Origin of the sequence: Demequina sp. NBRC 110055 (assembly GCF_002090135.1) — a bacterium.
In the GTDB taxonomy this organism is placed as follows: Bacteria; Actinomycetota; Actinomycetes; order Actinomycetales; family Demequinaceae; genus Demequina.
In genome coordinates, this window is sequence record NZ_BBRL01000008.1 from 56376 (window position 1) to 168705 (window position 112330).

The 112330-nt window shown below is 69.5% G+C and carries 112 protein-coding genes and 2 tRNA genes (1 of these 114 running past the window's edge); 34 read left to right on the top strand and 80 right to left on the bottom strand.

Features of this window, described 5'->3' with window-relative positions:
- The 15 genes from B7K24_RS09445 to B7K24_RS09520 form a co-directional block, all read right to left on the bottom strand.
- Positions 1–606, bottom strand: a complete 606-nt coding sequence (locus tag B7K24_RS09445; RefSeq protein ID WP_084130094.1) for a histidine phosphatase family protein — start codon at positions 604–606, stop codon at positions 1–3.
- Positions 603–1226, bottom strand: a complete 624-nt coding sequence (locus B7K24_RS09450) for a histidine phosphatase family protein (protein ID WP_084130095.1) — start codon at positions 1224–1226, stop codon at positions 603–605. Before B7K24_RS09450 ends, B7K24_RS09445 begins: the two co-directional genes overlap by 4 nt.
- A 7-nt stretch (positions 1227–1233) precedes the next feature.
- The gene (gene rsfS, locus B7K24_RS09455; protein ID WP_084130096.1) at positions 1234–1590 is read right to left on the bottom strand and encodes a ribosome silencing factor; all 357 of its coding nucleotides are present in this window, start codon (positions 1588–1590) and stop codon (positions 1234–1236) included.
- Positions 1590–3260: a hypothetical protein gene (locus B7K24_RS13310; protein ID WP_144268233.1), complete on the bottom strand. Its 1671-nt coding sequence runs from the start codon at positions 3258–3260 to the stop codon at positions 1590–1592. The genes rsfS and B7K24_RS13310 overlap by 1 nt, the downstream gene beginning before the upstream one ends.
- Positions 3253–3849, bottom strand: a complete 597-nt coding sequence (gene nadD, locus B7K24_RS09475; protein WP_084130099.1) for a nicotinate-nucleotide adenylyltransferase — start codon at positions 3847–3849, stop codon at positions 3253–3255. The genes B7K24_RS13310 and nadD overlap by 8 nt, the downstream gene beginning before the upstream one ends.
- A gap of 23 nt (positions 3850–3872) precedes the next feature.
- On the bottom strand, positions 3873–4022 hold the full coding sequence (locus B7K24_RS13575) for a hypothetical protein (RefSeq protein ID WP_200808322.1): 150 nt from the start codon (positions 4020–4022) through the stop codon (positions 3873–3875).
- A gap of 55 nt (positions 4023–4077) precedes the next feature.
- Positions 4078–5364: a glutamate-5-semialdehyde dehydrogenase gene (locus B7K24_RS09480; RefSeq protein WP_084130100.1), complete on the bottom strand. Its 1287-nt coding sequence runs from the start codon at positions 5362–5364 to the stop codon at positions 4078–4080.
- 74 nt (positions 5365–5438) lie between these two features.
- The gene (locus B7K24_RS09485; RefSeq protein ID WP_234986657.1) at positions 5439–6722 is read right to left on the bottom strand and encodes a sugar ABC transporter permease; all 1284 of its coding nucleotides are present in this window, start codon (positions 6720–6722) and stop codon (positions 5439–5441) included.
- Positions 6719–7471 (bottom strand): ATP-binding cassette domain-containing protein, encoded by a 753-nt coding sequence (locus B7K24_RS09490; RefSeq protein ID WP_084130101.1) that lies wholly within the window; start codon positions 7469–7471, stop codon positions 6719–6721. Before B7K24_RS09490 ends, B7K24_RS09485 begins: the two co-directional genes overlap by 4 nt.
- A 114-nt stretch (positions 7472–7585) precedes the next feature.
- Entirely contained in the window at positions 7586–8710 is a 1125-nt protein-coding gene (locus B7K24_RS09495) for a sugar ABC transporter substrate-binding protein (RefSeq protein WP_084130102.1), read from the bottom strand.
- A 218-nt stretch (positions 8711–8928) separates the two neighbouring features.
- On the bottom strand, positions 8929–10044 hold the full coding sequence (gene proB / locus B7K24_RS09500) for a glutamate 5-kinase (protein ID WP_084130103.1): 1116 nt from the start codon (positions 10042–10044) through the stop codon (positions 8929–8931).
- Between the two features lie 105 nt (positions 10045–10149).
- A complete protein-coding gene (obgE, locus tag B7K24_RS09505) occupies positions 10150–11676 on the bottom strand; it encodes a GTPase ObgE (protein ID WP_084130104.1) in 1527 nt (508 codons plus the stop codon).
- A 118-nt stretch (positions 11677–11794) separates the two neighbouring features.
- Complete coding sequence (gene rpmA / locus B7K24_RS09510; protein WP_084130105.1) at positions 11795–12049, bottom strand: 50S ribosomal protein L27; 255 nt, start codon at positions 12047–12049, stop codon at positions 11795–11797.
- Positions 12050–12063: 14 nt separating this feature from the next.
- On the bottom strand, positions 12064–12372 hold the full coding sequence (rplU, locus tag B7K24_RS09515) for a 50S ribosomal protein L21 (protein WP_084130106.1): 309 nt from the start codon (positions 12370–12372) through the stop codon (positions 12064–12066).
- Positions 12373–12507: 135 nt separating this feature from the next.
- The gene (locus B7K24_RS09520) at positions 12508–15141 is read right to left on the bottom strand and encodes an Rne/Rng family ribonuclease (RefSeq protein ID WP_307182341.1); all 2634 of its coding nucleotides are present in this window, start codon (positions 15139–15141) and stop codon (positions 12508–12510) included.
- Positions 15142–15617: 476 nt separating this feature from the next.
- Between B7K24_RS09520 and B7K24_RS09525 the strand changes: the two genes are divergently transcribed.
- The 5 genes from B7K24_RS09525 (at position 15618) to B7K24_RS09545 (ending at position 23122) form a co-directional block, all read left to right on the top strand.
- Positions 15618–17090 carry a cytochrome ubiquinol oxidase subunit I gene (locus B7K24_RS09525; protein ID WP_084130108.1) on the top strand — a complete coding sequence of 491 codons (1473 nt, stop codon included), beginning with the start codon at positions 15618–15620 and terminating at the stop codon, positions 17088–17090.
- 13 nt (positions 17091–17103) lie between these two features.
- Positions 17104–18144 carry a cytochrome d ubiquinol oxidase subunit II gene (gene cydB / locus B7K24_RS09530; RefSeq protein WP_084130109.1) on the top strand — a complete coding sequence of 347 codons (1041 nt, stop codon included), beginning with the start codon at positions 17104–17106 and terminating at the stop codon, positions 18142–18144.
- Between the two features lie 61 nt (positions 18145–18205).
- Entirely contained in the window at positions 18206–19786 is a 1581-nt protein-coding gene (locus tag B7K24_RS09535; protein ID WP_084130110.1) for an ABC transporter ATP-binding protein/permease, read from the top strand.
- On the top strand, positions 19783–21510 hold the full coding sequence (cydC, locus tag B7K24_RS09540; protein WP_084130111.1) for a thiol reductant ABC exporter subunit CydC: 1728 nt from the start codon (positions 19783–19785) through the stop codon (positions 21508–21510). Before B7K24_RS09535 ends, cydC begins: the two co-directional genes overlap by 4 nt.
- Complete coding sequence (locus tag B7K24_RS09545; protein WP_084130112.1) at positions 21503–23122, top strand: GAF domain-containing protein; 1620 nt, start codon at positions 21503–21505, stop codon at positions 23120–23122. The genes cydC and B7K24_RS09545 overlap by 8 nt, the downstream gene beginning before the upstream one ends.
- A gap of 6 nt (positions 23123–23128) precedes the next feature.
- Here the strand turns inward: B7K24_RS09545 and B7K24_RS09550 are convergent, their stop codons facing one another.
- The 13 genes from B7K24_RS09550 to B7K24_RS09610 form a co-directional block, all read right to left on the bottom strand.
- Positions 23129–23746, bottom strand: a complete 618-nt coding sequence (locus B7K24_RS09550) for a response regulator transcription factor (protein ID WP_234986658.1) — start codon at positions 23744–23746, stop codon at positions 23129–23131.
- A gap of 34 nt (positions 23747–23780) precedes the next feature.
- Positions 23781–24725, bottom strand: coding sequence for a bifunctional DNA-formamidopyrimidine glycosylase/DNA-(apurinic or apyrimidinic site) lyase (mutM, locus tag B7K24_RS09555; RefSeq protein WP_084130114.1), 945 nt, complete (start codon positions 24723–24725; stop codon positions 23781–23783).
- Between the two features lie 14 nt (positions 24726–24739).
- On the bottom strand, positions 24740–25453 hold the full coding sequence (gene rnc, locus B7K24_RS09560; protein WP_084130115.1) for a ribonuclease III: 714 nt from the start codon (positions 25451–25453) through the stop codon (positions 24740–24742).
- Between the two features lie 36 nt (positions 25454–25489).
- The gene (gene rpmF / locus B7K24_RS09565) at positions 25490–25684 is read right to left on the bottom strand and encodes a 50S ribosomal protein L32 (protein WP_084077790.1); all 195 of its coding nucleotides are present in this window, start codon (positions 25682–25684) and stop codon (positions 25490–25492) included.
- 2 nt (positions 25685–25686) lie between these two features.
- Positions 25687–26238: a DUF177 domain-containing protein gene (locus tag B7K24_RS09570; RefSeq protein ID WP_084130116.1), complete on the bottom strand. Its 552-nt coding sequence runs from the start codon at positions 26236–26238 to the stop codon at positions 25687–25689.
- Between the two features lie 110 nt (positions 26239–26348).
- Positions 26349–26828: a pantetheine-phosphate adenylyltransferase gene (gene coaD / locus B7K24_RS09575; RefSeq protein WP_084130117.1), complete on the bottom strand. Its 480-nt coding sequence runs from the start codon at positions 26826–26828 to the stop codon at positions 26349–26351.
- Between the two features lie 9 nt (positions 26829–26837).
- Positions 26838–27389: a 16S rRNA (guanine(966)-N(2))-methyltransferase RsmD gene (gene rsmD, locus B7K24_RS09580; protein WP_084130118.1), complete on the bottom strand. Its 552-nt coding sequence runs from the start codon at positions 27387–27389 to the stop codon at positions 26838–26840.
- A 21-nt stretch (positions 27390–27410) separates the two neighbouring features.
- Positions 27411–28280, bottom strand: coding sequence for a hypothetical protein (locus tag B7K24_RS09585; protein ID WP_084130119.1), 870 nt, complete (start codon positions 28278–28280; stop codon positions 27411–27413).
- Positions 28277–28867 carry a hypothetical protein gene (locus B7K24_RS09590; RefSeq protein WP_084130120.1) on the bottom strand — a complete coding sequence of 197 codons (591 nt, stop codon included), beginning with the start codon at positions 28865–28867 and terminating at the stop codon, positions 28277–28279. Before B7K24_RS09590 ends, B7K24_RS09585 begins: the two co-directional genes overlap by 4 nt.
- Positions 28864–29418 carry a signal peptidase I gene (locus B7K24_RS09595; protein ID WP_084130121.1) on the bottom strand — a complete coding sequence of 185 codons (555 nt, stop codon included), beginning with the start codon at positions 29416–29418 and terminating at the stop codon, positions 28864–28866. Before B7K24_RS09595 ends, B7K24_RS09590 begins: the two co-directional genes overlap by 4 nt.
- Before the next feature lie 22 nt (positions 29419–29440).
- Entirely contained in the window at positions 29441–29989 is a 549-nt protein-coding gene (locus B7K24_RS09600; RefSeq protein WP_084130122.1) for a hypothetical protein, read from the bottom strand.
- Positions 29990–30119: 130 nt separating this feature from the next.
- Positions 30120–32339: an ATP-dependent DNA helicase RecG gene (locus B7K24_RS09605; RefSeq protein WP_084130123.1), complete on the bottom strand. Its 2220-nt coding sequence runs from the start codon at positions 32337–32339 to the stop codon at positions 30120–30122.
- A complete protein-coding gene (locus tag B7K24_RS09610) occupies positions 32336–33838 on the bottom strand; it encodes a DAK2 domain-containing protein (protein WP_084130124.1) in 1503 nt (500 codons plus the stop codon). The genes B7K24_RS09605 and B7K24_RS09610 overlap by 4 nt, the downstream gene beginning before the upstream one ends.
- A 200-nt stretch (positions 33839–34038) precedes the next feature.
- On the opposite strand from B7K24_RS09610, the gene rpmB reads away from it, so the two are divergent.
- On the top strand, positions 34039–34230 hold the full coding sequence (gene rpmB, locus B7K24_RS09615; protein WP_061962473.1) for a 50S ribosomal protein L28: 192 nt from the start codon (positions 34039–34041) through the stop codon (positions 34228–34230).
- Positions 34231–34332: 102 nt separating this feature from the next.
- Here the strand turns inward: rpmB and B7K24_RS09620 are convergent, their stop codons facing one another.
- Positions 34333–35268 (bottom strand): thiamine-phosphate kinase, encoded by a 936-nt coding sequence (locus B7K24_RS09620; RefSeq protein ID WP_084130125.1) that lies wholly within the window; start codon positions 35266–35268, stop codon positions 34333–34335.
- 57 nt (positions 35269–35325) lie between these two features.
- Between B7K24_RS09620 and B7K24_RS09625 the strand changes: the two genes are divergently transcribed.
- On the top strand, positions 35326–35793 hold the full coding sequence (locus B7K24_RS09625) for a DUF3515 family protein (protein WP_144268235.1): 468 nt from the start codon (positions 35326–35328) through the stop codon (positions 35791–35793).
- A 4-nt stretch (positions 35794–35797) separates the two neighbouring features.
- On the opposite strand, the gene B7K24_RS09630 is transcribed toward B7K24_RS09625, so the two are convergent.
- The gene (locus B7K24_RS09630; protein ID WP_234986659.1) at positions 35798–40819 is read right to left on the bottom strand and encodes a PQQ-dependent sugar dehydrogenase; all 5022 of its coding nucleotides are present in this window, start codon (positions 40817–40819) and stop codon (positions 35798–35800) included.
- 607 nt (positions 40820–41426) lie between these two features.
- On the opposite strand from B7K24_RS09630, the gene B7K24_RS09635 reads away from it, so the two are divergent.
- Positions 41427–42365, top strand: a complete 939-nt coding sequence (locus B7K24_RS09635; protein ID WP_084130127.1) for a sugar phosphate isomerase/epimerase — start codon at positions 41427–41429, stop codon at positions 42363–42365.
- 100 nt (positions 42366–42465) lie between these two features.
- Here B7K24_RS09635 and B7K24_RS09640 read toward each other — a convergent pair whose 3' ends face one another.
- From B7K24_RS09640 to murA, 4 genes are read right to left on the bottom strand one after another with little or no spacing between them, the layout of a single operon-like run.
- Positions 42466–43557, bottom strand: coding sequence for a D-alanine--D-alanine ligase family protein (locus B7K24_RS09640; RefSeq protein WP_084130128.1), 1092 nt, complete (start codon positions 43555–43557; stop codon positions 42466–42468).
- On the bottom strand, positions 43557–44558 hold the full coding sequence (locus tag B7K24_RS09645) for an NAD(P)H-dependent glycerol-3-phosphate dehydrogenase (RefSeq protein WP_084130129.1): 1002 nt from the start codon (positions 44556–44558) through the stop codon (positions 43557–43559). The genes B7K24_RS09640 and B7K24_RS09645 overlap by 1 nt, the downstream gene beginning before the upstream one ends.
- Positions 44555–45268: a 1-acyl-sn-glycerol-3-phosphate acyltransferase gene (locus B7K24_RS09650; RefSeq protein ID WP_084130130.1), complete on the bottom strand. Its 714-nt coding sequence runs from the start codon at positions 45266–45268 to the stop codon at positions 44555–44557. Before B7K24_RS09650 ends, B7K24_RS09645 begins: the two co-directional genes overlap by 4 nt.
- A 2-nt stretch (positions 45269–45270) precedes the next feature.
- Positions 45271–46581 carry a UDP-N-acetylglucosamine 1-carboxyvinyltransferase gene (gene murA, locus B7K24_RS09655; protein WP_144268236.1) on the bottom strand — a complete coding sequence of 437 codons (1311 nt, stop codon included), beginning with the start codon at positions 46579–46581 and terminating at the stop codon, positions 45271–45273.
- Positions 46582–46655: 74 nt separating this feature from the next.
- On the opposite strand from murA, the gene B7K24_RS09660 reads away from it, so the two are divergent.
- A complete protein-coding gene (locus tag B7K24_RS09660; RefSeq protein WP_084130132.1) occupies positions 46656–47555 on the top strand; it encodes a PfkB family carbohydrate kinase in 900 nt (299 codons plus the stop codon).
- Here the strand turns inward: B7K24_RS09660 and B7K24_RS09665 are convergent.
- The 5 genes from B7K24_RS09665 to leuC form a co-directional block, all read right to left on the bottom strand.
- Positions 47552–48133 (bottom strand): hypothetical protein, encoded by a 582-nt coding sequence (locus B7K24_RS09665; RefSeq protein WP_084130133.1) that lies wholly within the window; start codon positions 48131–48133, stop codon positions 47552–47554. The two genes, B7K24_RS09660 and B7K24_RS09665, sit on opposite strands and share 4 nt — an antisense overlap.
- Positions 48130–48993, bottom strand: coding sequence for a CPBP family intramembrane metalloprotease (locus B7K24_RS09670; protein ID WP_234986660.1), 864 nt, complete (start codon positions 48991–48993; stop codon positions 48130–48132). The genes B7K24_RS09665 and B7K24_RS09670 overlap by 4 nt, the downstream gene beginning before the upstream one ends.
- Before the next feature lie 142 nt (positions 48994–49135).
- On the bottom strand, positions 49136–50422 hold the full coding sequence (locus tag B7K24_RS09675; protein ID WP_159449210.1) for an MATE family efflux transporter: 1287 nt from the start codon (positions 50420–50422) through the stop codon (positions 49136–49138).
- 83 nt (positions 50423–50505) lie between these two features.
- Positions 50506–51144 (bottom strand): 3-isopropylmalate dehydratase small subunit, encoded by a 639-nt coding sequence (leuD, locus tag B7K24_RS09680; protein ID WP_084130135.1) that lies wholly within the window; start codon positions 51142–51144, stop codon positions 50506–50508.
- A 13-nt stretch (positions 51145–51157) separates the two neighbouring features.
- Positions 51158–52591, bottom strand: coding sequence for a 3-isopropylmalate dehydratase large subunit (leuC, locus tag B7K24_RS09685; RefSeq protein WP_084130136.1), 1434 nt, complete (start codon positions 52589–52591; stop codon positions 51158–51160).
- A gap of 53 nt (positions 52592–52644) precedes the next feature.
- Here leuC and B7K24_RS09690 point away from each other — a divergent pair, with 53 nt between their 5' ends.
- Positions 52645–53364, top strand: a complete 720-nt coding sequence (locus B7K24_RS09690; RefSeq protein WP_084130137.1) for an IclR family transcriptional regulator — start codon at positions 52645–52647, stop codon at positions 53362–53364.
- 90 nt (positions 53365–53454) lie between these two features.
- A complete protein-coding gene (locus tag B7K24_RS09695) occupies positions 53455–53991 on the top strand; it encodes a hypothetical protein (protein WP_084130138.1) in 537 nt (178 codons plus the stop codon).
- Positions 53992–54008: 17 nt separating this feature from the next.
- Here B7K24_RS09695 and B7K24_RS09700 read toward each other — a convergent pair whose 3' ends face one another.
- Genes B7K24_RS09700 through B7K24_RS09715 form a run of 4 tightly spaced genes read right to left on the bottom strand, consistent with a single transcriptional unit; the run spans position 54009 to position 55748 of the window.
- On the bottom strand, positions 54009–54398 hold the full coding sequence (locus B7K24_RS09700; RefSeq protein ID WP_144268237.1) for a hypothetical protein: 390 nt from the start codon (positions 54396–54398) through the stop codon (positions 54009–54011).
- Positions 54395–54775 carry a hypothetical protein gene (locus B7K24_RS09705; RefSeq protein ID WP_084130140.1) on the bottom strand — a complete coding sequence of 127 codons (381 nt, stop codon included), beginning with the start codon at positions 54773–54775 and terminating at the stop codon, positions 54395–54397. Before B7K24_RS09705 ends, B7K24_RS09700 begins: the two co-directional genes overlap by 4 nt.
- Positions 54772–55323, bottom strand: a complete 552-nt coding sequence (locus B7K24_RS09710) for an ATP/GTP-binding protein (protein WP_084130141.1) — start codon at positions 55321–55323, stop codon at positions 54772–54774. The genes B7K24_RS09705 and B7K24_RS09710 overlap by 4 nt, the downstream gene beginning before the upstream one ends.
- Before the next feature lie 59 nt (positions 55324–55382).
- Positions 55383–55748, bottom strand: a complete 366-nt coding sequence (locus tag B7K24_RS09715) for a hypothetical protein (RefSeq protein ID WP_084130142.1) — start codon at positions 55746–55748, stop codon at positions 55383–55385.
- A gap of 214 nt (positions 55749–55962) precedes the next feature.
- On the opposite strand from B7K24_RS09715, the gene B7K24_RS09720 reads away from it, so the two are divergent.
- Positions 55963–56451: a thiol-disulfide oxidoreductase DCC family protein gene (locus tag B7K24_RS09720; RefSeq protein ID WP_159449211.1), complete on the top strand. Its 489-nt coding sequence runs from the start codon at positions 55963–55965 to the stop codon at positions 56449–56451.
- An 87-nt stretch (positions 56452–56538) separates the two neighbouring features.
- Here B7K24_RS09720 and B7K24_RS09725 read toward each other — a convergent pair whose 3' ends face one another.
- The 3 genes from B7K24_RS09725 to B7K24_RS09735 form a co-directional block, all read right to left on the bottom strand.
- On the bottom strand, positions 56539–57558 hold the full coding sequence (locus B7K24_RS09725) for a hypothetical protein (protein ID WP_084130144.1): 1020 nt from the start codon (positions 57556–57558) through the stop codon (positions 56539–56541).
- A gap of 31 nt (positions 57559–57589) precedes the next feature.
- The gene (locus tag B7K24_RS09730) at positions 57590–58066 is read right to left on the bottom strand and encodes an RNA polymerase sigma factor (RefSeq protein ID WP_084130145.1); all 477 of its coding nucleotides are present in this window, start codon (positions 58064–58066) and stop codon (positions 57590–57592) included.
- A gap of 146 nt (positions 58067–58212) precedes the next feature.
- A tRNA-Glu gene (locus B7K24_RS09735) sits at positions 58213–58285 on the bottom strand.
- Between the two features lie 229 nt (positions 58286–58514).
- Here B7K24_RS09735 and B7K24_RS09740 point away from each other — a divergent pair.
- Positions 58515–60665 (top strand): ATP-dependent Clp protease ATP-binding subunit, encoded by a 2151-nt coding sequence (locus B7K24_RS09740; RefSeq protein ID WP_084130146.1) that lies wholly within the window; start codon positions 58515–58517, stop codon positions 60663–60665.
- A 154-nt stretch (positions 60666–60819) separates the two neighbouring features.
- Here the strand turns inward: B7K24_RS09740 and B7K24_RS09745 are convergent, their stop codons facing one another.
- Positions 60820–61758, bottom strand: coding sequence for an SDR family oxidoreductase (locus B7K24_RS09745; protein ID WP_084130147.1), 939 nt, complete (start codon positions 61756–61758; stop codon positions 60820–60822).
- Between the two features lie 203 nt (positions 61759–61961).
- Between B7K24_RS09745 and B7K24_RS09750 the strand changes: the two genes are divergently transcribed.
- Positions 61962–62804 (top strand): helix-turn-helix domain-containing protein, encoded by an 843-nt coding sequence (locus B7K24_RS09750; RefSeq protein ID WP_084130148.1) that lies wholly within the window; start codon positions 61962–61964, stop codon positions 62802–62804.
- A 65-nt stretch (positions 62805–62869) separates the two neighbouring features.
- Here B7K24_RS09750 and B7K24_RS09755 read toward each other — a convergent pair.
- The 12 genes from B7K24_RS09755 to B7K24_RS09805 all read right to left on the bottom strand — a co-directional run bounded on the left by B7K24_RS09755 (position 62870) and on the right by B7K24_RS09805 (position 73660).
- Positions 62870–62944: transfer RNA gene (locus B7K24_RS09755), tRNA-Gln, on the bottom strand.
- Positions 62945–63038: 94 nt separating this feature from the next.
- Entirely contained in the window at positions 63039–64076 is a 1038-nt protein-coding gene (locus B7K24_RS09760) for a hypothetical protein (protein ID WP_084130149.1), read from the bottom strand.
- Positions 64077–64137: 61 nt separating this feature from the next.
- Entirely contained in the window at positions 64138–64905 is a 768-nt protein-coding gene (locus B7K24_RS09765; protein WP_234986661.1) for an HAD family hydrolase, read from the bottom strand.
- 10 nt (positions 64906–64915) lie between these two features.
- A complete protein-coding gene (gene gltX / locus B7K24_RS09770; protein WP_084130150.1) occupies positions 64916–66412 on the bottom strand; it encodes a glutamate--tRNA ligase in 1497 nt (498 codons plus the stop codon).
- Positions 66413–66492: 80 nt separating this feature from the next.
- Positions 66493–67281 carry a fumarylacetoacetate hydrolase family protein gene (locus tag B7K24_RS09775; RefSeq protein WP_084130151.1) on the bottom strand — a complete coding sequence of 263 codons (789 nt, stop codon included), beginning with the start codon at positions 67279–67281 and terminating at the stop codon, positions 66493–66495.
- A gap of 100 nt (positions 67282–67381) precedes the next feature.
- Positions 67382–67537 (bottom strand): hypothetical protein, encoded by a 156-nt coding sequence (locus tag B7K24_RS13665; RefSeq protein ID WP_234986662.1) that lies wholly within the window; start codon positions 67535–67537, stop codon positions 67382–67384.
- A gap of 3 nt (positions 67538–67540) precedes the next feature.
- On the bottom strand, positions 67541–68068 hold the full coding sequence (locus B7K24_RS09780; protein ID WP_234986663.1) for an alpha/beta fold hydrolase: 528 nt from the start codon (positions 68066–68068) through the stop codon (positions 67541–67543).
- 97 nt (positions 68069–68165) lie between these two features.
- Complete coding sequence (locus B7K24_RS09785) at positions 68166–69071, bottom strand: MBL fold metallo-hydrolase (protein ID WP_084130231.1); 906 nt, start codon at positions 69069–69071, stop codon at positions 68166–68168.
- A gap of 13 nt (positions 69072–69084) precedes the next feature.
- Complete coding sequence (locus B7K24_RS09790; protein WP_084130152.1) at positions 69085–69927, bottom strand: alpha/beta hydrolase; 843 nt, start codon at positions 69925–69927, stop codon at positions 69085–69087.
- 13 nt (positions 69928–69940) lie between these two features.
- A complete protein-coding gene (locus B7K24_RS09795) occupies positions 69941–70765 on the bottom strand; it encodes an alpha/beta fold hydrolase (RefSeq protein WP_084130153.1) in 825 nt (274 codons plus the stop codon).
- Positions 70766–70914: 149 nt separating this feature from the next.
- The gene (locus B7K24_RS13770; protein WP_084130154.1) at positions 70915–71121 is read right to left on the bottom strand and encodes a helix-turn-helix transcriptional regulator; all 207 of its coding nucleotides are present in this window, start codon (positions 71119–71121) and stop codon (positions 70915–70917) included.
- Positions 71108–73660 carry an AAA family ATPase gene (locus B7K24_RS09805; protein ID WP_084130155.1) on the bottom strand — a complete coding sequence of 851 codons (2553 nt, stop codon included), beginning with the start codon at positions 73658–73660 and terminating at the stop codon, positions 71108–71110. Before B7K24_RS09805 ends, B7K24_RS13770 begins: the two co-directional genes overlap by 14 nt.
- Positions 73661–73758: 98 nt before the next feature.
- On the opposite strand from B7K24_RS09805, the gene B7K24_RS09810 reads away from it, so the two are divergent.
- The 7 genes from B7K24_RS09810 to B7K24_RS09840 all read left to right on the top strand — a co-directional run bounded on the left by B7K24_RS09810 (position 73759) and on the right by B7K24_RS09840 (position 80227).
- A complete protein-coding gene (locus B7K24_RS09810; protein ID WP_159449212.1) occupies positions 73759–74244 on the top strand; it encodes a ClbS/DfsB family four-helix bundle protein in 486 nt (161 codons plus the stop codon).
- Positions 74241–75329, top strand: a complete 1089-nt coding sequence (locus B7K24_RS09815) for a heparan-alpha-glucosaminide N-acetyltransferase domain-containing protein (RefSeq protein WP_084130157.1) — start codon at positions 74241–74243, stop codon at positions 75327–75329. The genes B7K24_RS09810 and B7K24_RS09815 overlap by 4 nt, the downstream gene beginning before the upstream one ends.
- A 4-nt stretch (positions 75330–75333) precedes the next feature.
- Positions 75334–76209, top strand: a complete 876-nt coding sequence (locus B7K24_RS09820; protein WP_084130158.1) for a 3-methyladenine DNA glycosylase — start codon at positions 75334–75336, stop codon at positions 76207–76209.
- Between the two features lie 196 nt (positions 76210–76405).
- Complete coding sequence (locus B7K24_RS09825) at positions 76406–77449, top strand: siderophore ABC transporter substrate-binding protein (protein WP_084130159.1); 1044 nt, start codon at positions 76406–76408, stop codon at positions 77447–77449.
- Between the two features lie 18 nt (positions 77450–77467).
- Positions 77468–78481: an ABC transporter permease gene (locus B7K24_RS09830; RefSeq protein WP_144268238.1), complete on the top strand. Its 1014-nt coding sequence runs from the start codon at positions 77468–77470 to the stop codon at positions 78479–78481.
- Positions 78471–79472 carry an iron chelate uptake ABC transporter family permease subunit gene (locus B7K24_RS09835; protein ID WP_084130160.1) on the top strand — a complete coding sequence of 334 codons (1002 nt, stop codon included), beginning with the start codon at positions 78471–78473 and terminating at the stop codon, positions 79470–79472. Before B7K24_RS09830 ends, B7K24_RS09835 begins: the two co-directional genes overlap by 11 nt.
- A complete protein-coding gene (locus B7K24_RS09840; protein ID WP_084130161.1) occupies positions 79469–80227 on the top strand; it encodes an ABC transporter ATP-binding protein in 759 nt (252 codons plus the stop codon). The genes B7K24_RS09835 and B7K24_RS09840 overlap by 4 nt, the downstream gene beginning before the upstream one ends.
- A gap of 4 nt (positions 80228–80231) precedes the next feature.
- On the opposite strand, the gene B7K24_RS09845 is transcribed toward B7K24_RS09840, so the two are convergent.
- Positions 80232–80798: a TetR/AcrR family transcriptional regulator gene (locus tag B7K24_RS09845; RefSeq protein WP_159449213.1), complete on the bottom strand. Its 567-nt coding sequence runs from the start codon at positions 80796–80798 to the stop codon at positions 80232–80234.
- A 216-nt stretch (positions 80799–81014) separates the two neighbouring features.
- Here B7K24_RS09845 and B7K24_RS09850 point away from each other — a divergent pair, with 216 nt between their 5' ends.
- Positions 81015–82571, top strand: a complete 1557-nt coding sequence (locus B7K24_RS09850; RefSeq protein WP_084130163.1) for an MFS transporter — start codon at positions 81015–81017, stop codon at positions 82569–82571.
- Between the two features lie 109 nt (positions 82572–82680).
- Here the strand turns inward: B7K24_RS09850 and B7K24_RS09855 are convergent, their stop codons facing one another.
- The 6 genes from B7K24_RS09855 to rnhA all read right to left on the bottom strand — a co-directional run bounded on the left by B7K24_RS09855 (position 82681) and on the right by rnhA (position 87335).
- Positions 82681–84081: an aldehyde dehydrogenase family protein gene (locus B7K24_RS09855; RefSeq protein WP_084130164.1), complete on the bottom strand. Its 1401-nt coding sequence runs from the start codon at positions 84079–84081 to the stop codon at positions 82681–82683.
- A gap of 56 nt (positions 84082–84137) precedes the next feature.
- Positions 84138–84740 carry a CueP family metal-binding protein gene (locus B7K24_RS09860; protein ID WP_084130165.1) on the bottom strand — a complete coding sequence of 201 codons (603 nt, stop codon included), beginning with the start codon at positions 84738–84740 and terminating at the stop codon, positions 84138–84140.
- Between the two features lie 58 nt (positions 84741–84798).
- Complete coding sequence (locus B7K24_RS09865) at positions 84799–85200, bottom strand: hypothetical protein (protein WP_084130166.1); 402 nt, start codon at positions 85198–85200, stop codon at positions 84799–84801.
- A gap of 70 nt (positions 85201–85270) precedes the next feature.
- Positions 85271–86170 carry a DMT family transporter gene (locus B7K24_RS09870; protein ID WP_084130167.1) on the bottom strand — a complete coding sequence of 300 codons (900 nt, stop codon included), beginning with the start codon at positions 86168–86170 and terminating at the stop codon, positions 85271–85273.
- Between the two features lie 30 nt (positions 86171–86200).
- Positions 86201–86845, bottom strand: coding sequence for a YigZ family protein (locus tag B7K24_RS09875; RefSeq protein ID WP_144268239.1), 645 nt, complete (start codon positions 86843–86845; stop codon positions 86201–86203).
- Positions 86846–86849: 4 nt separating this feature from the next.
- Positions 86850–87335: a ribonuclease HI gene (rnhA, locus tag B7K24_RS09880; protein WP_371327885.1), complete on the bottom strand. Its 486-nt coding sequence runs from the start codon at positions 87333–87335 to the stop codon at positions 86850–86852.
- On the opposite strand from rnhA, the gene ybaK reads away from it, so the two are divergent.
- From ybaK to B7K24_RS09900, 4 genes are all read left to right on the top strand, one after another.
- Positions 87334–87825 (top strand): Cys-tRNA(Pro) deacylase, encoded by a 492-nt coding sequence (ybaK, locus tag B7K24_RS09885; RefSeq protein ID WP_084130233.1) that lies wholly within the window; start codon positions 87334–87336, stop codon positions 87823–87825. The genes rnhA and ybaK overlap by 2 nt on opposite strands.
- The gene (locus B7K24_RS09890) at positions 87822–88553 is read left to right on the top strand and encodes a YggS family pyridoxal phosphate-dependent enzyme (RefSeq protein WP_084130169.1); all 732 of its coding nucleotides are present in this window, start codon (positions 87822–87824) and stop codon (positions 88551–88553) included. Before ybaK ends, B7K24_RS09890 begins: the two co-directional genes overlap by 4 nt.
- A complete protein-coding gene (locus B7K24_RS09895; RefSeq protein WP_144268240.1) occupies positions 88550–91240 on the top strand; it encodes an RNA helicase in 2691 nt (896 codons plus the stop codon). Before B7K24_RS09890 ends, B7K24_RS09895 begins: the two co-directional genes overlap by 4 nt.
- Positions 91241–91366: 126 nt before the next feature.
- Positions 91367–92080, top strand: coding sequence for a VIT family protein (locus B7K24_RS09900; protein ID WP_084130170.1), 714 nt, complete (start codon positions 91367–91369; stop codon positions 92078–92080).
- A 19-nt stretch (positions 92081–92099) separates the two neighbouring features.
- Here B7K24_RS09900 and B7K24_RS09905 read toward each other — a convergent pair whose 3' ends face one another.
- The 3 genes from B7K24_RS09905 to B7K24_RS09915 all read right to left on the bottom strand — a co-directional run bounded on the left by B7K24_RS09905 (position 92100) and on the right by B7K24_RS09915 (position 96475).
- Complete coding sequence (locus B7K24_RS09905; RefSeq protein WP_084130234.1) at positions 92100–93149, bottom strand: biotin/lipoate A/B protein ligase family protein; 1050 nt, start codon at positions 93147–93149, stop codon at positions 92100–92102.
- A 106-nt stretch (positions 93150–93255) separates the two neighbouring features.
- Positions 93256–94851, bottom strand: coding sequence for a citramalate synthase (cimA, locus tag B7K24_RS09910; RefSeq protein ID WP_084130171.1), 1596 nt, complete (start codon positions 94849–94851; stop codon positions 93256–93258).
- 238 nt (positions 94852–95089) lie between these two features.
- Complete coding sequence (locus tag B7K24_RS09915; protein WP_159449214.1) at positions 95090–96475, bottom strand: HNH endonuclease signature motif containing protein; 1386 nt, start codon at positions 96473–96475, stop codon at positions 95090–95092.
- Positions 96476–96680: 205 nt separating this feature from the next.
- On the opposite strand from B7K24_RS09915, the gene B7K24_RS09920 reads away from it, so the two are divergent.
- Together B7K24_RS09920 and B7K24_RS09925 are read left to right on the top strand one after the other, a co-directional pair.
- The gene (locus B7K24_RS09920; protein WP_159449215.1) at positions 96681–97253 is read left to right on the top strand and encodes a sigma-70 family RNA polymerase sigma factor; all 573 of its coding nucleotides are present in this window, start codon (positions 96681–96683) and stop codon (positions 97251–97253) included.
- Positions 97250–98107, top strand: coding sequence for a hypothetical protein (locus tag B7K24_RS09925; protein ID WP_084130174.1), 858 nt, complete (start codon positions 97250–97252; stop codon positions 98105–98107). The genes B7K24_RS09920 and B7K24_RS09925 overlap by 4 nt, the downstream gene beginning before the upstream one ends.
- Before the next feature lie 18 nt (positions 98108–98125).
- On the opposite strand, the gene B7K24_RS09930 is transcribed toward B7K24_RS09925, so the two are convergent.
- From B7K24_RS09930 to B7K24_RS09940, 3 genes are read right to left on the bottom strand one after another with little or no spacing between them, the layout of a single operon-like run.
- A complete protein-coding gene (locus tag B7K24_RS09930) occupies positions 98126–98497 on the bottom strand; it encodes a type II toxin-antitoxin system death-on-curing family toxin (protein WP_084130175.1) in 372 nt (123 codons plus the stop codon).
- Complete coding sequence (locus tag B7K24_RS09935; protein ID WP_084130176.1) at positions 98494–98718, bottom strand: type II toxin-antitoxin system VapB family antitoxin; 225 nt, start codon at positions 98716–98718, stop codon at positions 98494–98496. The genes B7K24_RS09930 and B7K24_RS09935 overlap by 4 nt, the downstream gene beginning before the upstream one ends.
- A gap of 59 nt (positions 98719–98777) precedes the next feature.
- The gene (locus B7K24_RS09940) at positions 98778–99317 is read right to left on the bottom strand and encodes a M48 family metallopeptidase (protein WP_084130177.1); all 540 of its coding nucleotides are present in this window, start codon (positions 99315–99317) and stop codon (positions 98778–98780) included.
- Positions 99318–99450: 133 nt separating this feature from the next.
- Here B7K24_RS09940 and B7K24_RS09945 point away from each other — a divergent pair, with 133 nt between their 5' ends.
- Together B7K24_RS09945 and B7K24_RS09950 are read left to right on the top strand one after the other, a co-directional pair.
- Positions 99451–100011 (top strand): RNA polymerase sigma factor, encoded by a 561-nt coding sequence (locus tag B7K24_RS09945; RefSeq protein ID WP_234986664.1) that lies wholly within the window; start codon positions 99451–99453, stop codon positions 100009–100011.
- Positions 100008–101006: an endolytic transglycosylase MltG gene (locus B7K24_RS09950; protein WP_084130178.1), complete on the top strand. Its 999-nt coding sequence runs from the start codon at positions 100008–100010 to the stop codon at positions 101004–101006. The genes B7K24_RS09945 and B7K24_RS09950 overlap by 4 nt, the downstream gene beginning before the upstream one ends.
- A gap of 216 nt (positions 101007–101222) precedes the next feature.
- Here B7K24_RS09950 and B7K24_RS09955 read toward each other — a convergent pair whose 3' ends face one another.
- Complete coding sequence (locus tag B7K24_RS09955; RefSeq protein WP_084130179.1) at positions 101223–102329, bottom strand: branched-chain amino acid aminotransferase; 1107 nt, start codon at positions 102327–102329, stop codon at positions 101223–101225.
- A 94-nt stretch (positions 102330–102423) separates the two neighbouring features.
- On the opposite strand from B7K24_RS09955, the gene B7K24_RS09960 reads away from it, so the two are divergent.
- The gene (locus B7K24_RS09960) at positions 102424–102807 is read left to right on the top strand and encodes a RidA family protein (protein WP_084130180.1); all 384 of its coding nucleotides are present in this window, start codon (positions 102424–102426) and stop codon (positions 102805–102807) included.
- Between the two features lie 8 nt (positions 102808–102815).
- On the opposite strand, the gene B7K24_RS09965 is transcribed toward B7K24_RS09960, so the two are convergent.
- Positions 102816–104027, bottom strand: coding sequence for a sugar MFS transporter (locus B7K24_RS09965; RefSeq protein WP_084130181.1), 1212 nt, complete (start codon positions 104025–104027; stop codon positions 102816–102818).
- Positions 104028–104135: 108 nt separating this feature from the next.
- Between B7K24_RS09965 and B7K24_RS09970 the strand changes: the two genes are divergently transcribed.
- Both B7K24_RS09970 and B7K24_RS09975 read left to right on the top strand, forming a co-directional pair.
- Complete coding sequence (locus B7K24_RS09970; RefSeq protein WP_084130182.1) at positions 104136–104720, top strand: sugar O-acetyltransferase; 585 nt, start codon at positions 104136–104138, stop codon at positions 104718–104720.
- 4 nt (positions 104721–104724) lie between these two features.
- Positions 104725–105312, top strand: coding sequence for a TetR/AcrR family transcriptional regulator (locus B7K24_RS09975; RefSeq protein ID WP_084130183.1), 588 nt, complete (start codon positions 104725–104727; stop codon positions 105310–105312).
- On the opposite strand, the gene B7K24_RS09980 is transcribed toward B7K24_RS09975, so the two are convergent.
- The 3 genes from B7K24_RS09980 to B7K24_RS09990 all read right to left on the bottom strand — a co-directional run bounded on the left by B7K24_RS09980 (position 105309) and on the right by B7K24_RS09990 (position 107768).
- Positions 105309–105878 (bottom strand): hypothetical protein, encoded by a 570-nt coding sequence (locus B7K24_RS09980; RefSeq protein WP_084130184.1) that lies wholly within the window; start codon positions 105876–105878, stop codon positions 105309–105311. The genes B7K24_RS09975 and B7K24_RS09980 overlap by 4 nt on opposite strands.
- A gap of 70 nt (positions 105879–105948) precedes the next feature.
- Positions 105949–106809 carry an ABC transporter permease gene (locus tag B7K24_RS09985; protein WP_084130185.1) on the bottom strand — a complete coding sequence of 287 codons (861 nt, stop codon included), beginning with the start codon at positions 106807–106809 and terminating at the stop codon, positions 105949–105951.
- Positions 106806–107768 carry an ATP-binding cassette domain-containing protein gene (locus tag B7K24_RS09990; RefSeq protein WP_084130186.1) on the bottom strand — a complete coding sequence of 321 codons (963 nt, stop codon included), beginning with the start codon at positions 107766–107768 and terminating at the stop codon, positions 106806–106808. Before B7K24_RS09990 ends, B7K24_RS09985 begins: the two co-directional genes overlap by 4 nt.
- Positions 107769–107885: 117 nt before the next feature.
- On the opposite strand from B7K24_RS09990, the gene B7K24_RS09995 reads away from it, so the two are divergent.
- On the top strand, positions 107886–108566 hold the full coding sequence (locus tag B7K24_RS09995) for a TetR/AcrR family transcriptional regulator (RefSeq protein WP_084130236.1): 681 nt from the start codon (positions 107886–107888) through the stop codon (positions 108564–108566).
- Here B7K24_RS09995 and B7K24_RS10000 read toward each other — a convergent pair.
- The 3 genes in view from B7K24_RS10000 to kdpC are tightly spaced (at most 2 nt apart) and all read right to left on the bottom strand, a layout consistent with a single transcriptional unit that may run on beyond the window.
- Positions 108529–109227, bottom strand: coding sequence for a response regulator (locus B7K24_RS10000; RefSeq protein WP_084130187.1), 699 nt, complete (start codon positions 109225–109227; stop codon positions 108529–108531). The two genes, B7K24_RS09995 and B7K24_RS10000, sit on opposite strands and share 38 nt — an antisense overlap.
- Positions 109224–111767 (bottom strand): ATP-binding protein, encoded by a 2544-nt coding sequence (locus B7K24_RS10005; RefSeq protein ID WP_084130188.1) that lies wholly within the window; start codon positions 111765–111767, stop codon positions 109224–109226. Before B7K24_RS10005 ends, B7K24_RS10000 begins: the two co-directional genes overlap by 4 nt.
- A gap of 2 nt (positions 111768–111769) precedes the next feature.
- Positions 111770–112330, bottom strand: the 3' portion of a protein-coding gene (kdpC, locus tag B7K24_RS10010; RefSeq protein ID WP_084130189.1) for a potassium-transporting ATPase subunit KdpC. It continues 87 nt past the right edge of the window; 561 of the gene's 648 nt are visible here — the last part of the coding sequence; its start codon lies off the right edge, out of view — the gene reads right to left on this strand; its stop codon occupies positions 111770–111772.

Consider the following 112330-nt stretch of genomic DNA (forward strand, 5'->3'; position numbering starts at 1 on the left):
CTAGGGGGCGCCCAGCCCGTAGTGCTCGAGATGCCAAGCGCCGGACTCCACCTGCGTCACGACGGACCACGAGGCGTGAGGCACGTGGCCGAGGATTCTCGACGTGGGCTCCTGTCCGATGAGGTCGAGCAGGCCCAGCATGATCGCCGATCCGTGGCTCACCACCACGACCGGGTCGTCCTCGCCCGCGAGCGAGCGTAGGCCCGCACCCACGCGTGCGGCCACGTCGGCGGCCTTGCCCCAGCCCTCGATCTCCGGGTCTTCGCCGCGACGCCGGGCCGCGAGCTGGTCGGGCCACTCGTGCGCGATCTCATCCCACGTGAGGCCTTCCCAGATGCCGTAGGAACGCTGAGCAAAGGCGGGATCGGTCTCGATGGACACGTCGGAATCCACGAGGGCGGCGAGCGCCTCAGCCGATTCCCGGGCGCGTGCGAGGGGCGACGACACGATCCGCGCGGGGTACCCGTGTGTGTCGATGAGGATGCGCCCCGCCGCGGCGGCCTGGGCTCGTCCCGCGTCGCCCAGCGGGATGTCGAGCCCGCCCTGCAGACGGCCCTCGGCGTTATACGCGGTGCGGCTGTGACGCCACAAGATCAGCGTGGTCATGCGGCGGCCACCGTCGCCGCGGTCACGTGGTGACGCTCGAGGGTCCAGTCCCCGCGCGAGCGGCGCGTCAGCTGAGCCCAGGCCGCATTGCCGAGGTTCCCGATGGTGCGGTGTTCGAGCGGCAGGTCGAGCAACCCGTGGATGCCGACCCGCAGGCAGCTGCCGTGGGCGAAGGCGACCAGGGTCGAGCCCGCCGCCTCGGCCTGGTCGGCCCAGTCCTCGAGCCCGGCGACCATACGGGCCTGGACGATGTCGTGGTTCTCGAAGCCCTCGACGGGTGCGTCGCCATGGGTCTTCCACATCACCACCTCCTCGGGCCAGCCCGCCTCACGCTCCTCGGGAGTGATGCCCTCCCACGCGCCGTACGCGCGCTCACGCAAGCGGTCGTCGGTGTGGACGTCGACGCCCAGCCGGTCGCCGAGCGCATGCGCAGTGTGAAGCGCGCGCTCGAGCGGCGAGGCGACGATGAGAGGCGCCTCACCGACGCGGATGGCGAGCGCGGCCGCGGCCGTTTCGGCCTGCTCGCGCCCGAGGTCGGTCAGTGGGACGTCGGACGAGCCCTGGAGCAGGCCCTCGACGTTCCACTGGGTCTGGCCGTGGCGCACGAGGAAGACCTGCACGACAGGCTTACGCGTCCAGGGAGACGACCGGGCAGTCCTTGTAGAGACGCTCGAGGTCGTAGTAGACGCGCTCCTCTTCGTGCATCACGTGCACGTAGATCTCGGCGAAGTTGAGGACGATCCATCGGCCCTCGCGCTTACCTTCGCGGGCGATCGCCTTCGAGCCGCGCTCGAGCATCTCGTCCTCGATGGCGTCCGCGACGGCCGAGACCAAACGCTCGTTGCTCGCCGAGGCCAGCACAAAGATGTCGGTCAAGGGCGTCTGCTGCGTGACGTCGAGGGCGAGGATGTTCTCGGCCTTCTTGTCGGCTGCTGCGGCCGCGGCGGCGCGCGCCAACTCGATTGCTCTGTCTGTTGCTGTCATCATCCCAACTCTGCCACGTTCCACACGACCACACCGAGGACGAAGGCCACGGCACCGAGGACGGCCACCTGTGCCCATCCAAAGTGCCTGACTCCGCCCGCGGGTCCCAGGTCGGGACGCTCGCGGCGTTCTACTTCGATTTGACCGGTCGGCACCGGCTCGACCGGCGCAAACTCGCCCGTCTGGGTCGAGGTCAACGGCCTGACACCCGACAAGTCGGGCCGCGGCAGCGGCTCGCTCTCGAGCTCGTCGACATCCACGTCGACGTCCACCTGCTCGGTGACCTGCGGGATCGCGGTGCTGGACAGCGGGTGCGTGTCCCACACGGACGGCACAGCGGCCGGGAGCACCGACGACACCGGCGCGAAGGCAGGCGAGGCTTCGCTGGGGGCCGATGCCGAGTATGCCGAGTTCGCCGGCGTGACCGGGAACGCCCCCGTGCCAACGATCGCGTCGAAGGAGGGCTGCTCGGCCGGCTCCGGGTCTGCGGGAGCTTGTTTGGCCTCGACGGCGGCAGCGGCGTCCGCTTCAGGGGCCGATGCCGTGGTGGGCGACGCGGTCACACTCGCCCAGGTGGGAGTGAGGGGTGCGTTCTCGTGTCCAATGTGGTCCACCGCTTCTGCGTCGTCCGGCGCGTGCCGGTCGTCTGCGGCTGCGGCGGCGCTTGCCGCTGCGACGCCGCCCGCGGCCGTCGCCACCCATGGCGCCGGGCTGACGGGCTCGGGCTCGGGCTCGGGCTCGGGCTCGGGCTCGGGCTCGGGAGCAGCGTCGTCGATGTGTTCGTCGGCGTCGCCCTGGTCGGGCGCGCCGGCGCTCTCAACCTCGGCGGCGGCCTGCTCGGCCTGCTGCTCCATGAGGCGGCGCTGCAGCGACCCCGGCGGGAAAAGCGCCTCAAACATCTCGGGCGACATGCCCGGAGGCATCCCCAGCGGCGCCGCGGGAGACTCGTCGACCTCAGCCTGGGGCTCGTCGGCCGCCTCAGCCTCGGGCTCGGGCTCGGGCTCGGGCTCGGGCTCGGGAGAGTCGACCTCTGCCTGCTCCGTGACGTCCGTGACGGCCTCGGGGATAAGGGATGCGCGCACGGGCACGTCGGCGGAGTCGGCATCGGCGTCCGAAGTATCGGCACCTTCGTCGGGGGTCTCCTCCGCAAGCGGTGTGCCCCAGGGCTCCTCGGGAGCGGACGCCTCGTCGTGCACGGCTTCGTTCGCCTGCGCGGCGTCGTCCGGGTCCTCGACCTCGGTGAAGGGGGCTTCCTCGTCTTCGTCCTCGACGGCATCGGCTGCGGGAGCGTCGGTCGCCGCTTCGGGGTCCTCCGGCTCCTGCGCCACAGGCTCATCGATGACAGGCTGCGCGGCGGTCTCGGCCTCGCGCTGGGCCGCCTCCGCACGCTCGCGCTCGACGCGCTCCTGCTCGGCAATGCGTTCGGGGGTCATGGCAGGGATCTGCCCGGTGGCGAGCATCTCCTCTTCCGCCGTCCACGTCTCGACGGGGCTATTGAGGCGCTCGAGGCGGCGGCGCTCGCGACGGCTGAGCAGGGCGCCCTCAGTCAACGGCATGCCAGCCGTGTCCAGGCCCGCTTCCAGCGGCGTCGTGTCCTCGGTGCGTGCGGCGTCGCGCATTTCCTGCGCGCGTCGCTCACGGCGTGAGAGCGGTCGGCTCTCGTCAGTCATCCATTCCTCCCGCGTACAGGTCATGCTTCGCGATGTAGTCGGCGACCGCCCGTGGCACCAGGTAGCGGATCGGCGCACCCGTCCTCACCCGGCGGCGGACATCGGTCGAGGATACCGCCATCGCCGGGACTTCTACCAGCGTGTGTGGCATATCCAGGTCGGGCAGCGAATGACCCGGGCGGGTCACACCAATGAAACGCGCGAGAGACGTCAAACGCTCCGCGTCTTTCCACTCGTGCAGGCGCGCCAGGGCGTCTGACCCGGTGATGAAAAACAACTCGGCGTCGGGGGCCTGCGCGTGCAGATCAGTCAGGGTGTCCAGCGTGTAGGTCACTCCCCCGCGGGCGATGTCCACGTCGGAGACGTCCAAGCGATCGTCTCCCTCGACTGCAAGTCGGCACATCGCGAGGCGGTGCTCCGGCGCGGCGGCGAGCCGGTCCAACTTGAAGGGTTGGCTGTGAACAGGAACCAGCAACACCTGATCGAGGTCGAGCGCGGCCGCAACCTCGGAGGCGGCAGCGAGGTGGCCGTGGTGAATGGGGTCGAACGTGCCACCCAGGACGCCGATGCGGCGCTGAGAATGAGGCACGGAAACGACGACCGCGGCGACTGTTAGTGGCGCGTGGAGATGCTACGGAAGGCGTACGTGATGCCCAGCAAACCCATCAGCGCGCCGAACGCGATCAGGCCGAAGACCGGCGCCGGAAAAGGCAACTCGTTGACGACGTGCTCGGCGGCCTCGGCAAGGATGACGGTGCTCACTGGTGGGACTCCCTCTCGTAACGTTGCGTGCGATTATTCCACGGTCGCGGCGCGCTTAGGGGCGCACGTGGCCGTCGCCGTAGGCGATCCACTTGGTGGTCGTCAGCTCGGCCAGACCCATCGGCCCGCGTGCGTGCAGCTTTTGCGTAGAAATACCGATCTCCGCCCCCAGGCCAAACTGTGCGCCATCGGTGAAACGGGTCGACGCGTTCACCATGACCGCGGCCGTGTCGAGGCGCGACGAGAACTGCTCGGCGGCGCCGATGTCGTCGGTCACGATGGCCTCGGTATGGCCCGTGGAGTACCGCTGAATGTGCGCGATGGCCTCGTCCAGGTCGTCGACCACCTTCACCGCGATATCGAGGCTCAGGTATTCGGTGGCCCAGTCCTCGTCCGTGGCGGCGACCGTCGGGACTCCTTCTGGGGCGAGGGCCGATGCCGCGGCGTCAGCGTGGAGCACCACGTTCGCCTCGTGCAGGGCGGCCAGCACGGCCGGTAGCACGGCGGCTGCGGCGTCGCGGTGAACCAGGAGGGTCTCGGCCGCATTGCACACTCCGACGCGCTGCGCCTTGGAGTTGAGCACGATCTCGACGGAGCGCTCACGCGGCGCGGTGGCGTCAAGGTAGACGTGGCAGTTGCCCTCACCGGTCTCGATGGCAGGCACGGTGGAGTCACGCACCACGGCCTGGATGAGGTCGCGCCCGCCGCGCGGTACTAGGACGTCGACCAGCCCGCGCGCGTTCATCAGCACCCGTGCACCCTCACGGCCGAACGCGTCGATGGACTGCACGGCGTCGCGCGGCAGGCCCGCGGCCTCAAGCGCATCTTGCAGCACCGCGACGATGACCTCGTTGGAGCTGGCTGCGGCGGAGCCTCCGCGCAGGACGGCCGCGTTGCCCGACTTCAGCGCGAGCCCGGCCGCGTCGACGGTCACGTTGGGACGCGCCTCGTAGATCATCCCGACCACGCCCATGGGCACGGCCTTCTGGATCAGCCGCATGCCGTTGGGCAGGGTGGAGCCCCGCTTGACCTCTCCCACCGGGTCGGGCAGCGCCGCGAGGTAGCGCAGCGCGTCCGCGATGGCGCCGATGCGCTCCTCGGTCAGCGCCAAGCGGTCCAGCAGACCCGGCGACATATCGTGGGCGCGCCCGCGAGTGAGGTCCTGCCCGTTGGCCTCGATGATGCGCGGCGCCTGCGCCACGAGCGCATCGGCCATCGCCTCGAGGGTGGCGTCCTTCACCGTGCGGGTCGCGGTCGCGAGCGCACGCGAGGCCACCTTGGCACGCTGGCATGCCTCGAGGACGGAACGCTCGACGTCGGCAGAAATCGCGGTGTCGGTCATGGACCCGAGTCTAGTCAGCGTCCAGCTCGTGTCGGGGAGGGACGCCCACCGGGCACCCCTCCCCGACGCGGCCGCTACGTGACAACGACACCACCCGAGCGACGTCGCGCCAGAGCGTCGACGGTGGCGGCGAGAATCAGCACCCCGCCCGAGACCGCCAAGACGGTGCCCGCGGGAAGCCCCAGCAGGCCCATGCCGTTTTGGATGGTCGCGATCACCAGAGCACCGATGATGGCGTGCACCAGGCGTCCGCGCCCGCCGAAGAGGCTCACGCCTCCGACGACGGCCGCTGCCACACCGGACAGGACGATCTCGCGCCCCATGCCGGCATCGGCCGAACCGACGCGGGAGACGTAGAACAGTCCCGCCAGCACCGCCACGGTGGAACACAACACGAAGGCCGTCCATCGCACGGCCGTCACGTTGATGCCGGCCCTGCGCGCCGCTTCGCGGTTGCCTCCGATCGCGTAGAGGTAACGGCCGTAGCGCGTGCGGTCCAACAAGAACGTCGCGATCATCGCGAATCCCAGGACGACGGGCACGACGATGGGCACGCCTCGGATCGGGATGGCCCCGCTGCCGCGGTCCTGGCTGAGGAACCACACGGCGGCCACGCCCACGACGGCGATGCCCGCGAGCTTGGCGAGCATGATTGATATGGGCGGGTTGGGAGCGCCCGCGGCACGACGTCGCGCTCGGTCCCACAGGGCGACGCCTGCGAGCAGCGCGAGGACTCCGACCAGCATGAGCCACCCGGCCCACACCGGCAGGTTGGAGGTGTTGAGGGCCTTCACCGGTGCGGGGATAAGTCGGTACGCGCCGGCGTCGCCGATGATGACGAGCAGCACTCCTTGAAGGCCCAGGAACATGCCGAGTGTCACAACGAAGGACGGGATGCCGACCCGTGCGACGAAGAATCCGATGAATCCACCGATCGCGAGGCCGATGCCAAGCGCGATCGCGAGTGCAAGGGGCCATGAGAGTCCGTCGGGTTGGGTCAACCTCACAAAGGAGGCCATCGAGACGCCGAAGGTAACACCCGCGGACAGGTCGATCTCTCCCAGCAACAACACGAACACGAGGGCCATGCCTAGCATCACGAGCGGCGCAGCCTGGGTGAGCAGGTTCGCCATGTTGCGTTGCGACAGGAACAGGTCGTGGGCGAACCCGAACACGATGAACAGCACCACCAGACCGCCGATGGCGGGCAGGGCTCCCATCTCGCCGCCACGGACACGGCGCACGTACGCACGGAAGTGGTCACGGACGCCGTCCTCCATGCCCTTGCCCAGCAGGCTGTCCTCGGGCCGGGCCTGGGCGGCCTCGCGCGCCACCGGATTGTCGACGTTCGCGCTCACGCCACCGCCTCCATCGTCTTGGTGCCCGTGATGTAGCCCACCACGTCTTCGCGGGTGGTCTTGGCGACCTCGACCCGCGCGGTCATGGTCCCGAGGTAGAGGACGGAGACGTCGTCGGCGACCTCGAACACGTCCTGCAGGTTGTGGGAAATCATGATGACCGCCACCCCGTGATCCGCGAGCCGGCGCACCAGCGCGAGCACCTGGGCGGTCTGGGCGACGCCCAGCGCCGCCGTGGGCTCATCGAGGATGACGACCGAGGCCTGCTTCACGACGGCACGCGCGATCGCCACGGTCTGACGCTGTCCACCCGACAGCGACGACACCTTCTGGCGCAGCGACTTCACGGTCTTGACGGAGAGCGACTGGAGGGCGGCCGCGGCCTCGACCTCCATCTGGCCCTCCTCGAAGGTGCCGAGCCGGCGCTCCTCGCGTCCCAGGAACATGTTCTGGACGATGTCGAGGTTGTCGCACAGCGCAAGGTCTTGGTACACGACCTCGATGCCATGTTTGGCGGCGTCACGCGGGTGACCGAGGTGCACGCGCTCGCCCTCGAAGAGCACCTCGCCGCCGTCGTAGGGCTGCACGCCGGCGAGGCCCTTGATGAGGGTGGACTTGCCGGCGCCGTTGTCGCCGACGAGAGCGGTCACGCGGCCGGCGTGTGCCGCGAAGTCCACCCCCTTGAGTACGTCGACGGGCCCGAAGGACTTCGTGACCGCCCGTAACTCGATGATCGGTTGGTTCCCCATGCACACTCCTTTGTGAGTCAAGGTGGGCGGCCGATGCCGTGGTCACCCACGGCATCGGCCCTCGTCATGCCGCGAGTGTCGGGCGGGGATCCCCGCCCGACACTCGCGCGCGCATCAGGAGGCCGGCGCGAGTCCCACCTCGTCACAGGCCGCCAGGACATCGCCCGAGCAGATCTCGTCGTACGCGGCATTGCCGTCGTCGATGACCTGCTGAACGTCATCGCGACCCACCGAGATGGGGTCGACCGCGATGAACGGCGTGCCGTCGTCGAGCGTCATCGACGCCTCGGGCGACTCGCCGTTGAGCAGGGCGATCGCGAGATCGGACGCCGCGGCGGCTTCCACCTGGAACGGCTTGTAGACCGTGCCGTACTGCTTGCCCAGGAGCACGTTCTGAAGGCCCGCCACCGAGGCGTCCTGACCCGAGACCGGCACCATCAGGCCGTTCTTGTCCAGGATGGAGATGACGCCGGCAGCGTTGGTGTCGTTCGCGGCCCAGACCGCGTCGACTTCACCGCCGAGGTCGGTCAGCGCCTGCTCGAACGCGGTGGCCGAGTACTCGCCGTCCCACTTGCCCGGCGGCTCCGCGGCGGGAGTGATCCCCGCCTCCGTCATCACGGTGTTGGCGCCCTCGTAGAACATCGCCGCGTTGCCGTCGGCGGGGTCGCCGCCGATGTACACCACGGTCGCCTCGGCCGGGTCGACCCCGGCGTCGTTCAGGCCGTCGACGACCATCTGGCCCTCGAGCTCGCCCACCTTCACATTGTCGAAGGAGACGTAGTAGTCCGCACCCGCAATGGGACGGTCATATGCGATGACGGGGATGCCCTGAGCCTGGGCGTTCTCCATCACGGACACGGCGGCCCCCTGGTGGTCCACGAGAAGCATCACGCCGCATCCTTGGGTGAGCATCTGCTCGGCGATGGTGGCGTACTTCGCGGTGTCACCCTGAGCATTCTGAATGTCGGCCTCGAAGCCGGCACCCGTGATGGCCTCTTCGAGGGCAGGACGGTCGCCGTTCTCCCAGCGGGGCGACGAGACGGCGTCAGGCAGGATGACGCACGCGCGGGCGTCCACCGATGCTTGCTCCCCTGAGCCGCCGGTGTCGGTGCTCTCGGTTGCGGTCGCCTCCGGTTCGTCGGACATCGCCTCCTCGCCGGGATCCGACGAGCATCCCGCAAGGACTAGGGCTGTCGCGCTCGCGGCCGTAGCAAGCGCGAGCCAGGAGTTTTTCTTCATCACGCACCTCTCTGTGCATCTGAGGAAGAGGGTTCCCCCTCACCACTCATCGTTGAGTGACCTCTGTCACAGTAACCACGGCGCGCCCGGCCCGGTAGGGCAACTTACTGACCAGAAGGCCATTTTTGGTTGCAGTTTTGTAACGGGCGACCACAAATCGAATCGATGTACGAGGGAAAGCGCCTACGCCGCTGCCAAGTCCGGCGACGCCGCGAGCCCTACATCACCACGAGATCGTCGATATGAATGAGTTCCCGGGCGTAGTGATCGCCGAGCCTCTCGCCCAGCACGTCGGTGGTAAGGCCCTTCATGGCGTGCGCCTCGTCGGCACTGAACCCCGCGAAGCCGCGAGCCACGACGGTGCCGTCAGGGCCAATGAGGTCCACGGGCTCGCCCGCCTCGAACGCACCCGTGACCTCGGTGACGCCCGCGGCCAGCAGGGACGCCCGTCGGCCACGGAGCGCACGGGCCGCGCCCGCGTCCACGATGATCGTGCCGCGGGTCCGCGCGGCGTGGGCGAGCCACTGCAGGCGAGTGGTGTCGCGCTTGCCCGTGGGGTGAAAAAGAGTGCCGACACGGCGGCCCGCCACGGCATCGGCCGCCTGGGGCGCCGCCGCCAACACGACCGCGATACCCGAGGTGGTCGCGATGGACGCGGCTTCCAGCTTGGTGATCATGCCGCCGGTGCCCAACGCGCTGCCGCGCTTCGACACGTCCACACCGCCGATCTCATCGGGCGACTGCACCTCGTCGATACGCTCGGCGCCCGGCGTTCCCGGTGCGGCGGTGTACAGGCCGTCCACGTCGGTGAGCAGAACCAGGGCATCTGCGTGGACCACAGTGGCGACGAGTGCGGCGAGACGGTCGTTGTCGCCAAAGCGGATCTCGTCGGTAGCGACGGCGTCATTCTCGTTCACGATGGGCACGACGCCAAGGTCGAGCAGCCGGTTGAAGGCGCGCTGGGCGTTGTTGTAGTGCGAACGCCGGCCCATATCGACTGCCGTCAGTAGCACCTGGCCGACCGTCATGCCGTGGTCCTCGAAGGCGGCGCTATAGGCGGCGACGAGCGCGCCCTGCCCCACCGAGGCCGTCGCCTGCGCCGTGGCGAGGTCCTTGGGGCGCATGGGAAGTCCCATGGGTGCGAGACCCGCGGCGATGGCACCCGACGTGACCAGCACCACCTGGCGCCCCTCGGCCCGCACGCCCGCGATGACGTCCGCGAGGCGCCTCACCGCGGCACCGGAGAGGCGACCGTCCGCGCCGGTCAGCGACGACGAACCGATCTTCACCACGATCCGCCGCGCCCTGGCGATGGACTCACGCACCTCGGTCACGTCACTCCCTTACGTCGCGCGGCGCGTGTCGCCGCGCCTCTATCCTGGCGCATCGCACGTGGCGGATGAAACGCGCAACGCCCGCCACGACGACGCCGTCCGAGGTCAGTCGTCCGCGCCGGGATCCGTCCAGATACCCGCGTCGCGCTCGCCGCGCAACTCGTCGCGCGCAGCGCTCTTGGCGTCCATGCGTTCCTTGTGGTCGGCACGCTTCTGGGCACGCGTGGCGCGGCCGTCGCCGCGTTCGTGCTGCTCGATGCGCAGGTCGGACCCTCGCGAGCCCAGCAGTTCGGCACCGGTCGCCATCGTGGGCTCCCAGTCGAACACGACTCCGCCCTCGCGCGGGCCGATGAGAACCTCGGAGCCGGGAACGGCACCCGCGCGGAACAGTGCCTCCTCGACGCCAGCCTTCGCGAGGCGGTCGGCGAGGAAGCCGATGGCCTCGTCGTTGGTGAAGTTGGTCTGCTTGACCCAGCGCTCCACCTTGGCTCCGCGCACCTCGAAGTAGTCCTCGGCGCCGTCGCGGACGTGGCGCACGGTAAAGCCGCCGTCGTCGACTGCCTTGGGGCGGATGACGATTGGCGCGGCCTCGAGCTCAGGCTCCTGGGCGCGGTGCTCCGTCACCATGGCGGACAGCGCGAACGACAGCTCTCGCAGTCCCTCGTGGCTGACGGCGCTGACCTCGAACACCGGCATGCCGGTCTCCTCGAGTTCCTCACGCACCATCGCCGCGAGCTCGCGCCCGTCGGGCACATCGATCTTGTTGAGGACGATGATCTGGGGGCGCTCAGCCAGCGGGATGCCGCTGATCGCTTCGTCACCCGCGTAAGCACGCAGCTCGCCGGCGATGACCTTGAGATCCTTCACCGGATCACGGTCGGTCTCGAGCGTGGCGGTGTCGAGCACGTGGGCGATGACAGCGCAGCGCTCGATATGGCGCAGGAAGTGGTGTCCCAGGCCCTTGCCCTCGGAGGCGCCCTCGATGAGACCAGGGACGTCCGCCATGGTGAAGCGGTTGTCGCCGGCCTGGACCACGCCGAGGTTCGGCACGAGCGTCGTGAACGGGTAGTCGGCGATCTTGGGGCGCACGGCGCTCATCGCGGCGATCAGCGAGGACTTGCCGGCGCTGGGATAGCCGACGAGCGCGACGTCGGCGATCGACTTGAGCTCGAGCAGCACCGTCGCTTCCTCGCCCGGCTCGCCCAGCAGAGCGAAGCCGGGAGCCTTGCGCTTGGTGGTGGCGAGGGCGGCGTTCCCCAGTCCCCCGCGGCCACCCTGAGCGATGACCACCTCGGCGCCGTCGCCGACGAGGTCGGTGATGACCTCGCCGTCCTGCGTCTTGACGATGGTGCCGTTCGGCACGCCCAGGCGCAGATCCTTCGCATTGGCGCCGTGGCGCATGTCGCCGGCACCCTGGTTCCCATTAGCTGCCACCTGGTGCGGTGCGTGGTGGTAATCCAGCAGCGTGGTCACCTGCGGATCCACATAGAGGACGACGGAGCCGCCGCGGCCGCCATTGCCGCCGTCGGGTCCGCCCAAAGGCTTGAACTTCTCGCGGTGCACGGAGGCCACGCCGTGGCCACCCTTGCCTGCCGTCACGTGGAGCACCACGCGGTCGACGAACGTCGCCATGCTCGTGCCTCCTGTCGGGCCTTGCGTCAAGTCGGGAACGGGGCGTCCGTCCCAAGATAGACGTCAGGGGCGCCGCCGGTAACGGCGACGCCCCTGACGGGAAACTGCGTGAGCGGTGTTAGACCGCTGCGACCACGTCGACGACCTTGCGGCCACGACGGTTGGTGAACTCCACGACGCCGGCCTCGAGGGCGAACAGGGTGTCGTCCTTGCCGCGACCCACGTTCAGGCCGGGGTGGTGGTGGGTACCGCGCTGGCGGATGATGATCTCACCGGCGTTGACGGTCTGGCCGCCAAAGCGCTTCACGCCCAGGTACTGGGGGTTCGAGTCGCGTCCGTTGCGCGAGGAGCTCGCGCCCTTCTTGTGTGCCATGAGTGTCTCCTCGCTTACTTAATACCGGTGACCTTGAGGCGCGTCAGGTCCTGGCGGTGGCCGATGCGCTTGCGGTATCCGGTCTTGTTCTTGTACTTCAGGATGTCGATCTTCGGGCCGCGCTCGTCACGGATGACCTCGGCGGTCACCTTGACCTTGGCCAGCGCCTTGGCGTCGGAGGTGATCTTGTCACCGTCGACGAGCAGCACCGGGGCGAGCTCGACGGTCGAGCCCTGGTCGGCCTTGAGACGGTCGACGACGATGACATCGCCCTCGGAGACCTTCTCCTGGCGGCCGCCAGCCTTCACAATCGCGTACACCATGAATATGTCCTTCAAAACTTTGGTTGGTTTCCTGCCGCTGCCATGCGCGGCGCAGGCAGGTCTCGACGCTCGCGCGCCGACGTACAAATATACGCCCCGCTCCCCCGCCCGGTCAAACCGGGCGGGGCGGCGTGTCTAGTCCTCGCGGACCTCGGGGTCGGCCGATGCCTCGGCGGCCTCGTCGGCCGCCTCGCCTTCGGTCGGGGCGGCTTCGGCGCTCGGGGCGTCGGACGCCTCGGGTGCCTCAGTCGCGGCGGTCGTGGCCACGGGGGCCCCGGCCTCACGTTCGGGGATGTCGACGACGATCTCGGCGGGCACCTCGGTGCCGTGCTCGTCTCCGTGGTGGGCCTTTTCGGCCGCCGCGGCGATCGATGCGAGCGTGGCCTTCACGGCCGCGCGCGCCTCCTCGCGGTCGTCGAGTGCATGGGTCTCACCCTGAGCTGCCGCGTGGGCGTGTGCCTCGTCGTGCTGCTGCTCAGGCTGCTTCTTGGCAGGCTGCTGGTTGCCCTGGTTCTGCTGCTGGCGTCCGCCACCGGAGTTGCCTCCGCCACCGGAGTTGCCTCCGCCACCGTTGTTGCCGCCGCCGTTTCCGCCGCGCCCGCCACGGCGGCGCGGTTCGGGTTGCTTCTCGCTGGCCTCGGCCACGGGCTCGCCGTGAACAAGGAACCCGCGGCCCTTGCAGTGCTCGCACGTCTCCGAGAACGCCTCGACGAGGCCCTGGCCCACACGCTTGCGCGTCATCTGCACGAGGCCCAGCGAGGTGACCTCGGCCACCTGGTGCTTGGTGCGGTCACGGCCCAGGCATTCGATGAGGCGGCGCAGCACGCGGTCGCGGTTGGCCTCGAGCAGCATGTCAACGAAGTCGATGACGATGATGCCGCCGATGTCGCGCAGCCGCAGCTGGCGCACAATCTCCTCGGCGGCCTCGAGGTTGTTGAGCGTCATCGTCTCTTCGAGCGTGCCGCCCTTGCCGACAAACTTGCCGGTGTTGACGTCGATGACGGTCATCGCCTCGGTGCGGTCGATGACGAGCGAGCCGCCCGAGGGCAGCCACACCTTGCGGTCCATGCCCTTGGTGAGCATCTCGTCCACACGGTGCTCCGCGAACACGTCGCCGTCGCCGGTGAACTTGTGGAGGCGGGTCATGAGGTCGGGGGCGACCTGACCCACGTAGGCGCTCAACGAGTTCCAGGTGTCGTCACCCTGGATCGTGAGCGACTCGAAGTCCTCGTTGAAGATGTCGCGCACCACGCGGATCGCCATGTCGGGTTCGCCGCGCAGCAGCTTGGGGGCCTTGCCGTTCTCGGCCTCGGCCTGAATGTTGTCCCACTGGCGCTTGAGGCGCTCCACATCGGCGCGCAGCTCCTCCTCCGAGGCGCCTTCCGCGGCCGTACGCACGATCACGCCAGCGTCGGCCGGAATGACCTCGCGCAGCAGCTTCTTCAGGCGTGCCCGCTCGGTGTCGGGAAGCTTGCGGCTGATGCCGGTGACGCCGCCGCCGGGAACGTAGACCAGGAAGCGCCCTGCCAACGAAATCTGGGAGGTGACGCGCGCGCCCTTGTGACCGATGGGGTCCTTGGTGACCTGCACCATGACCGTGTCGCCCTGCTTCAGGGCAAGCTCGATGCGGCGCGGCTTGCCCTCGAGGCCGGCGGCGTCCCAGTTGACCTCACCGGCGTAGAGCACCGCATTGCGTCCGCGGCCCACATCGACGAACGCGGCCTCCATGCCGGGCAGCACGTTCTGCACGCGGCCCAGGTAGACGTTGCCCGCCATCGACTGCTGTGCCTGGTGCGAGACGTAGTGCTCCACGAGGACGTCGTCCTCGAGCACCGCGATCTGGACGCGGTGATCCTTTTCCCGCACGATCATGTCGCGCTTGACGGACTCGCGCCGTGCCAAGAACTCCGCCTCCGAGATCACGGGACGGCGGCGCTGGCCGTCGCGCGACTCACGGCGGCGCTGACGCTTGGCCTGGAGACGCGTGGAGCCCTGCAACTGGTCGTCGGAACCACCCTGCGAGCTCGACCCCGCACCGCTCGACGACGAGCCGGAGCGTGAGCCACGACGGCGACGGCGACGACGGGACGAACCCGAGCCGTCACCGTCGTCATTGCCGTCGGCGCCGTCCTCGGCGTCACCGTTGCCGTCCGTGTCGTCATCCTTCGCCTCGCGGGCATCACCCTTGGAACGCTCGGACCCCTGGGCGCCTGACGCGTCGGAACCACCGGCGGCGTCCTCCTCTGAGTCGGCTTCGGCGGCGTACTCGCCGCCCTCACCGGGGGTGCGCTTCTTGCCGCGTCCCCGTCCGCCGCGACGGCGGCGACGCTTGGCACCACCCTCGCCCGAGCCATCGCCGTCGTTGCCCGCGTCATCGCCGGAGCGGTCGCTCAACGCCTCGCTGGTGGCATCCTCGGCGCGATCTGACGCGCCGTCGTCCTTCGGCTTGTCGGTCTTGGCGCTCTTGTCGGTCTTGGCGCCCTTCTTGGCCTGCGCCTTGGCGGGTGCGTCGTCACCGCCCGCGTCGGCGGCACCACCGACGGGCGCCGACTTCTTCTTCCCTCCGCCGCGGCGGGCCTTGGGCGCCTGAGCGGCCTCGTCGCCGGCGGGAGTTGCCTGCGCGTCCGCAGGCGATGACGCCTTGGCGCGGTCGGCGGCGCTGGTGGGCGGCCCCGCGGGCGCCGAAGCGCGTCGCGACCTGGCCGGCTCGGGAGCCTGGAAGATCACGGCCGTCGTGGGGTTGTCGGGAGTGTTGTTGTCCTCGCTCAACGCGGGTACCTCGGATCGATGCACCCACACTGTGCATCGACGGTGTCGTCGTTTGTGGTCCACGGTTGTGGCCACCCAAGTCTTCAGGTCGCGGCGGACAGCGGCGCCTGCGGGGAGCGCCTATCCCCGATGTCTCCGCCTACCGGCTGTAGCCCGGCGGGACCGTGACGGGATGGCAGCTGCACAGTCGCTGCGTCTGTCGCGCGGTTGGCGCCCCCGTGTGGAGGGACGCGGACCTGCCGCCCATTGTGACACACAGGGGCTCAGCCGTCATGAAGCCCCTGGCACGCGCGTGTCTTGGCACGCCGATGCGGACCTGAACCGAGGCCCGCAGCCCGGCCACCGCATCGGCCCGGCGCAAGGTGCCCCAGTCCACCTTCGTGACCGAAACGTAATCGCGACCGGGACCTAGGTCCCGGCGCCCGATCGGGGCGCCTTCAGTTAGGTTTCTCACAGAGGTTCGAGAAGGAGTTCCCGTGGACGTACTTGACCTGGCGCGGTGGCAATTCGGCATCACCACCGTCTATCACTTTGTCCTGGTGCCGCTCACGATCGGTTTGTCGACGCTCGTCGCGATCATGCAGACCGCGTGGAACGTCACCGGCAAGGAGAAGTACTACCGGCTGACCAAGTTCTACGGGAAGTTGTTGCTGATCAACTTCGCGCTCGGCATCGCGACCGGAATCGTGCAGGAGTTCCAGTTCGGCATGAACTGGTCCGAGTACTCGCGGTTCGTCGGCGACGTCTTCGGTGCGCCGCTGGCCATGGAGGCGCTGGCCGCGTTCTTCCTTGAGTCGACGTTCCTGGGACTGTGGATCTTCGGCTGGGACCGCCTGCCGCGCAAGATCCACCTCATGACGGTGTGGGCGTTCGCCATCGGCTCGCTGCTGTCGGCGTACTTCATCATCGCGGCGAACTCGTGGATGCAGCACCCGGTGGGCGCCGAGTACAACCCGGAGACGGGCCGCGCCGAGATGACGGATATTTGGGCGGTGCTGACCAACAACACGACGCTGGTCGCCTTCCCGCACGTCATCGCGACGGCCTTCCTGGTCGCCGGCACGTTCGTCGCCGGCATCGCCGTGTGGTGGATGGTGCGCCACAGCCGCCAGGACAAGGACCACGCGGACGTTCCGATGTACCGCACCGCCGCACGCTTTGGCGCGGTTGTCATGCTGATCTCGGGCGCGGCCGTCATCATCACCGGTGACGAGCAGGCCAAGCTCATGTTCGAGCAGCAGCCCATCAAGATGGCCGCGGCCGAGGCACTCATCGAGACCCCCGACGGTCCCGCACCGTTCTCGCTGTTGTCGATTGGCAACCCCGCCGGTGATGACCCCGACTCCGTCCAGCACGTCATCGAGATCCCCGGGCTGACGTCGTTCCTCGCCACGGGAGACTGGAACGGTGAGGTGCTTGGCGTCAACGACCTGCAGGAAATCTACGCCGAGCGCTACGGCGCCACCACGCCCGACGGCGAGGAGATCGAGTACCGTCCCAACCTGCTGGTGACCTACTGGTCGTTCCGCCTCATGATCGGTCTCGCGGCCTTCTCCGCGGCCCTGTCCGTCGCGATCCTCTGGTTCACCCGCAAGGGCCGCGCCATCGACCAGCCGTGGATGAGCAAGCTCGCGCTCGTGTCGTTGCCCATGCCGTTCCTCGCGGCGAGCTTCGGCTGGATCTTCACCGAGATGGGACGCCAGCCCTTCGTGGTGGCCCCCAACCCCACCGGATCCGACCAGATCATGCTCATGACGATGTTCGGCGTCTCGGAGGCGACCTCCGTGGCCGACGTCGTGATCTCGCTCACCACGTTCACGGTCGTCTACTCCGTCCTCGGCGTGTTCTGGTTCCTGCTGATGAAGCGCTATGTCAACGAGGGCGCCCCCAACCCCGAGCCGGAAGAGGTCTCCACCGACCCCGACCGCCCGCTGTCGTTCGCGTACTAGGAGGCAGGCCACCATGGAACTCACACTCGTCTGGTTCATCCTCATCGCGATCCTGTGGACCGGCTACCTGGTTCTCGAAGGGTTCGACTTTGGCGTCGCCATGCTGCTCGAGAAGGTCGGCAAGGGCGACAAGGGTCGCCGCGTCGCGCTCAACACCATCGGCCCTGTATGGGACGGCAACGAGGTGTGGCTACTCACCGCCGGTGGCGCCACCTTTGCGGCCTTCCCCGAGTGGTACGCGACCCTGTTCTCTGGCTTCTACCTGCCCCTCCTGCTGATCCTGGTCGCGCTCATCGTGCGCGCATGCGCCATCGAGTGGCGCGGCAAGATCAACAACGACGTGTGGCGTCAGCGCTGGGACTGGGTGATCATGGGCTCCGCGTGGATCCCCTCGATCCTGTGGGGTGTCGCCTTCGCGAACATCGTCCGCGGTGTGCCTATCGACGAGAGCTTCACCTACACCGGCTCCTTCTGGACACTGCTCAACCCCTACGCCCTGCTCGGCGGCGCCACGACGCTCGCGCTGTTCCTCAGCCACGGCGCGATCTTCCTGTCGCTCAAGACCTCCGGTGAGGTCCACGAGCGTGCCCGCGCCGTCGCGAAGACGATGGCGCCCATCGCGCTCGTCATCGCCGCGGTCTTCGCCATCTGGACCCAGATCGCCTACTCGGTCGCCTGGACCTGGGCGGCCGTCGCCGTGGCCGCCGTCGCGCTCGTGCTGACCTGGGTGTGGGGCAACGCCGGCTCGTACGGCAAGGCCTTCGCCGCCAATGCCGTGGCCATCGTGGGCGCCGTGGTGCTGATCTTCGGCTCGCTCTACCCCGACGTCATGCCGTCCACCACCGACCCGGCGTTCTCGCTGACCGTGGACAACGCATCGTCGACCGACTACACCCTGACTGTCATGACATGGGTCGCGGTGATCTTCGTGCCGATCGTCCTGCTCTACCAGGGCTGGAGCTACTGGGTGTTCCGCCGCCGCCTGTCGACAGATCACATCCCCGAGCACGGCGGGCTTCCCACCCTACGTATGCCGAAGAAGGTCTCGCAGTGACCCCTGCCCCGAGTAGGGCGGTGCGTCGACGGCCGATGCTTCACGACCTTTCGTAGGCCGCGTGCGTCCCCTCGATCCCCGCCTCATCCGTCGCATCGGCCCAGCACGGCGCTACATCGTCACCACCGCCGTGCTGGGCTTCGCCACGGCGCTGGCGATTCTGGTCCAGGCGTTGCTGATCTCGCGCGCGCTCGCGCCGGTCCTCGCCCCCTCCCCCCTCACCGAGGACGGGCTGGGGTGGCTGGGGGTGCTGGTGCCCGTCGAGGCGCGCAACCTTGCCGTCGCGCTCGGCTGGCTGGGCGTGGTCGTCACGGTTCGCGTGGTGCTGACGTGGACCCAGGAGCGGCTCGCGCACCGTGCGGGCTCGCGCGTCATCTCCGAGCTGCGCGCCCAGGTGGTTTCGCACGCCGCGGCTCTCGGCCCGCGGTGGGCCGCGTCGGGCGAGGGTGCCGGCGTCGCCACGACCGTGACGCGCGGTCTCGACTCGCTGCTGCCCTACTTCGTGCGCTACCTGCCGCAGCTGCTGCTCAGCGCCACCGTCACGCCCATCATGATCGTCGTCGTGCTGGGCCTCGACTGGATTTCGGCGGCCATCGTCATCGGCACGCTGCCGTTGGTGCCAATCTTCATGGTCCTGGTGGGCCTCACCACCCAGGAGCGCTCGGCCAAGCACCTCGACGCCATGCAGCGGCTCGCCAGCCGCACCCTCGACCTCATCGCCGGCCTGCCGACGCTGCGCGCACTGGGCCGCGAGCACGGGCCGTCCGCGCGTGTGCGGGAGCTGGGAGACGCTCAACGCCGCGCCACCATGGGATCGCTCAGGATCGCGTTCCTGTCGGGCATGGTGCTCGAGCTCCTCACCACCCTCGCCGTCGCACTCGTCGCGGTCACGCTGGGCTTCCGCCTGGTTGCCGGGGGCGTCACCATCGAGACCGCTCTCGCCGTGCTCATCCTCGCGCCCGAGGTCTACCTGCCGTTGCGCATGGTCGGCACTCACTTTCACGCCTCCGCCGACGGCATGGCCGCCGCCGACGCCGCGTTCGACGTGCTGGAAAGGCCCGTCGCCTCCCCCGGCGGCACGGCTGCCGCCCCGACCCTCGCCGGCGCCACCCTCGTCGTCGAGGATCTCGCCGTGTCGACGCCTGACGGCCGCCGCCTGGCGCCCGGGCGCCTCAGTTTCAGCGCCCGGCCCGGCACCGTGACCGCGCTGGTGGGACCCAACGGCGACGGCAAGTCCACCGCGTTGGCGGCCGTCATGGGCCTGTTGTCGCCGGACTCGGGCTTCGTCGCGGCGCTCACGCCGGAGGGCCGCGTCGACGCCTACGACGTCGAGGCCGCTGGCTGGTCCGAGCAGTTCGCGTGGGCGCCGCAGCGCCCCGACCTCGGCCCCGAGGGTCGCACGCTGAGCCTGGGTCAGCGTCAGGGCGTCGCGCTCGAGCGGGCCCTAAGTGCGGGTCGTCCCGTCGTGGTCCTCGACGAGCCCACCAGCCATCTGGACCGGGCCTCCCGTGACGCCGTGATCTCCCGGATCACGGCGGCGGCCGCGACGGGCGCGACGGTCATCGTCGCCACCCACGAGGAGGATCTCATCGCCGTGGCGGACGTCGTGGTCGAGGTCACCGCGATGGAGGTGGCGCGATGACCATACGTCGCGGCGCCACCGCCGCGAGCGCCACCACGCCACCGCCACCGCGCCGCGCCTTGCGTGCGCTGCTGAGAGACTCTGAACTGTCGCGCGGGCGCCTCGCGCTGTCGATCATCAACGGCTCCGCGGCGCTGGGCTCCGCCGTCGGCCTATCCGCCATCGCCGCATGGCTCATCGCACGCGCCGCCGGCATGCCCTCCCCCGCCGACCTGGCGCTGGCGGCCGTGGTGGTGCGCTTCTTCGGCATCGGCCGCGGGCTGTTTCGCTACCTCGAGCGCCTGTCGAGCCACGAGACCGCTCTCCGCGGCGTCGTCAGCCTGCGCGCGCGTGTGTACGACAGGCTCGCGTCATCGCCCGCCGACACCGTCGTGGGCCTGCGCCGCGGCGACGTCCTCGCGCGCATCGGCGGCGACGTGGACGCCGTGGGCGACGCCGTGGTGCGCGCCATCATTCCGCTCAGCGTCGCGGTGGTGGTCTCCGGCCTCTCCATCGGCATCCTCGGCTTCCTCGACCCCCGCGCCGGCGCCGTCCTCGCCGTCGCCATCCTCGTCGCGGGGCTGGGCGCCGCGCTGCTGACGTGGCGCTCGGCTCGCATCGCGGCCATCCAGGGCGTGGCGGCCGATGCCCGGGTAGCCGATGCCGTGCTGTCCGGCCTCGAGGGCGCCGCCGAGCACCGCGTGTGGGGCACGACGGGCGAGGCGCGCGATGCGCTGGCGGCGGCGAACGCCGCGTCCGAGCAGGCACACGAGGCACAGGCCAGGCCGGCTGCGCTCGCCGCCGCGGTCCAGGCGCTCGCCTCGGGTGGCGCGCTCATCGCCTGCCTCGCCATCGCCGTCACCGGCGTCAACGCCGGCCTCTATGGCGCCACCACCGCCGCGATGATCGCCCTGGTACCCCTGGCCGCCTTCGAGGCCGTGGGAGCGGTACCCACCGCCACCCAGCAGCTGTTCCGGTCGCGCGAGGCCGCCCGGCGGATCGTCGCCATGGCCCCCGAGTCGCCCGCTCCTCAGTCACCCGCCTCCGAGTCGCCGGCTTCCCGCGGCCCCCGCGACTCGGCGGGCGCTCCGTCGCCGACGAGCTCTCAGGGCCACTATGCGGTGACGCTGACAGACCTGAGCGTGGGTTGGCCCAGTGCCACCCCGACCCGTCCGGTCACAGCCCACGTCGACGCGGGCGGCGTGCTCGCCATCGTGGGCCGCTCGGGCATCGGCAAGACCACGCTGCTCGCCACGCTCGCCGGTATCGTTGCGCCGGTTGCCGGCGCGGCACGCATCGGTGCCGCTGACGCCCACCGCGATCTGCTGGGCCCGGTGGTGGGCATGACGGCGGAGGATGCCCACGTGTTCGGCACCACCGTGCTGGAGAACCTGCGGGTGGCACGCGGCTCCGTCACGGCCGACGAGGCTCGCGACGCCCTCGCCGCCGTCGGCCTCGCCGCGTGGCTCGACGCGCTCCCCGACGGCCTCGACACCCCGCTCGGGACCGGCGGCGACAGCGTCTCGGGTGGCGAACGGCGCCGCCTGCTCCTGGCACGGGTGCTGCTCACGCCTCAGCCGGTGGTGCTCATCGACGAACCCGCCGAGCACCTCGACACGGCCGGCCGGCACGCGCTCGGCGCCGTGCTGGGTCGCCTGCGCGGGGAAGGCCGTACCGTGGTGCTCGTGACCCACCACCTGCAGCTGTCCGACCTTGCCGACGTGACGGTGAGCCTCGATGACTGACCGCACCACCGCATCGTCCGCCCTGACGCTCGCGGACGCGATCATGGCGCTCAACGCGGACCTGTCGCTCGACAAGGTCCTCAACGCCCTGCTGGACTCGGCGCGCGAACTCACGGGGGCGCACTACGCGGCGCTGCACGTGTTTGACGCGCGCGGCGAGTCGATAGCGTTCCTCACCCAGGGCATCCCCGAGGACACGAAGGAACGCATCGGGCACCCGCCGGGCCGTGTGGGGGTGCTCGCGAAGATCCCCGCCCACGGCACCCTCGCCGTCGAGCACATCGACGCGGACCCCGACTACCGTGGCATGCCGAAGTGGCACCCCCGCCTCGAGAGCTTCCTGGGCACGTCGCTGACGGTGCGCGGTCTCGTCTTTGGCCACCTCTACCTCGCCGACAAGGCCGGTGGGCCGTTCGACGAAGAAGACAAGCGCATGATTCTGGCGCTCGCCGCAGGCGCCTCGGTCGCCATCGATCACGCCAAGCTCCACGACGATGCCGTGGCTCGCGAACGGTGGCTCGAGGCCTCCCAGCGCCTGACGACGCAGATGCTCGCCACGGAGGACGAGGAGGAGGCGCTCCAGGGCATCGTGGACGCCGCGCGCGAGCTCGCTCACGCCCCCACCGCCGCGCTGGTGCTGCCGGGCGTGGACGACGCGTGGGTCATCGAGATGGCGGCGGGCGACTACGCCCAGAACATCATCGGCCTCGAGCTTCCCTCCCAGGGTTCCGCGATGGACGTGATCCGCACCTCGACCGGCATCGTCGCCCCCGCGCCCCCCGGCAACCATGTGCTGCACCAGATCACGGAGTACGGGCCCAGCCTGTACGCGCCACTCGCCTCCGACGGCGAGACCCTCGGCCTGCTCATGCTGTGGCGCGACAAGGGCGACCCCGAGTTTTCCGCCGACGACCTCGAGGTGACGCAGCGCTTCGCCCACCAGGCGGCACTCGCGCTGACCCTTGCGGATCTCAACCAGGCGCGCAGCCGCGCCGCCCTGCTGGAGGAGCGCGAGCAGATCGCCGACGACCTGCACGACTTCGTCTCCCAGGAACTGTTCGCCGCCGCGATGCACCTGGAGGCGCTGGCGACGGAGGCGTCGGAGGCTCAGACGGGCCGCCTCGCGAGCGCCGCGGACCACGTCAAGCGCGCGCAGTACGAGGTGCGTGGGGTCATGCGCAATCTGGCGGGGCAGCGCTCGAGCGAGCCCGCGAGCGACCGCATGCGCCGCGAGATCACGCTGGCCCAGGCGACACTCGGTTTCACGCCCGACCTCACGGCGGCGTGGTCCGACGTCAATGCGGTCGCGGCGGCGGATGCGACCCTTGCCGACGACGCCATCGCGGTCCTCCGCGAGCTGCTCTCCAACGTCGCGCGTCACGCACGAGCGACCGCCGTGCAGTTGTCCATCACCGTCGAGGACGACCGCCTCATCATGGTGGTCGAGGACAACGGCATCGGCCCCGCAGGCGCCACCAAGCGCTACTCCGGTACGTCGAACCTGGGCAACCGCGCGCTCAGGCGCAACGGCAGCTTCTCGCTCGAGCCGGTGGACCCGTCGGCGGAGCGCCCGGGCTCGCGCGCGACGTGGAACGTCGAGGTCAGGCGCTAGCGAGCGTCAGCCGCGGAACGACTGCGCGCGGCGAGCAGTGGCCCACGCGACCACCTGGGTGCGGCGCTTCAGGCCCATCTTCGCGAGCACCGAAGTGACGTGGTTCTTCACGGTCTTCTCGGCGATGCCGAGCTGCTCGGCAATTTCCTTGTTGGCCAGGCCGTCGCCGACGGCTGTGAGGATGCGCCGCTCGGTGGGCGTCAGGCGAGCGGTGAGCTCGTCCTCCCCCACCGAGATGTGCTGGCCGTGCTCGCGCCCCGAGGCGGCATCCAGGACAGCCTTCAGGAGTTCGGCAGAGCCCGCGGTCTTCGCCACGAACGCGTCGGCCCCGGCCGCGTGGGCGGCGGTGCGCGCCTCGTCGTCGTCGTAGCTGGTCAGCACCACCACGTGGGTGCCCGGCAGCGACTGGCGCACGTGAGCGATCACGTCCAGCCCGGTGCCGTCGCCCAGGCGCAGGTCGGACAGGATCACGTCGGGACGCACGGCATCGGCGCGGCGCACGGCCTGCGCGACCGATCCCGCCTCCGCGACGACCTCGACCCCGTCAGCTCGGTCGAGGATGTCGCAGATTCCCCGACGAACCACCTCGTGGTCGTCCAATACCAGCACGCGTACGTCAGCCATACCCTGCATCGTAGGCGTCCGCGCCCCTTCGCACCTAGTGCGTGCCCGCGCGCCGCGGAGAGTATCGCCGCTGGCATGTGGCGCACCAATGGGTCGAGCGCCCGCCGATGGTCTCCCGACGGAGGGGATGGCCGCAGCGTCGGCACGGCTCGCCGCCGCGCCCGTAGGCCTCCAGGCCGCGCGCGAAATAGCCCGACTGGCCGTTCACATTGACGTAGAGCGCGTCAAAACTGGTGCCGCCCTGGGCCAGGGCGCTGCGCATCACCGTTTGCGTCGCCGTGAGGAGGGCCGATGCCGTGGCCGGGTTCACGGCATGGGCCGGCCTTTCGGGGTGAACCCGCGCGAGCCACAGCGCCTCGTCGGCGTAGATGTTGCCGATGCCGGACACGAGCGTCTGGTCGAGGAGTACCTGCTTGATGCCGCGCCTGCCGGCGCGCCACGCGCGTGACGCTGCCCGCGCGTCGAGGTGGGGGTCGAACGCGTCGCGGCCGATGTGCGCGACGGACACGGGCACGTGGGCATCGGCGATGCCGTGGCCGCCCGGGAGTCCGTCCGCGGTCGGCAGGAGGTCCTCGACGTGCAGGTACCCAAACGTGCGCTGGTCCAGAAAGTCCAGCACCAGGTCCTCTCCGGCGCGGCGCAGGCTCAGCCGCGCACGGCAGTGCGGGTGCGGCTCGGGGGCATCGGCGGCGGTGTGCACGCGGAACTGTCCCGACATCCCCAGGTGAGCGCTGAGAGACTCGCTTGCACCGGCATCGGCCGGATCCTCACTGCGCCTGAGCGGCAGCCACAGGAACTTGCCCCGCCGCACGGCGCCCGCGATGGTGGCGCCAGTCAGGCGGGCGGCGAACTCGCTGCCGCCACCGGGCAGCAGGCGCGCGACGGACTCGCGACGCACGTCGACCGAGGTGACGGTCGCATCCGTGACGAAGGGTGCGAGGCCGGCACGGACGGTCTCAACCTCGGGCAGCTCGGGCATCGACGGCGGCCGCGTCAGGCGGAGGGCGTGGCGGCGTCGGCCGTCAGCGCCGCATAGGCGCGCTCGGCGGCCTCCTGCTCGGCGTGCTTCTTGGCGCTCCCCACACCAACGCCGTAGGCGACGCCGTCGATCGTCACGGTCGCGGTGAAGGTGCGGGCGTGGTCGGGCCCCTCGCCCTCGCAGGTGTAGACAGGGGCGCCCTTGCCGCGCGCCGCCGCAGCCTCTTGGAGCGAGGTCTTCCAGTCCAGGGCGACCCCGGCATCGGCCGCCCTGTCGAGCAGGGGTCCCACCAAACGGTTGACGACCTCGCGGGAGGTGTCGATGCCGTGAGTGAGGTAGATCGCGCCCAGGACGGCCTCGAAGGCGTCACACAGGATCGAGTCCTTGTTGGCGCCGCCGGTGGCGGTCTCGCCCTTGCCCAGCAGGATGCAGGGACCGAGCTCGATGGAGCGCGCGACCTCGCTCAGCGCCTTCTGGGAGACGGTTGCGGCGCGCATCTTCGCGAGCTCACCCTCAGGAAGGTCGGGGTGGTCGCGGTACAGCCGGTCGGTGACGATGATACCGAGGACCGAGTCGCCGAGGAACTCGAGGCGCTCGTTGGTCGGCAAGCCACCGTGCTCGTATGCGAACGAGCGGTGCGTGAGCGCGAGGACGAGCAGTTCGGGGTCGATGAAGACACCGAGACGGGCCGCTAGCTCATCGGCTGCGGCCTGTCCCGGGATGCTCAACTGCTCGCCTCGCGTCCGCGTACGGAAGAAGGGTGCTTACGCCTCGTGCTCGGTGCGCAGCGCCTCGGCGTACTGACGACCGTTGTAGGCGCCGCACGACGGGCACGCGGTGTGGGCCAGCTTGTCGGCCTTGCACGACGGGCACGTGGTGAGGTTCGCAGCGGTGGTCTTCCACTGGGCACGGCGGGCACGCGTGTTCGAACGCGACATCTTGCGCTTGGGAACTGCCACGGCTAGCTCTCTTTCTCTTCAGTCAAACTTTGCAGGGCCGACCATCGGGGGTCGATCACCTCATGGGTGTGGTCCGGGTCATCCTCAAGCCGCGCTCCGCACTGGTCGCACAGACCAGGGCAGTCGGGGCGGCACAGCGGGGTGAAGGGCAGCGATGTGACCACCGCGTCCCTCACCACGTCCTCGAGGTCCAGGGTCTCCCCGTCGAACTCGAACACGTCCTCGGGCTCCTCGTCGTCCCCGTCCTGCGCCATCGGGCTGGTCGTGAACAACCCCTGCACGGAGGCGTCGACGTCGAGTCGAACCTCGTCCAGGCAGCGTCCACATTCACCCACGGCGAGTGCGTGCACGGTTCCGGAAACCCAGATGCCTTCCGAGAGGGACTCGAGGCTCAGGTCGAGCTCGATGTCCTTCCCTTCCGGCACGCCGATCACGTCGGTGCCTAGGACCACTGGTGTCGGGAACGTCTCGATGACCTGGTGCTGAGCACCCGGACGCCGTATCAAATCCCGCACGGGGACGCGATACGGAGAGACTTCGGGGCGGTGCGTCATGTCGCGCCTCCCTGATGTTTCCGATCCACACTGGACCCAGGCCCGTACCGTCGGCAGGACCGGCGCACTACTTTACGCGATACCGGACCCATTTCTCAACACGGGCGCTCTCACGCGCGCGCGACGGACCGCGCCACGGCATCGGCCACGCCCGCAGGCACGTATGCGGAGATGTCACCGCCGTGCCTGGCGACATCCCTCACGAGCGAGGACGCGACATGGCTGAGAGCATTGTCCCCGACCACGAACACGGTCTCGATGCCCGTCAGCGAGCGGTTCATGAGCGCCATGGGCCGCTCGGCGTCGAAGTCCGCTCCGCCGCGCAGGCCCTTGACGAGCGCATCGGCACCGACGGTGCGGCAGAAGTCCACGATGAGCCCGTCGGTGCGCACCGCGCGGGCACCCGGGATGTCGGCGACGGCGGCCGCAGCCAGGCGCACCCGCTCATCGGCGCCGAGAAGCGGCGTCTTGGTCGAGTTGTGAGCGACCGCGATGATGACCTCATCGAACAGCCGCGCGGCGCGGCGCGCGATGTCAACGTGGCCCACGGTGATGGGGTCGTAGGTGCCCGGCAGGACGGCAATCGTCATGGCTCGACGCTACCCGACGAGTTCCGCGTAATGCAGGCGGGTTTCGCCGTAGTCCTTGGCGTCGTAGGCGTCGAGCGCAGCGGGCCACGAGGGCGTCACGGCACGCGTGGAGCCCTCGAGCACCACGAGGGCGTCGGGGGCGAGTAGGGCCGGCAGCGCGGCGAGGACGGCGTCCACCTCGGCGGCGGGCAGGTCGTAGGGCGGGTCGATGAGGACCAGGTCGAAGGCTCCGGCCGCGCGGGCGACGTACGGCGCGGCCTTCTCGCGCGCGACCTGCGCACGGGCGGTGAGGCCGAGGTCGCGGATATTTTGCTGGAGTACACGTGCGGCGGCCGTGTTCGCCTCCACGAACACGGCGCTCGCGGCTCCCCTGCTGAGCGCCTCGATCCCGAGCGCGCCGGAGCCGGCGAAGATATCGAGCACCCGGGTGTCGCGCAACGCATCGGCATGATCAAGCCTGCTAAACAGCGCCTCGCGAACCCGGTCGGTCGTGGGGCGGGTGCCCTTGGACGGAACGGCGAGGCGCCGCCCGCCGAGCTCGCCCGCGATGATTCTGGTCACGGCGACCAGCGTAGGTCACGCTCACGGCGGTGCCCCGTAAACGCACACCTCAAGCGTCTGAACGTCGGTGCCTTGGAGCGCCATCGCGGTGCCGGACTGGATGTAGACGAGGTTCTCGTTGGGCGGGTCCTGCTGCGTGAACGTGAACTCGTAGCCCGAGGATGGCGACGGAGTGGAACCGACGTAGTAGACCGTTGCGCCGGACGCGAGATAAGCATCGATCGCAGGCTGGATATCGATGGTGATGCCCCAGCCGTAGAAGAAGGGATCCTCGGCCTCGTCGACGAGGCCTTGAACCGTCAGAGTCGAGCACACCTGGCCGGGGCTCGTCACAGGCGCGGAGACGGACCACGTGTACCACTCCCCGTTGTCGGGCTCCGGCGGCGGTACCTCGTTGTTGTAGCCGCACACCTCGACCTTCGCGACCTGTCCCGCCTCGATCGGGGTGTTATTGCTGTACTCGCTAAAAGATCCCGATGAATCGGTGTTGCCGACGATGACCAAGGGCGACGTGCGCGGCTCAACGATCTGGCCGCCGTTGTTGACCTGGATCTGCGAAGGATCGTCGTGGTTCCACGGCCTTTCGTCGGGATCCACCGTGATGGACCATTCCACCGGCGTGTCCGATGTGGTGGTGACCTCGACGATGGCGCAACTGGACAACGGTGACGCCACGGTCCACGTGATGTCGACGATGTCCGTGTTGTCGCCGGGGTCGATACCGCCTCCGCCCCCGCTTCCTCCGCCGCCCTCGCTCCAGTCGCCCGCCGCGACAGTCCCCGAGAACCACGCATCGTCCGTCCACACGGCCTGCGTGGCCACCGGAACCGCCGCCAGGGCGCCGAGGCTGACCATGGCGGCGACGAGCGCGAGGCGCGGTCGGCGATTCACGACGGAGCCCCTTCCTGCTCCCGGCGGGGCCGGGCGAGGGCAATCGCGAACACGCCCGCGACGACGGCGCCGCCCGCGAGCGCGATGACCGTCCACGGCAGCGCCCCTCCGGTGAGTGGCAAGGGATCGCCTGTGCCGCCGCTGTCGGCTCCGCCGTTTCCTTCGATGACGGTGGCCTCGGACTGCAGCGTCACCACGCCGAGCGCCGACCCGGCTCCGGCGGAAGCCGTCTGAGGGAGCGTCGCCGCGATCTCCAACGTGTAGCTACCGGGTGCAAATCGCCCGCCGGTCAGCGGCGGCGCGACATCCTGGCACCGGTCCGCGCTACACAGCTGAATATCCCACGCGATCTCCTGGGCGAGGCCCTCACGCCTCACCCAATCGGAACGCACCACAGTGGCAACTTCGGGCACCTCGACCGCGTGGGAACGCGTGACGGTCTCGCCTGGCAGGAGAAGGCCCAGGTCCACGTCGACAGCAATATCGACCTGCGCTCGGGTGGAGCCGATGGAGCCCGCGAGGGCCGCGCATGCGGCGAAGAGGATGGCGATGAGCACGGCGGGCAGGGCGCGCACGGCGGACCTCATGGCGTGCCTCCGCTGTCCGCGGACGCGCCCCTGCCGCGAGGGACTTCCGGGCCGCCGCGGTCAGGGGCGGGGCCACGCAGCAACGACAGTCCCAGAAGCGCGCCGATCGCGATCATGGCGGGAATCACGACCCCGGGCCGACTCACGTCCGCGATGGCCTCTCCCAGACCGGGAATGACCACGGCGACCTCCCAGAGATCGCCGTCCACGAGGTACGGCTCGGGATCGTCGATGGGGTTGGCGTCGCCACGCAACGTGAGCGCGATCGCGTCACCGTGCCGCGCGACGTCGACGACGCGGTGAGTCACCACATTCCCTGTGACCGTCGACGGCAGTGAGACGACGTCCCCCACTACCACCTCGGCGCTATCGAGGGGTCGATCAATGATCAATGCTCCGGTGGGGATCTCCGGTTCCATGGAGCCGGAGACCACGATCAGCGGCTTGATCCAGTCTGCGGCAGTGGCGAGCCACACTGCGCAGGTGAGCGCGCCAAGGGCGGCGGCGGCCCACAGGGCCGCGCCGCCGAGAGCGCGCAGGAGGCGGATCATGGCAAGCGGCGTGGAGCCCGGCTCAACTCGCGGTGCCGACAACGAGGACCGAGAAGGTGCCCGACGTGTTGATGTAGGTCTCAGGCCACGTGTCGCTCGTCGAGACGGTGACGGTAAAGGTGGTGGTCTCGTCAGGCGCGAGTGTGGTGGCCCCGAGGGCGCCGATGGTGACGGTCGCGGGGTCGGTGCCAGTGAAGATGGCGCCGAGGAGCTCCTGCGCCACGGGAGCCGCGAGGTCAATGTCTGACGTGCCCGCGTTGAGCAATCCGAGTTCCACGTCGACGCTCGAGCCGGGAACCAAGCCTACAAACGTCTCGGACGGGATCTCGATGACGACGTCTTCGCCGTCGACCGTGGAGTCGGTCGAGTCGATGCCTTCATCGAGCCACGCGCCATCAGGCTCCACCCGACCCTGGAGGTCAAACGTGGCGGCCTCGGCCTCGGCACTGAACCACACGTCGTCGGTCCATGCGGCGGTCGTCACGGCGGCACCGATGCCTGCCACGGCGATTCCCGCGAGGACGAGCTTGGCGCGGTCGCGCCTCAACGATCGCGAGTCACGGTCTGTCATGAGTTTCCCCTTGCCTCGACGCTACGCGGCGACAAGCCACGCGTGGCCTCGGGCCCGGGACCACCCTTTCAATATAGGCAAAACCCCACGAAAAAGGGCACCCTTCGTGCGAAAGTGGCGCGACGGGAGATCACCCTCTCTCGAGGAACGCCTCCCGCTCGGGATCGAGCCACGCAGCCACCGCCGCACCGAGGTGGGGATGGAGTGCGAGGGACGGGTCCGCGTCCACCACGGCGACGGCGAGGCCGCGGGCCTCGTCGATGAGCGCGGCGTCCCGCACGGCGCGCAGCAGACGCAGCGAGGACCGCCCTCCGGACTGCGAGGCTCCCAGCACGTCGCCCTCGCGCCGCAGTTCGAGGTCTTTCTCGGCGAGCACGAAGCCGTCAGAGGTGTCCGCGAGCGCCTGGAGCCGCTCGTGCGAGGTGGTGCCAGGCTCGGCGCGGCTGATCAGCAGGCACAACGACGGTAGGTCGGAGCGGCCCACGCGGCCGCGCAACTGATGCAACTGTGAGATGCCGAACCGCTCCGCATCGAGCACCACCATCATGGTCGCCTCGCGCACGTCGACGCCGACCTCGATGACCGTGGTCGACACAAGGAGCGGCGTCTGGCCGGAGGCGAACCGGTCCATCGCAGCGTCCTTGTCGTCCGGCGCGAGCCTGCCGTGCATCACTCCGATAGCGACACCCGCGAGTTCGGGGCGCTGCGCGAGCTCCTCAACCGTGGCGACGACGGACGCGAGCGGCGTGTCGGGGGCGGCGTCGGCGGGTGCAACGACGTCGTCGACGCCGGGCGCGTCCGCCTCTGCGGACTCGGGTTCGTCGGCGTCGATGCGGGGGCACACCACGTACACGCGCCTGCCGGCGTCGATCTCTTCACGCGCCCGTGCCCAGGCGCGCGCCAGCCACGCCTCGTTGTCGGTCGGCACCACATGGGTGACGACGTCCACTCGGCCCGCGGGGCGCTCGCCGAGCACCGAGGTCTCGAGGTCGCCGAAGACCGTCATCGCCACCGTGCGGGGAATGGGCGTGGCCGTCATCACGAGCGTGTGGGGCGGGCGGGCTCCGCGCTCGCGTAGGGCGTCACGCTGTTCCACACCGAACCGATGCTGCTCGTCGACGACGACGAGCCCGAGGTCCGCAAACTGGACGTGCTCGCTCAGTAGCGCGTGCGTGCCCACCACGATGCCCGCCGCACCGGAGGCGGCTTCCGCGAGCGCCTGTCGCTTGGCGGTGGCACCCAGCGAGCCCGTCAGGAGCGCCACACGCGTGGCGTTTTCGGTTCCCGTCAGCATGCCGCCGTCGGCCAGCGGCCCCAGCAGGTCACGCAGCGACCGTGCGTGCTGGGCGGCGAGAACCTCGGTGGGGGCGAGCAGAGCCGCCTGACCTCCCGCATCGATCACCTGTGCCATCGCACGCAATGCCACGACCGTCTTGCCCGCGCCCACATCGCCCTGCAGCAGCCGGAGCATCGGCCGGTCACGGTCGAGATCCGCCGCGATCTCGCGACCCACCTCCACCTGCGCTCCGGTCAACGGGAAGGGCAGGCGAGCATCGACCGCGTCCAAGAGCCCACCGGGGCGCGCGAGACGGGGCACCGCGGTGAGTTCCGCGTGCGCCGCGCGACGCCTCGCGAGCGCCGTCTGCAGGACGAACGCCTCCTCAAAGCGCAGGCGCTCCCGGCCCCGCCGATATGCGGGCTCGTCGTCGGGCGTGTGGACCAGCCTCAGCGCCTCGAGCAGGGTGGGCAGGTCCCGCTCCTCACGAAGAGTTTCCGGCAGCGGGTCCGGCACGTCCGCTTCGGTCAGCGGGTCGAGCACGGTGCGTACCGAGCGTCCGATGCGCCACGTCGGCACCGCCGCCGAGGCAGGATAGATCGGGATGGGCCGGGAGGCCTCCACGAGCGCCTCACCCTCGTCCGCGGCGTCCACACCCACCACGAGGTAGTCGGGGTGGGTCAGCTGGCGCCTGCCGCGGTACTCGCCCACGGTGCCGGTGAACAGGCCGGTGCGACCCGCGCGCAGCTTGTCCTCATGCATGCGCAGCACGCCCGCGCGCTTGGCGAAGAACGTCAGCTGCAGCGATGCAGCGCCGTCGGTCACCACGGCCTCGAGCATCGCGCCGCCGCGTGAGCGCATCGAGCGCACTTGAGCCGAGCGCACCTGGGCCATGACGGTCACGTGCTCGCCCACGCGCAGCGAGCCGATATCCGTCATGGTGCCGGGAGAGTCGTACCGACGCGGGTAGTGGCGTACCAGGTCGCCCACCGTGACGAGGCCGAGCTTGGCCAGCCCACCGGCCGTGCGCGCACCCAGCACCGCCTTCAGGGGTTCCGCGAGGCGATCGCTCACGCCCGGTCCTCGACACCGATGAGCACGGCGGGCGAGGATTGCCCACCGTGATACACCGTCACGTCCGCGCTCGGGGCGGCGGCACGTACCGACATCTGCACCACGTCTGCGACGGCGTCGGGCACGCCGGTCGCGAGGATCAACGACACCACCTCGGTCTGGTCTGTCACCATCGCGTCGACGTCCTGATCGAGCGCGTCGCCCGTGGAGCGGGCCACGCGGGTACGCGCGACCGCATCGGCCATCTCTTCCGCCAGGTCCTGTCCCGGCGTGAGGAGGGCCGCTGCGGCGACGGCCGCGATGACCTGACCGTCATGGTCGGCGTCAAGCACCGTGAGCGCCGGATGTCGCCTGCGCTGGGCCAGCTCGCGCGCCGCGGCGCGCAGCTGCGGATCACCGGCGACGACCACGGCGTGGTGCGAGGAGGCGTCCTGCACCGCGCGGCGTAGCGCGCGCCGCGTCAGCGTGGCGGGATCCGGCACCACGAGCACGACGGCGCCGGCGTCCGCCAGTGGCTCGGCGAGCCCGGGACAGACGGTGAGCGCGACGATGCCCGTCGCCGAGCGATCCGCGTCGTGCCCCGTGAGTACGTTGCGCACGACGATCTGACGGGCCCCGGCGTCGATGCCTAGAGCGACGCCGGCGTGCGGGGCATCGGTATGCACGTGAGCCTGCCACAGGTCGTGCGTGCCGGTGACGGCAACCGAATCGCCGATCTCCTCCAGCGCGCCGCTGAGCGACCCGCGAATGTCCCGGTCGTCGTGGACGATGAACATCACCTCATAGGCACCGCCATCATGGCCGTGCAGGCCCTCGGTCGTCAGCCGCTCGCGCCCCTGACGCATCTCCCAGGCCACCTCATCAAGCGTCGCGAGCGCCTCGGGCCCTGCGATCGCCTCGGCCAGCATCTCGAGTTGCAGCACCAGGCCGGCGGCGCCGGCGTCCACCACCCCGGCATCACGCGCCGCGGGCAGGTCGGCGTGAGTGCGGGCTAGTGCGGCGCGCGCCGCGACCACGGCCGCCACGGCGGTGTCGGCCGCCGAAGCTTTGGCGGCCGCAGCCGCGACCGCACCGTCGGCGGCCGCCCTGGCGGTGGTGAGGATGGTGCCCTCCACGGGCAACGCGACAGCGAGATAGGCGGCGTCTGCCGCCTCCGTCAGCGCCGTCGCCAAGTCGCCGGCCTTGATGCGTTGGAGGCCGCCGTGGCGGTCGAGGCGGGCCAGGAACGTGGTGAGGTATTGGCTGATGATGACGCCGGAGTTACCGCGTGCACCCATGAGTGCGCCGCGCGCGAACGCGGCCACGACCTCACGGTGGGTGGCATCTTCTGACAGGCGTGCGACAGCCCTATTGCCCTCGTGCAAAGTGAGGTAGATGTTGGTGCCCGTGTCGGAGTCGGGCACGGGAAAGACGTTAATGGCGTCGAGCCGGCCGCGCGCGGCCTTCATCGCTCGGGCGCCCGAGTCGAGCCACCGGCGCAGGTCGTGCGATTCGGCCATCGATCCCTTTCCTCGTGCTCGGCTTGCACCGACAGATCCTCGCCTATGCTGTCATGCAGCGCCGACACGGAACCTGCGTGACGTGCGCATTTGCCCGGTGGGGCGACTGTCAGTTACCCTAGTGCGGTTGCCCGGCGAGGCTGGGCTCTCAAACGTGGCGCGCCGATTCACGGCCGCGCAGGAAACTTAGGAGAACTATCGTGGCTGCCAACTGCGACGTCTGCGGCAAGGGACCGTCCTTCGGTCACAGCATCTCGCACTCGCACCGCCGCACCAAGCGTCGCTGGAACCCCAACATCCAGCGCGTTCGTGCCGTGGTCGCGGGTACCCCCAAGCGTGTGAACGTCTGCACCTCGTGCCTCAAGGCCGGCAAGGTGCAGCGCGCGGTCTAACCGACTCGCGCCTCGCAAGCCGCACGTTCCTCTCGGAACGTGCGGCTTTTGCTTTGCCCACGCGGCAGCCGATGCGGCGGTCGCCCGCCGCCGACACGGAGGTCAGGCGAAGTGGTCCCAGCCCGCGACGGGCGGGGCCGCACCGTCGACGGTGAGCCCGTGGCCGTCCTCGACGACTCCCACGATGCTCCAGCCGTCCGGTACCGCCGATTCGCGCGGGAAACAGGCAAGCATGTGGTGGTCCTCTCCCCCGCCCAGTGCCCACGCGAGCGCGTCGGCGCCCATCGCCTGCGCCGTGAAGGTCGCGGCGTCGTGCACGGGGATGAGAGTCGAGTCGAGGGCCACGCGTACCTGCGAGGCACGGGCGATGCGGGCGCCGTCACGCGCGAGCCCGTCCGAGAGGTCCATCATGGCGCTTGCGCCGTGCAGGGCGGCCTCGAGTCCGGCGCCGATGCGCGGCCGGGGCCGCAGGAACAGGTCGATCGCGTCCTGGGCATAGCGCGTGCCCGCCTCGAGCTGGGCCAGCCCCGCCCGAGCCGCCCCGAGCGGCCCCGACACCGCGACGACGTCCCCCACCACGGCATCGGCCCTCGTCACGGGAGACGTACCATGCGTCTCTCCCAGCGCTGTCACAGACACGACGATCTCGCGGGCGCCCGACAGGTCGCCGCCGACCACGCCAACCCCGTACGGTTCGCACGCCTCGCGCAGCCCGTCGGCGAAACCCAGCACCCACTCCACGTCGGTGTCACCCGGCATCGCGAGGCACACCTCGAGGGCGGTGGGAACGGCGCCCATGGCGTCGATGTCGGCGAGGTTTTGGACGGCCGCGCGGAAGCCGACGTCGGCTCCTGAGGACCATTCGCGCCGGAAGTGACGGCCCTCGACAAGCATGTCGGCACTGACGACCAGGTCGCCGTCGACCGACAGCACCGCGGCGTCGTCCCCGGAGCCCAGAATCTCGGCGTCGGTGTCGGGAAGCCGCGGGGCGAACAGCGCGATGAGGTCGTCCTCTGACATGTCTGAGACGTGGGTCATGGGTCGAGGGTAGGCCACCGGTCATCGAGCGCTGCACCGTCGAACTAGTCTTGACCCATGCACGCGTCCCGGCCCCTCGTCGCCGCGAGCATGGTCGCTGCTGGAGTGCTCCTTGGCGGGTGCGCTCACGCCGTCGTGGTGGAGCCCGCGACCTACGCGGCAGACCCCGACTGCGCGGAGGTCATGCTCGCGATCCCCGAGACCATCGGCGGCCTCGAGCAGCGCGGCACCACCTCGCAGGCAACCCAGGCGTGGGGCGAGGACTACGAGATCATCGCGCGGTGCGGCGTCGAGCCTCCCGGGCCCACGACGGAGCAGTGTGTGAGCGTCACCACCGCCGCGGCCGACGTCGACTGGTTGCTGCGAGAAGAGGATGGCGCGTGGGTCGCGACCGTGTTCGGCCGCTCCCCCGCGCTTGAGGTGACGGTGCCGACGGTGCGGGCGGACGATGCCGTGACCGAGCTGCTCGCGGAGTTCTCCGGGCCGGCGTCGCGGGCCCCCGTCAACAACCTCGAGTGCCGCTAGCGCGTCAGCCCAGGTAGGTGGCCGCGACGGCGTTGACCACTTCCTCGTGTTCGGCCTCGCTGAGCGCCCGGTCGAAGACCAGGACTGCGGCGACGTCCATGTCGAGCGAGGGGTTGCCGTCGATCTCCGCGCCGAGCATGATCGCATCGGACGCCGTGGCGTAGGTGTAGGCGCCCGCGTCGATCTCGGCGCCGTCGCGGTAGTGGACGAACTCCTCATCGCGGTAGACCACCGATTGGACCAGCCAGCCGGTGCCCGTGCCGTCGACCCCGGAGTCGTGGTCGGCGCACCAGCCCTGGACCGCGAGGTCACCATCGGTCGCGACCGTGGTCCCGAAGGTCATACCGCAATACGGCGCTCCCCACGAGAATCCGCCCCAGCCCGCCGAGTCGTAGCGCACCACCGTGACCACCGTGCGGTCGGCCGCGCCGAGTGGCATGTCCTGGAGCGAACCCACGCGACGCAGGGAGTCTCCGTCACCGTCGAAGGACACGGCGGGCAGTCCGGACGGCGTCTGTACGTCTCCCAGGGTCGGATCGCCGGTGACGACGTCGAGGTCGTTGCCGGCCGCGGACTGATCGGTCCACGCTGTCACCGCCGGGCCGGCGATGCCCTCGGTCGACACGAGGCACAGGACGGCGTCGTTCGCGTAGGGCACCGCACATCCCTCTCCCGGCACGGGAGGTGCGCTGGGGGTGGCCGATGCCGTGGCCGACGCCGCGGAAGGATTGCCTGCCGCGTCGAGTGCCGTGACGACGTAGGCGTACTCGGTGCCGGCGGCGACGTCGGTATCGACGTAGGTGGGCTCCGTCACCGTCGCGAGCGGCGCATCTGCGTCCGGATCCGGGGTGGCGGGCGCCTCGGCGCGATAGACCAGGTAGTGGGCCAGGTCCGCCTCGCCGTTGTCGTTCCACGCGAGGGTCACCTTTGCGACGCCCGCCGTGGCGGTCAGGCCCGTGGGCGCGGCGGGCGGCGTGGTGTCGGGCTCGGGCGCCGCGGGGGCGGCCTGTGCCGTTGCGGAGGCTGCGGACTCATGTCCCGCCGTGTCGACGGCCGTCACCGCGTACGTGTACGTGACGCCGTTGACTACGTCGGTGTCGAGGTAGGAGGGCTCGGTGACCGTGGCGATCGGGCTGTCGACCGCGGTATCGATCGTGCCCGGCTGCTCGGCACGATAGACGCGGTAGCCCTCGAGGTCCCCGTTGGCATCGGCTGCCGGGTCCCATGTCAGCGTCACCTGGGCGTCGCCAGGATCGGCCGTCAGGCCGGCCGGAACCGTGGGCGGCCCGTCCTCCACCTCACCGGAGATGTACTTCTCGTCGAGGTGGGCCGTCAGCTGCGCGAGCTCGTCGGCATCGAGGACCCGGTCGTAGACCAAGACGGCGGCCACGTCCATGTCGAGAGTGGGTGCGCCGTCCACCTCGGCCCCGAGGATGATGCGATCGGCCGCCGTGGTGAGCGAGACGGTTCCGTTATCGATCTCGGCGCCATCGCGGTAGTGAGCAAACGCGCTGCCGTCGTAGGTGATGGCCTGAACCAGCCATCCTGCTCCCGTTCCGGCCACGCCCGAGTCGTGGTCGGCACACCACCCCTGGAGGGCGAGGTTGCCGGTGGCGGACACGCCCGTGCCGAAGGTCATCCCGCAGTACGGGGCGCCCCACCCGAAGCCGCCCCATCCGTCCGAGTCGTAGCTCGCCACCACGGCGACGGTGCGATCGGCGGCGCCGAGCGGCATGCCGTTGAGGCCCCCATCGCGCTCGAGCGCGTCGGCGTCGCCGTCGAACGCGATGGCGGGCATACCGCTGGGCGACGTGGTCATGTCGGGGTCGCCGTGCGGATCGTCGAGGTCGTTGCCGCGGCCGGACTGGTCGAGCCAGCCACCCACGTGGTTGGCGCCATCCTTGATGACGTTGAGGTCGGACTCGAGATGCAACGTGAGGCCATCCGCGGGGAAGTCACCCGTCAGAGGCGCGAGGCTCACGGAGAAGTCCACACTGTCCTCGGCACCAGGGTTCTCGTACTCGCCGTGGGAGGCGTCCGCGATGGTCGCCGTGACGGTGTGCGCCCCCTCGGAGACACCGGTGAAGGTGTGGGAACCGGTGGCGCCCATGACGGTGACATGCTCGCCGTCGTCGAGGGTGAGGTGCACGTGGTCGCCCGCAGCGAACCCGCCGCCGGTCTCCCATCCGACCGTGACGTCGCCGCCGCGCAGGCTCTGACCGGGGCTCGGTGCCGTGATCGTCACCGTGGGCGGCTCGGGCTCCTCGACGATGCCGTCGAGGTAGGCCTGGGCGAAGTAATCCTGAATCTGGGCCTGCTCGGTGGGCGACACCGCGCGGTCGTAGACCAGGACCTCCGCGACATCCATGGCGACCTTGCGGTTGTCGTTCAGCTCCGCGCCCAGGCGGATGCGGTCCGCACCGGTGTCATAGGCCTGGGTCCCGGCGTCGATCTCCACGCCGTCGCGGTAGTGCACCCAGGCGTCGTCGTCGAGCACAATGGACTGGACCAGCCAGCCCTCGCCATCGGCGGGCGAATCGGAATCGGCGTCTCCTGCGCCGCCCCAGCCTTGGATCCCCAGGTCACCGTCGGAGGTGCGCACGGGCCCCCAGGCCTCACCCGTGTAGGGCGCGCCATACGTGAACCCGGCCCAGCCGCCGGTGGTCGAGGATCCGTCGTAACGCACCAGGGCGAAGACGGAGCGGTCCGCGCCGTCCGTGGGCAGCCCCGCAAAGCCTGAGCGTCCCATGCCGTCGTCCACACCGTCGAAGCTCACCACGTTGTGGCCCGCAAGCGCGCCGGTGATGAGGCTCGGTGAGCCCGTGGTGGCGGCGAGCGCATTGCCCGACGCGGTGAGGTCCGACCATGCCGTCACGGAGCCGCCCGACGCGGTCACGCCTTGGTCGCCTTGGAGGCGCATGACCAGACCCTCCGTGACCGGAGCGGCACACGGCCCACTCTGGGTGAAGACGGCGGTGAGGGTCGAGTCTTCATCGGGCACCGTGGCGGCGTGGGTCGCAGCGCCGCCGTCGGACCAGTGATCGAACACGTATCCCTCGCCGTCGAGGCACTGAGGCGACCGAGCAGTCACGGTGTGCTCGAAGCCGATGAGGGTGTCGTGCACCCACGGCGTGGAGCGCGGCACACTGTCGAGGTTGACCACGAGCCCGGCAGGCTCGGTCGCCAGCGTCAGGTCGACCTTGTCGGGGAACACCTCCACCGTGTCGGTGCCGACCAAGCCGTCGGCGTCGGTGACGGTCAACGTGATCCGATACCAGGTCTCATTGCTGTAGTCGTGCCCACTCGTGGGAATCTCGAACTCACCACGGGGGCCGTCGGGAATGAGGTCCGCGGGGTGGAAGTGGTTGTCGTGACCGAACTGGACCGTCCATGCGTAGTTCTCGTCGTCGAGCGCCCCATCGTCGGTCGCGGACCCGGACACCGCGATGGTGTCGCCCGCCCGGAACAGCGCGCCGTCGGCCGGCGAGGTGATCTCGACCTCGGGCGCGACACCCGCCTGGATCCGGATGGTGTCAGAGGCGACCGTGTGGGTGCCATCCGAGACGCTGACGTACGCGTCATAGGGGCCGTCCACCGAGTAGGTGTGCGAGGCCTCCGCGCCGGTCGCGGTGGCGCCGTCACCGAAGTGCCACGTGTACTCCAACGCGTCGCCCTCGGGATCGGTCGCGCTCGCGGTAAAGGCCACCTCAAGCGGTGTGGGGCCCTCGGTGACGTCGGCCGTGGCCGTGGTCACCGAGGGTGCCTGGTTGCCGCCCTCGTACACGACGCGGCGGATCTGGCCGGTCGCGATCAGGGCGTAGTACAGCGCCCCGTCGCCGCCCTGCTCGATCGACACCACGGTGGTGGGGTTACCCGGGATCTGTTCCGAGGGGCGGAAGGGGAAGTCTCCCGTGACCGTCTCGCCCGACTCGTCGAAGGTGAGGTAGCGAATCATGTGGCGCGTGTAGTCACCGTAGAAGTACACGCCGTCCCAGGCCGCCGGGAACTGATGGCCTCGGTAGACGAAGCCTCCGGTCAGCGACGCGTTGTTGTCCGCCGAGTTCGCGTGTTGGTAGGCGAAGATCGGCTCGGCCTCGTCGCCTGCCACGATGGGGCATTCGGGGAAGTCGGTATAGGGCGCGGGTCCCTCGCAGTAGGGCCACTGGTAGTTGAGGCCGCGGTACGCCTCGTCGTATTTGACGAGGTGCACGTCTTCCCACGACTCGGGGACGTCGTTTCCCCCCACCTCGCCGACCAACATGCGGTTCGTCTCGATGTCCCAGCTCGCGCGGAACGGGTTGCGCAGCCCGTAGGCCCAGATGTACGGGTGGGCGCCGCCGGCACCGTCGGCGAACGGGTTGTCGGGGGGCACCGAGCCGTCGGTGGCGACACGGATGATGCTGCCCGAGGCGTCCGTGAGGTCCTGAGCGCGCTCGCCGTCGAACTTGTCGCCGTTGGTGAGCCACAGGTTGCCGTCGGGCCCCACGTCGAGGCCGCCGCCGTAGTGGCAGCAGCTCGTGTATCCCGTGGTGTCCTGCCACACGACCATCTCCGATGCCGTGCTTGCCCGGCTCGTCAGTCCCCCGGCGTTCTCGGTGTGGGTGAAGCGGCTGATCCGGCCCTTGCCCGGCGTCTGCGGGTGGTAGTACAGGTACAGGTACCCGTTGGACGAGAAGTCGCGGTCGAGGGCGATGTCGATGAGGCCGCGCTCTGCGGTCACGTCGATGTTCGTCAACGTCATGTAGGCCTGCGTCTGCATCGGCACCGTGCCAGGGTTACCGATGAGGATGCGGCCCTCCTTCTCGAGCACCAGCATGCGGCCGTCCGGCAGGAACGTCATCGAGATGGGCTGGTTAAGCCCTGCCGTCAGCACCGCCTCGTCCGTGAAGCCCTCCAGCGAGAGCGCGCTCGCCGGTTCAGACGAAGCCTCGACCTCCTGCGCCGCGCCGCCCGTGTCGACCTCTGGTGGCGTCGGATCCGCCGCCGTCAGCGTCCCCACGATCGTCGAGATCACCGTGATCACCACCGCCTGAATCAGGCGAAGAAGTGGTGAAGTCCCCCATAGACGCATGCCAAAAAAGCTCATGATGTTGCTTCCCCCCGGAGCTATCACTGTGACTTACGTCACATGTGGGCATCGTAGCGTGGACACGGGGCGGCGCAACCGGAGCGGCCCAACACCCCACCCGGGAGCGGGTTTGATCACATTCGAGGCACGTCACGCATCTTTTGTTTGACATGCGGCATAAGTCCCTTGAGGTTCGGGCCATGGTCATCGTCGATCATCTCCCGCACCGCCGCCGGCATCACCGGCGCACGGCATCGGCACGCACCACACACGCGCCGCCCTGACGACCACGAGCCCGCCGCCACGTCTCATTCAAGACGCAACGACGGGCTCGCACCCTCACCCTCATCACGACGACGTCGCTCCTCGCTGGAACGACAGCGACGCCGTCATCCCAGACGGGGATCCGGCACATGCACTCTACTGCCGCACACACGTGTGCGGCAGGTCATGTGCTCTCCTCGCGCGGTCCACGGCGTTCGCCGTGCGGCCACCGCGCCGCCCCGACCCCCGGAGCGGCGTCCCCACCACGGCGGCAACGTTGCCGCCGAGAAGGAGAAGCACCATGAATACCACCACCCGCACCCGCCGCGCCCTCGCGGCGTTCGCGACGGTTGCCGCCGCCACGGCGGGCGCCTTCGCGGTCTCAGCCCCCGCATCGGCCGCCCCCAGCGACAACGCCAACCCCCGCGCTCACGAAGCCTCCCGCTGTGCGGGCACCTCGGTGCCCGCCAACAAGATCTCGATCCAGCTGTACAGCTACAACTCCTGGGTGCGCGAGGTCGGCATCGACACCGTGCTCGACGAGCTCGAGGAGATCGGTATTCGCAACGTCGAGCCGTTCGCCGGTTCGTACGGTTCGTACACCCGCGCAGAGTTCCGTGACGAGCTACGCGACCGCGGCATGCGGGCGCTGTCCTCCCACGGCAGTACAGCGGAGGCCAGCTTCGACCAGACCCTCGACGAGGCGAAGACGCTGGGGCAGAAGTGGGTCGGATCGGGCGGGTTCGCGAGCCCCGGCATCAGCTCGTACGAGAACACCCTCGCCACGGCGGAGACCATGAACCGGCTGGGAGAGCAGTCCGTCAAGAACGGCACCGGGAAGTTCTTCGGCCACAACCACTGGAGCGAGTTCACGACCACGTACGAGGACCCGACCACCGGTGAGGTGAAGTCCGCGTGGGAGATCCTGGTGGAGAACACTGATCCCCGCTACGTCACGTTCCAACTCGACGTCTACTGGGCCACCAACGCAGGCGTCGACGTGGTCGGGCTACTCGAGGAGCACGGCGACCGCGTGGAGCTGCTGCACATCAAGGACGGCAACGCGCCGTTCGGCTTCGGCGACCTCACCGACGTCGGCGAAGGCGACATCGACTGGGCGCCGATCCTCGAGGCCGCTCAGGGCAAAGTGGGCCTGTACGTGCTGGAGCGCGACGGTGCCCCGGCCAGCGCGGAGTTCGCCCGCGACAGCTTCAACTTCCTGACCTGCTTCACCTACTAGGCCGACCGGCGGCGGGGCCAGTTCACATGAGCGAGCCGGCCCCGTCGCCTCGGACGGCGCGATCAGTGCCTCCCGAGGCGCTCTCGACGAGCGTGAGTTGCTAGCGCAGGCCCACGGGTCGAGCGAGCGCCGTCTCGATCAGCGTCTGCACCAGTTCGGGGTACTCGATGCCGGCCGCAGCCCACATGCGCGGGTACATGCTCGTAGGCGTGAAGCCCGGCATGGTGTTGATTTCGTTGATGACGATGTCGCCGGCGTCGGTGACGAAGACGTCCACCCGCGCTAGACCTTCGGCGCCCACGGCCCGGAAGGCGGCGATCGCGGTGTCCCGCACGCGCCGCTCGAGCTCGGGCGGAAGGTCAGCCGTCGACACGAGATTGACCGCGCCTTCGTCGAGGTACTTTGCCTCAAAATCGTAGAAGTCGTGGCCGCCGCCTGTGATGATCTCCCCCGGCACGGACGCGCGCGGGCCGTCGACCGTCTCGAGCACCGCCGTCTCGATCTCGCGGCCGGACACCGCCTGTTCGATGAGCACCTTAGGGTCGTGCTTCGCGGCATCCGCCACGGCTGCCTCGAGCGTCGCCAGGTCGGAGACCTTGGAGATCCCCATCGACGAGCCCGCCCGCGCGGGCTTGACGAAGACGGGCAGACCCAACGCCTCGACGTCGGCGATCCGGTCGGCGACGCGGTCGCCGCGCAGGAGGGTCACGTCGGGCGTCACAGGCAGACCGGCCGCGCGAAACGCGGTCTTCATGAACTGCTTGTCCATGCCCGCGGCGGAGGCCAGCACGCCCGATCCGACGTAGCGCACGTCGACGAGTTCGAGCGCTCCCTGGACGGTCCCGTCCTCGCCGTAGGGTCCGTGCAGCACGGGGAAGACCACGTCGATCTCGGCTAGCGGCGACACCGTGCCATCGCCGTCGAGCACCGACCAGGCGCGCTCCCCCGCTCGGGTGGGAGCCAGGACGGTGTCCGCAGCGTCCCGCACCTCGGGCATCTCTCCGTCGATAATCGCCCAGTCCGCGGGATCCGTGGGCGCTGGCACCCAGCGCCCCTCGCGCGTGATGCCGATGGCGACCACGTCGTAGCGATCACGGTCGATCGCACCGAGCACGCCGCCCGCGGTCACGCACGACACGCCGTGTTCGGAGGACCGGCCACCGAACACGACGGCGACGGTGGCACGCGCCATCAGGCGCCCTCGGCCTTGCGTGGGCGCGATACCAGCGCGTTCAGCACGTCCTGAATGGGGGCGCCGTCGTGGAGCATCGCGACGACCGCATCGCAGATCGGCACATCGACGCCGTGTTCGCGCGCGAGTTCCTGAATGGACTCGGAGGTCTTCACGCCCTCGGCCGTTCCGCCGGTGCGCGCGATCGCGTCCTCCAGGCTCAGTCCTCGTCCCACGTGCGCGCCCAGCGTGTGATTGCGGCTCAGCGGCGACGCGCACGTGGCGATGAGGTCGCCCATGCCCGCCAGGCCCGAGAAGGTATCGGGCTGCGCGCCCAGGGCGGTCCCGAGCCGCGTGATCTCTGCGAGCCCGCGGGTGATGACGGTCGCGGTGGTGTTGTGACCGAACCCCAGTCCGTCGGCCACGCCCACGGCGACAGCGATGACGTTCTTGAAGGCGCCGCAGAGCTCGACGCCGACGAGGTCGGCGTTCGTATAGGGACGGAAATAGGAGGACGCCGATGCCGCGGCCACCAGTTCGGTGGCATGCGTCGCGGTGCCCGCGACGACCGTCGCGGTGGGCTGGCGGGAGGCGATCTCGCGGGCCAGGTTCGGTCCGGAGACGACGGCCAGTCGCTCGTCGGGCAGATCCCACACCTCGGCGAGCACCTGGCTCATTCGCTCGTGGGTGCCGATCTCGATGCCCTTCATGAGCGAGACCACCACCGCATCGGCCGGCACCAGGTCCGCCCACTGAGCAACGACCGAGCGCAAGATCTGTGCGGGCAGTGCGACGGCGACGATGTCGGCGCCCTCAAGCGCCTGCGCAATGTCCGTGGTGGCCGTGAGGCTCGTGGGGAGGTCGAGATCGGGCAGGAAGCGCTGATTGCGGTGCTCGGCATTGATCTGCGCGGCAGCCTCCGCGTCGCGGCCCCACAGGGTGACGTCGGTGCCCGCATCGGCCATCACGGCGGCGAAGGTGGTGCCCCAGGCGCCGGCTCCGAGGACGGCGGCGCGGGTCATCGGCCACCATCCTCTCGTCGCATATCCCAGGCCACAGCGGGGGCCTTTTCTCCCCGGATGTCTTCGAGCATGGCAGTCAGGCTACCCATGATCCGGTCGGTCGCGCGCCGCAGGGTATCGATGTCCCGGTCGGGTCCGCGGAACTCGGAAAGGTCCACCGGAGCACCGGCACGGACGATGACCTTCTTGGGCGGAATGAGGTGCGGCCGCTTGCCGTAGGGGTCCAGCAGGTGCTGTGCTCCCCACTGCGCGATCGGCACGACGGGAACGTCGTAGTCGAGCGCCATCCGGGCCGCTCCGGTGCGCGCCATCATGGGCCATAGTTCGGGGTCGCGCGTGAGGGTGCCCTCGGGAAACACTGCGATGGAGTCGCCGCGTTGGAGGAGTTTCGCTGCCGCGTCGACGGCGTCCTTGGCGCGCGCCGAACCGCGGTGCACCGGCACCTGGTCGAGCCCGCGCAGGCCGCGCCCGGCCAGTGGGATGTCGAACAGCGACGCCTTGGCGAGGAAGTGCGGCGCCTGGCCGTGGTCGTACAGATAGTGCGCGAGCGTGAACGGGTCCGCGTACGTCATGTGGTTCGACACGGCGATGAAGCCTGTGTCGGTGGGGAGGTTCTCGCCGCCGGACCAGTCGCGCCGGGTGACGCCAAGCAGAATGGGCTTGATGAAGAACGCGGCGGTCTTGAACCCCGCGGGCATGGGACGGGGCATGATCAGGCGATCTCCGCACCCAGCGCCGTGAGCTTGCCGCGGAAGTTCTCGTAGCCGCGGTCGATGATGCCGATGTTCGACACGGTCGAGGTGCCCTCGGCCGCGAGCGCGGCGATGAGGTACGAGAAGCCGCCGCGAAGGTCGGGTACCTCGATGTCGGCCGCGGCGAGCGGCGTGGGGCCCGAGATGACGGCGGAGTGCTGGAAGTTCAGCTGCCCAAAGCGGCACTGCTTGTCGCCCAAACACTCGCGGAACAGCTGCACCTGTGCGCCCATCTGGTTGAGCGCCCCGGTGAAGCCCAGGCGGTTTTCGTAGACGGTTTCGTGGACGATCGACAGGCCCTTGGCCTGCGTCAGCGCGACCACCATGGGCTGCTGCCAGTCGGTCATGAAGCCGGGGTGCACGTCGGTCTGCAGTGCGATGGGCTTGAGGTCGGTGCCCGGGTGGTAGAAGCGGATGCCGTCGGCGGTGATGTCGAACTCGCCGCCGACCTTGCGGAACACGTTGAGGAAGTAGCCCATGTGACGCTGCTGGGCGCCGCGCACGAAGATGTCGCCCTTAGTCGCGAGGGCGGCGCAGGCCCAGGATCCGACCTCGATGCGGTCCGTCAGCGCCGTGTGGTCGTAGCCGCGCAGCTCGCTCACTCCCTCGATGGTGAGCGAGCGGTCGGTGTCGACAGAGATGATCGCGCCCATGCGCTGCAGCGTGTCGATGAGGTCCTTGATCTCGGGCTCGACGGCAGCGTTGTGCAGCGTAGTGATGCCCTCGGCCATGACGGCGGTCAGCAGCAGCTGTTCGGTGGCGCCCACCGAGGGGTAGGTCAGCTCGTGCTTGATGCCCTTGAGTCCGTTCGGGGCGCTCAGGTGCAGGCCGTCGGGGCCCTCGGTGACGACGGCTCCGAACTTGGTGAGGATTTCGAGGTGGAAGTCGATGGGGCGGTCGCCGATGCGGCAGCCGCCCAGGTCGGGGATCACCGCCTCGCCGATGCGGTGCAGCAGCGGCCCGCACAGCAGGATCGGGATACGGCTCGAGCCGGCATGCTGGGCGATCTGGAACGCGTCCGCGGTCGTGAGGTTGCTGGTGTCGGCGTGAAGGACACCGGTCTCGACGTCGTAATCGACGGGCGCGCCGTGCAGGCTGAGTAGCGACGAGACGATCTCGACGTCGCGGATCTGCGGAACGTTGCGCAGGGTCGACGGCGTGGAGCCGAGCAGGGCGGCCACCATCGCCTTGGAGACGAAGTTCTTAGCGCCGCGCACGTGGATCTCGCCACTGAGCGCACGCCCACCATGGACGCGAATGGAGTCGGTCATGGGGTCCATCTTCCCTTACCCGGGCTCAGACTCGTCACCCGCCGCGCGTCGCGGGCGTGGCAGGATCGGGACTCATGACGGGAGACACGGTGCTGTGTGCCGGGCTGACGACGCTCGATGTGGCGCATCTGGTGGACGGCGTGCCGCCGGCCAACCGCAAGGTGGCATCGCACGATTTCTTCGTCGCGGCGGGTGGACCCGCCACCAATGCGGCCGTGACCGCGGCGCGCCTGCAGGGGTCGTCGCGCCTCGTCACGGCGCTGCCGGCCCATCCGCTCAGCGACCTCATCGCGGCCGACCTCGCGGACTGCGGCGTGACCCTTGAGGTCTCCGACGACTCCCCCACCGGCCCTCCCCTGACCGCCGCCATCATGGTGACCCGCACGACGGGCGAACGCGCGGTCGTCTCCCCCACCGGCAGCGCCGTCGACGTGCCCGGGACCCCCGACGGCTTCGACCCCGAGGCGCTCCTGGAAGGCATCGGCGCGGTCGTCATCGATGGCTATCACCGCCACCTGTCGCTGCCGCTCGCGCACGCCGCCCGCGAGCGCGGCATCCCCGTGGTCCTCGACGCGGGATCCCACAAGCCCTACACCGAGGCGCTCCTGACGGTCACCGATGTGGCCGTGGTCTCCGACGACTTCGCGTTTCCCGACGTCGGCTCGGACCCGTATGCGACCCTCGCGCGCCTGATCGATCGCGGCGCTACCGCGGCGGTCATCAGCCGCGGCGCGGCTCCCTTGCTCGTGACGACGGGAGGCCCGGTCGTCGAGGTACCGGTCGAGCCCGTCCCCGTGGTCGATACGCTCGGCGCGGGCGATGTGCTGCACGGCGCGCTAGCGCATCGGCTCGCGACGCGGGGGTACGTCACCGAGCGCCTGGCCGAGGACCTCGCCTGGGCCTCACGGGTGGTCGCGGTGTCCCTTGGATCGTTCGGGACGCGTGCGTGGTTGTCGCGGCCGATGCCGTCCTAAGGGACCGCGGGCGTCTCTCCATCCGTCAGGAGCCTGTTGGCGGCCGGTGAGGTCGCTCGGATCACCTCGTCGTTCGCCCTATCGACCCGGTCGACCCAGGCGACGGCGTCCGCCCGATCCCGCCCCGTCGTGACGCGGCGCGCGATGAGACGTGCGCGCGTCACGGCCCACGGCACGTCAAGGAACCACAGGTCGTCCAGGAGTGGGCGCACACGCTCCCACCCGTCGCGAAGAAGGCCCAGGTAATTACCCTCGACGATGACGACCCGAACGCCCGCGGGGACGGCAATCGCGTCCTTCACAGGCTCGTGGAGGTCGCGTGAGTAGGCCGGTGCGGTCAGGGCGTCGCGGCCGGGCTCGCGTAGACGGACGAGCAGGGCCACGAGGGCATCCACATCGTAGGTGTCCGGCGCGCCCTTGCGACCGGCCAGGCCCCTCAGTTCGAGTGCGGCGTTCGAGAAGTGAAAACCGTCTATGGGGACGACGACGGCGGAGCCAGCCGCGGCATCGGCCATCCGAGCAGCAAGCGTGGACTTGCCCGCCCCTGGCGGGCCCGCCAGGCCGATGACGCGTGTCACGGCGCCGTCACAAAGATGTCGAACAGGTCGGGGTGGTGGCCGTGCACCAGTACGGCGAACACGACGGCGTCAAACAGCAAATGGACCGCAAGCACGTACCCGAGCGACTTGAATCGCGCGAAAATCCACCCCTGGACCAGGGCAAACGGGATGGTGAGGGCCGGTCCCCACTCGCGATAGCCCAGCTCCCACAGGAAGGACACGAACACGGCGGCCTGCAGGACATTCGCCAGCGGCATGGGGAAGTGTCGACACAGCAACGCGAACACCGTGCAGATGAAGAAGAGCTCGTCCCACAACCCCACGGCGTTGACGCCCACGAACAGGCGGGCGATGTCGCTGTCGCCGGAGAGGTCGGGCCAGTTGAGGTAGGCACCGGAGCCCAGGAAGTAGAACGGCAGGATCAGATAGCCGGCCACCACCACCACGCCCAGGTAGATCCATTGGGCGCGGGTCCAACGTCGCCCTGTCATGACGGGGAAGGAAATGATGCGCTGGCGGGTAACCCAGTGGTCGAGCGCCCACGGCACCAGCACCGCGAGGCCCAGCGCGAGCGTGAAGCGCGTCATGCCCGGGTCGGACAGGTCGGCTTGGAGGGAGATGGTCGAGATGATGGCCTGGCCGAGCGCGATGAGTCCCAGGTCGCGCGCGAGGGCACGGTCGATGGCCACGGCGAGCACGAGGCCCACGAGCAGCGGCAGGTAACCCGCGGGGCGCACGTGCAGGGCGAACAGGGGGATGGCCGCGCCGCACACGAGGGCAGCGGCGAGCACGCGCGCCAAGTCCCGTGCGTCACCCACCCAGGCGGGCGCCGTGGGTGCGGTGGTCTTGCCTGCGGGAGACGCGACGGATCGGGCCATGCGCGCCAGCATGCCATGCCACCCCTCGCACCTTCAGTTTGGCCCACACCTGTGACGCGTGTGAACGGCCGTGACGCATGCGACGGTCACTGGAGTCCCATGCGTCACATCAGCCTCATCTGTGGGCCACACCGATAGTGCGTCAGACGGCGACGCGGCGGGTCAGCGCCGGATAGGCCGCGAGCAACGTGACCTGGCGCACCACATTGAGGGTGAGGAAGCAAGTCCAGACCAGGCCGTTGGAGAGCCCCACGGTCGCCGAACCGATCAGCAGCACGGGCACGAACACCCCCAACACAGACACCGCCATGGCGATGAACATCAGCCCCGACTGCCCCGCGCCAAGAAACACTCCGTCGAGCCAATAGGCACCCCAGGAAAGCAGCGGTAGTAGCGCGATCCATATCCAGTAGTCGGTCGCGGCGTCGCGCACCCCTGGCAGGCTGGTGAGGGCCGCGAGGATCAGGTCGCGACCCAGCCAGTACGCGGCGGTGAGGCCGAGACCGATGGCCGCCATGGGGATCGCGGACGCGAGTACCGCGGCATGCAGCGAGGGCAGGTCGCCTGCGCCGGCGGAGTGCGCCACCAGCGCCTCGGCCGCATTCGCATAACCGTCAAGCGCATACGAGGCGACGTTCATGAGTTGCAGCATGATCGCGTTGGCGGCGAGGATCTCGGGGCCAAAGTGTGAGCCGATGGACGCGACGAAGGTGACGACGGACGTGAGCAGCGCGGTGCGGGCCATGAGGGCGCCGTTGAAGCGTGCGAGCGCCCCCCATCCGCGGCGCAAGGTCGCGTCCCGCCAATCGCGTGCGGTGGCGCGTTGCTCGGCAGTGAGGCGGCGCCAGAGCATGGTCACCGCGAGGGCCGCGCCGATCCACTCGGATCCGAAGGTGCCCCACGCCGCCCCCGCGGCGCCGAGGCCCGCACCACCCACGAGGACGAGGTCGAGCACGATGTTCGCGGCGGCCTGGACCGAGGCGACGAGTAGCGGGATCCGGGTGTTCTTCGCGCCGATGAAATAGCCCGAGACGATCAGCGTCACGAGCAGCGCCGGGAGCGAGAGGCCGCGAATGAGCGTGTAGGTCAGCGCCGCGTAGCGCGCGGGCCCCTCGGGGGCAAGGATATGCAAGATGCCAGGCACGATGGCCCACATGAGGACCAGCCACGCGGCAGCCATCGCCGCCGCGAGCGCCCCCGCGCGCTGCACGTGACGCACGGCCCCCACGCCGTCACCCGCACCCAGCGCCCGGCCCACGAGCGAGGTCGTCCCCGCACGCAGGAACGAGAAGATCCAAAACAGTGTCGAGATGACGGCGGCGCCGAGTCCCACGGCACCAAGGTCGGTGGCGGTCGCGAAGTGGCCTAGCGCGGCCGTATCGACGAGCCCCGCGAGCGGGACGGCGACGTTGGAGGCGATGGCGGGCAACGCAAGCGACGCCGCGGCCCGATGCGGAAGCGGTCGGGCGACGCGGCGTCGCTGCGGCTGTGCTGAGGAGTTCGTGGGCGTCCTTACTGGGCGGGCCTGGCGGCCTCGACGACGAACTTCTCGTCGGTCTTGGCCGGCAGAGTCTTGGGGCGCCACGCGTCGCGGGTCGCCTCGAAGGCGGTGATGTCCGCCTCATTTTGCAAGGTCAGGCCGATGTCGTCGAGCCCCTCCATGAGGCGCCAGCGCACGTAGTCGTCAATCTCGAACGGAACGGTGAGTTCGCCGACGGTGACCGTGCGATCCTCGAGCGAGACGGTGATCTCCTTGCCCGGCTCGGTCTCAAGCAGCTTCCAGATGAGCTCGATGTTCTCCTGGCTGACGATGCCGGTGACGAGGCCCTGCTTGCCCGAATTACCGCGGAAGATGTCCGCGAAGCGCGAGGCGAGGACGACCTTGAAGCCGTAGTCCTTCAGCGCCCACACGGCGTGCTCGCGCGATGAGCCGGTGCCGAAGTCAGGACCCGCGACGAGCACGGAGCCGGCCTTGTATTCGTCCTGGTTGAGGATGAAGGACTCGTCACCGCGCCAAGCGGCAAACAGCGCGTCCTCGAAGCCCGTGCGGGTGACGCGCTTGAGGTAGACGGCGGGGATGATCTGGTCGGTGTCGACGTTCGAGCGACGCAGCGGGACGCCGATGCCGGTGTGGGTGGTGAACTTCTCCATGGCGGCTGCTCCTTTAGGCGCCGGCACCGACGAGAACGTCGGCATCGGCCAGGTCGGCGGGGCTGGACAGGGTGCCACGAATCGCGGTGGCGGCGGCGACGAGCGGGCTGACCAGGTGGGTGCGGCCACCCTTGCCCTGGCGGCCCTCGAAGTTGCGGTTCGAGGTCGACGCGGAGCGCTCCTCGGGCTTCAGCTGGTCGGGGTTCATGCCGAGGCACATCGAGCAGCCCGCATTGCGCCATTCGGCGCCGAACTCGATGAAGACCTTGTCGAGGCCCTCCTGCTCCGCCTGCAGGCGCACGCGCGCCGAGCCGGGCACCACGAGCATCCGGGTGTGCGGCGCCTTGGTGCGGCCCTGGATGATCTCGGCCGCGGCGCGCAGGTCCTCGATGCGGCCGTTGGTGCACGAGCCCAGGAAGACGGTGTCGATCGCGAGGTCGCGCAGCGGCTGACCGGGAGTGAGGCCCATGTACTTGATGGCGTTCGCGGCGGCCTCGCGCTCGTCGGCGTCGGCGATCTCGGCCGGGTTGGGCACGGTCGCGGACAGCGGCAGGCCCTGGCCGGGGTTGGTGCCCCAGGTCACGAACGGCTCGAGGTCGGCGGCGTTGAGGGTGACCTCGGTGTCGAAGACGGCGTCGTCGTCGGTGGTCAGCGTGCGCCAGTAGTCGACGGCGGCGTCCCAGTCGGCGCCCTCGGGGGCGTGGGGACGGCCCTTGACGTACTCGAACGTGGTCTCGTCGGGAGCGATCATGCCGGCGCGGGCGCCCGCCTCGATCGACATGTTGCAGATGGTCATGCGCGCTTCCATCGACAGCTTCCGGATGGCCTCGCCGCGGTACTCCAAGACATAGCCCTGACCGCCGCCGGTGCCGATCTTCGCGATGATCGCGAGGATGATGTCCTTCGCGGTGGAGCCCTCGGGCAGCTCGCCGTCGACGTTGATCGCCATCGTCTTAAATGGCTTGAGAGGCAGGGTCTGGGTGGCGAGCACGTGCTCGACCTCGGAGGTGCCGATGCCAAACGCGAGCGATCCGAATGCTCCGTGCGTCGAGGTGTGCGAGTCGCCACACACCACGGTCATGCCCGGCATAGTCAGGCCCAGCTGGGGGCCCACGACGTGGACGATGCCCTGGTCGGCATCACCCAGCGAGTGGATGCGGATGCCGAACTCCTTCGCGTTGTTGCGCAGGGTGTCGACCTGGGTGCGGCTGGTGAGGTCGGCGATCGGCTTGTCGATGTCGAGCGTGGGGGTGTTGTGGTCCTCGGTGGCGATCGTGAGATCGGGACGGCGCACCTGACGGCCGGCCAGGCGTAGGCCCTCGAACGCCTGGGGGCTGGTGACCTCGTGGCACATGTGCAGGTCGATGTAGATGAGGTCGGGCGCGCCGTCCTCACCCTTGCGGACCAGGTGGTCCGCCCACAGCTTCTCTGCGAGCGTGGTTCCCATGTTTTCCTCCGTGCTGCTCGACGTCTCACGATGCGAGACGGTAGTATCGCTCTATGGACAATCATAGCGGCGTGGGCGTCGTTGACAAGACGGCCGCCATCCTCAGCGCGCTCGAGAAGGGGCCGGCCACTCTCGCCGAGCTCGTCACCTCCACCCATCTTGCGCGCCCCACCGTGCACAGGCTCGCGCTCGCGCTCGAGCACCACCACCTGGTCGGACGCGACGCATCCGGCGCCTTCGTGCTGGGCGACCGGTTCGCCCAGCTGGCCGCCTCCGTGGGCGAGGACCGGCTCGTCTCCGCGGCGCTTCCCGTCCTCACGACCCTTCGCGACCGCACCGGAGAGTCCAGCCAGCTGTACCGCCCGCACGGCGACCAGCGCATCTGCATCGCGGCCGTCGACCGGCCCGTCGGTCTGCGCGACTCGATCCCCGTCGGCACCACCATGACCATGACGGCGGGTTCCGCCGCCCAGGTCCTGCTGGCGTGGGCCGAGCCCGAGCGCATGCACACCGCACTCGCGCGCGCCGTGTTCAGCGCGGCCGACCTGGACCGGGTGCGTTCGCGCGGGTTCGCCGAATCGGCCGGTGAGCGCGAGCAGGGGGTGTCCTCCGTCTCCGCTCCCGTGTGGGGCACCGCAGGCACCGTCATCGCGGCAGTGTCGATCTCCGGTCCCATCGAGCGCCTCACCTCTCACCCCGCGGGCGAGCACGCCGATGCCGTCATGGACGCCGCGCGCCAGCTCTCCGACGTGCTCCGACGCACGGAGCATTAGGCGCCGCTGCGCACGGGCGGCAGCTCGCACGCCGGTCCGGGGGACCTTCGTCCCGTGCGAAGAGGGCGTGGCGGGCGTATACCGGAAGACATGGACACCGTGATCGTCTATGAGTCGATGTGGGGCAACACCGCCGCCATCGCGGAGTCGATCGCGGGAGGCTACGGCGACGGAGCCGTCGCCATGACGACCGACGAGGCGACACCCGCCGTCATCGAGAAGGCGCGGCTCGTGATTGCCGGCGCTCCCGTCCATGCCCTCAACCTCCCGACGGACGCGACGCGAGCATCGGCCCAAGCCAAGGACTCCCCCGGGCACGTGCCAGCCGATCTCACGCACCCGTCGCTGCGCGCCTGGCTCGAGGCTCTCCCTGCGGGCCCGCGCTGGTACGCGGCATTCGAGACGCGGATCGTAGGGCCGCTGGGACATGGCTCGGCCGATGCCATCGCAAGGGCTTTCAGCGCGGCCCGCTACGAGGCGCTGGATCGCCCCCACAGCTTCACGGTCACGATGCGTCAGCACACCCAGGCACCTGCGGCGATGCTGTTGCCGGGCCAGGAACAGCATGCCTTCGAATGGGGCATCCACCTGCGTCACCTTGTGACGCACACTCCCGAACTCGAGTAGCTGCCACGCCCGCGCGGCTACCGGCTGTCGCCGATCACCGCCGAGGGCGCCTCGCCACTTTCGAGTTCCCGGCCGATGCGCCGCACCAGCGGATAGACGCCGTCACCATTCGGCCCCATCTCGGCCACCACAAGCAAGATGGCGTCGGATCCCACGGGGCGCGACACCACTTGCTTCTCGGCTGCGTACACCACGTGTCCCTGCATGCCCTCGAGGCCCATGGCCCCGCCTACCACCGCGGCAGTCGCCGCCGCCATCGCGGCCGCCGCGGCACCCTTCTCGCGTTCCTCCAGCGACGCCGTGTCGAAGTGCGCGACGCCGTCGGCGTGTGCGACGACCACGCGGGACACCCCGGGGTGCTCGAGAAGTGGCGCCACCATCAGCGCACAGTCTTGCCGCGCCATCATGACGCGATCCGAGTGTTCGACAAGGCGCGCAAGTGCTCGGCCTCGGCACCGGCTGCCCGCAGCGCCGCGGTGAGATCCGTCTCGGCATCTACCAGGACGGCGAGCAGGTGGCCCGCATCGATGGGACACACCACGAGTGCTCCATTCTCGGCAAGGGTGATGTTCGCGCCGGCCACTCCCAGGGCAAACGACGTGGCGACGGTCGCGGCAAGGCCGTTGACCGCTGCCGTGAGCGCCGCGCCGCCGTCGCGCTGCGCGAGCGGCACGTCGTCGTACATCGCGATGCCGTCGGCGCGGGCGATGATCACGCGCCGCACACCGGCGAGGCTTTGTCTCAGGCGCGCGGCAGAAATCAGTCCGTGCTTGGGGACGATCATGCGCTCACCCGATGCAGGCGGGCACCGTCGGCCAGTGCGAGTGCAGCCGCGAGCACGCGGTTGACGTCCTCGGGCACGCGCGGGTCACACGCCACCACCGCCGCACCCGGCACCCCGACGAAGCGAGCAAGTTCTTCCGCATCCATCTGAGCAGAGTCCCATCTGTTCGCAGCGACAAGGTACGGAACCGACGGCGCGAACTCGGCGAAGCGGCGCACGACCGACTTCAGTTGGGCGAGGGCCTGCAGCCGGCTCGCGTCAACGAGCAACACATAGGCACCCATGCCCTGGGCGAGCAGCGGCCACATAAAACTAAAGCGCTCCTGGCCGGGTGCACCAAAAAGCGTCACAGTACGGCGGGTTCCTGAGTCAGTTGCAAGACGCACCGTGCCGTGGTCCATCGCGACGGTGGTTTGCTCCTTCAGGCGCGCGGTGTCATCGGATACTGCGCGCTCAGACGTCAAAGGGTCGTCTGCCGCGGTGGCGACAAACGTCGTCTTGCCGGCTCCGAAGGGCCCCGCGACAAGAATCTTGGTGATGTCAGTCATAATGTGAAGAGGACTGGGGGCGACCCGCGCAAGAACCACGGAGCCGCCCCCCTCACGTCTCAAATATCGAGCGACTGCTCGATGGTCTGGAGCTGGCGGCGCGCCATCGCGAGGTTCGCCCGGTCACGCGTGAGCACGAGGTAGATGAAGAGCCCCTGTCCCGAGGCCGAGCTCACCAAACGGATGAGGTGGAACTGGCTGCCGAGTGTGATGAGGATGTCCTCGATGCGGTCTTCGAGACCCAGCGAGTCCATCACGCGGAGCTTCGCGCGCACCACTTCGGTGTTCCCCGCAGCCGCGAGCTCGAGGTCGACGCCTCCGCCAGCGGTAGCGAGCGTCATTCCGGAGTCGAAGTCGACCAGCGCAGCGGCCATCGCGCCGTCGATCCCCATTGCTGCCGTCATGGATTCATTCGGAGTTGCCATCGTGATCCCTCCCCAGGGGCGCACCTCGGAGGACCGTGGCGCGATAGACGCCGGCACGCCAGACTTGCGCGCCGACCGCGAAAAGGCCCCGCCGGGATGACGGGGCCTGTCATATCCCCTGCGGTTTCGTTGCAGGGGACGGCGTAACGTTACGTATCAAAGGGGTGCCTGTCTAGCAGGCCGTTTACTTTCAATAGTGAGAAGGAACCGATCGGTGAGCGACCCTCAGCCCGGACCGCGGGCGCCACGACCCATCGTCGTCTTCGACGGGGATTGCGGCCTGTGCAACGGCTTTGTCGCCTGGCTCATCCGGCGCGATCCAGACGCACGATTCCTCATCGCGGGTTCGGCGGGCGAGGTGGGCCGTGCTGCGTTGACGGCGATGGGCCTGCCACACGACGTGGCACAGTCGACTCTCGTCATCGCGCTGCCAGAGGGGCCCGCCCTCAAGTCCGATGCCTCACTCACCGTCGCCGCCGGCCTCACCCGGCCGTGGCGTGCGCTGGCGCGCGTGGGTTTCGCGGTACCGCGCGGTGTGCGCGACCGCGCCTACGACGCGATCGCCGCACGGCGTCCGCGCCGGCCCGCCGAGGATGCGGCGTGTGGCACTCCCCCTGCATCGCTCGTCACCACCTGGCGCGAGCGGCTCGCCACTGTCGCCGATGTCACGGCGCTCGAGGAACGCCCGCCCCGCCGTCCATAGTCGCCGCTCGCCGAGCGGCGAGGTGACGGCCCCGCACCATCATCCGGGGCCGTCACCTCGTCGCCCTGCAAGCAGGGCTTCAGCGCTCTAGGGTTTGCCGCCCTCGCCGCGGGACTCGCCGGGCACCGCCGGTGCGGGGTCCTGACCTCTCTCGTCGACCGGGGCCACCGCGTCGGGCTTGCCCGCGTTCTCGGGCTTCCCGGTTGCGACAGACGTGTCGGGCTTGCCTGCTGCAGTCGGCACCTCGGCTTCGGCAGGCGCTGGCACATCAGCACCCTCACCCTCAGCACCGGACGTCCGACCGGCCGAGTGTTCCTCGGCGGACTCGCCCGTGCTCTCGGACTGGTGGGCATTCTCCGGCTGACCCACGGAGACGGGCGACGGGGCGTCGGGCACTTGGTCCGCGCCCGTCTCGGACGTGCGGGCGTCCGTCGCCTCGCCTGCCGCGACGGTGGGCTCATCGAGGAGCCCACGGGCGCGCTCGGACACCGCCGCGCCAAACTCGGCGCCGCGCGTGTCCTGGTCGGCCATCCACAGCAACATCTCGGACACCCGCGTACGGGTGTCGTGTGACTGCTCAGCGCCGTGAGCGAGGACAGACACGGCGGCCTCGCGCAGGCCCTCGGCGGCATCGCCCTCATCGAGGTCGTCGAGCGTCTCCGTCGCCAGGTCGGTGGCCCGGTCCACGTCTCCCCGGTCAACGAGCACACGCACTTCGTCGAGCCTCTCCTCGGCGCCACCGGCGTTGACCCCCACCCGCTCGAGGACGCGGTCAAGGCCATAGAGGGCATCACCGGGCGCGGCAGCATCGGCCGCAGCGGCGCCGGCGAAGCTCAGTCCCAGCACACCCACGACGGCGACGGTGGCACCCACCCGCCGCCTCCACGGCGAGCGGCGGGCGGCGGGCGCGCCCCCTGCCGGAGCAACGGCGGCCGCCAGCGTCGCGGCCATGGCCGCCGCCTGCGAGTCAGTCGGTGTCGCGGTGGCGCTCGCCCGCAGGGCCGCGACCACCGGCGAGAGGGCAGCGAGGTCGGGGTCCGCCACGGGCCGACCGGCCACGAGCGCGTCGACGTCACGCTCGGCGTGGGGGGTCGATGCGCGGCTCACATCCTTGTCATCGCTTGAGCGGCCGGAAACGTTACAGATCATTTCTCCCCGGAAGTATCGATCGCTCGTGACCGTGGGTGTCGAGCTGCTCGCGCAGGGCCTTCAGCGCGCGTGTCTGGATGACCCGTACCGCACCCTCGGACTTGTCGAGCGCCTGCGCGGTCTCCTTCACCGACATGTCCGCCACCACGCGCATGAGGATGACCTCGCGTTGCACCAGGCTCAGCCCCCGAATCAGGACACGCAGTTCGATGAGCGAGATCGCGGACAGCGCCTCGGACTCCACGTCGCCGTGCCAGTGCTCCTCGGCGAGCCCCGCGGGCTCGAGCCCGTCCGCCGTCTCGGGATGGCGACCACGCGAGCGCCACTCGTCGTGCCCGCGACGTCGCGCGATGGTGAATACCCACGCGCGAAAGTCGCTCTCGTCACCGGTGAAGCGGTGAATGTCGCGCGCGACGGAAAGGAAGGTCTCGGACAGGACGTCCTCGGTGGACTCCCCGAGAGCCATCGTCCCCCTTCCGCCGCGGCGAGCGCTCCCACAGCCGGAACGCGTGACGGGGGAAATTACCACGCATTGCGGACGAGCCGTGACCACGCGCCACTGCGGTGCAGAAACAGAAAAACTCCCCACCGAAAAGTGAGGAGTTTCATCCGTAGCCCCGACGGGATTCGAACCCGCGCTACCGCCTTGAGAGGGCGGCGTGCTAGGCCGCTACACAACGGGGCCCTAGCTGCTCCTGCCCCCTTCCGGGCGGCTGGCGCGAGATAAGACTCTACAGCATGGTGCGCGAGGTTTCCAAATCGCCGCCGACCCCAAGATCGGGGCGACGTGGCCATCCTCCTCCGCCACGGCATCGGTCGTCCACCTGTTGCCATTCCGGACGCGCGTTATGTAAAGTTGAGCGTAAGCGACTCAACCCTGTGTCGCACACCCCTCGACCACCAGGAGGCTCATCATGACCACCACCCCTCAGGCTCCTGACACCCAGGAGCAGTCCGCGCTCGAGCAATTCGGCCAGGACTTCACGGCGCTCGCCGAGGCGGGCAGCCTCGACCCCGTGATCGGCCGCGACGAGGAGATCCGCCGCGTCATGCAGGTACTCACGCGGCGCACCAAGAACAATGCCGTCCTCATCGGCGAGCCCGGCGTGGGCAAGACCGCGATCGTCGAGGGCCTTGCGCAGCGCATCGTTGCAGGCGACGTCCCCTCCTCCCTCAAGGACCGGCGCGTCATCGAGATCGCGATGAGTTCCGTCGTGGCCGGCGCCGCCTACCGCGGCCAGTTCGAGGAGCGCCTCAAGGCGATCCTCGCCGAGGTCGAGGCCGCCGAGGGACGCATCATCCTGTTCGTGGACGAGCTCCACACCATCGTGGGCGCCGGCAAGGCGGACGGATCGGTCGACGCGGGCAACATCTTGAAGCCCATGCTCGCGCGCGGGAAGCTGCGCATGATCGGCGCGACCACGCTGAACGAGTACCGCGAGCACATCGAGACCGACAGCGCGCTCGAGCGCCGCTTCCAACCGGTCTACGTGGGCGAGCCGTCCATCGAGGACACGGTCGCGATCCTGCGCGGGCTGCAGGAGAAGTACGAGGTGCACCACGGCGTCAAGATCACGGACGAGGCGATCGTGTCCTCCGCGCGCCTGTCCGATCGCTACATCTCCGACCGCTTCCTGCCGGACAAGGCTGTCGACCTGATCGACGAAGCCACGAGCGCGCTCAAGATGCAGCTCGACTCCATGCCTATCGAGCTGGACCGCGCCCGCCGGCGCATCATGCAGCTCGAGATCGAGCGCACCCAGGTCGCGAAGGACAAGTCGGAGCACGCCAAGGCACGCCGCGACGAAATCGACCGCGACATTGCGGCGCTCCGCCACGAGTCCGAGGCCCTCAACATGCGCTGGGCGCGCGAAAAGGACCTGATCGTGCGCGTCTCGGCGGCCACCGAGAGGCTCGAGGGCCTCCGCGGCGAACTCGACCGCGCCGAACGCCTGGGCGAGCTCGAGACCGCTGGCCGTATTCGCTACGGCGAGATCCCGGCGGCCGAGAAGGCGATGGCCGATGCGCGGGCTGAGTTGGAGGGGATTGCACCCGAGGAGCGCATGCTGCGCGAGGAGGTCACCGGCGAGGACATCGCGGCGGTCGTCGCGAAGTGGACCGGCGTGCCCGTCGAGAAGCTCCTGACCGACGAGTCCGCGAAGCTGGGCCACCTCGAGGAGCGGTTGCACGAGCGCGTCGTCGGCCAGGACGGCGCGATCGCGTCGGTATCGGATGCGATCCGGCGTGCCCGCGCGGGCATCGCCGACGAGCACCGGCCCATCGGTTCGTTCCTGTTCCTGGGACCCACCGGCGTGGGCAAGACGGAACTCGCCCGTGCGCTCGCGGAGCAGCTGTTCGACGACGAGCGGGCGATGATCCGCATCGACATGTCGGAGTACATGGAGTCGCACGCCGTGTCGCGCCTGATCGGCTCTCCCCCGGGCTATGTGGGCTACGACCAGGGCGGTCAGCTCACGGAGGCCGTGCGACGCCGCCCCTACTCGATCGTCCTGTTCGACGAGGTCGAGAAGGCGCACCCCGATGTGTGGAACGTGCTGCTCCAGGTGCTCGACGACGGGCGCCTGACCGATGGCCGTGGACGGACCGTGAACTTCACGAACACGATCCTCATCATGACCTCGAACCTCGGCTCTGACATCGTGCTCGCGTGGGATGGAAGCGACCGTGGCGCCCTGGAGGCGGACCTGCAGGCCGTGCTGCGCCGCGCCTTCCGTCCCGAGTTCCTCAACCGGCTGGACGACGTGGTGATCTTCGACCGCATCGATCCCGCCGCGATGGAGGGCATCGTCGACACCGAGATCGCGAAGACCGTGGCGCGCCTGGCGCTCCAGAAGGACGTGGCGCTCACCGTCACCGACGAGCTGCGGGCCTCGCTCGCCCGCGATGGATTCGACCCCGCGTTCGGGGCACGCCCGCTCAAGCGGCTCATCCAGACGCGGGTCCTCAACTCGCTCGCGCGCCGCATTGTGGACGGCGACGTGCGCGAGGGCGACGCGGTCACGGCCGGCTGGGACGGCGAGGAGGTGACCCTCGAGGTCGAGTAGACCCCGCGCTCGCGCGGCGCCGGTGCGCAACGCGCGTCGGCTTGGCCGCCTGTGACGGTCGACCCACGGGCGGCAGCCCGTCCATGTGCATCGACCGACCCACGCATATCGACCGACCGTCGCACGTGGGCCGGTGCTGCGGCCGTGTCCGTTTCTACCCTCGCGAGGAGGGGTGTTCTCCGACGAGGGACTCGGACACGCGCCACAGCTCGCGCGCCTGGTCGCGGTCGCCGAAGGGCGACCACAAGCGCCGCTGCACCGTCGCGGGACCTCCGATGATGTGCCGGGGGCCCACGAACTCGCCGCCGGCGATCGTCGGCGAGGCCGCCGCGACAACCGCGGGCTCCGCGGCGCTCGCGACCGTGCCCGCGATACCGATCCGCGAGAGGACACTGATCGAGCGTCGCTGTCGGGTGTCGTGCGTGCGCCCCAGTTCCGGCTGTGCGGCAAGCAGATTCGTCGGCGAGATACCCGGGTGAGAAAGCACGCTCGCAATGTGCCACCCCTGCTCGCGACTGCGTTCGTGCAGCTCGCGCCCGAAGAGGGCCACGGCGAGCTTCGACTGGGCGTATGCGCCCATACCGTCGCCGTAATCGTGCGACCAGGACAGATCGTCCCAGTTGATGGTTGCGTTGCGCGCAGCCACGCTCGTCTGGTTCACCACCCGCGCGCGGCCCGCCTGGAGCAGGTCGAGGAGCCCGAGCGTCAACGCAAAGTGCCCAAGGTGATTGGCGCCGAACTGGAGCTCGAACCCGTCTGCCGTGGTCTGGCGGCCGGGCGGTGTCATGACGCCCGCGTTGTTGACGAGAAGGCGAATCGGGCGGCCCTCGTTCTCGAGTTCGCTCACGAAAGCGCCGACCGAAGCGAGCGACGAGAGGTCCACACTGCGCACCTCCACCCTCGCGCCGGCGACGTCTCGCCGGATACGGGAGGCGACACCGTCGCCTTTGGCGACGTTGCGCACGGGCATGATCACCTCGGCCCCCGCATGCGCAAGGCGCTGTGCGATCACCGCGCCGATGCCGTCGCTCGCTCCTGTCACCACGGCGAGCTGGCCCGCGAGGTCGGGAAGAGGAAGAGTGCTGCGTGCCATGGTGGCTGCTCCAAACGTCGAGTATTGATGACTCGACGAGCGTGACACGCCGCTCGATCGCCATTCAGGGCCGCGTGAACCACTGATTCGCAATCCATGCTTGAGGCCACGGCCAGCGAGGGGTGGATCGAGAATCCGTGGATGCGTGAGCGCTGTCAGTGTAGAAACGAGGGACGATGCTGGGCTCGTGAAGGGAACCGAACATGATGGACCGTGCCGCACTCGCGACGTTCTTGCGCCATCGCCGTGAGGCGCTGCAGCCCGAGGATGTGGGGTTGCCTCGGGGAGCGCGGCGACGGACCAGTGGCCTGCGTCGCGAAGAGGTCGCCATGCTGTGCCATATCTCGACCGACTACTACTCACGGATCGAACGTGGCACGGGCCCGCAGCCGTCCGCGGCGATGATCGCGTCGATCGCGCAGGGCCTGCACCTCTCTCTTGACGAGCGAGACCACGTCTTCCGACTGGCGGGGCACCATCCTCCTCAGCGGGGCCCGTCGAGCCATCACGTCAGTCCAGGGCTCCTGCGCGTGCTCGACCGGATGGCGGACACGCCGGCGGAGATCATCACGGAGCTCGGCGAGACGTTGAAGCAGACTCCGGCGGCGGTGGCGCTCCTGGGCGATGCCTCCCTCCGGAAGGGCGACGAGGCGTCGCTGGGCTACCGGTGGTTCACAGACCCCGCCCTCCGACGCGCGTATCCGCTCGAGGATCAGGCCGTGCTCTCGCGGGTCTATGCCGCAGGACTGCGCGACGTGGTCGCGCAGAGGGGGCCCTCGTCGCGCGCAGCGGACCTTGCTCACCGCCTCGCCTCCACCAACGACGAATTCCGCCGCCTGTGGGAGAACCACGAGGTCGGGGTGCGCCCGCCCGACGTCAAGAGGTTCCACCATCCCCAGGTGGGCCACCTCACGCTTCAATGCCAGACGCTTGTCGACCCAGAGCAGTCGCACCGGCTCCTCGTCTACACCGCCGAGCCCGGCTCCGAGAGCGCCGAGCGCCTCGCGCTCCTCACGATGACCGGCGCTCCCCTGCGTGCGACGTAGTGAGCGGCGGACGGATGCAGCACCCGCCGGGGCAACAAAAAAGCCCGCCGAAGCGGGCTTTTCGCTGGCTGGCCTACCTGGACTCGAACCAAGACTAAAGGAACCAGAAACCTTCGTGCTGCCAATTACACCATAGGCCAACGACCCCGCCGAGGCGGGTTTCACGGTGCGGACCCGAGGGCCCGACCGAGGAACAACTGTACCGGCTCGCGGCCGATGCTCCAAACCGGGCCTTCAGTCGAAGTAAACCTCGGCGAGCGTCTCGGCCTCGGCGTAGCCCGCCGCCACGAGGGCTCCGCAGGCCGCGGTGAGCGCGCTCGTCACCGCACCCAAGGATTCCTCATCGCCATAGGGCTGCTCGATGGCGGCGCTGATCGCAACCTCCCCACACGGAATTGCTCGGACGCGCGTGAGCGCCACCCCCGTTTGGAGGGGCTCGTCTCGGTCCCCCACACGGATCACGACGGCGTTGCCGGCGGCGGTCAGCCCGGCCGCCTGCGCGAACGCATCGACGGTGACGACGGACACGGGAATCCACGTCACGTCGGTGTCGTCAATGACCGCGGTGGCCGCCTCGAGCGCCCGCAACCAACGGTCCTGGAGGTATGTGTCGCGCGCGGGGTGCTCCGCGCGGTCGAAGCGTAAGAGCGCGACACGCTGGGTGACTTCGGCCGGATGCTGGGCGATCCACACCTGCTCGGCGACCACGTCGCGAAAGGCAAGGTCGGCGCGAGCGGCGTCGACCGTGGCGCGCACCGCGGCGTCATCCGTGACATCGACGCCTGTCCGCGTCAGGGAGCAACCGACGGAACCCGTGGCGACCTCGACGGCCTGCCCTCCCCTGCCGAGGTACAGGTCCGGTTGGCGCAGCATCGGTAGCGGGGCATCCGGGTGGGCCGTGTCCGGGCGGACGCCGAGGAAGTCGGCCACGGCGGCGAGCGACCCCTCGTTGTCGACCACGCGTACTTCATAGGGATACCCGCGACCGGCCATGCACTCGACGAGGTCGCGCCGGTCCTCGAACTCGCGGTATGCGAGCGCGGTGGCACGGGCGGCTTCGGCTGGTGCGGCCGTGACCGTCGGTTCCGGGCTCGGGGTGCCGTCGGCATCGCCCCACAGCCACAGCCCCACGGTCGCGAGCCCGACAACGGCACCCAGAACAGCGAGGCGGGACCGCCACGAGGGCGCGTCGGGCGGTTCTCGCTCGGCGCGGCCGTGTCCCGACCCGCGACCGTGCGGGTCCTCGACGAGAACGTACTCCGTGGGCGCCATCGCTCCTCCGGGCGCTTCAGTGCGCCCCTGAGGTCAGATTACGTCCGCAGCCGCTGGCCCGCTACGGCGTCGACGGCCTCACCGCTGAGATCAGCTCGTCGAGCCCCGCAATCCTCACGGTGTTCTCGGGCAGCCCCTCGCCGTCGTGGCCGGCGCGACGCGTGCCAGGGCGGTCCAGCCAGACGCCGGTGAGTCCGGCGCGGGCCGCTCCCCCGGCGTCGATATCGGGCTCGTCGCCCACGTAGGCCACCTCTGCCGGCTCGAGGCCCAGGCGGCGGCAGCCCTCAAGAAAGACGCGCGGGTCCGGCTTGCCGACGCCAAACGTGTCGACTCCGACAAACATCTCCACGCGCTCCAACCCGCACGCCGCGAGCTTGAGCTCCTGGTACGCCAGGTCGGCATTCGAGACCGAGCCATAGGGAATGCCCGCGGCATCGAGCGCGTCGAGCATGGCCGCCGCGTCGGGGAACGCCTTCCAGCCCTCACGGAAGTGGCGCTCGAAGCCCGCGTCCCAGATGTCGTACGCCTCGTCGTCGGCGAGAGAGGGCCCGCCAAACGTGGCGTGAAGCTCCTCGGCGCGACGCTTGCGCTGCTCGCGGTGCGTCATCTCACCGCGGGTGTGGGCGCGGTACCAGCCGGAGCGATCCTCGCGCCAGTGCGTGAGGACGGCCTCGGGGTCCGCGCCCGCGTCGAGGTACTCGTCCGCGACGCGCAGCAGCGCGTGACGGAAGGCGCCGCGGGTGTCGACGAGGGTGTCGTCGACGTCCAGCAGCACCCCGCGGATGGCGGGCCGCGATACCCGGCCCGTCACGGCATCGGCCGTCGTCACGAAGCGCCCGTCACAGGGTCGCGCGCAGGCGACGCAGGCGCTCGAGCGAGTGCTCGCGCCCCAGGATCTCCATCGACTCGAACAGCGGCGGCGAGACCTGGCGACCGGTGACCGCGACGCGCAGCGGGCCGTACGCGAAGCGCGGCTTGATGCCCATCTCGTCGACCAGCTTGGCCTGCAGCGCCTCCTGCTGCGCGACGGCGCCGAAGTCATCGAGTCCCTCGAGCACCGCGATGGCGGCGTCGAGGATCTCCGCGGCGTTCTCGGGCAGCTTGGCCAGCGCCTTCTCGTCGAACTCGTAGCCGTGGTCGTCCTCGAACAGGAAGCCGAGCATGCCGGGCGCCTCGCCCAGGAGGTTCATGCGGGTCTGCACGAGCGGCGCGGCCTCAGCGAGGGTCTGCTCCTCGTGCGGGGTGAGGTCCTGCGGGTCGGCGCTCGACAGGTGGCCGGACGCGTGCAGGTAGGGCACGGTGCGGGCCACGAAGTCGCCCAGGGGCAGCATGCGCAGGTGGTCGGCGTTGATCGCCTCGGCCTTCTTGAGGTCGAAGCGCGCGGAGTTGGGGGTGACGTCGCGGATGTCGAAGGCCTCGACCAGCTCGGCGGGCGTGAACACGTCGCGGTCGGGGCCAATGGACCAGCCCAGGAGCGCGAGGTAGTTCAGCAGGCCCTCGCGGATGAAGCCGCGCTCGCGGTGGAGGAACAGGTTGGACTCGGGGGCGCGCTTGGACAGCTTCTTGTTGCCCTCGCCCAGCACCATCGGCATGTGGCCGAACTCGGGCACCTGGTTGGCGACGCCCAGCTGGACCATGTAGCGGTACAGCGCGATCTGGCGCGGGGTCGAGGACAGCAGGTCCTCGCCGCGCAGCACGTGGGTGATGTTCATCAGCGCGTCGTCGACGGGGTTGACGAGCGTGTACAGCGGCACGCCGTTGCCACGCACGATCACGAAGTCCGGCACCGAGCCCGCGCGGAACGTGATCTCGCCGCGGATGAGGTCGGTGAAGGTGATGTCCTCATCGGGCATGCGCACGCGGATGACGGGCTGGCGGCCCTCGGCTCGGAACGCGGCCTTCTGCTCCTCGGTGAGGTCGCGGTCGAAGCCGTCGTAGCCCAGCTTGGGGTCGCGTCCGGCGGCCTTGTGACGGGCCTCGATCTCCTCGGGGCTCGAGAACGACTCGTACGCGTAACCCGCCTCGAGCAGGCGCTTCGCGACGTCGAGGTGCAGCTCGTGACGCTCGGACTGGCGGTAGGGCGCGTAGGGGCCGCCGATGCCGGGGCCCTCGTCATAGTCGATGCCCAACCAGTTCAGCGCGTCCAGCAGCTGCTCGTACGACTCCTCGGAGTCGCGCTCGGCGTCGGTGTCCTCGACGCGGAACACGAGCTTGCCGCCCATGTGGCGCGCGTAGGCCCAGTTGAACAGGGCGGTGCGAATCAGGCCCACGTGCGGGGTACCCGTCGGGGACGGGCAAAAGCGGACGCGGACCTCGGGGGCGGCGGTGTCAGTCACGGTGTGAGGTTCTCCAGGGTGGTACGGATATGCAGGTGTTGCCGTTCGGGCGGCCGATGCCGTGGCCGGGTGAGGCTTCTTTAGCGGCGGATCGCGGGGTTACGCAGGGTGCCGAGGCCCTCGATCTCGACCTCGACGATGTCGCCGTGGCTGAGAGTGGTCACTCCCGCGGGGGTGCCGGTGAGGACGAGGTCACCGGGCAACAGGGTCGTCACCTCGGAGGCGATCGCGATGGCCTCGTGGATGCCGTTGATCATGTCCTTGAGGTTGCCCTCCTGGACCACCTCACCGTTGATCGAGCCGGTGATGCGGGCATCGTCGGTGTCGAGCTCGGTCTCGATCCAGGGGCCGATGGGTAGCGAGGTGTCGAACGCCTTGCCACGGAACCACTGACCTTCCTGCTTCTGGACGTCACGCGCGGTGACGTCGTTGGCACACGTGTAGCCGTAGATGTACTGCTCGGCGTGCTCGGGCAGGACGTCCTTGCACATGCGGCCGATGACGATCGCGAGCTCGGCCTCGAGCTGGACGTCATCGCTGTAGGCGGGCAGGACGATGGGGTCGTCGGGGCCCACGACGGCGGTGTTGGGCTTGAGGAACACGATCGGGTAGGCACCAGTGGGGCCGGTGATGTCCTTCATCTCCTCGGCGTGCGCGGCGTAATTCTTGCCGAGGCATACGGCCTTCGAGCGCGGGATCACGGGGGCGAGGAGGCGGACGTCGTCGGTGAGCTTGATGCGCTCGCCGGTGACGTTGCCCGGCGTGTACATGGGGTCGCCGGTGAGGACCACCAGCTCCTCCTCGCCGGGGGCGCCGTCGACAATCGCGTAGCGGGGCTCGTCTCCAGTGGTGAATCGGGCAATACGCATGGACTCCAGCGTAGTGCGTCGCGTGCGCCGGGTCCCACGTGAGCGGCCCTCGTCGCCTCCCCAGGGTGATGGGTGACCCGCGGAGGCGACGGGACTCCTCTCAGCGCGCGGCCTGCAGGATCAGCGAGGTGACCTGGACGGGCTTCGACAGCATGGGTACGTGGGAGGACTTGACCTCGACGGTCGTGGCCCCGGCACGTTCGGCTATCACAGGCTCGGACTCGGGCGGGATGATGCGATCGTTCGACGCCACCATGAACTAGCTGGGGATCTCCTCCCAGGCCGGTTCACCCGAGGGAAGCACGAGTGCCGCCAGCGCTCCCGGACGTTGGGAGCCGGCCATGGTCGCGGCCACGGTCTTGCACACGTCCTGCGCGAACAGGTCGCGGAAGAACGCCGGGTCAATGTACGCATCCGCGTTGCCGTCGGTCGTTCCCGGGAAGGGGCGTATCACGAGGTGGTCGGTGACATCGGTGTGCCCACCGCCCAGGTGGTTCATGTCCTGGACCGACTCGCCCTCATCGGGCGCATATGCCGCAATGTAGACGAGTGACTTCACGTCGGAATCGTCGGTGGCGGCGTTGGTGAGAACCACACCGCCGTATGAGCGGGCGACCAGGACGATGGGGCCATCAATGGTTGAGAGGAAATCGCGCAGGTATGCCGCGTCGTATTCGGGCCCGCGCAGGGGGTTCGAAAAGGTCACGACCGGATATCCGGCGGCCTGCAGCACGGGGGTGACAAGCGCCCATCCCGACGAGTCTGCAAAGGCGCCGTGAACGAGCACGATGGTCGGCTTGACGCCGCTGGGGCGGCGGACGGCTGGGCCGCGGCACTCGAAGCGACCACGCCCGTGAAGGCGAGGAGGCCGAGCGCGGCGATGCTCAGTCGCGTACGGCGTGGGATGAATCTGGGGGACGTGGGGTGACTCCCGGAGCAGCGGGTGGACTGCTGGAGCCCGTCGGCATCGAGGTCGCGGACGGCTTCCGGCGACGGCGATGCGGGCGCGGGGCGGCGAAGTCCACAGCTTCGCCGTCGGGCAGCCACTGGATGACCGTGGCTGAGGCGGGGTCGAGGGTGAGAGCGGCACGCATGCCGGCCTCACCGTCGACAAAGTGGGACCAGCCGTCATAGTGAGCGGGAACGGCGACGCGGGGACCGGTGGAGGCGACGAGTTTCGCGGCATCGGCCCCCGTCATCGTGAACCGGACAGGGCCTGTCACGCCGAACGCGACTCCCCCGCCGTTGACGACCATGACGTCGACGTCCAACGCCCGTCCCGTACGGAGGAGCCTCCGGGTAAGAACGGTGTCGCCGGTGATCCACAACTCGGTGCGGGCCTGGCCCTCGCGGGACAATGCCAAGCCAATCACTGGTCCCGCGATGGGCAGGCTCAAGGGTGGACCGTGGCGCGCGGGCGTGGCGGTCGCGACGAGGGGTGGGAGACCCGCGGCCTCGAGCCGCACCGTCTGCCCGGCGCGAAGGCCCTTCACGTCCGGATGCGTGAGCCGACGGGCGCCCGCCCGCGTGGTGACGACGGTGGCAACCGTGGCAAGCAGGCGGCGGCCAGCGTCGTCGAGGTTGTCCGCGTGGTGGTCATGGCTGACGAAGGCGAGGTCCACAGAGCCGAGCGCCTCGAGGGGAAGCGCCGGCCCCGCCATCTTGATCGACGACGTTCCCCACCCAAACGCATAGCGGCGCCCGGGCGGGTCGAAGGTGGGATCGACGATCATGCGCCAGCCGCCGATCTCGACCAGGAGGGTGGGTCCGCCGATGCGCGTGAGCCTCATGGTCGAGCCCGACTCACGCCGCGGCCGAGCGCTGCCCAGGAGCCACAGCATGCGCCATGGCCCAGTCGAGGGCGTGGTCCGCGACCTCTTCCCATCCCTCTTGCGAAATGATGCGATGGGTGCGTCCCGGGTACTCGATGTGCTCGACGAGCGCCGGTCCCGCTGCGTACTTCTTCACCAGGGTCCTGTGGATCGCGGCCGGCACCACGTGGTCGATCTCCCCGGAGATGATGAGCAAAGGGGCACGGTCCGGCTTCGCGAAGTCGATGGCGGTGACTCCGGACCGTGTGCGCGGCAGGGACAACACACCCTCGAAGAACACCTGGTTGACGGCGGGGACTCCGTTCGCCTCAAACTCGCGGTCGGACTCCTCGCGGGTGAGGTCGTTGCCGAAGGTGTAGTGGAAATGCGCGGGCGTGAGCGGCTTGGCGCCGCCCTTGCCAAAGGGGTTGGACAGTACCGGGAGGCCCGACTTCAGGGTGGGCCATGGCAACGTCAGCACGCCCGCGGGCTGGCCGGGCTCCACGCCCACGCCCGCGACGCCGAGTCCACGGTCGAGCAACATCTGGGCGAACAGACCCCCGAAGGAGTGACCCATGATGATCGGAGGTGAGTCGAGACCACGGACGAAGGCGTCGTAGTGGTCGACGATCTCTCCGATCGAGCGTCCCCTCAGGGACGACGGGTCGGCGCGCACCTCGGCCGGAGTACGGTCGTCGATGCCGGGCCACCCGGGGACGTACACCACATGGCCGCGAGCGCGGAATCGCTCGGCCCAGGTGTTCCAACTGGAGGGCGTCATCCATAGGCCGTGGATGAGGACGATGGGCGGCAGTGCTGCCGACGCTGGGGACATGGCTTACTCCTTGTTAGGCGTCAATGAACGCGAGCAGGTCCGCGTGAAGGCGCTCGCGGTCGGTATCGGGCAGGCCGTGCGCGCCGCCCTCGTAGACCAGCAAGGTTGCTCCCGGCACGGCGGCCGCCGACTTGCGGCCGCTGATGTCGAAGGGCACGATCTGGTCGTCGTCGCCGTGGATCACCAACAGCGGCACATCGACCGCGGCGAGGTCGGGACGGAAATCCGTCGCCGAAAACGCCGCGATGCACTCGTAGGCGTTGCGGGTGCCGCTCGCCAGGCCCTGAAGCCAGAAGGCGTCGCGGGTGCCCTGCGGCACATCACCGCCACGGTTGTGACCAAAGAACGGGCCGTCGGCCAGGTCTCGGTACAGCTGGGAGCGATTGGCGGCCTCACCGGCCCTGATGCCGTCGAAGACGTCTTCGGGTAGGCCATCCGGATTGTCGTCGGTGCGCACCATGAGCGGTGGCACGGCGGACACGAGCACAAGCTTCGCCACGCGCGCCGACCCGTGGCGCCCCACATAGTGGAGGACCTCCCCGCCGCCAGTGGAATGCCCCACGAGGGTGACGTCCGTGACGTCAAGATGATCGAGCAGGCATGCGAGGTCATCGGCGTAGGTGTCCATCTCGTTGCCGCCCCAGGTCTGAGTCGACCGGCCGTGGCCGCGGCGGTCATGGGCGATGGCACGGTGCCCATGAGTGGCCAAGAACAGCGCGGTCGCCTCCCAGGCGTCCGAATTCAACGGCCAGCCGTGGCTGAGCAGGACGGGCGATCCGTCGCCTCCCCAGTCCTTGTAGAAGATCTGCGTGCCGTCTTCGGTGGTGACGAACGGCATGGAAGCCTCCCGCATCTCGGTGGCCCCGCGAGGGGATTCCGGGGCCCGTGGCTTTCATCGTTCGCCGCGCGCCCAAGGAGCGCACCACGCGCCGCACGTAGTTGTCGGCGGCTACGCGCGCTGGTGCTTGCGAGCGTTAGCGTCGACGCCTACACGGGCGGCCGTGTCGCACGCTCCAGGGCGTCGGCCAACTGGCGTCGTGACGTCACCGAGAGCTTGATGAAGACCTTCCGCAGGTGATAGTCGACGGTATTGGCGCTGATGAAGAGCCTCGCCCCTATCTCGGCGTTCGTGCGCCCGCGCGCCGCCAAACCGGCGACGGCCTCTTCACGAGGGGTAAGGTCACTGCCCTCCATCGCCTTCGTGCGGACGGGTGCGATGAGTCCACCCGCGGCGAGCCCTATCAGCGAACACGGGTGCGCCGGCCTCAACGAAGAGCTCGAGCGCGCGGGTCAGGTGAGCGGCGGCGTCAAGTCGGCGGCCGCGCCTGCGCAGCCACTCGCCGTACAAGAGGTGCGAACGACCTCGCTCGCCCACCATCCCGGTACGGTCAAGGTGGGCGATGGACTCGAGATAGTGATGCGCGGCGTCTGCCCCTGTTGCCAGCAGAGCGGCGGCACGGGCGGCCAGGCCGAGCGCCCATGGTCGCTGGCACGCCGTCGCGATGGCCGTCATCTCCCCTGCGAGGCTCTGTGCCTCGTCGAGGTGATCGGAACGCACTGCGGCCTCGATGGCGTCGGGTATCTGGGAGTATGACGCCTGCAGGAAGGGCGCCGCGAGCGCGTCGCTCAGGCCGCGATAGGCCCCCTCATAGTCGCCTTCAGCGATCTGACGGAGCGACCAGTGAGTTCGGCCGATGCGGACCACCCCACCGAACCCCATCGCCTCGAGTGCGCCTTCCACCTGAGCGAGGGTGTCGGAGGGAACCCCCGACCACGCCAGGACCGCAGGATTGATCGCGAGCGCGTCCGCGTATCCCAGCATGTGGCGCACCTCCTCGCTCTGAGCCAGGAGAGCCTGGGCCGCCGCAGGACGGCCTCGCGCCATTTCCACCGTGCTGGCGGTCCACAGCACCGCGTCGAGCTCGCGCAGGGCACCGACGCGGCGCGCACCCGCGGCGGCCCGCTCGAACAGCGCGGCGGCCGCGTCCGCATCCCACACTCCCAGCGTGGGCACCACCAGGGTCGACGCGAAGGCGATCAGTTCCTCATCCTCCAGCGCATGCAGCGTGCGCGACGCTGCCTCAATCACGGGCACAGCATCCACGTAGGCATCCAGGATCATGGCGGCGACAGCGGCAAGGACCTGGGCCGTGGCGTCGGTGGCGTCACCCACCGCGAGACGTGCCCGCTCACCAAACGGCCGGAGGTCGCGGATCACGTCGGCAGGTAGCGCCACCTGCATGACCTCGAAGGCGAAGAGCAAGAGGCGACGTTCGAGTGGCGCGGAGATACCGCGCACGGCATCGGCCGCCGCCACGATCTCGTGCACGATGGCGCCGGCACCGGACATCTGCGAGAGGAACAGCGCACATTGAGTGGTCACGATGAGAAGCCGCGCGCTCAGCTCGGCATCGAGGTCGTCTCGCCTGAGGTCCGCGACCCATTCCATCGCGAGACGGGCACGTCCACCTGAGATGGCAGCCTCGGCCGCTGCGATGAGGAATTCGTGTGCCTGCTCGGTGCGAGGGCTGAGGCCTGCGGCTCGCTCGAGCAGGCGCGCACACGTCACACGTGCACCTCGCGCCGCGGCACGATCCGCCAGGCCCGCAAGCGCCGCGGCGATGTCCCCGTCGGGCCCTGAGGCCGCCGTCGCCGCGTGTTGGACCGCGAATTCGTCGTGGCCGACGGACACGTAGTAGTCCCGCAAGGCGGCGTGTACGGCCCGCCGGTCACGGTCTGGCGCCGTCGAGTACACCGCCGCACGCACCAGAGGGTGGCGCATCCTGATGGAGTCTCGGATGCTCACCAGTCCTGCCTGCTCGACCTCCGCGGAGGCGTCGTCCGTCACGCCCAGTGTCCCGGCCGCCGTACGCACGGCTGAGGCGTCACCCGTCCCCTCCGCCGCGGCGATCAAGAGCCATGTGCGACCTTCGTGCGTGAGCCCCGCCGCGAGGGCGGCGTAGTGGCTTTCGAGTCGAGGCCCGATGGGCCCGGGTTCCACGCCCATCGCCACTCGAGTGAGGTCATGGGTGTTCCACTCGCGTGCGACCTCACAGACCGCCAAAGGGTTGCCCGCCGTGGAGGCGACGATCGCATGTTCGACGTCGATCTCGACGGGAGCGTCAATGAGGCTGCGCAACAGGTCGGTCGTCTCACGCGTGCCGAGCCTCTCGAGGGCGAGCGTATCCACCCCAGCGAAGGCCGCCTGCGCCGCGTCGTCGAGACGGCTGGCGACGATGAGGGCGATGGCCTCGGCTCCCAGGCGCCGCGCGACGAATCCGAGGACCTCGGCGGATTCGGCGTCAAGCAGGTGTGCATCGTCGACCAGCATCACCACGGGTGTGCGCGCTGACCATTGGGCAGCGAGGCCGAGGACTGCGAGCCCCACGAGCGAGGCGCGCGGCGGCGGTCCATCACCATGGCCGAGCGCGATCTGGAGCGCGTCCCGCTGTGCGACAGGCAGCGCATCGATGGCGGCCAGGATGGGGCTGACCAGGCGTTCCAGCGCGCCATACGGGATCGCGGTCTCGACATCGCACGCGAGAATGCGCGTGACCGCCATCGACGTAGCGCCGGCCTGGGCCGTGTCCACCAGGGCCGTCTTTCCGATGCCTGGATCCCCCAGGATCAAGAGCGCGCCCCCGTGGCCGTTGCGCGCTGCAGCAATGAGCGCCTCGACTCTGCCCCGCTCCACCTCGCGCCCCACCAAGCGAGCGGGCTCGCGTGAGCCCATGTCGGCAACACTAGCAACGCCGTGCGGCCAGCGACAGAGTGATGTCCTGTCCGGCGAAGGCCTGTCACACTCGGGGCGAGGGCCTTACGATGCGAGGTATGTCACCTGCCACCGTCGACGAGCTCATTTCCTCCGCCGACGAACGACTGGACTCGCTGCTGGCTGTCGCCGACGCGGAACGCGACCGTCACCTGGGCGATGCCTACCTTGGCCGACGCACCACCGACGTGCTCACCCACCTGCACGCCTGGCATCTGCTGTTTTTCGACTGGATCGATGCTGAGAACGCAGGCGAGGAACCCGAATTCCCCGCGGCCGGATACACCTGGCGGGACCTCACCTCGCTCAACGACGCCCTCTACTTCGCGCACCGTCACTGGACGTACGAGGAGGCGCGCGGTTTGCTCATCGAGTCTCACGGCCGCCTGTGCGCGCTGCTCAGGCGCCTCGACGACGAGCGGCTCTTCGATACCGAGGCGCGCCCCTGGCTCGGACGCGAGTCGCTTGCCGAGGTCGCCGACGAGTGCTTGGGCAACCATTACGCGTGGGGCGAGGCCGTCCTTGCGAAGGCCATCGCTCAGTGAGCTTCGCCGCCCGGCCGGCCGCGGCATCGGCCGCCCGTACCTCACGCATTGACGGCCTCGACCTCGCGCGCGGCTTGGCCGTGCTCGGCATGGTGGGTGCGCACGTGGGCGACAACGAGTCATGGGACTGGCTTGTCGTGACGCACGGCTTCCCGTCGGCGCTCTTCGCGGTGCTCGCGGGAGTGTCGATGACGATGATGCTGACCCGCCGCGGCACGGTGGCGGTCGCGGCGGTGGAGGACGCCGACGCGCGACGCACACGGATCCGGATCGCCGTGCGGGGGGCCATGCTCGTCGGTCTCGGACTCGTCCTCGCACTTCTGGGTACGCCCGTCGTGGTCATCCTCACCAACCTTGGCGTGATGTTCTGGTTGACGATCCCGCTGCTACGGGTCCGCACCGACGTGCTGCTCGTCCTCGCGGGCTTGTGTCTCGGCCTCGGCGGCTACGTGGCGCTACAGATCGACGCGGTCGTGGGTCACGGGTCCCTGTGGGGAACCGCCTACCCTGGCATTCTGGTGGTGGGCGCGCTGTGGGGCCCCTACTATCCGGCGCTCGCATGGATGGGGTACGTCCTCATCGGGGTGTGCGTGGGGCGGTTCGATCTGCGCTCCGACCGCGTGGTGCTCGTGTTGCTGGGGCTCGCGTTGACCGCGATCGTCACCGCGCGGCGCATCGTGGCGATCTCCCTCAGCGAGGGTGCGGATCCCGCGTCGTGGTGGCTGGACCTCACCGACCACAGCTACTCCCCCGTCGAGATGATGACCAATGTGGGTGTCGCCCTGCTTGTCATCGGGGCGTCCCTGTCGGTCGCGCGCGTCGCCAGGCCCGCGGTGTGGCCTCTATTGGCCGTGGGGTCGATGGCGCTCACGGCATACGTGGGGCACCTCATCGTGATCGTTTTCGTGGGCACGGAGATCGTGTGGGAGCCGTCCAACGTGTCGCTCGTGGCCCTGTGGCTCGGGATCGTCGTGATGTGCTCGCTGTGGCGCTGGCGCCTGGGCGCCGGGCCGCTCGAACGCTGGCTGACCGCATGGTCGACGCGGGCGGCCGATGCTCGCGTGCCCTCAGGCCTGGGACAATAGCGAGATGCCCACCCTCGCCGCCGCCGTGCTCAGCCCCGCCGCCTGGCGTGAGCAGTCACGGGCCCACGAGGAACGGGCCGATGCCCTCACCGCCGGCCGCCGCGAGCGCGCCGCCAGGGGCGAGCGCCACGCCATCGAGGACTTCTTGTTCGAGTACTTCGGTCTCAAGCCCGGCCAAATACGCCGGTGGCACCCGGGCGTCGGGGTCGGATTGCAGGCGGCCGATGCGCATACCTGCGCCCGTTGGTACGTCACCTCACCCGACGGCACCACGGCTCTCGACGCGGCCACCTTCGCCGCGGACCGCGGCGAGGCGGTCGTGCATATCCGCCGACTGCTTGCGGCGACGGCGGGCCGCAAACCGCTTCTAGGGTGCTTTGGAATGCACGAGTGGGCCATGGTCTACCGCGCAGACTCCGACCTTCGCCACCCGCTGCCCCTGCGGCTCGGCCAGGACGGCACCGACGCCGCGGTCGAGGCAAATCCCCTGGTGTGCACGCACATCGACGCGTTCCGGTTCTTCACGGCGCCGGCGGTGCCGCGCAACGCGCATCAACTCACGCGCGACACTCAGGTCGCGATGGAGCAGCCGGGGTGCCTCCACGCCACCATGGACCTATACAAGTGGGCCTACAAGCTGGGCCCCGCCGTGCCGGGCAACCTGCTGCTTGACTGCTTCGAACTCGCGCGCGATGTGCGCTACGTCGACATGCAGGCGTCGCCCTACGACGTGTCGTCGTACGGGCTAGAGCCGATCGCGGTCGAGACCCCGGAGGGCAAGAGCGAGTACGCCGCGCGGCAGCGAGAGTTCACCCGCCGGGCCGCTCCGTTGCGCGAGCGCCTCATCGAGGTGTGTGACGCGATTCTCGCGCGCCGCTGAACCCACGACGACTCGTCTCCGCCCGCGAGGCCGGGGACGACGTCGGCACGGAGGCGGGCAATTACGTGCGTCCGCTGTGAGCAAAATGCGCTAGGGTCATTTTCCGTACGCAGATGTTGCGTATTTGGGCGCGGCGCCGCACCCTCCTCCACCCGACCGAGGGGCGGGCGCTTGCGCCCTCCCGGAAGAGAGACCCATGGCTTTTGCACGATCCCTCGCGACGATCACCACCATCGCCGCATCGACCGTCGTCTTCGCCGGTTGCGCGTCGAGTGACGACGCCGAGTCGACGGCGACCTCCGACGCCGCTGCCGCTGCGGCCGAGAGCGCGAGCGAGCCGCAGACCGTCACCTACACGTGGGACCGCAACATTGCGGGCGAGGATGAGGATCCCGAGTTCGAGGAGACCAGCGTCGATGTACCGGTCAACCCGCAGACGATTGTGGTGTTCGACATTGCCTCGCTCGACACGATTGGAGCCCTCGGCGGCGAGATCGCCGGTGCGCCGCTGGACTTCGTTCCCGACTACCTCTCCGGCTACCTGGCAGACGATGCCTTCAACGCCGGCACCCTGTTCGAGGCGGACCTCCTCGAGATCGAGGCCCAGCAGCCCGACCTCATCGTGATCGGCGGCCGCTCGTCCGCGATGTACGACGACCTGAGCGCCATCGCCCCCACCGTCGATACGTCGATTTCGGGATCCTTCGAGGACACGCTCGAGAAGAGTGCCACCTTCTTCGGCGAGGTCCTGGGAGCCGAGGACGAAGCCAATGCCGTCCTCGCCGACCTGGAGGCCGGAATCGCCGAGGTGCGGGCGGCCACGGCGGACGCCGGCACCGGGCTGGGACTCATGGTGTCGGGAGGCTCCCTCAGCGCCATGTCGCCCGCCGGCGAGGGCGCGAACACACCGGCGGTCCGTGGCGGACTCATCTACGACGTCTTCGGCGTCACGCCGGTCGTCGACAACATCGCCTCGGCTACCCACGGCGAGCCCGTCTCGTTCGAGTTCCTGCTCGAGAACGACCCCGACTACCTCTACGTCGTCGACCGCGACGCCGCCGTGGGTGAGGATGACGCCCAGGCAGCCGCCGAGGTCCTCGACAACGACATCGTTCACCAGACCACCGCATACCAGGAGGACCAGATCATTTACTTGGACCCCACCCCCTGGTACATCATCTTCGGCGGACTCGACACGACGCAGCTCATGATCGACGACATGATGCAGATCACCGACTAAGGGCTCAGATTCGTTCTGGTGACTGACGCCGCGCTCACGCGCACCGACGCCCCTGTCCGCACCCGGCCACGCCGGGTGTGGACAGGGGCTCTCATCGGTGCCGCCCTCGCCGTACTCGCCGGCGCGAGCCTGTTCATCGGCGTGTCCGACGTGACGCCCGCGTCGTTGCTCGCGGGCGACACCGACGCCGCGTTTCTTCTGGTGGCCAGTCGGGTGCCGCGCACCGTCGCCGTCGTTCTCGCCGGCGCCTCGCTCGCCATCGCGGGCCTCATCATGCAGATGATGGTGCGCAACAAGTTCGTCGAGCCCTCAACGACGGGCGTCACCGAGTTCGCGACGCTCGGCATGCTCGTCGCGATGGTGCTGTGGCCCGGGATGACGGTCGTCGGAAAGATGGGAGTCGCCACGGTCTTCGGCCTGGTCGGCACCTGGGTGTTCTTGCGCGTCATCCGCGCCGTGCCCGTACGCCAACTGGTCCTCGTCCCGCTCGTGGGAATCATGCTGGGCGGCATCGTCGGCGCGGTGACCGCCTTCTTCGCCTACCGGCTCGACCTCCTGCAGTCGCTGGGCCAGTGGTCGCAGGGCAGCTTCGCCTCGGTGATGCAGGGCCGCTACGAATTCCTCTGGTTCGCGGCCGCGATGGCCGTGGTCGCGTGGGTCGCAGCGGATCGCTTCAGCGTGATCGGCTTGGGCGAGGAGTTTGCCACGAATCTGGGGCTGAACTATCGCCGCGTCATGGCGATCGGCACCTGCGTGATCGCGGTGATCACGGCATCGGTCCTCGTCACTGCCGGCATCATCCCCTTCTTGGGACTCGTGGTGCCCAACATTGTCAGTCTGCTGGTGGGCGACAACGTGCGCCGCTCCATTCCGTGGGTCGCGGGCCTGGGCGCCGTCTTTGTGCTCGCCTGCGACATCATCGCGCGCACGGTGCGCTTCCCCTACGAGATCCCCCTGTCGGTCGTCGTGGGCGTCATCGGCGCGGGCCTGTTCCTGTGGCTGCTGCTAAGAAAGGGAAGCCGTGCTCATTGACGTCGTTGAGGCGCCCGCTCCCTCGCGCCGCCGCCTCACGTGGTCCTCGCCCGCCGTGCGCATCGGCCTGCTCGGCGCCATCGTGGTCGCCCTCGCGGCCGTCTATCTCTTCACCGATATCCCCGGCTCGTTCACCTTCGCGCTGCGCGTGCGCTCGCTCACCATCGCGGCGATGGCGGTCGTGGCGGTCGCCGTCGGCGTGTCTACGGTGGTGTTCCACACGATCACGGGCAACCGCATCCTGACGCCGTCCATCATGGGCTTCGACGCGTTCTACATGCTCGTCTCCACGGTGATCGTGTTCGTGGCAGGAGGCGTGGCGTTCCTGCGCACCGACGCCCTCACCCTGTGGGCGGTGCAGGTGCTCGTCATGGTCGCGTTCAGCACACTGCTGTTCACGTGGCTGTTCGGCGGCAAACGGCGCTCGCTGCACCTCATGCTCCTCGTCGGCATCGTGCTCGGCACGTTCTTTCGCTCGCTCACCGAGTGGATGCAGCGCATGCTCGACCCCCTCGACTTCCAGATCCTCACCGACACCGCCTTCGCGTCACTCACCCGCCCCGACCCCAGCCTTCTCGCCGCCACCGCAGCGATCGTTGCGGGCGGATGCGCGGCGATCGTGCCGCTGGTGCGCACGCTCGATGTGCTGTCACTGGGTGAATCGGCCGCGGTGGGCCTCGGAGTCAACCACCGGCGCGTGGTGATGACGCTGTTCGTCATCGTGTCCGTGATGGTCGCGGCCTCGACCGCGCTCGTGGGCCCCATCCTGTTCTTTGGCCTCATCGTGGCCAACCTCGCCTACTCCTACGCGGGGACCTTCCGCCATCGCTGGACGCTGCCGGCCGCGGCACTGCTCGGCGCGGTCTTCCTGCTGGCCGGTCAGCTCATCCTCGAGCAGGTGTTCTCTTTCGGGGCGAGCCTGTCGATCGTCATCGAGTTCGCGGGCGGCCTGTTCTTCCTCGTCCTCGTGCTCAGAAAGGGGGCGCGATGATCGCGCTCGACCACGTCACCAAGCGCTACGGCACCACCGCGGCGCTCGACGACGTCTCCCTCACCCTCGGCGACGTCGGGGTGACCGCGCTGCTCGGCCCCAACGGCGCGGGCAAGTCGACGCTGTTCTCGGTGGTGGGCCGGCTCATCCAGGCCGATGCCGGCACGGTCACGATCGACGGCCGCGATGTAGCCGAGACACCCTCGTCCGACCTGGCGCGCACCCTTGCGGTGCTGCGTCAGGACAACCACATCGCGGCGCGCTTGACGGTGCACGACCTCGTCGAGTTCGGGCGCTTCCCGCATTCGAAGGGTCGTCTCACCGTCGAGGATCGCGAGCACATCGAGCGCGCGCTCGACTACCTCGACCTCGGCCCCTTGCGCGACCGGTTCCTCGACGAGCTCTCCGGGGGCCAGCGCCAGCGCGCCTTCGTCGCCATGATCCTCGCGCAGGACACGCGCTACGTGCTGCTCGACGAGCCGCTGAACAACCTGGACCTGCGCCACATGACGGAGATCATGCGGCTGATCCGCCGCCTTGCGGACGAGCTCGGCAAGACCGTCATCGTCGTGCTCCACGACATCAACTTCGCCGCGCGCTATGCGGACCGGATCGTGGCGCTGCGCGACGGCCGCGTGGTGGCCGATCACGACGTGTCCGGCTTCATGCGACCCGAGGTGCTGGCAGACATCTACGACAGCCCCGTCGAGGTCCACCAGATCGACGGCAAGCCGGTCGCGCTGTACTACGAGTAGGCGCTCACGGCACCAAGGACGCGGCCACCACCTGCGCGGCCGCGGCGCGGTCGTCGGCACTGCCGCCCAGGTCGGAGTCCGGCTTCGACGAAATGAGGACGGCCATCACCGCCATCCGCATGCGCAGTCTGTCCTCGATCGAGGAGTCGTCGGGAAGGGCCGCGTCCCACAACTGCTGCTTCATGTGGTGGATGAGCTCGGTCGTGCGGCCCATATTGGCCAGCGCCACCTCGTTTTGCTGCACGCACTGCAGCACTCCCCCGCCCGCGCCACGGGTGATCTCACCCAGGCGGCGGATCATCTCGATGCGCCGCTCATGGGTGGGAGCCTCCTCGCGCATCCAGGCGACGAGCTCATCGACCTGGAATGCGACCGAGGACAGCAGCCCGTCGAGGATTTCCTCCTTGGACTTGAAGTGGTAGTACAGCGCCGCCTTGGTCACGCCGAGGTCCTCGGCGATCTCGCGCAGCGAGGTCTGGTCGTAGCCGTTCGACGTGAACCGCTCGAGCGCGACCTCCTGGATCCGCTCGCGGGTGTCGCCGCGCCTGCGCGTCGCCGTCTCGACCGTCACGTTCGCCTCCTGCCGTGAAGAAAAACTTCCGTAAAACTTCGCCAACTAACTTGACGCCCGGTTAGTAGAGCGCCTAATGTCCACTACGTAACTTACCGGACGGCTAGGAAGTTCCACAAGAACCCGGGCCGCCGCCCCGCCCAGCCGGGCAACCCACGGACAGCGCCGCCGCATCGGCCATCCGCCGGCGCGAAAGCCCTCCACGAAAGGTCCCCCATGGACACCACCCCCGATCCCCGCCGCTGGTGGGGCCTGGCCGCGATCGGCCTCGCGCAGCTCATGGTCGTGCTCGACATGACCATCGTCAACATCGCGCTGCCCACGGCCCAGGCCGATCTCGGCATCTCCGACGCCGACCGCCAGTGGGTCATCACCGCCTATACCCTCGCCTTCGGCGGCCTGCTGCTGCTGGGCGGACGCCTGGGCGACGTACTCGGCCGCAAGCGCACGCTGCTGATCGGCCTCATCGGCTTCGCCGGCGCCTCCGCGCTGGGCGGCGTGGCACAGAACTTCGAGATGCTCATCGCGGCCCGTGCCCTCCAGGGCGTGTTTGCCGCCCTCCTGGCCCCCGCAGCGCTGTCGATGCTCAACGTCACCTTCACCGAGGCCAGGGAGCGCGCCCGCGCGCTCGGCATCTACGGCGCGATCGCGGGCGGTGGGGCGGCCATCGGCCTGATCCTCGGCGGCGCGCTCACGCAGTACGTCGACTGGCGCTGGACTCTCATGGTCAACGTGCCGATCGCGATCGTCGCGGTCATCGGCGCCTCGCTGTTCCTGCACGACCGCGCGGGATCCTCCGTGCGCGTGCGCCTCGACATCCCCGGCGCCGTACTGGCCTCGGCGGGACTCCTCGCGATCGTGTACGGCCTGTCGGAGGCGGAGAACGACGGCTGGACCTCGGGCATCGTGCTCGGCTCGCTTGCGGTGGGCATCGCCCTCATGGCCGTCTTCGTCGCCGTCGAGCGGCGCACCCCGCACGCCCTCCTGCCGCTGCACCTGCTGCGCGACCGCAACCGCGTGGGGGCGCTCACCGCGGTCGGGCTCAGCCAGATCGGCATGTTCGGCGTGTTCCTGTTCCTCACGTACTACATGCAGGGCATCCAGGGTTTCTCACCCATGGCGACCGGCATCGCGTTCCTGCCGATGGTCGTCGGCATGATGACAGGGTCGGTCGGCATCTCGGCCCGCCTGCTGCCGCGCGTGGGCCCGCGCCGCCTCATGCTCCCCGGCCTGCTCATCGCGGCCGCGGCGCTCGCCTTCCTGACCCAGATCGAGGTCGGCTCGTCGTACTGGCTGCACGTGTTCCCGGGCCTCGTCTTCCTGGGACTCGGCATGGGTATGACGTTCATGCCGTCGATGGCCACGGCGACGGGCGGGGTGCGCGGCACCGATGCCGGAGTGGTCTCGGCCACGCTCAACACCACCCAGCAGGTGGGCGGCTCGATCGGCATCGCCCTGCTCAACACGGTCGCTGCGAACGCCACCACGCGCTGGATCACCGACAACGGCGGCCTCGATGCCGACCAGGCCCAGGCCGCCGTCTACGGCTTCACCACCGCCATGTGGGTCTCGGTCGCGGCGGTGCTGGTGGCCGCGGCGGCCGCCGCGCTGCTGGTGCGGGTGCAGCCCGCGCTACAGGTCACGATCTCGGAGCCCACCCCCGAGGAGCGTGCGGAGGCCGAGCTGGCCGGCGCTCCCCTGTCGGGCGCTGAGGTCCCGGTAGCGGTGGCCGATGCCGCCGACTCCCCGTCGGGCGAGGAGCGCACGCGGTGACGCGTCCGTAGACCCCCGCCACACCCGGCAGCGCCGGGCACGCTGAGAAGCGTCCCCGCGAAGCCGCCACACGATGCCCCCGGATCCACGGTCCGGGGGCATCGTCACGTCACGGCCGCTGAATCCAGACCGTCTTGACCCGCGTCCATTGGTCGAACGCCGCGAGTGACTTCTCCGCGCCGCCAAAGCCCGACTGCTTCCAGCCGCCGAAGGGCACCGTCATGTCCCCCTCGCTGTACGCACCCACGGACACGGTGCCGGCCTCGATCCCCCGCGCCAGCGCGAGGGCGTCGTCGAGGCTCTGCGTCCACACCGCGGCGTGGAGGCCGTAATCGACGGCGTTCGCCATGGCGATCGCCTCCTCGCGGGTCGCGAACGCCTGCACCGTCATCACCGGGCCGAAGATCTCCGTGGTGAGGATGGGGTCCGCGGGGTCCACACCGGCGAGGATCGTGGGCGCGAGGTAACGACCTCGGGGTAGCACCGGGACCTCGCGCCCGCCCGCGACTGCCACCGCGCCGCGCTCGACGGCACTCGCAATGGCCACGAGAATCCTGTCGGCGGCCGCGTCGTCGATGACCGGCCCCACCTGGGTCTCAGCGTTCGCGGGGTCGCCGATCACCAGGGCCGATGCCGCAGCCGCGAGCCGCACGACCACCTCGTCGTGGATCGACTCGTGCACCAGCACCCGCGAGCCGGCGGTGCAGTTCTGGCCGGCGGTGAGGAAGGCCTCCTCGGTGATGCCGTCGATGAGCGCGTCGCCCAGCGCGAGCGCGTCCGGCATCACGACGTGCGGTGCCTTGCCGCCCATCTCGAGGCTCACGCGCTTGAGGTTCGACCGGGCGGAGGCCTCGAGGATGGCGCGGCCCGTGGCCGTCGACCCTGTAAACGACAGTGCGCCGATGCGAGGGTCGGCCGCCAGCGCAGCGCCCGTCGTCGGGCCGTCGCCTGTCGCGACGGTGAGCACCCCGGCGGGGATGCCCGCCTCGAGCGCGAGCGTGGCGACATGGAGGACCGACCTGGGGGTCGCATCGGCCGGCTTAAGGATGAGGCAATTACCCGCGACGAGGGCGGGGCCGATCTTCCACGCCGCCATGGCGAGCGGATAGTTCCACGGCAGGATCGCGGCGACGACTCCGAAGGGCTCGCGGGTCGTGTATGCGAGCACCCCCGGGGCCGTCGAGGGCGCCGCACCCGCGAGCTTGTCGGCCGCCTCCGCAAACCACCTGATCGACTCGATCGCACCCGGGATGTCACCCTCGCGCGCCTCCGTGATCGGCTTGCCCGCGTCCTCGGAGTCGAGCCGTGCGAGCACGTCGGCGTCGCGCTCCATAAGGCCCGCGAGGCGCAGCATCGCGGCGGCGCGCTCGCGCGGCGCGAGCCCCGCCCAGACGCCCGAGCGGAACACGCGCCCCGCATCGGCCGCGAGCGAGGCGACCTGGGCCGCCGAGGTCAGCGGGACCGTGGCGAGCACGGACCCGTCGGCAGGATTGACGACGTCGATGTCCACGCGTGCACAGTAGCGCGCGGCGCCCGTCCCCGCCCCGGCCTCGGCGGCCGCAGGACTTACGCGAGCTGCATGGTGGTGACGCAGGTGGCGTCGTCGGCGTCGTCCGTGGTGACGCGTTCGGTCGCGGTGAGCCCCTCGTGGGTCATCGTCACGTCGAACTCGCCATCGCGAGGCAGCCACAGCCCCATGAAGCCGTTGGCGTGGGTGACGGCGTCGCGCTCGACGACGACCTCACCGGTGGCCACGTCGGTCACGGTGATCGAGACCGGCTCCTCGTGCATCTCACCGGTGCAGGTGGTCAGCGAGTGGAAGTAGCAGTCGTGGGTCGAGTCCGCGTACGGCGCGAACGAGACATAGAACTCGTCGTCAGGCATCGGCAGGGAGACCTCCGTGCCGTCCGCGTCGGTGAGCAGCAGCTCGTCGGGACGGATCGAGGCCATCAGCTCGGCGTCCCGCTCGTCGAGCGGTGTGGCGTCGAGGGTGTCGATGACCTCGCGTGCGTCGAGCCCCGCCAGGCCGTGGGCCGCGAGCAACGAGGCGGCGTCATCGGAGCCGGTGGCGGACGGCCCGGTCGCCGGCACCGAGGAGCAGGCGGTCAGGGTGAGGGCGAGCGCGGCGACGATGGCGCCGCGGCGCGCGCCGGTGGAAACGTGAATCATGAGAGGTGTCCTTAGAACTGTCGAAGTGGGTGAAGCGAGCGCGATGAGGCGGTCGCGTTCACGTCCGACAGATGCCGAGGGCCAGGAGGTTTGGCGACGGTTGCCCGGCGCCGCGCAGGGGTACGGGAGGCGCGCTCGTCCGCGTGGCGAGCAGCACGGTCAGCGGTTCACGCGGACGCATGACTGCCAGGACCGCGAGCATGCTGAGCGCGAGCAGGCACGCCAGCGCGACCCCGTCCTCGGGCTCGCCGCAGGTCTCACAAGTGATGACCGGGCCCGCGTCGACGATGGCCTCCACGACTCCGTGGTGGCCGGAGACGGGTCCCGCCGAGGCATCGGCCCCCGCATGGGCGAAGCCCATCGCGACGCTCACCGCGAGCGCGAGGAGGCCGGCGAGCACGGCCGCCCGCACCGCGACCCTGCGGCGGGTGCGGCGTGCGAGCGGGAGGTTCGCGGCCATCGTGAGACCAGCGTAGGCGCGGGGCGCCGCGACGCGGGCGGGACCATCGGCCCTCGTGGCGGGCGCGGGCCTACTCGTGGGGTTCCGCGGCCGCCTCGACGGCCGCCTCCTCGGCGGCGGGGACGGCATTGCGACCGGCCGATGCGACGGCCCCCACCCCCGCGACCGTCACCAACGCGATACCGGCGGCCACGGCCCAGGTGAGGCGCTGGTCGAGGAGGATCAGTCCCGCAAGTGCGGCGATGGCGGGTGCAAGGGCGAGCAGGATGGCGAAGGTCTCGGCCTTCATGCGGCGCAGCGCGGTGAGTTCGATGCCGTAGGGGATGGCCGAGGACAGCACCGCGACGGCGAGCCCGAGCGCGAGCGCCCCCGGGTGCAGGAGGGCGCTGCCGACGACGGTGATCGCGACGGGCAGCGTCAGCACGGCGCCCACGACCATCGCGAAGGCGAGCCCCACCACGCCCGGCATGGCCGCTCCCGCGGCGCGAGCGGTAAGGATGTAGGCGGCCCACATCACGGCCGCGCCGACCGCGAAGGCCACGCCCACGGGGTCGAGGTCGTGAGCTCCCCCGCCGAGCAACACCACCCCGGCGGCGGCGAGCGCGGCCCACAGGGCACCGGCCCACGACCTGCTCGCGATGACGCTGAGCACGAGCGGGCCCAGCACCTCGATCGTCACCGTGATGCCCAGCGGGATGCGCTCGAGAGCGAGGTAGAAGAAGGCGTTCATGCCCGCGAGCGCCACGCCGAAGGCGACGACGGTGGGCCAGTGGACCCGGCCGCCGCGGCGAAGGCTCACCACCGCGAGCGGCACCAGGACGAGCGCCGAGAACACGAGGCGCATCGCGATGACGCCCCACGGCCCCACCTGGGGCATGAGGTTCACGGCGACGGCGGCGCCGGCCTCCTGACACACCAGCCCGAGGACGACGAACAGGGGCATCCCCACGGCGCGGGCATCGGTCGTCATGCGGACAATCCTCCCGCACGGATGTTTCGGTTACCGACGCGGGCGGTCGACGATGGTGGTCTCTCCGACCACGGCCTCGACGGCGCCCGCCGTGAGGGCGGCGACCTCGGCGCGGGCGGCCTCCACCTGTTCCGGCGCGACGCGCAGGCCGAGCGTGGCGACCGCGCCGTACATGGGCTCGTCGAGGACCGCGCCGTGGGCGTCGACCCAGGTGTGCAGGCTCGCGAGGACGCGGCCGGCATCGGCGTGCGGGACGTCGAGGCTCAGCGCGGTGAGGCGCACGCGGTCGACCCATTGCGCCTCGTCGAGTGCGGCGGACACCGCCGAGCCGTAGGCGCGCACCAGCCCTCCGGCACCCAGCTTCACCCCGCCGAACCAGCGCGTGACGACGGCGACGACGTCGGTGACGTCACGGTGGCGCAGCACCTCGAGCATCGGCACGCCGGCGGTCCCGGCAGGCTCGCCGTCGTCGCTCGAGCGCTGGCGCTCACCGTGAGGTCCGATGATCAACGCCGTGCAGTGGTGACGCGCATCCCAGTGGGCCTTACGGATCGAGGCGACCACAGCATCGGCCGCCTCAACTGACGTGACGGGAGTCAGGGACGCGAGGAAGACGGAGCGCTTGATCTCGGTGCGCACCTCGACCGGGCGGGCGATCGTGGCGGGCAGGGTCATGGGCCTAGCCGCGACGGGCCTGGTCGACGCCCTTGTTGGCGAGGGCGTCGGCACGCTCATTTCCTGGATCTCCCGCGTGACCCTTGACCCAGACCCACTTGATGTCGTGGCGGGCGACCTGCTCGTCGAGTTCGATCCAGAGCTCCTTGTTCTTCACGGGCTTCTTGTCGCCAGTCTTCCAGCCGTTGCGCTTCCAGCCGTGGATCCACTTGGTGACGCCGTTCATGACGTACTGGGAGTCGACGTGCAGCGTGATCTGGCAGGGACGCTTCAGGAGCTTGAGGCCCTCGATGACGGCGGTGAGCTCCATGCGGTTGTTGGTGGTCTCGCGCTCGCCGCCGAAGATCTCCTTCTCGCGGCCGTTCCACACCATGAGGGTGCCCCACCCGCCCACGCCCGGGTTGCCCTTGCAGGCGCCGTCGGTCCACATGTCCACGTGTGCGGGGGCGTCGGAAGTCACCCCGAAACGATAGGACACAATGGGGGCCATGGCCCGCACTGCACCCATCGGCACCCCGGCGCTGGCGCTGCTGGAGCGCGAGGGCGTTCCGCACGGCGTCCACACCTACGACCACGACCCGTCCGCGCAGCATTACGGGCTCGAGGCGGCGGAAAAATTGGGAGTTGACCCGGAGCAGCTGTTCAAGACGCTGTGCTTCGAGGCCGATGGCGTGCTCACCATGGGGATCGTGCCCGTCTCGGGGTCGCTCGACCTGAAAGCCGCGGCGCGCGCGGCCGGGGCGAAGAAGACCTCGATGGCCGATCCCGCCGTCGCAGAGCGTGCGACGGGCTACGTGGTGGGCGGCATCTCGCCGCTGGGCGGCCGCAAGCGGCTCCCTGCGTTGCTGGACTCGTCCGCCTTCGACTTCGACGTCGTGTACGTCTCCGGCGGCCGGCGGGGACTCGACGTCTCCCTCGCTCCCGCCGACCTGGTGCGCCTCACGGGCGCCTCCACCGCACCCATTGGCAAGGACTCATGACTCTCGCTTCTGCTCCGCTCGACCACGACTACGCGGCGGCCCTCGCCGACGTGCGCGCCCGCGTTCACGTGGCCGAGGCCGCCTGCGGGCGCGCCGGGTCGGGCGTGCAGGTGCTGGTGGCGACGAAGGCGTGGGATGCGGGCGCGGCTGTCGGAGCGGTCGCCGGGGGCGCGCGCCTGGTGGGCGAGTCGCGGATGCAGGAGCTGGCGGACAAGGGCGAGGCGCTGCGCGAGGCGGGGGCCGTGGTGCACGTCATCGGGCAGTTGCAGCGCAACAAGGCGGCCATCGCGGTCGAGTACGCGGCGTGCGTGCAGACCGTGGACTCGCTGAGGCTCGCCGAGCGGCTGTCGCGGCTGTGTCTCGAGGCCGGGCGCGACCTGCAGGTGATGATTCAGGTCAACGTGTCGGGCGAGGAGTCCAAGGCGGGAGTCGCGCCTGCGGAGGCGCTCTCGCTTGCCGCGGCCGTGCAGGCGTTGCCCGCGCTCGAGGTGGTGGGCTTCATGACGATCGGCCTCAACTCCCCCGTCGAGGACGATGTGCGGGCCGGGTATCGGGTGTTGCGGGAGATCAGGGATACCGCCTTGATCTCGTCCGAGCGTGGCGCGATTGATTTGTCGAGCGCGTGGCAGCTGTCGATGGGGATGTCGGGCGACCTTGAATGGGCGATCGCGGAGGGCGCGACCATGGTGCGCGTGGGGACGGCCGTGATGGGTGAGCGGACCGCATGAGTTCCCCGTCCCCCCTCCTCGCGGCCCTACCCGCCGCCTCCGACGGCGCTAAGCCCGACCCCGACGCCTTGTACGAGGCCTTCGCGACCTGGGCCGCCGACACCGGATTGCCGCTGTACCCGCATCAGGACGAGGCGCTCATGGAGATCGTCTCCGGCTCGCACGTCATCCTCGCCACCCCCACGGGATCGGGAAAGTCGCTGGTCGCGGCGGGCGCACACTTCGCCGCGCTGGCCGCCGAGCGCGCCGGCACGGGAGCCCGCACCTACTACACGGCGCCACTGAAGGCCCTGGTATCCGAGAAGTTCTTCAACCTCATCGACCTGTTCGGTTCCGAGAACGTGGGGCTGATGACGGGCGACTCCGCGGTCAACGCGGACGCGCCGATCATCTGCTGCACCGCCGAGATTCTCGCCAACCTCGCCCTGCGCGACGGCGCCGCGACCGAGGCGTCGATCGTCGTCATGGACGAGTTCCACTTCTACGCCGACCCGCAGCGAGGCTGGGCATGGCAGGTGCCGCTGCTGGAGCTGCCGCAGGCGCAGTTCGTGCTGATGTCGGCCACGCTGGGCGACACCTCGTGGCTCGTCGAGGACCTCTCCGAGCGCACCGGGCGCGCCGTCGCCGAGGTCACCACGGCCGAGCGCCCCGTGCCGCTCACATTTGAATACATCCTGGAGCCGCTGCCCGAGGTCGTGGAGCGGCTCGTCGAGTCCGGCAAGTCGCCGGCATACATCGTCCACTTCACGCAGAAGGACGCGGTGGAGCGCGCCCAGGCGTTGCTCAGCATGCAGGTCGCCACCAAGGCGGAGCGCGCCGCGATCGCAGAGGCTCTGGACGGGATCCGCTTTGGCACGGGATTCGGTAAGACGCTCAGCAAGTTCCTGCGCGCGGGCATCGGCGTCCACCACGCGGGCATGCTGCCCAAGTACCGGCGCATCGTCGAGCGCCTCACCCAGCAGGGACTGCTCAAGGTGGTGTGCGGCACCGACACCCTCGGCGTCGGCATCAACGTCCCCATCCGCACCGTGCTGCTGACGAGCCTCGTCAAGTACGACGGCGAGCGGATGCGCCACCTCAGCGCCCGCGAGTTCCACCAGATCGCGGGCCGCGCAGGCCGCGCCGGGTACGACACGGAGGGCGACGTCCTCGTCATGGCCCCCGAGCACGTCATCGAGAACCGCAAGGCGCTCCTCAAGGCGGGCGACGACCCCAAAAAGCGCAAGAAGATCGTCCGCAAGTCCGCCCCGCAGGGGTCGGTCAACTGGACCGATGCCACCTTCGAGCGCCTGCGCGACGCCGAGCCCGAGCCACTGACCAGCCGCTTTGCCGTCACGCACGCGATGGTCCTCAGCATCCTCGCCCGGGGCCAGGCCAACCCCTGGCTGGACCGCGAACCGCAGGACCCGGTGCAAGCCATGAGTCACCTGCTGGGCGCGCTCCACGAAACCGACGCCCAGCGCTCCGCCCACGCGCGCCAGGCCCTGCGCATTGCGCGCTCGCTCAAGATCGCCGGCGTCGTTGAACAGCTTCGTGTCCCGGACCCGTCGCACCCGCGCGGACAGCGCCCCACCATGCGCCTGGTGGTGGACGTCCCGCGAAACTTCGCCCTCAACCAGCCGCTGTCCCCCTTCGCGCTGGCCGCGATGGACCTGCTCAACGTCGAGGCGCCGGACCACGCCCTCGACGTGGTCTCGGTGATCGAGTCGACCCTGTCGGACCCGCGCCAGGTCCTCATCGCGCAGCAGCATGCCGCCCGCGGCGAGGCGATCGCGGCGATGAAGGCGGACGGGATCGAGTACGAGGAGCGCATGGAACTCATGGAGGAGGTCACGTGGCCGCGGCCGCTGGCCGATCTCCTCGAGCCCGCCTTCATCACCTACCGGCGCGCTAACCCCTGGGTGCTCGACGCGGAGCTGTCGCCCAAGTCCGTGGTGCGCGACATGCTCGAGAAGGCGATGTCCTTCGGCGACCTCGTCTCGGTCTACGGCCTGGAGCGCACCGAGGGCGTGGTGCTGCGCTACCTCGCGGAGGCTTACCGCGCCATGCGTCAGACGGTCCCCGAGGAGCACCGCACCGACGAGGTCGCGGCGATCACGGACTGGCTCGGGGAACTCGTGCGCTCGACCGACTCGTCCCTGCTCGACGAGTGGGAACGCCTCATGAACCCCGATGCCGTGGTCGCCGACGACGCCGACCCCGCCTCTGCGGGTCTCACCCCGGCGATGGCGGGCCCGGCGCGCCCGATGACGGGCAACCCCAGGGTGCTGCGCCGCCTCGTGGGCAACGCGATGTTCCGCCGGGTGGAGCTCGCGGCGCGCGAGAACTACGCGGCGCTGGGCGCGCTCGACGGGCGTTCGGGCTGGACGGCCGATGCCTGGCGCGACGCCCTCGATCCGCTCTTCGAGGCCCAGGGAGACGACGCGATCGGGATCGGCCCCGAGGCCCGCTCGGCGGCGCTGCTGACGTTCGTGGAGCCGGGAGGCGACCACGGAGAGGGGCGCGCGCAGGCGGCGCTGGCGGCCACCGCGGAGGGAAGCCTCCCCGAGGGCACGTGGCTGGTGCGCCAGGTGCTGGCGGACCCGGCCGGAGACCACGACTGGGCCATCACGGCGCTCGTGGACCTCGAGGCCTCGGACGAGGCGGGAGCACCGGTGATAGAGGTCCTGGCGGTCGGCCCCCAATAGCGGCCTCCCGCAGCACTTCGGCGCCCCGAAATCTCCTTTTCGGCCCATCTACCAGGCATATCAGGGCCACTTAAGAAAGGCTTGCCTTGCTGGCGGGCGACCATCGCATCGGCCTAACCTGGCCCCATGACGCCCGCTGACACCCACCACATCGACGAGGAATCCGTCTCCCGACGGCTCAATGCGCTGCGTGCAGCGGTGCTTGGCGCGAACGACGGCATCGTCTCGATCGCGGGCCTCGTCATCGGTGTGGCGGCGGCCACCCCTGACAACCACGGCGCCATCCTGGCCGCGGGCGTCGCGGGCCTCGTCGCCGGCGCCCTGTCGATGGCGGTCGGCGAGTACGTGTCCGTCAGTTCCCAGTCGGACGCCGAGAAGTCGCAGCTGCGCCGCGAACACCGCTGGCACCAGGTGCGCCCCGAGTGGGAGCTCGAGCAGCTCGTCGAGCTCAACATGGAGACGGGGATGAGCGAGGAGACAGCCCGCAAGGCCGCCGAGGAGCAGACGGCACACGACCCCGTCGCCATCCACGCGCGCATGCACCTGGGCATCGACCCAGACGAGATCACCAACCCCTGGCACGCGGGCTGGGCCTCGCTGTTGGCGTTCAGCGCGGGAGGACTGCTGCCGCTGCTGACCATCCTCCTGGTGCCGACGGCCTGGCAGATCCCCACGACCTACGTCGCGGTGATCGTCGCGCTGGCCCTCACGGGCTTCGAGGCGGCACGCTGGGCCCACTCCCCCCGCAAGCGCTCGGTGCTGCGCAACATCGCGGGTGGCACGCTCGCCATGGGCATTACCTGGGTGATCGGCTCGCTGCTGGGCGTCGCGGTCGCCTAGCCCGTTAGCGTAGCCGCCGCTACGGCACCAGGCCGATCCACTCGTCGGTCGAGAACTTCGACTCCACGAGCGCCTCAGCCTCGGCGAGCTCGTCGGGAGTCACAGCCCCGACGTGGGTCGAGTAGCGGCCAGAGAAGTGCGCGAGGAACGCGTCGATGATGTCTTCTCGCGCCATGCCGGTCTGGCTGCGTAGCGGGTCCACACGCTTGTTCGCGCTCTTGGTGCCCTTGTCGGACATTTTCTCGCGGCCGATGCGCAGGGTCTCCATCATCGCGTCCGCGTCGATGTCGTACGCCATCGTCACGTGGTGGAGGACGGCGCCGGAGGCGTAACGCTTCTGGGCGGCGCCGGCGATCTTGCCGTGCTCGGAGGCGATGTCGTTGAGCGGCACGTAGCGGGCCTTGATGCCCACGTCGGCGAGCGCGCCCAGCACCCAGTCGTCGAGGAACGCGTAGGACTGCTCGAAGCTCAGCCCCTCGACGAGCGAGGGCGGCACCGACAGCGAGTACGTAATGGTGTTACCAGGCTGAACGAACATCGCGCCGCCGCCGGAGACGCGGCGTGTGACGGTAATGTCGTGCTTGGCGGCGCCCTCGGGGTCGACCTCATTAGTCAGCGACTGGAAGGAGCCGATGATGACGGCGTTCGAGGCCCACTCCCAGATGCGCAGGGTGGGCGCGCGGCGACCGTCGGCCACGCGGCGCGACAGCACGTCGTCGATCGCCATCTGCAGGTGAGGAGCGCGTGGCTCGTCGTGCAGCACCTCGAAGGTGTGGTCGTGCCAGCCGGTGGCGTGGCCCAGTGCGCGGCGCACGGCGATGGCGACGGCCTCGGGGCTGAAGCCCACAAAGTGGGCGTCGGGGCCGGCGGCGCGCTGGACGGCGGCGGCAAGGTCGGCGACGCTCGCGGAAACCGGCATGCCCGTGAGGGCGAGGCGGATCTCGTGGATCGCCTCGGCGGGTTCGAGGAAGAAGTCTCCGGAGATGACCACCCGGTTCAGGGTGTCGCCGTCGGCCTCGACGTCCGCGATGACGAGCTTGCCGCCAGGGACCTTATATTCACCGTGCATGCGCACCATTGTCTCGCCGTTTGCGAGCTCCCAAGACACAGATATGGCCGATGCGATGGCGGGCCCGCGTACGGGCCTCGCCACGGCATCGGCCGGCTGAAGTGATTTAGCGCCTCGCGACGCCCTCCTTGAGCAGGCCGTAGACGAGGGAATCGACGAGCGCCTCCCAGGCGGCCTCGATGATGTTGGGGCCCACGCCGACCGTGCGCCAGGTGCGGCCGGTCTCGCGGTGGACGGTCGTGATGAGCACGCGGGTGATCGCGTCGGTGCCGTGGCTGGCCTCCATGATGCGCACCTTGAAGTCGCTCAGCTCGAAGTCCTCGATCTCGGGATAGGCGCCCTTGAGGGAGGTGCGCAGGGCGTGGTCGAGGGCGTTGACCGGACCGTTGCCCTCGCCCACGGCGACAATCCGGTTGCCGCCGGCGTGGAGCTTGATGACGGCCTCGGCATCGGCGTCGGTGGGGTCGCCGGGCTTCGAGGAGACGCGCACGCGCCAGGTCTCGACGTCCCAGAAGGCGTTGTCTTCGCCCAGCTCGGAGCGCAGCAGGAGCTCGAAGGAGGCGTCTGCGGCATCAAAGGTGTAGCCGGCGGCCTCGGCATGCTTGACGCGGTCGGTGACGCGGCCCAGCAGCTCGCCCTGACCCTCGAGGTCGAAGCCGAGCTCCTTGCCCTTGAGCTCGATGCTCGCACGCCCCGCCATGTCGGACACCAGCATGCGGAGGCCGTTGCCGACCTTCTCGGGCTGAGTGTGCTGGTAGAGGTCGGGGTCCACGCGGATGGCGCTCGCGTGAAGGCCGGCCTTGTGGGCGAAGGCACTCGCGCCCACGTAGGGCTGGCGGGCGAAGGGGGCGATGTTGGTGATCTCGGAGATCGCGTGGGCGATGCGGGTGGCTTCGGTGAGCCCGTCGCCCTTGAGGACGGTCATGCCCTTCTTGATCTCGAGGTTGGCGACGACCGAGATGATGTCGGCGTTGCCGGTGCGCTCGCCGTAGCCGTTGATGCAGCCCTGGACGTGGGTGGCGCCGGCGGCGACGGCGGCCATCGAGTTGGCGACGGCGCACCCGGAGTCGTTGTGGGCGTGCATGCCGAGCGGCAGGTCCACCTGGCCGCGGACGGCGCGGACGATCTCGGTGACATCATCGGGCAGCATGCCGCCGTTGGTGTCGCACAGGCACAGGGTGTCGGCGCCGCCGTTGACGGCGGCCTCGAGCGCGCGCATGGAGTAGGCGGCGTCGAAGCGGTAGCCGTCGAAGAAGTGCTCGGCGTCCATGATGACACGGCGGCCCTCGCCGGTGAGGAACGCGAAGGTCTCCTCGATCATGGCGAGGTTCTCGTCGGGGCTCACGCGCAGGGCGCGCTCGGCGTGGCGGATGTCGGCCTTGCACACCAGGGTGATGATGGGCGCCTCGGAGTCGAGCAGGGCGCGAACCTGGGGGTCGGAGGCGGCGGTGGTGCCGGCCTTGCGCGTCATGCCGAAGGCGGCGAGCTGGGCGTGGCGGAAGGACAGCTCCTTGGCGGCGAGGCCAAAGAACTCGGTGTCCTTGGGGACGGCGCCGGGCCAGCCACCCTCGATGACTCCCACGCCGAGCTCGTCAAGCAGGGGCGCGATCGCCATCTTGTCGGCGACCGAGAGGTTCATGCCCTCCTGCTGGGCGCCGTCGCGCAGGGTGGTGTCGTAGACCTCGACCGTGAGATCCGTCATGGGTGCCTCCCGAAGGCTGGTTGCTTCACACCGTGTCGCCTCGGCGACACCTTCCCAACAAAAAAGCCCCCCAGGTACGGGAGGCTAGCGCGTCGGGAGGGTGTCGCCGACGCGCTACGGAATGATGATCGCGGTGTGCATCGTGGCCAGTATGGCACAAGGGTGTACTGCCAGCGCCGATGCTGCTGCCGCGGCATCACTGCCGGCCCGACCCCGGGGCGGAGTTCTCCCCGGTGGTCTAGGTGGCGGGTTCGAGTTCGTAGTGAGCTTTGCCGCCGATGCGGGGTGTGCGGTCGGGGTCGATCGAGGCTGGTGGGATGAACCACACTTCGGTGCCGCGGATCTCGATGTCCCAGTCGCCGTGGTGGATGCGATGGTGACAGCTGACGCAAAGCAGGACGCCGTTGGACAGGTCGGTCGGTCCGCCGTGTTTCCACCATTTGATGTGGTGGGCTTCGCAGTAGCTGGGTGGGGCGTGACACCAGGAGCAGCCTCCGTCTCGTTCGACGAGGGCGAGTTTGATCTCGGCACTGAAGAGGCGGTCTTTGCATCCCACGTCGAGGGGCACGGAGTCGCCGCCCATGATCATGGGTAGGACCTCTATGTCGACGGCCATGCGTCGCAGGGTGCCGACCGAGATCGGTGAGTCGATACCGTCCACGGATGCGCAGCCCACGCCGGACTCGACGTCTTCGATGTTGGCGCGCAGCACGATGGTGGTGGTTACACCGGTGGGCACTTCCGTGCAGCCCAAACTGTGCCGTGCGGCAGCCGAGAGGGCGTCGGCGTGAATCTGTCCGGGGGTGCGGTCGTCCTCGGAGAAGTCCATCCCGACCTTGCCCTTCTTCTGGGCGTTGTCGCGTCGGGTCCGCATCACTTTCTTCACCGCACCCTTCAACAACGTGACAATCGGTGCGGCGGTCGACACGTCCAGGCGGGCATGGATACCGACCGACCCGTCGGCCTCGTCCTTGATCTGTACGTAGCGGTTCTCGAACGCGACCCGGTCACGCTCTTCCACATCGCGCGGACGGTGCCATGCTTCCTCGGCCAGCAGCATGCGGCGAATGTCACGCAAATTCAGGCTTTGCGCCTTGGAGACGATCTTCTGTTCGACGGCGACGATCTTGTCCGGCGCGACCTGCTCGATACGTTCCAGTGCACGGGTGATGACGCAGGCGGCCTCCATCGACAGAGCCCCCGAGCTCACGGCCTGCGCAAGGACCGGGAAACGAGGAGCCGCAGGCGCGGGTGTGGCGTCATCCGCGTCGGAGGTGTCTGAGTCGGGCGCACTCGGCTCGACCTCGCGAGGCCGTGTCGCATCCGCGACCGCCAAAATCCTGTGCGCCTCAGCCTCCGAACCCCCCAGCGCGTCCGCGAGCATCTGGCCCGGGGACGCGAACCCCCACTTACGGGCCACTCCTTGGAGACCCTCGGCCGGATCCGAGCGCCGCGCCAACTCTCCTGCCACCTCACCGAGCGCGACCTCGCTCATGCGACGCACCTGCACCAGCGCGCTTTGAAGTTCGACCAACCGGTTCGCGGACGTCGAACCTAGATCGTCGCCCTCGAACGCACGCGCCACCGCCACGGTGCGGTCGAGCTCGGCGGTCGAGAAGTTCATGACACCAGCATCACACCCACCACTGACATTCCTGGTAAACACCCAAAATCTGTGGACAACCCACCACCCGCAAGGGGCTGGGGACGACACTAACCGCGCCACAAAGACAGCCCGCCACCCCCAAACCCGACACCACCCCCGCGTTTCCCCGCTCCCTTGCGTACTACCCGGTGAGACCATCACCACGACCACCAAGGGGGACTCGATGTCGCGGACGCCGGCGCCGTGGGCGCGCACCGTCGAGGCGCTGATCCGCGAGCGCGGCCCCGCACTCTTTGGCTACGCCGTCGCCCTCACCGGCGATCGCCACGCGGCCGAGGACCTCCTGCAGGACGCACTCGTCCGCAGCTTCCGGCGCGGACGCGGCGACGTCTCCCTCAACGAGGCACACGCCTACGTCAAGCGAGCCATGCAGACGGCCGCGATCGACACGAGCCGCCGGAGGAAAACCCGCCCCGCGACCTCTACCGCGACGCTCCCCGACTCCGCCAGCCCCGACCACGCCGGCACCATCGCCGACAGGGATGCCCTCGCATCGGCCCTCGCCACCCTCTCGCCTCGCGAACGCACATGCATCGTCATGCGCTACGTCGATGACCTCAGCGCCGTCGCCATCGCGACGGAGACCGGCCTCACAGCCGGCACCGTCCGCAAATACCTGTCCGATGCCGTGGCCAAACTCCAGGCGAGGCGCCTCGACCTGGGGCTCGATACGGCCGATGCCGTGGCTGGCGGCGGGCTCCACACTCCAGTTTCCGTGAAGGGAGGGCGGCGATGAGCGAGCAGCTGAGCCGAGGCCTGAGCGCCCTGATTGAGGACGAGGGCCACGCCTTCACCACCACCGGGCTGGGCCACGACCCCGACCAGGCAGTGCGCGCCGTGGGGCGGGCGCGCCACCGCCGCACGGCGAGCATCGGTGTGACATCGCTCGCGGCCGTGGTCGCCATTGCCGTGGGCGCCACCCTGTGGCCCAACGGCGCCACGACCGAGATCGAGCCAGCAGTCACCGAACTTCTCCAGACCGCGACCACCCGCACCTCGAGCGACCCCGAGACCCGCGACGACGCGCAGGCGGGCATTCACTGCACGTGGGCCGAGGGCGAAGGCCCGCGAGACGTCGCCGCGACCGTCGACAGCGCCATCATCATGGACGAGTGCGCGGCGGTGTGGGTGGGCGAGGCGCCACTCGTCGACGCCTTCACGTCCTGGATGGTAGGTGTCGGCGACTCGACCGCCACACGAACCGCTCACTGGACGGTGGTCAACACCTCCGACAAGCCCTTGTCTGTCGACGCAGACGCCGTCGCTCCAGCGTTCGAGATACCAGACCTCGAGATCGACACCATCGGCGGCAATGACGGCCTCGCGCTCGTCGCGAAGGACCTGTGGGTCTCGGAGACGGAGCGCTTCACGCTGCTCACCTCGGAGACCGGAACAGTGACGCTCGCTCCAGGCGACACTCTCGAGGGCACCGTAACTCTCGCCGGCGACGAGTACATCTCAGCGTTGAGTAGTGGTGCTGCGCAGAACGACTACTTGCGCATTCCTCTGGCATCGGCCGAGCACAGCAGCCTCATCCTCGAAGTCCCCGTGGAGACAGTCATGGCGCTTCCCTACATCTCCGCGTCATAGCCCCAGCGGCCGCAGGGCCTACCGCGGAGCAATCACCAGCCTCACGGCAATGTCCTCAAGCTCCCGAGTCTCGCCGGACGCGACCGCCATCGTCAGGTCGAAGGCCTCGTCGAGCGACAAGGCGACGTCGCGACCATTGAGCGCCAGAAACACGGTCAACGAGTGCCACCCCAGCCGCTTATTGCCGTCTGAAAGCGGGTGGTTCGCCACCACCGAGTGCAACAGTGCCGCAGCCTTGAGCTCAACCGAGGGGTACGCATCCATACCCATCAGCGTCGTCTGGGGCCGCTGCACACATGCGTCGAGCAGACCAAGATCACGCACCGGACCGATCCCGAGGTCCCGGCACAGGTCGAGCATCTCCTCGAGCGTGAGGTAGCGGACTCTCATACAGAGCCCAGCCGATCGAGTACTGGGCCCCAGCGCTCCTTCATCTCGGCCGAGAGCGCGCGCACTTCGTCGGCCCGCGCGGTCTCGTCATCGGCCGCAGCTCCTACGCGCGCCTCCTCGACCGCACGCAGGATCGCCTCGGTCTTCGAGACGCCCCACCGCTTGGCCAGGGCCTCGATGGCCGCGTCTTGCTCGGGAGTGGTGCGCAGTGTCATCGCCATCCCTTCAAGGTATCACCGTGGTATCACCGACCCTTGAGTCCGGCCGATGCTCCACTCCCCTACCGCTTGCGCCTGAGCGCCGTTCGCCTCGCCTTCCAGTCGGGCAGCTGCGCGTCCATCAGCGCGTAGAAGCCGGGGCCATGGTTCTGGTGGAACAGGTGGGCGAGCTCGTGAACCAGGACATACTCGAGCCCGTCCCGCCCCCGACGCGCCAGCTCGGCATTGAGGTTGATCTTGTTGAGCGTCGCGTTGCACGACCCCCACCGGCTGGACATCACCTTGATCGAAACCCGCGGGGGGACCTCGACGCCCATGCGCTCGCACCACAGCGGCATCAGCTCCTCGAGAGCCACCAAGATCTCGACCCGCGCCTGCTCGAAGTCCTCGCTGCCCCGCTGGATCCCCTGCGGCAACGCCTTGAGCTCCTCGCGCTTGCGGTCGATCCAGCCGACGTTCTGCGTCACGAACTCGTGGACGTCCGCTTTCGATGCGCGCACGGGTGCCGTCACACGCAGCGACCCGTCCGCGCGCACGCGCAGGATCATGCGGCGCTGCTGTCGCCTGCGGGTGACCGTGTAGGCCAGGGTGTCGTCGCTCATGGTGCGCCCAGGCTAAGCCGCTTCGCGTACGCAAAGCGCCACCGCATCGGCCATCTGTGAAAAACCTCGCCACCGACCCCAACCTGGGGACGACGCGCTGCGTTCGTGCCAGCATGACGCCAAGGAGGAACCCATGAGCCGGTGGAAGGACACCCTCGACGCGCTGATGCATGAGCGGGCCGCGGCCCTGTTCGGCTACGCCTACGTCCTCACGGGCAACGCCGACGACGCCGAGGACCTCCTCCAGGACGCCCTGGTCCGCACCTTTCGTGTGAACCGGCGCTCGGGAACCGTCAACGAGGCACACGCCTACGTGAAGCGCGCTATTTCCACGGCCTTCATCGACTCCCACCGCCGTCGCGCGGCCCGCCCCCAACGCCACCCGGGCGACGAGGGCGACTTCGCCGGCGCATCGGCCGCCGAGGGCGACCCCGCGGCCCGCTCCGCCGAGACGCTCGATCTCCACGCCGCGATCCTCACCCTCCCCGCGCGCGAGCGCGCGTGTGTGGTGCTGCGCTACCTCGACGACCTGCCCGTGGCCTCCGTCGCAGCCGAACTCGGGCTCGCGACCGGAACCGTCAAGCGCTACCTCTCCGACGGCGTCGCGCGCCTGAAGCCCCTGGTATCCGACACAGATTTCCCCACCGACGACCCCGAATCCGTCCCCGTCCACCACGCAGGAGGCACCCGATGAGCACTGCACAGGAACGACTGTCCGCCATCGCCCGCGACGGCGCGGCCCGCTTCTCCTCCACCGACCTCGCGCACGGCCACGGCGCCGTCACACGCCGGGTGCGCCGTGACCGCTCCGTGCGCGCGGGCGTCACGACCCTCGCGGGGGTCGGGGTGGTGGGCGCCGGCACCTTCGGCATCCTTCAACTCCGGGCGGCCGATGCGACGGTGCTGCCCGCTTCCCCGTCGCCTTCCGTATCGGAGTCGGTGGCGCCGACTGCCGGACCGTCCACGAAGCCGACTGAGACAGCGGTGCCGGACGCGGTCGAGCAGATCACGATCGAGATCCCCAACGGCGCACGTATCGAGAACGTCGTGGCGTCACTCGCCGAGGCGACAGGCTCCACGGAGGCACAGGCCCGCGACGCGCTGGTCGCAGCCCTGCCCCCGGAGGCCGACGGTGAGCCCGAGGGCTGGGTCGTCGGCAACGTGACGTACGTGGGCGGCAACGAGAACAGCCTCGACCCGACCGCAGATGCAATGGCCAACTCCGCGGCAACGCTGCTGGAAAACGCCGGGGTTCCGCGGAACCAGTGGAAGTCCTGTGTCACCATCGCGACCATCGTGGGTGCCGAGGCGAACCCCGGCGACGTGGAGGCCATGCGCGGAATTGCCGCGGTGATCCGCAACCGCCTCGAGGCCGACATGATGCTGGAGATCGACGCGCCGCTCGACTACTTTGTGCGCTCCGACGAAAGAACTGTCTCGGACGACGGGTACGTGGTCGACTCGGAGTACAACACCTTCATGTATGCGGGGCTGCCGCCCACGCCCATCTGGTCGACCGGCCCCGAGGCCTTCGAGGCAGCCGCCAACCCGGCCAACGAGAGCTGGCTCTTCTTCGAGACCGACCCCACCACCGGCGACGTGATGTTTGCCAGCACATTCCACGAGCACCAGCTCAACCTGGTCGAGTTGGGACTGCTCGACGAGCGCGACGTCCTGCCCGAGGAGTAGCGCCTCAAGGACCCCCTCCCCCGAAATGGGTAGATGTCGCCCACATTTCGGCCCCTCGCGTCAGCAATGGGGAGATGGCGGTCAGAGCGCCCCGACGCCACGAACCGCAATCTCCCCCTTGCTCGCGCGCGCACCGAAAAAGTGGGCGAGGTCTACCCAATTCGGGGGGGGAGGGGGGGGAGGCAGGATGGGGAGGAGGGCGAGAAGGCCGGCGCCCTACAGGACCCGCCGCATCCAGCCCAGCGCGTCATCGGCACGGCCGTACTGAATGTCGGTGAGGGTTTCGCGCAGCCACGAGGTCACCGCACCGGCCCCGCCGTCACCCACGAGCACGTCAAAGTCCGGCGATACCAGCCGCGCGATGGGCGTGACCACGGCGGCGGTGCCGCACGCGAAGGCCTCGACCACCGAGCCGTCTTCGATCCCGGCCCTCAGCTCATCCAAAGCGATGTCGCGCTCGACCACCTCGCGGCCCGCCGCGCGCAACAGCTCGATCACCGAGGCACGCGTCACGCCCTCCAAGATCGTGCCCGTGATCCGAGGCGTCCACACTGACCCGTCGCGGCGCACCGCGAACACGTTCATGCCGCCCAGTTCCTCGATGTACCGGTCGTCACGGGCATCGAGGAAGAGCACCTGGTCGCAGCCGTGGTCCTGCGCCTGCTGCTGCGGCTGCATGGACGCGGCGTAGTTACCCGCGGTCTTGGCCTGGCCCGTGCCACCGGCCCCTGCACGGTGGAAGCCCTGTGCCACCCAGATGGAGACGGGCTTCACGCCACCAGAGAAGTAGGAGCCCACGGGGCACGCGAGCAGCATGTACTCCACCCGGCGCGACGGGCGCACCGCAAGCGACGGTTCGGTGCCGATGAGCAGCGGGCGCAGGTACAGGCTCGCCTCGCCCTCGTCCGGCACCCACTCCTGGTCCACGCGCACGAGCGCCTCGATCGACGCGAGGAAGTCGTCCTCCGGCACGGGCGGCAGCGATAGTCGCACCGCGGACGCGGCCATGCGCGCCGCGTTCGCCTCGGGGCGGAACAAACGGATGGAGCCGTCGGCCCAGCGATACGCCTTGAGCCCCTCGAAGACCTGCTGGCCGTAGTGCAGCACGGTGGCGCCGGGATGCAACGAGAGGTCCGCGAAGGGTTCGATGCGGCGGTGGCCCCAGCCGGCATCGGGCGTCCAGGTGGCGCGAGCCACGTGGTCGGTGAACACCTCGCCGAACACGGGCGCGGCCATCAATCCCGCGCGCTCCTCGGCCGTCGCGGCCTGGGGGTGGGGCGTGACGGCGTAGTCCTCAGCGCTCACCGTGCTCCTTTCGTCCATTCCGTCACAGTAACGACGGTCTACGCCCTCAACGCCGACGCCTCGCCGCGCGCTCCCGACCCCGCGGGATTACCGTCGGAAGAAGGAGGCCACCATGTCCGTCACCCACCTCAACCCCGATTCCATGCACCGCTCCCCCGCCTTTTCCCAGGGCGTCGTCGCCACGGGCACACGAACGGTCTACGTGGGAGGCCAGAACGGGGCCGATGCGCACGGTCAGATCGAAGGCGACCTCGTCGCCCAGACCGCGCAGGCCTTGCGAAACGTCATCACGGTGCTCGCGGAGGCCGGTGCAACCCAAGACGACGTGGTCCGCATGACCATCTACCTCCAGGCGGACCAGGACGTGCAGGAGGGCTTCGCCGCCTCGCAGGAGGTGTGGGGCATGCACGCCGTCCCGATCGTCGTGGTGCTCGTCCCCGCCTTTGGGCGCCCGGATGCGCTGGTCGAGATCGACGCGATCGCGGTCCTCGACTAGGGCCGATGCTACGCCGCGGGTGTCCCGGCGAGTTCGCCGTGGTCCACCCGTCGATTCAGACGCTCCGACATCGCGAGCCCCAGAGCCACGAGCGCCAGGATAAAGAACGGGAACAGCCACAGCCCCAGCCAGGTGGACAGCGCGCCGAACAGCGGCGGGGCGAGCGTGGAGCCCGTGTAGGCCGCGGCCATCTGCACGCCGATGATCGCCTGCGAGTTCCGCGCGCCGAAGTTCACCGGAGTGGAGTGAATGATCGCCGGGTAAATGGGCGCCGAGCCCAGGCCCGCGACCACCAGGCCCGCGAGCGCGATCACGTCCGTCCCCACAGGCACGGCGATCATGACCGCGCCCACGCCGACCGCCACGAAACCACCGCGAATCAGGGCGCGGTCGCCCACGCGGTCCGCAACGAAACCTGCGAGGAAGCGCCCCGCCGTGATGCCCAAGAGGAACAGCGACGCGAACGCCGCAGCCGTCGCGACATCCACCCCGCGGTCCTCCACGAGGAACGTTGAGGCCCACAAGATGGCCGTGCTCTCGAGCGCGCAATACGCGAAGAAGGCCGCGAGGATGAGTTTCACGCCACCGATGCGCAGCGCCTGACTCAGCGGCACGTGCCCGGTGCTGACCGGCACCGCCTCAGGATCATCGACCTCCGCCGGACGCACCGGATTGACCCGCTTCCACAGCGGCAGGCTGATGAACAGCGCGACCGTCAGCACCACTTGGATGCCGCCGATGATCAGGTAGGCGCCGCTCCACCCCAGTGAGGACGACAACGCGAAACTCATCACGAATGGACTGATTGCGGCGCCCACGCCCCAGCACGCGTGCAGCCAGTTCATGTGACGCGCGGCGTAGTGCAGCGCCACATAGTTGTTGAGGGCCGCGTCGACCGCGCCGGCGCCCAGGCCGTACGGAATCGCCCACAGGCACAGCATCCAGAACGCGTCGGAGAACGAGAACCCCACGAGCGCCGCAGCCGTCATCCCGATACTCACGGCGGTCACCGACCCCGCGGAGAAGCGGCGGGTCAGCCGCTCAGAGGCCAGGCTCGACACGATGGTGCCGCCAGCGATGATCGTGGTGAGGATGCCCGCGAACCCGAGCGGCACACCGAGGTCGGAGTGCATCACCGGCCATCCGGCGCCGACGAGCGAGTCGGGCAGGCCCAGGCTGATAAACGCCAAGTAGATGATGGACAGCAACAGTGCGTACATCGCGGGGACTGCCTTTCTCGACGCGAACTATCGCGAGCCTCATCGCCGCGACACAGCGATGGTACCCAATATGTGGACGCTCGTACACATATTGGGTACGGTGGAGATATGGCCCACGACTACTTCGCCGGCGACAACCGGACCCAATTCGAACGCATGCGTGCAGGCGATCTCTACATCGCAGACGACCCGGAGATGGCCAAGGCGCACCTGCGTGCGGTAGCCCTCACCGACGCGTATCACCGCGCCTATGTCGCCGCGGACCGCGCGGCCTTTGGCATCCTCGCTGACCTGGTGGGCACCCTCGGGGACGGAGCCCATATCAATCCCCCTCTCTTCGTCGACTACGGCGAGAACATCCACATCGGCGCGCGCACCTTCATCAACTACCACCTCACGGCGCTGGACGTCGCAACCATCACCATCGGCGAGGACTGCCAGATCGGGCCCAACGTCCAACTCCTCACGCCCACCCACCCCATCGAGCCGGGGCCGCGCCGCGACAAGCTCGAGGCGGCCAAGCCCATCGTGATCGAGGACAACGTGTGGCTGGGCGGCGGGGTCATCGTCTGCCCGGGCGTGACGATCGGCAAGGACTCCGTCATCGGTGCGGGTTCCGTGGTCACGAAGGACATTCCTGCTGGGGTCGTCGCCGTGGGCAACCCGGCCCGTGTCGTCCGCTCCATCGCGTGACGCGATGACCCAGGAAAGTCGCCCCGGAGGCACACGCCGAGGCCGCCGCAACGAACCCGGAAGGCGCGACACGATCATCGACGCCTGCCTGGACGTGCTCGCGCGCGAGGGAGTCGCCGGCACCTCGCACCGCAAGGTCGCCGCCCAGGCGGGTGTGCCACTCGGCGCGACCACGTACTACTTCGACGGCATGGACGGGCTGCTCCACGAGGCGTTCACGCGATTCGCCACCTCGATCAGCGATCGCTTCGAGCGCCGCATGACCGCTGCTGAGGACCTTGACGCGGCACGCGAAGCTGTCGTGGCCATCGTCCTCGAGGACGTCTTCGGCGACGATCGGGACCTGGTCCTCTCGCACGAGCTCTACACGCTCGCGGCACGCAAGCCCGCCTTCCGTGCGATCACATCCGCGTGGATGGCGCGCAGCCGCGCCGCGCTCGAACGGCACTTCGACGCCGAGACCACGCGCATGCTCGACGCGCTGATCGAGGGCCTCACCATCCATCGCGCGCTCGACGCGGAGCCGCGCGATCCCGGCGAGGTCCGCGCGGCCGTCGCACGCATCACCCGGGCGTCAGGGCTGCAGCACTAGCCGCAGAGGTCGCAGACCCCCGTCGCGGGAAGGTCGATGAAGCAGGTGGGGCACGGCAGCTCGGCGATCTCGGCACGCTTGCCGATGCCCATGTTGGTCACGCGCGGGGCCGGCTTGACCGGCTCGGGAACGAGGGCGATGGGGCGCAGGGCCGATGCGACACTCGCCTTGGCCATAGCCCCGTCGCTGGGCGAGGGGCTGGCGGCCGCCTCGGTGACCGCCCCGGAGGCGACCACAGCGGAAGGCGCGGCGGTCGCGGACTGAGCCGCGGCATCGGCCGCCTGGACGGCGTCGGCAAAACCGGGAAGCTCGAAAAACTGGCTCTCGCCGCCCTCGGGATGCAGAGCGACGTACATCGAGGTGATGAACGCGATGGGCTTGTCGGCGCCCAGCGGCTCGAGCGCGATGTACTGGCGTGACTCGGGGATGTAGACGTGCTCGTAGCGAAGGCCGCGGGTGATATCGCGAATCTTGTCGACGGCGCTCAGCGGGAGTTCATAGTCCGCCAGCGCGGCGTCGAGGGTGCGGAAGTAGGTGCGATATTCGAGGTCCAGCGCAGAAGTCACCGGAAGATCTTGCCGCATCCTCGGTGGCACCGATGACCACTCGAACCGTGTTAACGGGGCCGGAAAATTCCTAGCGAGGGTCGCGATATTTCCACATAGTGAGTGAACCGAATACTGCCACCAGCGCCGCCGACCAGCCCAGGGTGATCGCGAGCTCCGAGCCGATCTGCTCGCCGTTCATGAGCGCGCGGACACCCGTGACGAGGTCGGACACCGGGTTGACGTTGACCCACGCCTGGAGCCAGCCTGGCATGGTCGCCGGGTCGACGAAGATGTTCGAGCCGAACAGCAGCGGCATCAGCACAAAGCTCGCGACACCCATGATCGAGCCGGGCGTGCGCAGGATGAGCGACAGGAACGTCCAGATCCATCCCAGCGAGAACGCGAAGACCAAGAGAAGCGCGACGCCAAGCACCACGCCGACCACTCCTCCGGCGGGACGCCAGCCGATCGCCAGGCACACGATGGACGTCACGATCGACGCGACGATGAAGCGGACCGCGTCGCCCAGCAGCATTCCTACCAGGGGGGACGGGCGCCAGATGGGCAGCGAGCGGAAGCGATCGAAGACGCCCTTGTCGATGTCGGTGCGCAGCGTGGTGCCGGTGTACATCGTGATGAAGAGCACCGACTGCACCAGGACGCCGGGAGCGATGTAGGCGATATACGCGCTCACGGACCCCGCGATCGCGCCGCCGAACAGGTAGGTGAACAGCAGCGTCATGATCACGGGGAAGACTGTGACGTCGAAGAGCTGCTCGGGCACGTGCTTGATCTTGAGCAGCGCGCGCCAGCCGAAGGTCACCGAGGTCGACAGTGCGCTAGGGCGCGCAGGCCGTTCCGAGGACGCGAGGGCGTGCGCGATGGCGCTCGCCTGGGGCGCCGGGGCCGTCGTGGTTTCGGCCGATGCCGTGGTCTCGTCGGTAGTCATGCCGCCTCCTCCTCGGTCGCTTCAGCGGGCTTGCCCGTGAGCGAAAGGAACACCTCGTCGAGTGTGGGCTGGCCGAGGCTGAACTGCGCGAGGCCGATGCCCGCCGCGTCGAGCTCGGTCAGCGCCCTGGTGACACGGCCGCGGTCCTCGATGGACGCGGTGAGCGCCTGGGGGTCGGCGGGAGTGTCGACCTCGACGTGGAGCTCGCGCAGCAGGATTTCGCGGGCCGCCTCGCGGTCCGCGCGGTGCATCACGCGCACGTGCAACATGCCGGAGCCGACCGAGGCCTTCAGTTCAGTGGCCGTGCCCTCGGCGATGATCTTGCCGTTGTCGATGACGCTGATCTTGTCGGCGAGCTGGTCGGCCTCATCGAGGTACTGCGTGGTGAGCATCACGGTGGTGCCGTAGGCGACCATGGCACGAATGATGTCCCACACCTCATTGCGGCTGCGCGGGTCCAGTCCGGTCGTGGGTTCGTCGAGGAACAATAGGTCGGGCGTCACCACGATGGACGCCGCGATGTCGATGCGCCGGCGCATGCCGCCCGAGTACTTCTTGACCTGACGGTCGGCAGCCTCGGCGAGTCCGAACGCCTCAAGCAGTTCGGCACTGCGGCGCATGGCCGCCTTGGGCGTGAACCCGTAGAGCTTCGCGATGAGGCGCAGGTTCTCGGCGCCGGTGAGGTCCTCGTCGACGGACGCGAACTGGCCCGTCAGCGCCACTCGTGACCGCACCTCGTCGGACTGCGTACGGATGTCGTAGCCGAGCACCCGAGCCTCGCCGGCATCGGGCCTGATGAGTGTCGCGAGCATCCTGATCGCGGTGGTCTTGCCCGCGCCGTTAGGCCCCAAGAATCCGTGGACGCCGCCGCGTGCGATCGCGAGGTCGATCCCGTCGACCGCGCGGGTGTCCCCGTAAGTCTTCACGAGACCCGCGGTCTCGATCGCCAATTCCGCCATGCGTCCCTCTCCCCTGGTTCACGCCTGGTGTCCTTCTCGGTGTCCGCGTTAGCATGTAAACACCGTTCACATTGCGAACCCGTCCAGGGTAAGTCAGCGTTCGAGGGGGTGCAAGAGGTGCCGCAGATTTCCCCGAGCTATCACCACGGCGACCTGCGCGCCGCGCTCGTCGAGGCGGGCCTGGAACTCGCCCGCTCGGGCGGCCCGGCGGCAGTCACCGTACGCGAGGTGACGCGCGCCGCAGGCGTCTCCCCCGCATCGGCCTATCGCCATTTTGCGGACCACCGCGCGCTGGTGGTCGCCGTGGCCTTGGCGGCGCAGGGGCGGCTGGCGACGACGATGGAGGCGCGGATCGACGCGCTCGTTGAGAGGGCTGGCGTCGATACGGCCGATGCCGCCGTCGCCCGCCTACGCGGCGTCGGCCTGGGCTACATCGAGTTTGCGCTGGCCGAGCCGGGCTGGTTCGCGCTCGCGCTGCTCACGTTTGATCCCGGCGGGTCCTCGTCCTCGCGAGTGAGCGTGGACGCGGCGGTCCCTCCACCGTTCCAACTGCTCATCGACGCGCTCGACGGGTGTGTGACGGCGGGAGTGCTGTCGACCGAGGGCCGCATCAATGCCGAGTGGCCGTGCTGGTCGGCCGTGCACGGGTTTGCGGACATCGCCACGCGCGGACCACTTCAGGGCCAGGACGCACCGACGTTGACGGCGCTCGGGACCCACGTGGTGGACAGGATCGTCGCCGGCGTCCGTTCACGTTCCGTCACACCTCAAACCGATAGCCCGCCCCCGGGTGAGTGAGGATGTGCACCGGTGCGCCGGGGTCATCCTCGAGCTTGCGGCGCAGCTGCGCGGTGTAGACGCGCAGATAATGTGTCTCGGCGTCGTAGCCGGGCCCCCACACATCGTGAAGGAGTTGAGCCCGGCTCACCATGCGGCCACGGTTCCTCACGAGCGCCTCGAGCAGCGCCCACTCGGTCGGCGTGAGTCGCACCTCGGCATCCTTGCGGGCGACTGTCCGCCGGGCGAGATCGATGCGCAACGTCCCCGCTTCGATGACCGCGACGTCGACCGCGCCGTCGACCGGCTGCGCACGCCTGACCGCGGCGCGCAGCCGCGCGAGCAGCTCATTCATCGCGAACGGCTTGGTGACGTAGTCGTCGGCGCCGGCGTCGAGCGCGTCGATCTTGTCGTCGTTCATCTGTCGCGCCGACAAGACGACGATGGGCACGCGGCTCCACCCCCGGATGCCGGCGAGGACTTCGAGGCCGGACATGTCGGGCAGGCCAAGGTCGAGCACCACCACGTCCGGCCTGGCCGACGCCGCAGCGTCGAGCGCCCGCGCGCCGGTCTCGGCGGTCGTGACCTCCCACCCATGAGCGCGCAGGTTGATCGCGAGCGCGCGGGTGAGCCCTTCATCGTCGTCGACCACGAGGACCCGATTGCCCTGTCCGTCGGTCATGCGTGCCCCATGTCCCGATCCTCGCGCACGCGAGGCACCGTCACGACCATCGTGAGGCCTCCGCCCGGCGTGTCCTCGGGCACCACCCGCGCTCCGACCGTCGCGGCGAGGCCGTCGGCCACGGCGAGCCCCAACCCCACTCCCCCATCGGCGCCGCCATCGAACCTCTGGAAGGCCTCGAACATCACGTTCTTGCGAGACTCGGGGACGCCCGGGCCGGAGTCCGCCACGCGAATCACCACCTCGGCCCCGTCCGCCGCCGCCGAGACACGCACCGCCGTGCCGGGTGGCGTGTGACGCACTGCGTTCGACACGAGATTCTCCACCACACGCTCGAGGAGGCCAGGATCGGTCTCGACCAGCGGGAGGTCCTCCGGGAGCGACATCTTGACCGACGCATGCCACGGCTCGACGGCCGCGGGCACCACCTCCTCGAGCGAACTGGCGCGTAGCCGGGCGTGCACCGCGCCGGCCTGGAGCCGCGACAGGTCAAGTAGGTTGTCGATGAGCCGCTCCAGGCGCCCGGTGCCCTCCTGAATCGTCTTCGTCAGCGCCGCGCGGTCGTCCTCGTCAAGACGGATGCCGGACGCGAGCCCGTCCACCGCGGCCCTGATCGCCGCCAATGGAGTGCGTAGATCGTGCGAGACCGCGGCGAGCAGCGCATTCCGGGTACGCTCCGACGCCTCGAGCCTTCTAGCGGCGTCCGCCTCCTGACGCAGGCGCCGGTGTTCGAGCACAATGCGCATCTGGCTTCCAAACGCCTCCGCGACTTCGCGATCGCTCCCGGCGAGGGGCCGGCCGCACAGCACCATGCGGTGCCGCTCGTCGATGTCGACCGTCGCGGGATCGGCGCATGGCGCGTCGGCACCGGCGGCTGCAAGAACTCCCCACGGCGCGCGAGCCCCTTCGCGCTGCTCGAGCCTCACCTGATCGAGCCCGAACACCTCACGAAGGCGGCTCACGATCGCGTCGGCCGTGTCGTCGCCCGACAGCACGCTGCGCGACAAGGCGGCGAGCGTGGACGCCTCCGCCCTCGCACGGTATGCCTGCGCGGTGCGCCTCGACGCGAGATCCACCACAGAGGCCACCGCAGCGGCAACCACGACGAAGACCACGAGCGCGAGCACGTCGCTCGGCTGGTCGATTACGAGCCGGCCGGTGGGCTCCGTGTGCAGCAGGTTGAGGGCGAGGAACGACAGGACCGCCGCGACAAGCGCCGGCCACAGCCCGCCGATGAGCGCGACTCCGACCACCACCGCGAGTTGGAGCATGAGCGCGGCCGACAGGTCGTCAGCACCCCCGGCCCCCGCATCGGCCACCCAGGCCACGACGAGCGGCGCCGCGATCGCGGCCAGCCACCCGGCCGCGCGCCGTCCGCGCGACATGGAGGAGGTCCGCGATGGCGGCCTGGTGCCGGCGCCGGCGTGCTCATGCGTCACGAGGTGCACGTCGATGGCGCCGGACAGACGAGCGATGGCATCGGCCGACGAACCCGACAGCGCCTGGCGCCACCGGGAGTGTCGTGACACCCCCACCACGATCATCGTGGCGTTGACTCCGCGCGCGAAGTCGACGACGGCAAGGGCCACGTCCTCGCCCGCCACCGTGTGAAAGGTGCCCCCGAGCGACTCGATGAGCAGCCGCTGGTTCGCGATCGCGGCGGGCGGAGCAGCCGGCAAACCATCGGTGGGGAGCACGTGCACCGCGATGAGTTCCGAGCCGGCGGAACGCTGGGCGATGCGAGAGGCGCGACGGATCAGCGCCTCGCTCTCGGCACCGCCCGTGACCGCCACCACCACACGCTCGCGGGCGGGCCATGTCGCGTCGATCTCGTGGTCGGAACGGTAGCGCGTGAGGGCATCGTCGACCCGATCCGCGAGCCACAGCAGCGCGAGCTCCCTGAGCGCCGTGAGGTTACCCTCTCGGAAGTACTTCCCGAGCGACGCGTCAACCTGCTCGGCCCGGTAAATGTTGCCGTGCGCGAGGCGCCGGCGGAGCTGCTGGGGCGAGAGGTCGACCAACTGAATCTGATCGGCCTCGCGCACCACGTGGTCCGGCACCGTCTCGCGCTGGCGCACGCCCGTGATGGCCTCGACGTCATCCACGAGCGAGGCGAGGTGCTGCACATTGACGGTGGTCACGACGTCGATACCGGCGTCCAACAGCGCCGTGACGTCCTGCCAGCGCTTGTCGCGGGCGGACCCCGGGGGGTTGGTGTGGGCGAGCTCGTCCACGAGCGCGACGTCAGGGGCGCGTGCGATCACCGCATCGACATCGAGGTCGGTCAGGGTGACCCCACGGTGCTCGAGCACGCGGCGCGGGATGACCTCCAGGTCGCCGATCTTGTCGGCGGTGGCCACTCGGCCGTGCGTCTCGACGAGGCCAATCACCACATCGGTGCCGCGCAGCTTTCGCCGCTCCGCCTCGTCGAGCATCGCAAAGGTCTTGCCCACGCCCGGGGCGGCGCCCAGATACACGGTGAGGCGCCCGCGGGAGGAGGGTGCCTCCGTGGTGGATTCCGCGGGATCGGCGACGGTCATGATCACATTGTGTCCGCGGGAGCCGCCTGCTCAAGGGACGTGTTGAGCGCGAGTACGTCCACGTAGGGGTCGCCGAGTACGCCGAGCGTCCGTTCGTGGGTCGCCTCGGCCACCAGCGCCATGACCGTGGCCTCGTCCAGTCCACGCTCGCGCGCCACCCGCGCCACCTGGAGCGAGGCATAGGCGGGGCTGATCGCGCCGTCGAGGCCTGATGCGGACGCGGTCACGGCATCGGCCGGAACCTCGTCAACGGGCACCGCCTCGCGCGCGGCCACCTCGGCGCGGCGCTCGGCGATCGCGGCGACAAGGTCAGGGCTCTCCGGCCCCAAGTTGGAGCCGCCCGAGGCCAGGGCGTCATAGCCGTCGCCGGCCGCCGAGGGGCGGGGTAGGAACCACTCGTCTCCCGCGAACGCCTGGCCGATGAGTGCGGAGCCGGCCGCCTCGGCACGGTCGGTGGTGCGCTCCCCCGTCGCGGTCACGAGCGACCCCGCCGCCTGCCACGGGAAGGCGGCCCGGGCAACTCCGGTGATGAGCAACGGGTACGCGACCCCACACACCACGGT

What these genes read in the sequence shown, in the direction of transcription:
- B7K24_RS09625 (WP_144268235.1), top strand. Translation starts at nt 35,326, where the DNA reads ATGCACGCGTCCCGGCCCCTCGTCGCCGCGAGCATGGTCGCTGCTGGA.
- B7K24_RS09810 (WP_159449212.1), top strand. Translation starts at nt 73,759, where the DNA reads ATGTCACCTGCCACCGTCGACGAGCTCATTTCCTCCGCCGACGAACGA.
- B7K24_RS09975 (WP_084130183.1), top strand. Translation starts at nt 104,725, where the DNA reads ATGACCCAGGAAAGTCGCCCCGGAGGCACACGCCGAGGCCGCCGCAAC.
- B7K24_RS09875 (WP_144268239.1), bottom strand. Translation starts at nt 86,845, where the DNA reads ATGACCCTGCCCGCCACGATCGCCCGCCCGGTCGAGGTGCGCACCGAG.
- B7K24_RS09650 (WP_084130130.1), bottom strand. Translation starts at nt 45,268, where the DNA reads ATGCCCCGTCCCATGCCCGCGGGGTTCAAGACCGCCGCGTTCTTCATC.
- B7K24_RS09775 (WP_084130151.1), bottom strand. Translation starts at nt 67,281, where the DNA reads ATGCGTATTGCCCGATTCACCACTGGAGACGAGCCCCGCTACGCGATT.
- B7K24_RS09825 (WP_084130159.1), top strand. Translation starts at nt 76,406, where the DNA reads ATGGCTTTTGCACGATCCCTCGCGACGATCACCACCATCGCCGCATCG.
- B7K24_RS09550 (WP_234986658.1), bottom strand. Translation starts at nt 23,746, where the DNA reads ATGGCTGACGTACGCGTGCTGGTATTGGACGACCACGAGGTGGTTCGT.
- B7K24_RS09970 (WP_084130182.1), top strand. Translation starts at nt 104,136, where the DNA reads ATGGCCCACGACTACTTCGCCGGCGACAACCGGACCCAATTCGAACGC.
- B7K24_RS09710 (WP_084130141.1), bottom strand. Translation starts at nt 55,323, where the DNA reads ATGACTGACATCACCAAGATTCTTGTCGCGGGGCCCTTCGGAGCCGGC.
- B7K24_RS09745 (WP_084130147.1), bottom strand. Translation starts at nt 61,758, where the DNA reads ATGGCACGCAGCACTCTTCCTCTTCCCGACCTCGCGGGCCAGCTCGCC.
- B7K24_RS09840 (WP_084130161.1), top strand. Translation starts at nt 79,469, where the DNA reads ATGATCGCGCTCGACCACGTCACCAAGCGCTACGGCACCACCGCGGCG.
- B7K24_RS09635 (WP_084130127.1), top strand. Translation starts at nt 41,427, where the DNA reads ATGAATACCACCACCCGCACCCGCCGCGCCCTCGCGGCGTTCGCGACG.
- B7K24_RS09890 (WP_084130169.1), top strand. Translation starts at nt 87,822, where the DNA reads ATGACTCTCGCTTCTGCTCCGCTCGACCACGACTACGCGGCGGCCCTC.
- B7K24_RS09570 (WP_084130116.1), bottom strand. Translation starts at nt 26,238, where the DNA reads ATGACGCACCGCCCCGAAGTCTCTCCGTATCGCGTCCCCGTGCGGGAT.
- B7K24_RS09985 (WP_084130185.1), bottom strand. Translation starts at nt 106,809, where the DNA reads ATGACTACCGACGAGACCACGGCATCGGCCGAAACCACGACGGCCCCG.
- B7K24_RS09905 (WP_084130234.1), bottom strand. Translation starts at nt 93,149, where the DNA reads ATGCACGGTGAATATAAGGTCCCTGGCGGCAAGCTCGTCATCGCGGAC.
- B7K24_RS09965 (WP_084130181.1), bottom strand. Translation starts at nt 104,027, where the DNA reads ATGTACGCACTGTTGCTGTCCATCATCTACTTGGCGTTTATCAGCCTG.
- B7K24_RS09860 (WP_084130165.1), bottom strand. Translation starts at nt 84,740, where the DNA reads ATGATTCACGTTTCCACCGGCGCGCGCCGCGGCGCCATCGTCGCCGCG.
- B7K24_RS13665 (WP_234986662.1), bottom strand. Translation starts at nt 67,537, where the DNA reads ATGGTGGCGTCGAACGATCGCATCATCCCGCCCGAGTCCGAGCCTGTG.
- B7K24_RS09715 (WP_084130142.1), bottom strand. Translation starts at nt 55,748, where the DNA reads ATGGCAACTCCGAATGAATCCATGACGGCAGCAATGGGGATCGACGGC.
- B7K24_RS09850 (WP_084130163.1), top strand. Translation starts at nt 81,015, where the DNA reads ATGGACACCACCCCCGATCCCCGCCGCTGGTGGGGCCTGGCCGCGATC.
- B7K24_RS09925 (WP_084130174.1), top strand. Translation starts at nt 97,250, where the DNA reads ATGAGCGAGCAGCTGAGCCGAGGCCTGAGCGCCCTGATTGAGGACGAG.
- cydB (WP_084130109.1), top strand. Translation starts at nt 17,104, where the DNA reads ATGGAACTCACACTCGTCTGGTTCATCCTCATCGCGATCCTGTGGACC.
- B7K24_RS09960 (WP_084130180.1), top strand. Translation starts at nt 102,424, where the DNA reads ATGTCCGTCACCCACCTCAACCCCGATTCCATGCACCGCTCCCCCGCC.
- B7K24_RS10000 (WP_084130187.1), bottom strand. Translation starts at nt 109,227, where the DNA reads ATGACCGACGGACAGGGCAATCGGGTCCTCGTGGTCGACGACGATGAA.
- B7K24_RS10005 (WP_084130188.1), bottom strand. Translation starts at nt 111,767, where the DNA reads ATGACCGTCGCCGATCCCGCGGAATCCACCACGGAGGCACCCTCCTCC.
- B7K24_RS09700 (WP_144268237.1), bottom strand. Translation starts at nt 54,398, where the DNA reads ATGATGGCGCGGCAAGACTGTGCGCTGATGGTGGCGCCACTTCTCGAG.
- ybaK (WP_084130233.1), top strand. Translation starts at nt 87,334, where the DNA reads ATGGCCCGCACTGCACCCATCGGCACCCCGGCGCTGGCGCTGCTGGAG.
- B7K24_RS09865 (WP_084130166.1), bottom strand. Translation starts at nt 85,200, where the DNA reads ATGGCCGCGAACCTCCCGCTCGCACGCCGCACCCGCCGCAGGGTCGCG.
- B7K24_RS09645 (WP_084130129.1), bottom strand. Translation starts at nt 44,558, where the DNA reads ATGACCCGCGCCGCCGTCCTCGGAGCCGGCGCCTGGGGCACCACCTTC.
- B7K24_RS09670 (WP_234986660.1), bottom strand. Translation starts at nt 48,993, where the DNA reads ATGGCCCGATCCGTCGCGTCTCCCGCAGGCAAGACCACCGCACCCACG.
- murA (WP_144268236.1), bottom strand. Translation starts at nt 46,581, where the DNA reads ATGACCGACTCCATTCGCGTCCATGGTGGGCGTGCGCTCAGTGGCGAG.
- B7K24_RS09950 (WP_084130178.1), top strand. Translation starts at nt 100,008, where the DNA reads ATGAGCACTGCACAGGAACGACTGTCCGCCATCGCCCGCGACGGCGCG.
- B7K24_RS09820 (WP_084130158.1), top strand. Translation starts at nt 75,334, where the DNA reads ATGCCCACCCTCGCCGCCGCCGTGCTCAGCCCCGCCGCCTGGCGTGAG.
- B7K24_RS09445 (WP_084130094.1), bottom strand. Translation starts at nt 606, where the DNA reads ATGACCACGCTGATCTTGTGGCGTCACAGCCGCACCGCGTATAACGCC.
- B7K24_RS09730 (WP_084130145.1), bottom strand. Translation starts at nt 58,066, where the DNA reads ATGGCTCTCGGGGAGTCCACCGAGGACGTCCTGTCCGAGACCTTCCTT.
- B7K24_RS09785 (WP_084130231.1), bottom strand. Translation starts at nt 69,071, where the DNA reads ATGAGGCTCACGCGCATCGGCGGACCCACCCTCCTGGTCGAGATCGGC.
- obgE (WP_084130104.1), bottom strand. Translation starts at nt 11,676, where the DNA reads ATGGCGACGTTCGTCGACCGCGTGGTGCTCCACGTGACGGCAGGCAAG.
- B7K24_RS09690 (WP_084130137.1), top strand. Translation starts at nt 52,645, where the DNA reads ATGGACAATCATAGCGGCGTGGGCGTCGTTGACAAGACGGCCGCCATC.
- B7K24_RS09990 (WP_084130186.1), bottom strand. Translation starts at nt 107,768, where the DNA reads ATGGCGGAATTGGCGATCGAGACCGCGGGTCTCGTGAAGACTTACGGG.
- rpmA (WP_084130105.1), bottom strand. Translation starts at nt 12,049, where the DNA reads ATGGCACACAAGAAGGGCGCGAGCTCCTCGCGCAACGGACGCGACTCG.
- B7K24_RS13310 (WP_144268233.1), bottom strand. Translation starts at nt 3,260, where the DNA reads ATGACTGACGAGAGCCGACCGCTCTCACGCCGTGAGCGACGCGCGCAG.
- B7K24_RS09795 (WP_084130153.1), bottom strand. Translation starts at nt 70,765, where the DNA reads ATGCCGTTCGTCACCACCGAAGACGGCACGCAGATCTTCTACAAGGAC.
- B7K24_RS09900 (WP_084130170.1), top strand. Translation starts at nt 91,367, where the DNA reads ATGACGCCCGCTGACACCCACCACATCGACGAGGAATCCGTCTCCCGA.
- B7K24_RS09760 (WP_084130149.1), bottom strand. Translation starts at nt 64,076, where the DNA reads ATGGCGCCCACGGAGTACGTTCTCGTCGAGGACCCGCACGGTCGCGGG.
- leuC (WP_084130136.1), bottom strand. Translation starts at nt 52,591, where the DNA reads ATGGGAACCACGCTCGCAGAGAAGCTGTGGGCGGACCACCTGGTCCGC.
- B7K24_RS09930 (WP_084130175.1), bottom strand. Translation starts at nt 98,497, where the DNA reads ATGAGAGTCCGCTACCTCACGCTCGAGGAGATGCTCGACCTGTGCCGG.
- B7K24_RS09705 (WP_084130140.1), bottom strand. Translation starts at nt 54,775, where the DNA reads ATGATCGTCCCCAAGCACGGACTGATTTCTGCCGCGCGCCTGAGACAA.
- B7K24_RS09935 (WP_084130176.1), bottom strand. Translation starts at nt 98,718, where the DNA reads ATGGCGATGACACTGCGCACCACTCCCGAGCAAGACGCGGCCATCGAG.
- cimA (WP_084130171.1), bottom strand. Translation starts at nt 94,851, where the DNA reads ATGACGGATCTCACGGTCGAGGTCTACGACACCACCCTGCGCGACGGC.
- B7K24_RS09545 (WP_084130112.1), top strand. Translation starts at nt 21,503, where the DNA reads ATGACTGACCGCACCACCGCATCGTCCGCCCTGACGCTCGCGGACGCG.
- B7K24_RS09480 (WP_084130100.1), bottom strand. Translation starts at nt 5,364, where the DNA reads ATGACCGACACCGCGATTTCTGCCGACGTCGAGCGTTCCGTCCTCGAG.
- rsfS (WP_084130096.1), bottom strand. Translation starts at nt 1,590, where the DNA reads ATGACAGCAACAGACAGAGCAATCGAGTTGGCGCGCGCCGCCGCGGCC.
- rplU (WP_084130106.1), bottom strand. Translation starts at nt 12,372, where the DNA reads ATGGTGTACGCGATTGTGAAGGCTGGCGGCCGCCAGGAGAAGGTCTCC.
- B7K24_RS09955 (WP_084130179.1), bottom strand. Translation starts at nt 102,329, where the DNA reads ATGGACGAAAGGAGCACGGTGAGCGCTGAGGACTACGCCGTCACGCCC.
- B7K24_RS09750 (WP_084130148.1), top strand. Translation starts at nt 61,962, where the DNA reads ATGATGGACCGTGCCGCACTCGCGACGTTCTTGCGCCATCGCCGTGAG.
- cydC (WP_084130111.1), top strand. Translation starts at nt 19,783, where the DNA reads ATGACCATACGTCGCGGCGCCACCGCCGCGAGCGCCACCACGCCACCG.
- rnhA (WP_371327885.1), bottom strand. Translation starts at nt 87,335, where the DNA reads ATGGCCCCCATTGTGTCCTATCGTTTCGGGGTGACTTCCGACGCCCCC.
- B7K24_RS09895 (WP_144268240.1), top strand. Translation starts at nt 88,550, where the DNA reads ATGAGTTCCCCGTCCCCCCTCCTCGCGGCCCTACCCGCCGCCTCCGAC.
- B7K24_RS09495 (WP_084130102.1), bottom strand. Translation starts at nt 8,710, where the DNA reads ATGAAGAAAAACTCCTGGCTCGCGCTTGCTACGGCCGCGAGCGCGACA.
- B7K24_RS09640 (WP_084130128.1), bottom strand. Translation starts at nt 43,557, where the DNA reads ATGGCGCGTGCCACCGTCGCCGTCGTGTTCGGTGGCCGGTCCTCCGAA.
- B7K24_RS09695 (WP_084130138.1), top strand. Translation starts at nt 53,455, where the DNA reads ATGGACACCGTGATCGTCTATGAGTCGATGTGGGGCAACACCGCCGCC.
- leuD (WP_084130135.1), bottom strand. Translation starts at nt 51,144, where the DNA reads ATGGAGAAGTTCACCACCCACACCGGCATCGGCGTCCCGCTGCGTCGC.
- mutM (WP_084130114.1), bottom strand. Translation starts at nt 24,725, where the DNA reads ATGCCCGAGCTGCCCGAGGTTGAGACCGTCCGTGCCGGCCTCGCACCC.
- B7K24_RS09915 (WP_159449214.1), bottom strand. Translation starts at nt 96,475, where the DNA reads ATGAACTTCTCGACCGCCGAGCTCGACCGCACCGTGGCGGTGGCGCGT.
- B7K24_RS09600 (WP_084130122.1), bottom strand. Translation starts at nt 29,989, where the DNA reads ATGACAGACCGTGACTCGCGATCGTTGAGGCGCGACCGCGCCAAGCTC.
- B7K24_RS09940 (WP_084130177.1), bottom strand. Translation starts at nt 99,317, where the DNA reads ATGAGCGACGACACCCTGGCCTACACGGTCACCCGCAGGCGACAGCAG.
- B7K24_RS09610 (WP_084130124.1), bottom strand. Translation starts at nt 33,838, where the DNA reads ATGGCCGAATCGCACGACCTGCGCCGGTGGCTCGACTCGGGCGCCCGA.
- B7K24_RS09490 (WP_084130101.1), bottom strand. Translation starts at nt 7,471, where the DNA reads ATGGGGAACCAACCGATCATCGAGTTACGGGCGGTCACGAAGTCCTTC.
- B7K24_RS09805 (WP_084130155.1), bottom strand. Translation starts at nt 73,660, where the DNA reads ATGGGCTCACGCGAGCCCGCTCGCTTGGTGGGGCGCGAGGTGGAGCGG.
- B7K24_RS09590 (WP_084130120.1), bottom strand. Translation starts at nt 28,867, where the DNA reads ATGAGGTCCGCCGTGCGCGCCCTGCCCGCCGTGCTCATCGCCATCCTC.
- B7K24_RS09620 (WP_084130125.1), bottom strand. Translation starts at nt 35,268, where the DNA reads ATGACCCACGTCTCAGACATGTCAGAGGACGACCTCATCGCGCTGTTC.
- B7K24_RS09870 (WP_084130167.1), bottom strand. Translation starts at nt 86,170, where the DNA reads ATGACGACCGATGCCCGCGCCGTGGGGATGCCCCTGTTCGTCGTCCTC.
- coaD (WP_084130117.1), bottom strand. Translation starts at nt 26,828, where the DNA reads ATGACGATTGCCGTCCTGCCGGGCACCTACGACCCCATCACCGTGGGC.
- B7K24_RS09790 (WP_084130152.1), bottom strand. Translation starts at nt 69,927, where the DNA reads ATGTCCCCAGCGTCGGCAGCACTGCCGCCCATCGTCCTCATCCACGGC.
- B7K24_RS13770 (WP_084130154.1), bottom strand. Translation starts at nt 71,121, where the DNA reads ATGGAGGGCAGTGACCTTACCCCTCGTGAAGAGGCCGTCGCCGGTTTG.
- B7K24_RS09595 (WP_084130121.1), bottom strand. Translation starts at nt 29,418, where the DNA reads ATGATCCGCCTCCTGCGCGCTCTCGGCGGCGCGGCCCTGTGGGCCGCC.
- B7K24_RS09740 (WP_084130146.1), top strand. Translation starts at nt 58,515, where the DNA reads ATGACCACCACCCCTCAGGCTCCTGACACCCAGGAGCAGTCCGCGCTC.
- B7K24_RS09945 (WP_234986664.1), top strand. Translation starts at nt 99,451, where the DNA reads ATGAGCCGGTGGAAGGACACCCTCGACGCGCTGATGCATGAGCGGGCC.
- B7K24_RS09920 (WP_159449215.1), top strand. Translation starts at nt 96,681, where the DNA reads ATGTCGCGGACGCCGGCGCCGTGGGCGCGCACCGTCGAGGCGCTGATC.
- B7K24_RS09660 (WP_084130132.1), top strand. Translation starts at nt 46,656, where the DNA reads ATGACGGGAGACACGGTGCTGTGTGCCGGGCTGACGACGCTCGATGTG.